We start from the raw sequence: 87,587 nt of genomic DNA, 5'->3' as shown, positions 1-87,587 counted from the left end.
GCTCGCAGGAACCCGGCACCTACTACCTGTACAGCAACTGGGACTTCAACGCGGCCGGGGCCGTCTTCGAGCAGCTCACCGGCCGCAACATCTACGACGCGCTGGAAACGGACCTCGCCCTGCCGCTCGGGTTTGAGGACTGGGACCGGTCGATCCACCGCAAGTCGGGGGACGCGGCGCGCTCCCGGAATCTCGCCTACCACATGGTCCTCTCCACGCGCGACATGGCTCGCATCGGCCACGTCATGCTTCTTGGCGGCGTGTGGGGGGAAGCGCGCGTGTTGCCGCAGGGGTGGGCCGAGCGCATCACGAGCGTGGTCACGCCCTCCGGGGAGATGAATCCGGAGGGCCTGCGCGGAGGCGAGTTCGGATACGGGTACATGTGGTGGGTGTGGGACGGCCCCGCGGTGCCGGAGGGATTCGAGGGGGCGTACAGCGGGCGTGGCGCCTACGGCCAGTTCATCACGGTCATCCCGTCGGTGGGCATGGTGGTCGCGCACAAGACGGTGCCCGACGCCCAGACGCCGTGGAGCGACTACATGGGCATCCTCACGCGCCTCGTCGCCGCACACTGCGGCGCGGACTGCTGACGGACGCGAGCACCGAAAAACGTTCCCGCGGAAACGTCGCGAGTTCGACCTAACCGGAACTCATTCCGGTCCATTCCACCCACACCGTCTCGGGCTTCCGGAATTCGTAGCCATGGGGGGCCGCGGTACGATCCGGGTCGAGGCGCAGTCCCGGGCAGTGGGCCCATAGCGTTTCGAGCACGACGCGGGTCTCGAGGCGGGCGAGCGGGGCGCCGAGGCAGAAGTGGCGGCCCACCGCGAACGACAGGTGGTCGCCGGCATTCCGGCGGGTCGCGTCGAAGCGGTCGGGGTGCTCGAAGTGCGCGGGATCCCGGTTCGCCGCGCCCAGCATGCAGTGGACCACCTCTCCCTCCGCGATGCGGACGCCGCGGATCTCGGTGTCGCGGGTCGCGTGGCGGGCGGCCGATTGTACCGCGGGTTCCCAGCGCAGGGTCTCCTCGATCGCCAGGTCCAGGGCGGCCTCGCTCGCTCGCGTCGCCGGGTGTTGTTCGGGATGCGAGAGCAGCGCCCACACCGCGTTGGCGATCATCGACTCGGTCGTCTCGATGCCGCCGAAGAGGATGATGAGCGCGTTGGAGCGGATCTCCTCCGCCGTGAGCGGGTCGACGTGGTCGCACGCGAGGTCGGAGAGGAGGCTGCCGTCCGGTTCCCGTTCGAGTTCCTCGAGGATCGGGGCGAGCGCCCGGCCGAACGCGTCCGCCGCCCCTTTGCCGGCGGCGCGCAGGTCCGGGTCGCCCGCGAAGTTCGCCAGCGCCCGGGCGAAGTGTTCGTACCACTCGTTCACGCGCTCTGTCTCGGTCAGCGGGATGCCGAGCACGGACAGCACCGAGTGGAGCGCGACCGGCCGCGCCACGCCTGTCCGCACCTCCCCGGCTTGCCACCGACCCTCCCGTCCGCTGTCAGCCGGCCTGGCCGCAGACCGCATCGTCTCCACCCTGCGCTCGACTTCCGCGACCAGGGGCGGCAGTGAAGTCGTCGTCAGGCGGGAGGCGTGAAACGGGGGCAGACACTTCCGCTTGTAGCGGATCTGCGTCGGACCTTCCGTCGTCATCATGTGGACGCCGAACATGTCGCGGATCGTGGAAGGCGCATCCGTCGTGAAGAGGTCGGGGTCCCGGAGCACGGCGAGGATGTCGTCACGCCGCGTGAGGAACCAGCGCTGGATCTCCGGCACCCAGGTGACGGGCTCGGCCTCTCGCAGTTCGGCGAAGATCGGGTAGGGGTCGACCGCCAGATCCGCGAGACGGACCCGTGCCCCGAGCGGGAACCGGTCGATGCGCGGCACGCCCACGGGCCGGCTCGGCCTGCTCACGGACGGGCTCGGCTCAAGACCGCCGCGACGACCATCACAAGCCGGACCACACCAGTACGGCGAAGCCGATGAAGAGCGCGTAGATGCCGGCCACGCCGGCGACAATCCAGCGGCCCCGGCCGCGGTAGGCTCGGAAGAGGAAGATGGAAACCGCCAGGACGAGGATGACTTCGCCGACGGCCGCGTACCCACCGTAGTGCTCGGGGTCCCAGTAGGACACGGGACTCGTGAACCGCCAGTCGCTGAAGGGGAAGAAGTGGCGGTGCGCGTCCTCCCGGTGCAGGGGGAGGTCGCCCAGAGCGTGGATGATCATGCTTGCGATGAACAGGGCCCATGCGGTGAGCCTCGCCGGCCGCGGCGCGGCGGCCACCCCCGCCGATGGGATGTGCCCGGCGGTCGAGCGTCGGCCGATGAGCGCCAGGAGGATGCAAATGGCGATCCCGAGGAGGGGAATCGAACTCGGGATATCGAACACGACCTGCCAGCCGGGATCGAAGTAGCGCTCCGACCAGATCCGGCCCTCCGATACGCCGCGCACGAGCCGCTCCCAGGCGTAGAAGACGAGCATCGGGACATCGGGGGCGACGGCCCCGAGCGCGACCGGCAGGGCGTTGCGCTCCGACCGGCCCAGGACGATCAGGCTGAGCGCCGCGTGGGCCGGCGTCGTCACCCGGCGACCCGCGGTGAAGGCCCGCGCCGCACAGACAGCGCGGCGGCCTCGGTCAGACGCCCGCTCCGCGCTTCAGGCGCTGGAGGTGCTGGCGGCGGAACTTCGCCACCTTCGGCGCGACGACCGCTTGGCAGTACGGCTGGGTCGGATTCCGATTCAGGTAATCGTCGTGGTACGCCTCGGCCGGGTAGAACGTCTCCAGCGGGGCCACCTCCGTCACGATCGGATCCGGCCAGAGGCCGGCCGCCGTGATCTCGGCCACCTTCCGCTCGGCCGCGTCCTTCTGCGCCTCGCTCTCGTGGAAGATCGCCGAACGATACTGCGTTCCCACATCCGCACCCTGCCGGTTCAGCGTCGTCGGATCGTGGATCGTGAAGAAGACATCCAGCAGATCGTCGAACGAGACCGTATCCGGATCGAAGGTGACGCGCACGACTTCCGCGTGCCCGGTCCGACCCGTGCATACCTGCTCGTAGGTGGGATTCTCGACATGCCCTCCGGCGTACCCGGACTTCACGCCGTGCACGCCTCCCAGAAGCTGATACACGGCCTCGAGGCACCAGAAGCACCCCCCGCCCAGCGTCGCCGTCTCCGTCCTCTCACTCATCTATTCGAATCTCCGTAGTCGGTCGTCGTAGTCACGACGCGCTTCTGTGCCTCGACCATTTCAGCCACGTCGGCGAGGAGTTGCTTCGCATCGTAGACGATGCCGTCCTTGATCGTGTACAGGATGCCGCCGACGGTGTCGACCTCACCCGTCTCGTCGTTCAGGCGCCGCGCCCCGGTGCCGTGGAGAACCTTGAGGTTCTGGATCGGGTTCTCTTCCACGATCACGAGGTCCGCCAACAGGCCGCGCCGCACGACGCCGAACTCGATGGGACGGCCCGTGGGCTTGAACAGCGTCTCGGCCGCGTGCATGGTCGCGGCGCGGATCACCTCCAGCGGATGGAACCCGGCGTGCTGCAGAAGTTCCATCTCCTGGATCGTGGAGAACCCCATGAGGTTGTAGATGTAGCCCGCGTCCGAACTCGCCGTGACGCGGCCGCCCATGTTCTTGTAGTCGTTGAGCAGGTCGTGCCACACCTCGAGAAAATCTCGCCACGCGACCTCCTCCCAGGTCGTCCAGTCGAAGTAGTACGAGCCGTGGTCCTCGCGGTTCGCCTCGTAGAACTCCCACAGCGTCGGCAGTGTGTAGGTCTCGTGCCAGGGCGCGTACATCTGGTCGTCGATATCCCAGCTCGCCTGGTAGGCGGTCATCGTGGGGTCGAGGGTGACGTCGAGCGCGAGCATCTCCTCGAGGAAGGTGTTCCACTCCGGGCTCCCGGGCTCGTGGATCAGGTTCCACTGCATGGGCACCTGCCCGAAGCGGTGCTGCTCGTCGTTGTAGTTCATCTCCGGGGGCCACGGCTGGACATCGTGGTCCCTGTACAGCGCCTCGAACAGCCCGTAGAAGTGCGTGACGGTGCCGAGACCGAGGCGCGCGGCGTCGAGCGCGTTCATCTGCGCGACGCCCATCTGGCCGAGGTGGGCCGTGCTCCCGAGGCCGAGTTGTGCCGCCTCGTCGAGCAGCGCCTCCATGATTTCCGGGCGGAACGAGTTGAGCTTGAGCCCGTCGCCGCCCGACTCCTTCACGTACCGGGCCCAGTCGCGCGCGTCCTCCGGGGTGTCGATCAGGCGGCCGCTCCATCCCTCCCCGCCCGCGCCCGTGAAGGGATAGACCCACATGCGTGGGGCCACGATCTCGTTCGCCGCGCTCCGGGCCTTCTCCCGCACGGACCAGTCGTGGGGGCCGAACGCGACGCCGCGCCCGGTCGTGATCCCGTGCGACATCCACAACTTGTACGTGTATTCGGCCTCGGGCGCCTTGGGGACGCCGCCCGTGTGGAGGTGGAGGTCCACGAAGCCCGGCAGGACGTACATGCCGGTCGCGTCGATTTCATGCACGACCGCGTCCGGGTTGCCCTCGACCGTAAGCCCGGGGCGGCGCGACTCGTCGATGGGGCGCTGCGGGACGCCAACGCCGACGACGTCGACGATCCGGTTCCCCTCGATGACGATGTCCATCGGCCCTATGGGGGGCGCGCCTGTGCCGTCGATCACGGTGGCGCCGCGGATGATGAGGCGGTCGTATGGTCCTTCGCCTTCATCCGGGCCCCGGTCCGGAGCCCCGATCATCTGCATCGGCTGCAGGGCTTCCGCGGCGGTGGCCAGAAGGATCAGCGCCGAGAGAGCGCTCAGGGCGCTTCGAATCGCGCGGCCGGTCGTCTTCATGGGTCCTCCGAGGTCAGTCATCGAGGTGGTAGAGGCGGCGGTTGTTTTCGTGCAGGATCATGCGCGCGGCCGCCACGGCCTCGTCGCGGGTCAGGATTCCGGCGTCCACGTAGATCCCGAGTGCCTGCGCGAGGAATCGTCGGCCCCACTTGGCCGCGAGCCAGTAGAACTCGGGCAGGTGATAGGCGTCGCTCCCGAACAGGATCTTCGACAGGGGGACGACCTCCATCACCTCCAGGAACATGCGCAGCATGCCGTGGTGGATGAGGGGCGCGGCGAGCGACAGTTCGAAGTGGCAGTTCGCGTACAGGTGCGTGAGCCATGCGGCCTGCCCGATCAGCGGGTAGCCCGCGTGGATGAGGATGACCTGCGGCATGCGCATCACGCCGCCGCGCTCGAAGCGGACCATCTCCTCCATGAGGAACGGATCCTGGTTCCGCATGATCCCGCGCGGTGCCTCCCCGTCACCGGCATGGAACTGCATCGGCATGTCGCGCTCCAGACACGCCTCGAGGGCAAGCGAGTGGAGGTAAATCAGCGCTTCGCCCTGCAACTGCCAATACTCGTCGCGATCCCGGGTGTCCGCCGCCGGGACCTCGCCGCGCGCGCGCCGCGCCCGGAACGCGTCCCATGAGCGGCGGGCCGCCTCTCGGTCAAAGTGCGGCTTGAGGAGGCCCAGGCGCGGGAGCAGGTACGACTTCATCCCGTACGAGGGGGCGCCGAGGTTGCCGTCGCCGTCGAGTCCCGCCTCGATCTCGGCCATCATCCCGGTCTCGATCTCGTCGATCCCGAGGTCGAGGTCGTCGCCCATGAGGCCGCGGAGGATCGTGTCCACGCGCAGGATGTGGCGGCCGCGCGACGGGGCGATCGCGTCCTTGAAGCGGTCGATGCCCGCCTGGTCCATTCCCTCCCGGTAGCCCATGTCGACCATCGCGTTCTCGATGTTCGCGTCGGCGAACAGGGCGCCGAGATAGCTCGCGTAGTCCCGGCCCCTCTCGTTCCGGGCTTCGATCACGGCCTCGAAGGTGGCCTCGCAGTCGAGGAAGGCGGCGAGTTCCTTGACGAGATAGCGGAGAAAGACGGTTTCGCCGGCCTGTTCGAGGACGCGGGCGCGCGTGGCGGCGACGTCGAATTCGGCGTCGAGCGTGGCGCGCTCCGAGGCATCGCCCGCCTGCCAGCGTCCGTAGACGCCGGCGGGGAAGTAGCGGTCCATCGGGAAGGCGGAGAGCGCGAGCCGCTCGACGAACTGGTCGGGATCCGTCTGCGTGTCGTTGAAGGTGATCGGGTGGCAGTGCGTGTCGTCGACGGGGATCTCGCGCAACTCGTCGAGGAGTGCGCGAGCGGTCGGGTCCAGCCCCTCGCTCCCCGCGCGGGCGGAAGCGAATCCCGCTTCGCCCCCCGCGCAGGCCCCAAGCAGCGCGCTGCCGCCGCCGATGCCGGCCAGGCTCAGAAACTCCCTGCGATCAGGCATTCGCCGAACCTCCTTGCATGCGGTCACGTTCGATCCCGGATCGGCCGCGCGCAAGCCGAATCGCGGTCCGTGGAGGCCATCGAACTGTCGCATAACGCGGCAACGGGGCGTTTAGCACACGGGATTACGGATGACGACGTACGCGAAGGGAGGGTTCGTGCGGTTCAGCCGGCCAGGCAGGTTCGGGTTCGCGAGTCCGGCGGCCACCGCCATGCTGCTGGCCTGCGTTCTGGCGAGCGTCGGGTGCGACCGCGCGGAGTCGCCATTCGCGCCGGATTTCGGGGTCGAAGAACCCTCCCGGCTCTCCGTCCCCGTCGAACGGACTCCCGTAGCACAGCCTCCGGCAGAACCGCCCGAGGCCGAACCGGCTCTCACCGAAGAGGTCCCCACACCGGCGACGGACACACCGCCCCTCGAGGACGGCAAGGAGTCGGCGGTCCGGTCGGCGCCGCCGGGGGATCCACCGGGAGAGGACGAGTCGATCGTGCTGCGCGGGCCTACCTCGATCAGTACGGAATGTCGCTCGGTCTCGCCGCTGATCATCATTGACGGGGTCAAGCAGCCGGATGACTTCAAACTATCGGATGGCGAGGCCCTGGACATCGATCACGTGGAGGTCGTGAAGGGGCGCGCCGCGATCCTGCTCTACGGGCCGCGCGCCCGTGGCGGCGCGATCGACATTCAGACGAAGCGCGGGGCGCAGGCCGCCATTCTGAACGGGCTGAAACCAAGGTGATCACGCGGGGGCCGGTGTTCTCGCGGCCCCCGCGTCAGGCCCGTCCCACCGTCAGTGGCGAACCTCGGTGTCTACCCCTTCCTCTCCCTCGGAGCGGGCGATGATCGCGGCGCCGCACGAGTCGCTGAACACGTTGACCGCGGTGCGGTACATATCGAGCGGTCGGTCGATGGCGAGCATCGCGCCCACGATCGTGATCGCCTCCGGGTTGTCACCGAGGCCGATCGCGTTGAGGACGATGAAGATCACGACCACGCCGGCCGAGGGCACCGCCGCCGCGCCGATCGAGGCGAGGAGCGCGGTCAGGACCACGATCGCCTGCTGCCCGATGGTAAGGTCGACCCCGAGCACCTGCGCGATGAAGAGGGCGCCGGCGCACTCGAAGATCGCCGTGCCGTCCATGTTCACCGTGGCGCCCATGGGGAGCACGAACGACGAGACCTTGTTCGAGACGCCCACCTTCTCCCGCAGCGTCTTGATCGTGACCGGGAGCGTCGCGCCCGACGAACTCGTCGAGAACGCGGTCAGGAGCGGCTCGCGCAGGTTCGCGAAGTGTACCAGCGGCTTGATGCGGCCCAGCACGATGAGCAGAAGCGGCATCGTGATGAAGAGGTGGATCGTGAGCCCCGACCCGATCGTGGCGAAGTACTTCGCGAGCGCGGCGAAGCGTTCGAAGCCGGTCTCCCCCACCATCTTCGTGATCAGCGCGAAGACGCCGATGGGGAGGAACTTTATGATCCCCGACGTGAGGGCCATCATCGCCTGGAAGAAGGCGTTGAAGATGTCGGTGACGACCACGCGGGGCTTCTCCGGCAGTCCCGTAATGGCTGCGCCGAAGACGATGCAGAAGAAGATGATCGCCAGCATGTCGCCGGCCGAAGCGGCGGCGAAGAAGTTGTTCGGGACGATGTCGAGGATGAGATCGACGGCAGAGTCCGGCGTGCTGAGTTCGGGTACGTCCTGTTGCGCCGCCGCACCCATGTCGGCGTTCACGCCCGGCCGGATGAGGTTCACCATCAGCAGGCCGGTCAGCGCCGCCAGCATGCTGGACAGCACGTAGTAGCCCATCGTCTTTCCGAACAGGCGGCCGATCGCCCTCCCCCCGCCCACGGAGGCGACCCCGGACACGATCGACGTGAGCACGAGCGGCACGATGATCATCCGGAGCAGCTTCATGAACAGCTCGCCGATCCAGCCGATCGCATTCGCCGCGGGCAGCCCGAAGGCCCAGCCTACGCCGAGACCGAGGATCATGGCCGACAGCACCTGCCAGTGGAGGCGTCGGTACCAGGGGAGGGTGGGATCGTATTCCATTGGCGTCTCCGGTGCGGCGCCGTGTCGAGGCGCGTATCCAACGTTGTCAGCGGCGCGGCCCGGAGGCAGTCAGGCCGCGATTCGAGCGAACGATCCAACGGGGGTTGATCGTGGTATCCAGACGGCGAGCCGGCAATGGGCGTCACTCCTCGCCGCGCTGAGCCGGCGCCCCGGGCACTCTCGGTGACTCGCAGGTTTCCGCCGCTCTACACTAGCTTCGGGAGTTCTGACCGTCGCCACGGCGCGTGGGCTTCATCGTCACGGGAGATGCGATGCCCAGGATCATCCATGCAGATAACCTGGACGCGCTCCGGGGCCTGCCGGATGGACACGCGGATCTCATCTACATCGACCCTCCCTTCAACACCGGCCGCACGCAGCGGCGCACCCGGATCCGAACCCGGCGCGCCTCCGGCGGAGATGTCGGCGACCGGACGGGCTTCCACGGCGAGCGCTACGAGACGACCGTCCTCGGCACCCGGCGTTTCGCGGATCGATTCGACGACTACCTCGCGTTCCTCGGCCCCCGGCTCGTCGATGCGTATCGCGTTCTCGCGCCGCACGGATCGTTCTATTTCCATGTCGACTACCGGGAGGTGCACCACTGCCGGCTGTTCCTCGACGACCTGTTCGGCCCGGAGAATCTCCTGAACGAGATCATCTGGGCCTACGACTACGGCGCGCGACCGAAGACGCGGTGGCCGGCGAAGCACGACAACATCCTGTTCTACGTGAAGGATCTGTCGAACTACGTCTTCAACGTGGACGAGATCGAGCGCATCCCATACATGGCTCCGGGGCTGGTGGGGCCCGAGAAGGCCGCGCGCGGCAAACTCCCCACGGACACCTGGTGGCACACGATCGTCCCCACGAGCGGCGCCGAGCGGACGGGATACCCGACCCAGAAGCCGCTCGGCATCCTCCGCCGCATCATCACAGCCTCCTCGAACCCCGGCGACCTCGTGCTCGATTTCTTCGCCGGAAGCGGCACGACCGGCATGGCCGCCCACGAACTGGGCCGGGACTTCATCCTCGTGGACAACAACCCGGAGGCGCTCGAAGTGATGGCGAAACGATTCGAGTGCGTCCCCGACGTCCGCTGGGAGGGGCTCCCGACCTAGGGGTCGCGGTGGACGGTGTCGGGGGAGAAGGCGGGGAGGCAGACGGCGACGTACTCGGCTCCCTCGGGGCCGGGCGCGCTGTAGCGGACCCATTCGCCCGGGTGGGTGACGATCGCCTGGCCCGCGTCCACGTCGATGACGCCGTCCTCGTGCTCCACGCGCAGTGATCCGCTCAGCACGACGGTGATCTCCTCGAACTCGGGACGTTGACCCGGTTCGACCCAGCCGGACGGCGCCACCATGCGCGCCACGCTGACGCCCTCGTGTCCCGTCCGGACGCGGCCCGCGTACTCCTCGATCCGCTTGGGCTGGTTCCCGGCCGCCTCGATGACGGCCGGGGCTTCGATCAAGGTGGGCATGTCCCGGACTGCGCCGGGCGTCCCGCCCCGCGTTCCCTACATCCCCGCTCCCGCGAGGGACCGGACGGCATCGGCCAGCATGCGGACCTTCCCGGCGTCTCCCGCCCCGGCGGCGCCACGGGATACGCCGTCGGCCAGCGACCGGAGCGCGTCGGCGCGCGCGGATCCGGTCATCCCCTCGGCCTCGGCCAGTCCGGCCCGGACACGGTCGATCCTCGCGGCGGCGAGACCCCCGTGCCGCTCCAACTGGTCCAGGTAGGCCCTCGCGAGCGCGAACGTCGCGGGCCACTCGAAGATCGGCTGACCCTGGGAGTTCAGGTGCGTCAACTGCACGGAGTTGGCGGCATCGATCTCGTTCTGCGTGAGCGCCTCGCTCGGCACCAGTTCGAGGATGTCGAGCCCGCGGGCGATCTCGGAGTTGACGATGAGGCCGTTGTACCAGTAGACGGACCAGCTGCCGCCCATCTGCATGCGGTCGGGGTTCACCGGGCCGCGGTCGAAGTAGGCGATCTCGACCGGGTTCGCGGTGTCGGTCCAGTCGAGAAGCGAGATTCCGCCCTGGTACCAGCCCTGGATCATGATGTCGCGACCGGGGATCGGGATCAGCGATCCGTTGTGGGCCACGCAGTTCTCCTCGGGCGTCTGCGGCGCGGAGAGCTTGAAATAACTCTGGAACACCATCTCCGAGCCTTCGATGGTGAAGATCGCGTTCGCGCCCCACTCCATCGGGTCGGAGGCCCGGCACTTCGGCGAGCCGCCGCCACCCCACTCGTCCGTGAACAGGATGGCGCTGCCGTCGTTGTTGAACGTGGCGGAGTGCCAGTAGGAGAAGTTGGAGTCGGACACGGCGGAGAGCCGCCGGGGGTTCTCCGGGTCGCTGATGTCGAGCAGCATGCCGTAGCCTTCGCATGCCCCGCCTGCGAGACCGATGGCCGGGTAGACGGTGATGTCGTGGCACTGCGTCGGGCCGGGCTCCGGACCGTCGCCCTCCCCGCCCTGCTGTCCCATCATCTGCGCGATGATCGTGGGTAGCGCTTCGCGCAGTGCCGCGCTGTCGGCTGCGGTGGGCGGACCCTCGCCTCCCCGCTGGGCCACCATCTGCCCGAGCATCCCCTGGGCGGCCGGTTCGGGCAACACCATCTCCTGCCCCTGCACCTCGATGATGAAGGCGCCGCGCGCCCGGGCCTCCTCGAGCGCCGCGAGGTCGTCGGGGGCCGGGCCGTGCGTCGGGGGCGCGACCAGGTCCTCGAAGATGCGCGGCGAACTCACGATCTCGGCGCTCGCCGGGTCGGCCAGCGGGACGCGGATTACCTCGATGCGGAAGAGGGCGGAGTTCGGATCCTCGGACGGCGGCGCGCCCGAGCAGCCGGCGAGTTCCTCCGCCGGACGCACCGGGGCGGAACCGGACACGTAGACGTAGACGTTCTCGTCGTCCCCGGGGTGTTCCAGCAGCGTGTGCGTGTGCGAGCCGCGGCACGTCTGGACGTTGGCCACGTATTCAGGCGCGGTGATGTCGGAGATGTCGAAGATGCGGATCCCGCGCAGCCGGTCGTGGCTCACGGCCTCTTCAACGCCCTGGTCACCGCAGTCCAGCCTTCCGCCGAACCCCTCGCCGGATACGAACAGGAGATTTTCGTACACGGAGACATCGCTCTGGGACGCGGGGCAGACGTAGGTCACGACGGTCTGTGGATTCGTTGGATCCGAGATGTCCCAGATCTGAATCCCGTCGTAGTTGCCCTGAATCGCGTACGGGCCGGAGAAGGCGAGGTCGGAGTTGGTCTGGCCCACGAACGGGTCCGGCGGGGGCGTGGTGGAGACGAGGTCGAGGTTCCAGATCGCCTCGCCCGCGTCGAACATGCCCGGCGCGAGCCCGACGCGCGGGTCCGGCGTGGGTGGATTGACCTGAAGGCCCATGGGCGCGGCGGCAGGGGCCACAGGAGCGGTGGCCATGCCGGTCTGCGCCGACTGGTACGCACAGCCGGCGAACCCTCCCACGGCGATCACGCCGGCGAGCAGCGCCGCGAGGCGAGCGGTGAATCGAGTGTCGTCGCGTTTCTTCGTCACAGCGAACATGTCGGATCCTTCGATTGGGTTGAACTGCACGAATCAGCCGCCCGGCTCCGGCGCGGCGAGCGCCTCGAGCATGATTTCCATGCGGGCGATTTCCGTGGCCTGATCGACGTGGATGTCGGAGGCCAGCTTGAATACGAAGTCGTCTTGCGCCGCACCATCGGTGGCGAACAACTCCCGAACCATCGTGACGGCGCCCTTGTGGTGCTGGATCATGTACCGGAGGAAGAGGCGGTCGAAGTCGGGGCCGCGCGCGGCTTCCAGTTCCGCGAGTTGTTCGCGGGTCAGCATCCCGGCCATGAGCATGGCCCCTTCCCCGTGCCCCCGCATGTCCCCGGTGTCGGGCACGGGGAGGCCGCGGTCGGAGAGCCAGCGGCTCATGATGGCGATCTCATCGGTCTGAGCGTTGATGATCCTCGCGCACAGCGTCCGGATCGAGGGACTCGCGCCCGCGGCCGGAGCGAAGCCCGCCATCACCAGCGCCTGCGCGTGGTGCGGGATCATGTGCGTCATGAAGCGGATGTCCGCCTCGTGCGCACCCTCTAGGGCGGCTTCCGCGCGTGCCCGGTAGATCGCCTCGAGTTCCGCCACCCGCGCCGCATCCGGACGAACCGCGTCCGGGCGAGTCGGCGTCTCGGATGGACGGCCGCCGGACGTCGCGCTCGCACACGCCTGCACGACCGCGAGCAGGCCGAAGAGTGCAACGCGCCTGGCGCGCGTGACGTGCGTTGTGTGGTGGGTCCTCATGCTTCGCCGTGTGGTGACGTCCGTTACCGGAGGGCTGTCCCGCATCAAATCTGCCGAACAGGCATACCGAATCAGGCGTACGAATACAATCCCGTACGGTTTCGCGTCACTGGATCGCGGTCGGCTCGCTCCCGTTGGGCGACGAACCGGTGAAAGCTGGCGGTCTCCGCGCCCGTCGCGGAGGCGTAGGGTGCGCTCGAGGCGTCATGTGCATCGCCTCGATGGGTGGCGGGACGCGAATTCAGCGCCGCCGTCGCGTCGCCACGATCCGGCGGGTCGCCAGGAAGCAGATGGCCGCCTTCACCACGGCGCCTGCCAGGAACGGCTGCACGCCGACAGCGAAGAGGGCGCCGGGGCCGAGATCGGTGACGACCGAGAGCCAGCCTGCACCCATGACGAAGATGATCGAGGAGCCGACGACCAGCGCAATCGCGGTGCGCAGGGCGCGTCCGTCGGAGCCCGAGATCCACCCCACCAGCGCCGCGGCGAGCGGGAAGGCCATCAGGTAGCCGCCGGTCGGACCGAAGATCCAGGGCAGGCCCGCGGCACCCATGGCGAAGACGGGAACGCCGGCGACGCCGAGACCGAGGTAGAGCAGCTGGGAACTTGCCCCGGCCACCGGGCCCAGCAGCGCCCCGGCGAGCAGTACGAACAGGGTCTGAAGCGTCATCGGCACCGGCGTGATTCCGAGCGGAACCGCCACATGGGCCCCGAGCGCGGTGAGCAGCGCGAACAGCGCCACGGCGAGCGGCATCGTCAAGAGCCGACCGGCGGTCGCCTCGGGTGCGAGAGGCCACGCTTTCGTATGCGAATCGATCACTCGTACTCCTCTTCAGTTCTTTCCACTTACGGCAAGAAGCGCAGATCGTAGAGCCTCACGTCCTCCTCGTCGAGCGCGTCGCGCTGGAGGAGGACGAAGCGGTCGGCATCGACGGCCAGCACGCTCGCTTCGGCGGGAAGATCCAGCCATCCCCGCGGCTGTCCGTCGGGGCCGAGGATGAGCCAGCGGCGGGTCTCCTCGCCGGGGCGGGTCACAAGTCCGATCCAGACCATCTCGTCGGGACCCAGCACGGCCGAGTGGAAGGCGGGGTGCGTCTCCCGGTAGGGTGCGTTCTCGACAAACTCCATGTACCAGTCTGGGGCGTCCGGACCCCTGCGTGCGACTCGCTCCGCTCTCCATGCCCCGATTTCTTCGGCCGTCACCGCCCACCCGCCAGCCGACGCGCGGATCCGGCGTGTCAGACTCCCGTCGGCCGCGTGGACGGAGAGGCTCAGCACGTCGGTGTCGCCGATAAGGGCCCGGTCCCTGAATCCGCGGGCGACGATGTCCCGCCCGAAGGCGGGTTCGGTGCGGGTGAGCCCGCCGCCGGGCATGCCGCCGTAGCTCCACTCCGTGGCGGGCAGCACGCCCAGCGTGTCCGGCTCGGCCTCAAGATCGGCGAACAGGAGCAGGGGGGTCGTGTCCCGCTTCGTCCCCTCCGGGAGGAAGTACCGCTGTTGTCCAAGAATCGCGAGCAGGTGCCCGGCGGTATCTCTCGCGAGCGGTTTCAGGCTCACGATGGCGCTCTGCGCGGAGAGAGGTGACTGCGTGAGAAATTCCCCGCTCTCCGAGAACTCGTTGAGGCGGGCCAGCCGCGCGTCGTAGGCCAGGAACCCCCCGTCCGTCCCGAGGAGCGTCGTGATCTCGCTGAACTCGCCCGGTCCCTCGCCCTGCCCGCCAACCCGGGCCGTGAGCGAACCGTCGGCGGAGAAGAGCAGCACCTCGCCCGAACCGGTGTTGGCGAGCGCGAGGTCGCCGTTCCCGAGGAGGAGGGCATCACCGACCCAGAACAACTCGACCCCGAGATCGCGGGTGGAGAAGACGATGTTCGCGTCCAGCAGGGGTACCGACAGCTCCTCCACCCGGCCCAGGGCGATGTTCGTGATGCCCGCGGAATCGGAGACCAGAACCGCGTTCGGGGGCTGATCTTCGGGTTCGGAGTGAGCGCCGCCGCAGGCGATGGCCGCGCAACTGAGGACTCCGACGGCGAGGAAGCTTCCGCAAGCGCGCATGGTTCCCGTCCCGGTTGAGACATCGGTGATGTTGACCGCTGTCCGCGGCATGGCGGCCTCATTCTTTAGAGGCGCCATGTCGATCGGGGGTTGTATCCGCTGGGCGCTATCCTCTGGGCGCTACTCGGAGGCGGGGACGCCCAGGGCGCGCCGTAGCGCCGCGGCGCCGCCCACGACGGGCAGCGCGATGCGGGTTTCGCCCAGGTCGACGGTGAGGGTCGTGCCGGGGTCGGGGTGCAGCGTGAAGAACTTGTCGCTGGAGAAGATCATCAATCCGATGCGGGCTCCGGCCGGGATGATCTGGTCGTCGGGCTGAAGCGCGAACTCCAGGTCGACGAACTCACCCGGCGCGAGCGATGCGCCGGCCCGGGGCGACGCGATGTCCTCGGCGCCCGCGTTGGCGGGGTCGGCCCAACCCTTCGTGATGATGTTGTCGTTGATTTCCCCGCTCTCGGTCCACGGCAGCGACACCAGCCACACGGACAGGTTGGCCGCGGGCGCATCGGCCGACATCCGCACGCGGACGGTCGCCACGCCCGACAGGTGGACGTCCTCGCGCAGTTCCGGCGTCGCGTACAGCAGGCGGTGATTCGACCACTCGCTCGCGGCAAGTTGGTCGCCGGTGAACGCGAAGTTGTCGACGATCGCGCCGGTCCCGGCGCCCGCATCGTCGAGGGAGAGCGTGCCGGTCCAGTGCCCGTCGCCGCCGGGGCGGAGCGTCACGGCGTCGGCCTCGGGGTGGGGATAGCTCGGATAGGGCGTGGGCTCCGCGCGGTCGTCTCCCTCCCGCACGATCCACGCCTCCGGGTCTTCCTCCACGCCGTTCTCGACGCCGACCACGTAGCGGGTGAACCACCGGTTCATGAGTTCGAGCGGGGGCGCCCCGCCGTGCCCGCCCTGGTGGTAGTAGATCTGCAGCGGCACGCCCCGCTCCCCGAGCGCCATCGCAATGCGGTGGCTGTGCTCGGGCATGACGTTCCAGTCGTTGAAGGCGTGACTCATGAGCGTGGCCGCCCGCACGCCGTCGACGTGGTTCAGGTAGTCGCGGCCCGCCCAGAAATCGTTGTAGTCGCCCGTGACGCGGTCCAGCCGCGCCGTCATCTCGTCGCGCACGTTCGCGAGGCAGTAGTCGCGGACCTCCGGGAAGCCGCTGAAGATGAAGTCGAACAGGACGTCGACATCCTCCCCGGGATAGCCGCCCGGCGACCGCACCAGGCCGTTGGAGCGGTAGTAGTGGTAGTAGGAGGTGTTCGGCGCGATGGGGATGATCGCCTCGAGCCCCTCCACGCCTGTCGTCGCCGCGGCCAGGGGGAGCGTGCCGTTGTAGGAGGTGCCCGTCATCCCGACCCTTCCGGTCGCCCAGTAGGCCTCGACCTCCTCGTCTCCGTCCACGCTCGTGAAGCCGCGCGTCCGGCCGTTGAGCCAGTCGATCACCGCCTTGGGCGCCAGCGACTCGTTCGCGCCGCCCACGGTCGGACACCCCTGCGACTGGCCGGTCCCGGGCGACTGCGAGTGGACGACCGCGAATCCCCGCGGCACCCACGTCGCCACATGCGAGTTCGAGATCCGCGGCTGGCTCGGAATGTGGCGGATCGTGGCCGGGAACGGGTCGCGCGGCGGAGCTTCGCCGCCCACCTCCTGGCGGAGGTCCCAGAAGTGCGCGAAGTCGATGCCGGCGACGCCCGAGTAGTAAGGGCTCGTTTCGTAGATGACCGGCACCCGGAGCCCCTCGCCGTCGGTCTGCGCCGGGCGCGTCACATCCAGGTGCACCCGGTCCGGCCGGCCGTCGCCGTCGGAGTCGAACCCGGTCTCGACCCACAGTTCATGGCGGATCCAGGCGGACGAATCCGCGAAGGCCGCGACGATCTGCGCCTGCCCGTCCTCGATCACGAGTCCGGCCTGCGCGGTGACCGCCGCCGGAAGCAGGACGAACGCGAGAAGGGCTGCGGCGGGCGTGGCGAAGCGCGCTGAGATCATGGGTTCGGTTCCGATCTGTCAGTGGGTAGCGGTGCGTGGCTCTCAGGGGCGCCGCAGGGGACGGCCGGCGAGTTCGCCGGTCACCTCGTCGTCGCGGATCGCGAAGCGGCCGTTCACGAGCACGTGCACGACGCCCTCGGACAACTGGTGCGGGTCGTCGTACGTCGCCCGATCCGTGAACCGGTCGAGGTCGATGACCGCGATGTCCGCGACCAGACCTTCGCGGATGTAGCCGCGATCGTCCAGCCGCAGGAAATCCGCGGCGAGGCCCGACATGCTCCGGATCGCGAACGGGAGTCCGATCGCACCGTCCCGGTCCACGAAGTCCTTGATCTTCTTCGGGAAACCCCCGTACACGCGAGGATGCACGATTTCGGCCCCCGGCGCGGGCGTCGCGCCGTCCGTGCACGTCATCATCCACGGCATCGTCGCGAGGTAGCGCGTGTTCTCGACGTCGTAGAGGTCGCGGTTCATCACCCACGGGTTCGACCCGGACATGATCTCGCGCACGGCCTCGGGGACGGGCAGCCCTCGCTCGGCCGCCACATCGGCCAGCGTCTTGCCGTTGAACTCGGGCCTCGCGTCGGCGAACACGATCTGCTCCGGACCGCCGCGGATCTCGAGCATCTCCATCGTCTGCACGTCGAGGACCCGTGCCGTGTCGGGATGCTGGAAGCGGCGCACCATCTGCTCCGGGCCGCCGGCCTGCGCCCAGCGCGGGATCGTGTAGGCTCGCAGGCTCGACATCGTGGACGTGTAGACGTGCTGCGCGCCCGCCACTTCGAGGCCTTCCGCGCGCGCCGAGTCGATGATCGCGGCGCCTTCCGAAGCCCGCCCATACAACGCCGCTCCCTGTGCGTTGAAGTGGCTGAAGATGGTGCGGAGGCCGGACTCCGCACCGATGTGGATCGCCTCGCGGATCGAATCGTGGTAGCCGATCCCCTGGTACGCCGCGCCGAGATCCCGGTCGTGCGTGTCGTAGATGGGGGCGTGCTCGCCGCCGATCGGGTACTCCGCCGCGACCCGGCCGAGTCCGATCACCTCGTCGGCCTCCGCGTAGTACCCGGGCGTGTAGAAGAGTCCGGAGGAGAGCCCGAAGGCGCCGTCCTCCATGCCCTGGCGGACGAGCGCCTTCATCTCGTCGAGTTCTCCCGCGGTGGGATCGCGGTCGTCCATGCCGATGACGGCCCCGCGGACGGAACCGTGTCCGATGTAGGAGATGATGTTCTTTCCGACGCCGGACGCTTCCAGGTCCGCGTAGAGCCCGGCGAGATCCGTGCTGCTCGAGCCGTCGACCCCGATGACGCCGGTCGTGATCCCCTGGGTGAGGAATTCGGCCGCCCCGAGCCCGTACGCCTCGCCAACGCTGATGACCGTGATATGGCTGTGCATGTCGATGAAGCCGGGCGTGAGCAGCAGGCCGTCGAGTGCCAGGGTGTCGCGCAGCACGAGGTCCGCCGCCGAGGCATCGCCGACGAAGGTGATCCGGTCGCCCTCCACCGCCACATCGGCCACGAAGGACGGGTCACCGGACCCGTCGAGTACGGTCGCGCCGGTGAACAGCACGCTCGTCGGCGGGATCTCGGCTTCCGCTTCCGGCACATCGTCAGCTGCACAGCCCAGAGTTGCTCCCGCCAGCGCGAGACACGCGATCACCGGACGGGCGGGCAGGTGGCGACGCGCCGCCGAGCGGAGCGCGGAGATCCGCCATCGCAGCGGGATCGCGACCGGCATACTCTCAACGCGTTCGCCGTTCATCGGTTCTCCCCTTTTCGACCCTTCGACCGAGGCTGCCCCATGCCGGCACGTCCACACGGGCGGGCGCTGGACGCCCTCCGACCCACGACCCTGGAGACGGGAACCGCCCCCTTCGCCGAGGGATCGTGCACCATCAGGATGGGGATGACGCGCGTGCTTTGCACGGCCTCCATCGACGAGAGCGTCCCACCGTGGCGCGAGGGCCGCGGCGGCTGGGTCACGGGGGAGTACGCCATGCTGCCCCGAGCCACGGCGGAGCGCACCCGGCGAGAGCGTCGCGGCGCGAGAGGTCGCACGCAGGAAATCCAGCGCCTCATCGGCCGCTCGCTGCGGGCCGCAGTCGACCTCCGCGCGCTGGGCGAGCGGACGGTGACGGTGGACTGCGACGTCCTCGTCGCCGACGGCGGCACCCGCACGGCCTCGATCACGGGCGCGTGCGTGGCCCTCGAGATGGCCTTCCAGCACCTTGTCGCCGAAGGCGCGATCGAAGCCAGCCCGCTCCGCCAGTGGGTCGCCGCGATCAGCGCCGGCATGGTGGACGGCGAGGCGAGGCTCGATCTGGAGTACGTGGAGGACGCCGCGGCCGACGTCGACTTCAACTTCGTCCATCTCGAGGACGGACGCCTGGTCGAGGTGCAGGGGACGGCCGAGGGCGCGCCGTTCACGCGCGAAGAACTCGACGAACTCCTCCGCCTGGGCGAGGCGGGCGCGGGCAAACTGTTCGAGCTACAGAAAGCAGCCCCTTAGCGCGTTCGGGTCGGCCCATACGCGCGACCGGCTCAGCGGCGGCTGGCTCGGATGAGGCGGTCGAGGAGGGGGTATTCGCGGTCGAGGTAGGTATTGCCCTGGGCGACGATCCGGGTCTGGTCGCCTCGTCGCAGGCCGCCGCCGGAGTCCTCTCCGTAGCCGGAGTAGAGTGCATCCACGACCTCCATCCCGCTCACGACCTCGCCGAAGGGGGCGAATCCGGTCGAGTCGAGGCGCACGTTGTCCACGACGCTGATATACACCTGGGTCGCGCGGGTCCCGGGGTCGGTGAAGGCGAAGGCGATGCGGCCGCGGGTGTTGGAGGCGAGGACGGGATCGTCCGGGATGTAGGCGTTCATCCACTCGGCGGTGAGGGCGGGGTCGCCGGCGAGTCCCCACTGGACGATGAAGTCCGGGACGACGCGGTGGAAGCGCGCGTCATCGTAGTAGCCGGATTCGACGAGGGTGAGGAACCGCTCGGCTCCCAGCGGCGCCCACTCGCGGTGCATGGCGATGACGAATTCGCCCTGGCTCGTCTCGACAACCACTTCGACCGGGCCGGCCTCGGTGGCGGCTCGGGCAGCGATGGCATCGGCCCCGACGTCGGTGGACGGGACGGGCTCGACGCGCTCGCAGCCCGCCAGGACGACAGTCGCCGCGACGAAACGCGCGGCGAGCAGGCCGATCTTCACTTCAGGAACTGCTCGAAGAAGTCGAGCATGTCGAGGAGCATCTGCCGGCGGTTCGCCTTCCCGTACACGTAGTAGTTCTCGTTCGGGTACGTCTTGTACTGGAAGGGCTTGTAGTAGTTCTCCAGCGCCCGCGCGAAGATCTCCGACTGGTCCGAGCCCGGATAGCGGCCCACGCCGTGCACGAGGAGGATCGGCGTCGAGACGTCGGCGACGTGCGAGATCGACGAACTGTGGCTCCACACGTCCTCGCTCGTCTCGAACGGGCCGAGTTCGTGGTCGAGCAGCTTGATGTGCCGGAGTTCGTTCTCGCCGTGTTGGAAGTGGACCCAATCCGTGTATCCGGAACCGGGGATCGCGGCGCGAAAGGCGTCCGGCGCGAAGGCGACCGCGTACATGCTCATCACGCCGCCGTAGCTCGTCCCCGTGATCCCGATCCGCTCCGGGTCGACCTCGGGGAGCGCCCGCAAGTAGTCCGCGCCCGCAACGACATCCTCCAGGTCGCAGTGCCCCCAGCAGCCGTTGTTCGCGTCGGCGAACGCCTTCCCGTAGCCCGAACTCCCGCGGATGTTGGGCAGGAGGACGACGTATCCCCGCTGGACGAAGAACTGCACGTGCTGCTGGAAGGTGTCGTGGAACTGCGACGTGGGACCCCCGTGGATCCACATCACGCCGGGGAGATCGTCTCCGGCCGCGGCCCCCGGCGGCCGATAGAGATAGGCCGGGATCGAATATCCGTCCGTGCTCTCGTAGCGGATCTTCTCCGGCGCGACGAGCCGCGCGCCGAAGTTGCCGGCGGGCATCGAGGAGGTGAGCCGCCGGCTGTTCCCGTCCTCCAGCGACACGACGTACAGGTCGCGCGGGCTCAGCAGATCCTCCTGCAGGTACGCGATCGCCGCGCCGTCCGGAGACCACGACGGGCTCGACGCGACGCCGGCCTTCGGTGACACGAGCACCCGCGGCTCGCCGCCGTCCGCCGAGACCACGCGCAGGTCGTGGTGCCCGTTGTGGTTCTCCGTGTAGGCGATCCAGTGCCCGTCGGGGGACCACACCGCGGCGCTCTGGTCGGCTTCGGCCGGGGCGATCGGGCGGGGGTCGCTTCCGTCGCGGGGGGCGAGCCAGTAGTTGATCCAGCCGTTCCGGTGCGAGCGGAAGAGGATCGACCCGCCGTCCGGGGACACGCTGGGGTAGCCGAAGGTCGCTCCGGCGCCGTAGTCGAAGAAGTCGCGGTCCTCGATCACCGTGCGCGGGCTGCCGCCGGCGGCGTCGACCTCGATCACGTCGTGGTCCTCCCACGTGTCGTCGAGACGGACGTAGAGGATGTGGCGGGAGTCGGGCGTCCAGGTGGGGAAGACCTCGTAGCGCTTGTCCTCTGTGAGGCGGTCCACGCGCCGCGTGGCGACGTCGACTTTCCAGATGTCGTAGTTCCCGTAGCGGTCCCCGGCGAAGACGATGGAGCGCTCGTCCGGGGACCAGCGCATGGAGTTTATGCGCGCGCCGAGATCGGTGAGCTGGACGTCGGCCCCGTCGCGCACCGACCAGAGCCAGATCTCGGGCGCGCCGCTCTTGTCCGACACGTAGGAAATCCACGTCCCGGACGGGGACCAGCCCGGCATCTGGGAGGTGAGGAAGTGGCCGGATCCGCCCATGTCCACCGGCACCCGCGTGGGGAAACCGCCCTCGGGGGGCAGTGTCATGAGCCCGCCGGTGAGCCCCGACTCGAACAGGATCGCCGAGCCGTCCGGCGACCAGGCGGGCGCGCCTCCGAGGACGGACTCGATGGAAAGGAGTTGGTCGACCGAGAGGGCGCCGCTGTCGCCGCCATCGCGACCGTCCTGCGCGTGAAGCTCGCTCCGTCCGCCGGCCACTGCGCCCAGAGCGAGGAGGATACCGGTGATCGCCGTCAACTGCGGATCGCGAGCCATGTGTCGTCCTTTCAACGCGTCAGTGTGCGGTCTCCCGCGAGGTCGGCCGTGCCGAGGTCGGCTCCCGCGAGGTCGGCTCGGGCGCGCTCGCCTCCTCGGATGTCGTGCGGCGCAGCGGGTCGCCCTGGAAGCGCCACGCCGATTCGAAGTCCTTCGCGGGCGCCTCGCCGAGCAGACGCGCGCGCACCATCTCGACCGGCATCCGGCCACCCTTGAGGATCGCGTCGTGAAAGGCGCGGTTCGTCATCTCCCCCGACTGCACGAGTTGTTCGTGCAGCGCCCGGAACTGGAGCCCGCCGATCATGTAGGCGACCTGGTAGAGTGGGGAATAGGAACCGTTGAAGCTCCGCCGCACCTCTGCCTCCGCGTTCGCCCGCTCGTGCCCGACCCGCTCGACGAGGAAGTCGATCGCCTCCTGCGGGGTCATGCGCTCGAGGTGGAAGGAGAGGGAGAAGATGATCCGGGCCGTGCGGTGCATGCGCCAGAAGAGCATGCCGATGCGGTCCTCGGGGGTCGACGGAAAGCCGAGGTCCCAGAGCAGCATCTCCCAGTAGAGCGCCCACCCCTCGCCCCAGAACGGGGTGGAGAAGGCGCGCCGGTGGGAGTTGAAGCGGCTCGTCATGAACCCCTGCAGGTGGTGCCCGGGAATGAGTTCGTGGTGAACGGTCGCGCGGGAGAAGTGCTCGTTGTTCCCCCGCATGCTCATCAGCTTGTACTCGTGCTCCATCCCGTCCGTGGGGAACGAGACCTGGATCACCTCTCCGCCGAGGAAGAAGGGCGACACCTTCTGCCGCTCGGGGGACATCATCTCGATGCGCCAGATCTCGTCGGCGAGCGGGGGGACGGTGACGAGGTCGCGCTTGGTGACGAAGGCGAGCGCTTCATCGGCGAGTTCGCGGATCATCTGCGGCTGGTCTCCGGGATCGCGGTGCAGCGTCTTCACGTACTCGAGGGCCGCCCGCCAGTCGTCGCCGTAGCCGAGTTCGCGCGAGGCCTCGATCATCCGCTCCTCGCACCAAGCGTACTCCCGCTCGGCGATCGCGATGAGTTCCGCAGGGCTGTAGGGGATCATCTCGCGACGCAGGTCCGCGGCGAGACCTTCCGCTCCGATCGGGTCGCCGACGATGGGTTCGTCTTCGCCTTCGCGGTAGCCGATGACCGACTCGCGCAGGAAGGTCGCGTAGCCGTCGAGCGCGGTCCTGGCGCGGGCGTACGGGTCCTCGTTCCACCAGGTGAAGACGGGGTCGTAGCCGGCGTAGTGCTCGTACCAGTTCTCGAGGAGCCGCGTGCGCTCGGCCAGCGCCGTGACCGCCCGGAGCGCGACGATCCGCGAGACACCTTCCCCGCCCTCGAGCCGGGCATCGACTTCGCCTCGGACGGCCTCGATCTCGGCCGGGAGCTCCGCGAGACGGGCCGCGGCCGCCTCCGACTCCACCGGCTCGCGCCGACGCCGACGCTCCTCCAGTTCCACAATGAGCGAGGTGAAGGAGATGAATCCGTCCATCTCGGCGGCGAGCCCCGCCTCGCGCGTCAGCAGATCCAGCTGGTAGCGCAGTTCGTTGAGGAGGAGGACGTAATCCACGCGTCCCTCGAGACTCAGCGCCTCAAAATCGAGCGCGTCGATCTCCTGTTGCCAGCCGGAGAAAAACTCGTGGAATCGGCGGGTGCGTTCGGGTGAGTATGAGACGGTCCACCGGCGGCCGAGGGCGACGCGGTCGGCGGAGTAGCGCTCCACGACCGGTGCGAGTTCGCTCGATTCGGCCCCGACGAGCCCCGCGACATCCTGGGCGGACGCGGGAGCCCTGCCGCCCAGCGCCAACACGGTCAAGACAAGCGCCAGCATGCGCGAACCCGCCTTCATGATCCGTCCGCTGACTTCTCGGGAAAGTGGATTCTCAAGTCCTCCCCGAAACGGAATCGCGTCAGACCGCACGCCTGCTCGACCCACACTCTCTTGCTCCTGTTGCTAACGTTGCTATCGACCCACCAGCCCCCGGGGAGCGACCTGCAGCGCTCCCGCAGGGCCGCATCGTTCGGGTGGATCTCGGAACGGGTACGGGCGACCCGCGGCCTCAGCTTCCGATCACGCGTCTTCCTCTGGTACCTATCGCTGTAGCGCCGGCAGAAAGTGGGGTCGTCCTGCGCCAATAGGGTGAAGGCTCTAACGAGAACCTCTATCCCGTTGCGGACGGCGTGCCGTTCTCCGCGGAATTCCACCCAGTGCTGGGAGTCCGCTTCCTGCGGTCTTGAGTGGTCCACTGGGAGTTCCGGCTTCGGCGGGACTGGCTGCTGGCCGGGAAACTGGATCTTCAGATCGCGTCCGAAACGCACTCCCGCTACTTGGCACGCCTGTTCGATCCGCTTCGACTTTTCATGGTGGATGATGTTGCTGTAGATCCACCATCCTCCCGGGAGCTGTCTGTAGTCACGGTGCAGGATCCTCATTGGCTTCAGCTTCACGTCACGCGTCAACCACCGATGCTTCTCACTGACACGCTGGCACAAGCTTGGGTCTTCTTCGGCAAGCAGCGTGAAGGCCCTGACGAGGATCTCTATGCCGTTCCGGACAGCATGCCGCTCTCCGCGGAACTCCACCCAACACCTAGAGTCCCGGGGCTTTGGCTTCGGGGGCGGGGGCTGGGGCGGCTTAACGAGTTTCGGAGGCGTGAGCCCCTGTGCGCTGCGCCTAGCCGATGCGCGACGCCGAAGCCATGTGGCGGCATCGTCCTCCGAGGGGTCCAGCGCCGCCACGTTCTTCACCTCGTGAATGAACAGCCTCAGGAATTTGTTTGCCGGTTCCTCGACGATGCGACGCCATGCCTGCCTGTACGCGCGATCGAGGCGCGCCCTCGTGAGATCCTGCTGCGCATTCTCCGGGCTGCGGCCATCCTTGACCTCCTCATACTGGAGATACCTCAGGAGTCGCTTTTCGGCCTTGCTGGAATCGTCCGACGTCAAGTCAACTCGGGCGAAACATCGCTCCTCGAAGGAACCCTGTCCCGCCGGGAGGAAGAAATGCCACGTCTGTCCGTCCGTAAGCACCGCGATTGGCACACCCACGCGCACGCAGTAGCCGAAGAGTTGCTCCTCGGCCCTCGGATTCACGGCTCCGGGCTTCTTCACCTCGACGAGGACTACGGCTTTTTTCTGGGGGTGACAGAGGGCGTAGTCGACCCTCCGCCCACCGCCGACTGCGAACTCGGGGATCACGATCTGTGTGTCGTACCGAGGCCAGCCGAGGCTCCCCAGGAGACGCTGCACCACACCGACACTGACCTGCGCTTCGCTCTCAAAGCGGCCCTCCTTGATCCGCTTGGCGATATCCTCGATGTCCTGTCGCAGTCGGGGAATCACGTTCGTTGCCTCGTTTCGCTGGAGTGGGTGGATCGCGATCGCCGCGTCGGCGTCACGGGTTGACCCTACGCAGGACGAAGTGTCCCGAAACCACGTCCATCCGAAGTTCATCGAAGGCGGCTCCGGTTCCGGCGGCTCCGGAATCTTCGTCCCGGACGAAACGATACAGGGTCCGTCCATCGGCGAACTCGTCGCCGCCCAGCCACGAGAGGGTGGCCGGTTCGCCGCCTCCCGTGTCGATCGTCAGTTGCCCGTCCTCGGCCGCCACCGTCGCGGTGATGCGCTGGCCGCGGGCCGGGCCTTCGTAGCGGCCTTCGTAGGGTGACGGATCGCCCTCGAAGGTCCCCGTGGCGGGCTCGTCCGGCGCGCCGAGCACCACATCTTCGATCTGTCCCGCGATCCCGCCGGAGGAGGCGCCTCCGGCCGTGTTGATGAGCACCGCGATGGATAGATCCTCGGACGGGACGTAGCGGAGGTCGGTGACGTAGCCGAAAATCCCGCCGCCGTGTCCGATCCGCGGGGCCCCGTCGCGATCCGTGATCGCGAGGCCTTTCGCGTAGCGCAGCTCCGTGCCGTCGAGCAGGGGCTCGGGCGTGATCATCAGTTCGTAGCTCTCGGGAGTCAGGATCTCGCCGCCCTCCCCGTCTCCGTGGAGGGCCTGGTTCCAGGCGACGAGGTCGCGCACCGTCGAACAGAGCGACCCCGCGGCGTAGGGCCACTGGTGGTCGAGGTAGGGCGCCGGGTGCAGCCCGTCGTCGCCCGGCTCGTACCCCTTCGCGCGGTTCGGGGTGAGTTCGTCCTTGTGGCAGTAGCGGGAGTTCTCCATCCCGGCCGCGCCGAAGAGGCGATCCTCGACGAAATCCTCATAGCTCATCCCGCTCGCCGCCTCGATGACGAGTCCGGCGAGGAAGTAGCCAGAGTTGTTGTAGGTCATCGCCGTGCCGGGTTCGAAATCGAACGGCTCGGCGGCGAAGAGCGTGACGAGCGTGTCCCGCGGGAGTTCGAGGGGAGCGAGTTCCGCCCAGAGATGCTCCATCTCGGTGTAGCCCTTGATGCCCGAGGTGTGGTCCAGGAGTTGTCGGACGGTGACGGTCCGATCCCCGACGGGGTAGTCGGGCAGCCACCTCGTGAGCGGGTCGTCGAGGGAGAGCTTCCCTTCCTCCTGCAGGAGGAGAACGGCGGCCGCGGTGAACTGCTTGGTCACGGATCCGACCTCGTAGACGGCGTCCGGAGGCGTGAGCACGCCGAGTTCGAGGTCGGCGTGACCGAACTCCTCGATCAGGAGCGTGTCCGTCCCGCGCACGACCGCGATCGACATGCCGGCGGCGCGACCCGCCTCGATCGGGGAAGCGGCGATGGCGTGAATCGCGTCGATCTGGTCCGCCGCAAGCGAGGCAGGGGACGAATCGGAGGCGGCGGGGTCCGATGACGTGTCGGGCCCGGCGCAGCCGCCGACGCCAAGGGCGAGGGCCGCCGCGGCGAGCGCGCTCCCGGGCCACCCCCGGCGCGCGTGCCGGAATCTCTCTGATCTCACGTCGAATCTCCTGCATCTCGGTTGAACCAGACCTATCTTCGGGCGCTGGATCGGATGTGTCGATAGCCCGCGGCCCATGGAGCGGCCGGCCGCGGGAGCAAGGAATTCGGGGGGAACGCGATGGAATCGACAGCAGCACCTGCCTCCGTCTTCGCGCGGCGCGAGGGCGCGGCGGAGTCGGCGGACAGCATCCCTTGGCCTCTGGCCGCGGTCCTGTTCGCCTCGGGGGCCGTGATCGTGGGCATCACGTGGGACATCTCGTGGCACCGGACGATCGGGCGGGACACCCTCTTCACGCCCGCGCACCTGCTCGTCTACGCGGGCGGGCTGGCGGCGGGGCTGTCGTGCGGGTGGCTCGCGCTGAAGACGACGTTCTCGGGGACGGATGCGGAGGTCGGACGCTCCGTCCGCATGTGGGGCTTCCGTGCGCCGCTCGGGGCCTGGGTGGCGATCTGGGGCGCGATCGCCATGCTCACGTCCGCGCCGCTCGACGACTGGTGGCACAACGCGTACGGGCTCGACGTCGAGATCCTGAGCCCGCCCCACGTGGTCCTCGCGCTTGGAATCTATGCGATCCAGGTCGGCGCTCTGCTGATGGCGCTGTCGTGGCACAACCGCGCCTCGGAGACGGGCCGGCGCAAGCTCGCGTGGGCCTACGTGTTCAGCGCCGCGATGCTGATCCTGTCGCTCTCGGTGCTGCTGCTGGAGTACACGTTCCCGAACCAGATGCACGGGGCGACGTTCCACCTCATCATGGCGGCGGTCTTTCCGGTCCTCTTCTTCGCCATCGGGAGGGCCGGGCAGATGCGCTGGCCGGCGACGTGCGCGGCGCTCGTCTATACTGGTGTCTCGCTGGCGATGATGTGGGTGCTGCCGCTCTTCCCGGCGGAGCCGATGCTCGCGCCGATCCTGCGTCCGGTCACCCACATGGTGGCGCCCGAGTTCCCGCTTCTCCTGTTCGCGCCCGCGATCGTTATCGACCTCCTGCTGCGGCGACATTCGGCGCCGGGCGAGGCGCCCGAGCGGGCCTCGACGGACTGGCGGATCGCGGCCGTGGGGGGCGTCGCCTTCGTGGGCATCTTCGGCGCGATCCAGTGGGTGTTCGCCGACTTCATGCTCTCCGAAGGGGCGCGGAACTACTTCTTCCAGGGCAGCACGTGGGGCTACACGACCGCGCCCGGCGACTGGGAGAACGTGTTCTGGCACGGCGGCCAGTTCCTCGCGGGCGAGTTCTCGGTATCGAGCTTCCTGTCCGCGGCGTGGTGGGCGCTGCCGATCGCGTTCGTCTCGGCCCGCTCAGGCCTGTGGCTTGGGAACTGGTGGCTGCGCGTCCGCCGGTGAGGCCCGACCGGGCCGCCCGCCTCGCGCGGACAGCGGCGTTCGTGGCCGGGCTGTACGTCGTGGCGACGGGGCACGTCGGGAGCAAGAACGTGTTCTTCTCCGGCGAGGCGGGGCCCTACCCCGTCTCCGTCGTCATCCGTCCGCCGGAGGTCATCCCGGGACTGGCGGAAGTCTCTGTCCGCGTGTCGGGCGGCGGCGCGGACCGCGTGACCGTGCGCCCCGTGCGCTGGGACGCGGCCCGGGAAGGCGGCGCGCCGCCCCCCGATGTCGCCGTTCCCGTGGCGGGCGATCCCGAACTGTACGCCGCGGAACTGTGGCTCATGACGGTCGGCGCGTACCGGGTCGAGGTCGCGGTGGAGGGGGCCCGGGGGAGCGGCGAGGTCTCGGTCCCCGTGACCTCGGTCATGCTAGGAGTGCGCGACCTGCCGCCGGGTCTCGGCTGGATCCTGGCCGCGCTCGCGCTGCTCCTCGTCGCCGGCGTGGTCTCGATCACGGGGGCCGCGGTGCGGGAGAGCCAGATTCCGGCGGGGGAGGCGGCGGGTCCGGCGGGCCGCCGCCGCGCCCGAATCGCCATGGCCCTCACCGCCGTGGGAGTCGCGGGCCTCCTCTACCTGGGGAACGCCTGGTGGGAGGCGGTCGACCGGGACGTCCGCAGCGGGATCTTCGAGCGCCTCACCGTGGAGGGCGCGATCGTACGCGACGGAGGGACGCCTGCTCTGGAAATCACGATCACCGATCCCGCCTGGCGGGGCCGCGACTGGAGCCCGCTGGTGCCGGACCACGGCAAGCTGATGCACATGTTCGTGGTCGGCGCGCCGGGCATGGACGCGTTCGCCCATGTGCACCCCGTTCCCGTGGACTCATCCACCTTTCGCGTCCCGTGGCCGGACCTTCCGCCGGGCGAGTACCGGATCTACGGCGACATCGTCCAGGAGTCCGGCTTCGCGCAGACGGTCGTCGACACGGTGACCGTCGACGCGGCGGCGCTCGTGGTTCCCGAGGAGGTCGGCGAGGGCGCGGACCTCTTGCCGGACCCGGACGACTCGGCGTGGACGGGCCGTCCGATGGCGCTCGCGGGGCCGCGCTCCGAGGCGCCGCTGGCCGACGGTTCGATCCTCGAATGGCAGGGCGACCGGGAGCTTCGGGTCGACGAGGAGACGGTGCTGTCGTTCAGGGTGTGGGATCCCGACGAGAAACCGGCCGAGCTGGAGCCCTACATGGGGATGCGCAGCCACGCCGCGCTCACCCGGGATGACGGGGCGGTGTTCGTGCACCTGCATCCCGCGGGCACGATTTCGATGGGCTCGCTCTCGGTGCTCGCGCCCGAAGGGTCGCCGATGGCCGGCGGCGGCACAGCAGCCCCTGCCGGCGTCGTCGAGTTCCCGTTCGCGTTCCCGCAGCCGGGCGAGTACACGATCTGGGTGCAGGTCAAGCGGGAGGGCCGCGTCCTCACGGGGGCGTTCCAAGCGACGGTCATGGAGTGAGCGAACGCATCGCGATGTGCTTCAGCGGCGGCAAGGACAGCGCCCTGGCCCTGCATGCGCTTCAGCAGTCCGGAGCCTGGCGGGTCGAGACCCTGATCACGACGGTGACCGACGCCTACGATCGGGTGAGCATGCACGGCGTGCGGCGCGCGCTCGTGCGCGACCAGGCTGAGGCTATCGGCATCCCGCTCGTCGAGGTCGTCGTCCCGCCGCAGTCCTCGAATAAAATCTATGAACGGGCGATGGGAGAGGCCTTCGACCGCCTCCACGAGGACGGGATCCGCCGCGTGGCCTTCGGAGACATCTTCCTGGAGGACCTCCGCGAGTACCGCGAACGGCAACTCGCCGCCTCGGGGCTGGAGTGTCTCTTTCCGATCTGGAAGCAACCGACGGCCGCGCTCGCGCGTTCCTTCATCCGGGACGGGTTCGAGGCCATCGCGGTGTGCATCGACCCGGCGGCGCTGGACGCCGCCTTCGCGGGCCGCGCCTTCGACGCGTCTTTCGTCGCCGATCTTCCGGAGGGCGTGGATCCGTGCGGGGAGAACGGAGAGTTCCATACGTTCGTGTGGGACGGGCCGATCCTGTCGCGGCCGATCCCGGTCGCGCGCGGCGAGGTGGTGGAACGCGATGGTTTCATCTTCTGCGATCTGCTCGCGGCGGCAGCGTGACGCACAGCGTGACCCACTTGCCGCCTGGGGTGTAGCAACACTGCGAGCGACGGACACGTCAGCTCGGAACGTGAGATAGAGAGGGTTCGCGGAATGTTCAGAGTATTCGGCCTCATGACGGGTCTGACGCTTCTCCTGGTGTTCGCCGGTCAGATGATGTTCGGGCAGCAGGGCGCGGTCCTGTTCCTGGTGCTGTCGGCGGCGATGAACTTCGGGATGTACTGGTTCAGCGACCGGGTGGTCCTTCGCATGTACCGGGCGAAGGTGGTGGACCGGTCGCAGGCGCCGGACCTCTACGACCGGGTCGAGCGGCTGCGGAAGCGGGCGGGGCTGCCGGCACCGGTCGTGGCGGTCTCGCCGCAGCCGCAGCCCAACGCCTTCGCGACGGGGCGGAACCCGGAGCACGCCGTGGTCTGTTTCACGGAGGGGATCCTGCGCGCGCTGCCTCCCCGCGAACTCGACGGCGTCATCGCGCACGAGCTGGCCCACATCAAGCACCGGCACATGCTCGTCGGCACCGTCGCGGCGACGATGGCGGGTGCCATCGCGATGATCGCCTCCATCGCCCGCTGGGGGTTCATCTTCGGCGGCGGACGCGACGACGGCGACAACCCGCTTGGCATGCTGGTCATGGCCATCGTCGCCCCGCTCGCCGCCATCATCATCCAGATGGCGATCAGCCGCCGCAACGAGTTTCAGGCCGACCGCACCGGGGGCGAGATCACGGGCGATCCCATGGGTCTGGCCGGCGCCCTGAAGCGCCTCGAATCCGGCGCGCGCCGCATCCCGATGGAGGTGAACCCGGCCGGCGCCTCGCTCGCGATCGTGAACCCCTTCGCGGGGCGACGTCGCGGTCTCACTTCCCTCTTCACGACGCACCCCCCCACCGACGAGCGGGTCGCCGCCCTCAGAGCCCAGGCCTCCGGGACCCGGTAGTCGCGGCGAAGCAGAAAGTGCAGCCCCTGCGTCCGTTGGAGTAGCCAGCCGGGATGTGGCCAGCCCGGAACGCAGGGGCCTCCGGTGAGCGCTAGCGGGTCCTTCTCTGCCAGCGACCTTCGTAGGCAGCGCAGATCCGCTGGATCATCGTGGCATAGTGCATGGGATCACCCGTCCGGGGCGCCGGAGTTCCCGTGACGAGCTTTGGGTCTTCCGGGCGCGGAGCGCCGTACGGTAAGGCCGGGTTCTTTTTCAGGTTGTCGAAGTCAACAACGACCAGGGACACGGCCTCAAAGCCGGGGCCTTCCGCCGGAGTGTGTCGTAGTGGAAGCCCTCGAAAGAGTTCAACGGTGCTCTTTCCGAGTTTCTCGATGTTGTCGTGTTCGGTGATGTCTTCCTTGGGTCTTGTCGGCGACCAGAACACACGCGCGACGTTCACGGCCACGGTTCCCACGGCGATCGTCTTCTCGTTGTAGCTGTGGGCGTAGCCGTGGAACGCCTGCAGGTCACGAAGCCGGTTCCGGCGTGCCTTACCGTGTTCCGTCATGATGGCCTTGGCTTCAAGAGCCAACTCGATGGTGGCCGGAGTCTCGAACGATATCGAACCGTTGCTGGGCTGGATGGGCGATCCCGGCGGCGGTCCCACCGCCAGGTCAATATTCCAGTCCATGTAGTTGACTTTGACCGTATGGTTCAGCTTGGCGACGATCTCGCCGGCCCGGGCTCGCTCGGCAAAGGCGGGACAATGCGCGAGCAGGTCATCGACGATCGCGAGGCAGATGGCGTTGCTGTGGGCGTCGGATCGTGGATGGTAGTTGTTCTCGGCCAGGTGGCGGACGAACGCTTCGGGTGCGTTCAAGGGAAGGTCACCTCCGCCGGCACTTGCAGGGCGTCAAGCTGTTCCAGTCGACTCCGTCCGATCTCGACATATCTCGGTTCGATCTCGTACCCGACGCTCGAACGGGCCGTGAGCATGGCGGCGGCTGTCGTCGTCCCCGTCCCCCAGAACGGATCGAGGACGGTGTCCCCCACGAAGCTGAACATCTGGACCAGACGGGAGGCCAGTTCCACCGGGAAAGGCGCCGGATGGCCTCGTTTGCGGGCTTCGCCGCGGATGTCGTCCCAGATCGATCGGAACCAGCGCTGGTGGTCGTCCGGTTCGATGAGGCTGAGCGCACGCTGTGCCGCCGTCGGCTTCCGGTAGCTCCCGGGCTTCCGCAGCATCAGGATGGTCTCGACGTCGTTCTTCACGATCGCGTTGGGTTCGTAAGGCTTCCCCAGGAACCCGACTCCGCTCGCCTCCGTCGCCATGTTGGCGATCTTGTACCAGCGGATCGGCGTGAGGTAGTCGAACCCGATCCGCCGCGCGCGGACCGAGATGTCGGCGGGGAGCGGCAGAACGTGATGACGGCCTCCGGCCCGGCGTGAAATGCAGACGCTCCCCACGACCACGCACAGCCGACCGCCCGGCGTGAGGAGGTCGTAGCACCGCCGCCACACATGGTCCAGCTCATCCAGGAAGGATTCGTAGTCATCGATGCCGCCGAGCTGGCCGTCGTCGGCGCGGCCACCGTCGTAATCGATGAGGTTGAAATACGGCGGTGACGTGACGACGAGATGGATCGGCTCGCCGATCTCGGGCATGTCGCGGGCGTCGCCAAGATACAGCTTGTGGTCCGTCCGCTCCGGAGCCGCTCCGTCCCGCCAAGCCTCGATCTTGGCCTGACGTTTCAAGCTGAGCGAGGACTCGGCTCCGGACATGATCTCGTTGACGCCTACCGTCATCCCGGCCCTTTCACCCTTCGTCGTGGTGCGTCTGCACGGTGGACCGTCTCAACGTAATGCTTCGTCCACCGCCGAGCAGCGCGGTCGCTGCGATGACAGCCCGGGCGCGGGCCGGTAGAGGTCGATCTGAGCGGCTCGGATCACCTCGCCACCCACTCTCCCATCGGCCCGCGATTGGGATCGGGGCGTTCGAAGTGAAGCACTCCCCCGAACCGGGACTCATCGACGGCAAGCCGGTAGAAGGATACGGCATCCGAAGCCCATCTCGGCACACGGGAACGCACGTCCTCCAGCAGCGCCGCCTCCAGATTCCGTCTCAGGAATAGCCGAAGGGACGTATAGTGGAACACGAGTTCTCGCGGCCTGAGACTGTCGGCGTCGACCCAAAGGACACCTCGAACATCGACGACGGTCCGATCCGGCTTCGGCTCAAAGGCCAGCCCCACCCTGGCCGGATCCTCCGTCTCGAGGATGTTCAGGCAGTGCGTCGCCAGAAACCCCAGCGACGCAAGCGCGTGCCCGTCCGGGGTGTAGAACGTGGTTTCCCCATCGGGATCCACCTCTGCGTACCCATACGCCTCGACGTGCGGCGGCGACGCGGTCTCCGCAGAAGTGGGAACGACGACCGTCATGGAATCCGCGCTGAACCTGCGTTCGCCGCGACTCAACGAGACACCCGGTCTCGTCATCCGGACCTGCAGGTTGCGAAGGTCCGCAGTGGACGATGCCGACGTCAGGGCCGGGAGAACCGCTTCGTAGAGGTCGAAGGCTCGTCGCAGTTCCTCCGCCGTTGTCGGGCAGATGCTCCGTCCCGTAACCAGCAGGTCCGGCAGCGGAATCGGCCGGACATCCTGGGCCGCGAGCGGAAGCGCAAGCGCCACGAGTCCAAAGACGGCGACGCGGGCTGTTCGAAAAAGGGGGCAACGGTTCGCCATCTTCATCTCCTCTCGTCGGAATCAGGCTCCGCGGGGCTTCAGCACGACTCCCAGCGGAAGCTCTCGGTGTCGGAGAGACAGGCCACCTCGCAGTGCACCATGTCGTCGCCCACGAAACGTGCGTACGCCTCGAACGGGCGGTCCTCGATGAGGTGCGGCAGCCAGTGGCGGTCGTCCTCCCACATCCGATCGTACGGGAGGTCGTCGAGGGGCGCCCAAACGGGGGTCGCTTCGCTCGTCTCGACCGGCTCTCCTTCCAGCACGTCCGACCGGAAGACGTGGATCAGGATGGACATGCCGCTCAGCACCTCGAATCCCACTTCGCCTACCTTCCGGGGCGCCACGGGCCGCGCCCGCAGTTCCTCCTGAAACTCCCGCATCGCGGCCTCGATCGTGCTCTCGCCGGGTTCGACCTTGCCCCCGGCTCCGTTCAGCTTGCCGGCGCCGAGTCCGCGCTTCTTGTGGATGAGGAGGATTTCCCCTCCCCGCACGATGTAGAGGAGGGTCGCATTGAGGTCCGGCTCCCAACTCTCCGGGATGGGACGTTCGGGCGCGAGGGGTCGAGGTGGCATTCGCTATCCTTTCCACGGCGGGAGCACGCCGCAGCGGCCGGGGCGCGTCATGGTGCGGGGACGCTCGCGCGGTCGAATACGACTTCGCCGTTGAAGACGGTCATCTCGCACGACATGTCCCGCAGTTCGATCGTCGGGACGGTGAGCGGGTTGCGGTCCCAGACCGCCAGATCCGCGTACTTGCCGGGTTCGATCGTTCCGACCTTCTCCTCGAGGAACATCTGGTGCGCGGCCCAGGTCGTGAACGAGCGCAGCGCCGTCTCGACATCGACGGACTCTGCGGTGCCGTACGGGTCGCTCCCGTAGACGCCGAGCAGCGGCTGGCGCGCGACGGAGGCCCAGACGCCGTAGCGCGCCGGGTAGGGCGTGACGAAGAAGTCGGAGCCGCTCGCCCAGATCATGCCCCGGTCCCGATAGGAGCGGAACGGATTCAGCCGCAGGGCTCGCTCGGGCCCGAAGTTCCCCGCGTAGGTGTCGCCGATCCACCACGTGAAGGTGGGGGACGGCTCCGGGTAGCCGGCCTGCCATTCCTGCTGGAGTTCGGCCATCGCGTCGAGCGCGCGGTCCGAGGGGATGTTCGCGTGGATGACCCCGTGCCGGAGCCCGCGGGTGGGGGTCGCCTCGAGCGCCTCGACGAAGCCGTCGACGGTCCAGTCGATCGCGCGGTCGCCAATGGAGTGGATCGAGACGTGGAGGCCGGCGTCGTGATACGCCCGGAAGCGTCGGCGCAGTTCGTCCGGGTCCATGGCCGGATACCCGCGGTTGCCGGTGTCGGTCCCGGTGCGCTCCCGGTTCCAGTCCTCGTACAGCCAGGCCGTGCGGGCGCCGCCGCTGCCGTCGCTGTACAACTTGACGCCGCCGGGGATGAGCCGGTCGTCCCCCGTCGACTCGTAGGGCCGCGTGAAGGTCGCGAGGCTGTCGGCGTAGGCGCGGACCTCCTCCAGCGTCCCGTCGCGGCCGTCCCACAGGACGAAGATCCGGACCGTGAGGTCGCCGTCGGCGAGGACATCGCGGTAGGCCTCCCAGCTTCGGCGGCCGATCCCGGGATCCTTGCCGCCCGTCATGCACTCGGCGTTGAAGGCGTCGGCGAGCGCGCGAATCCCCTCGCGCCGCTCGCCGGGTCCGAGCGACGGGATGAGGCGGGTCACGAGACCCATGGCGGACTCCTTGAGGACGCCGGTCGGCTGCCCGGCCGCGTCGCGATCGATGGTGCCGCCGGGCGGATCGGGCGTGTCCGCCGTGATGCCCGCCATGTCGAGGGCGAGCGAGTTGGCCACGCCGTAGTGGCCCATCGTGTGTGCCAGCCACACAGGCTGCCCCGCGGCGACGGCGTCCAGATCGGAGGCGTAAATGTAGCGCAACTCGTCGAGTTTCCCTTCGTCCCAGCCGCCGCCGCGCACCCATTCGCCCTCGGAAAGCCGCCCGGCTCGCTCCGCGACCATGCCCTGCACGTCCGCGATGTTCTCCACGTTCGGATAGCTCAGGTCGAGGCGGTACAGGCGGTTCGCGCCGCCATTCGCGAAGTGGACGTGCGCGTCCATGAGGCCGGGCGTCACCGCGCGTCCCGCGAGGTCGATCCGGCGGGTCTCCGGGCCCGCGAGCGTCTCGACGTCCGCCGTCGAACCGACCGCCACGACATGTTCGTCGCGCACCGCCACGGCTTCGGCGACGCGGCTCTCCGCGTCGAGCGTGATCACGCTTCCGTCCACGAGGATCAGGTCGGCCGGCTCGGCCGGTGGCCCCCCACAGGCGGCGAGGACGGCACCGGCCAACGTGACGACGGATGGGTTCGGTCGGTTCATCACCGGGCTCTGCGGTACGGGCGAAGCGAGGGCTGCATTGCGAAGAGCGCGCCGAGCAGCAGGAGCGGCATCGACCACGCGGTCGCGGCGACGGGCCCGAACGCGTCCGCGAACCCGCCCACGACGGGAATCGCCAGCGTCCCCACGGCCCACGCGAGCCCCATGACGATGCCCGAACTCACCGCCGTCCCCGAGGGGAGGATCTCCTGCGCAACCACGACGATTGGAGGCAGCAGCGCCATGTTCAGGAAGCCCGCACACACGGCCATCACGATCGCGGCGGGGCTGGCCGGCGCCAGCGTGAACGCAAGGATGTGCGTGGGCACGGCGAGCACGCTGATCACGGCCAGGAGGTGCTGCCGGTTGAGCCGGTCGGTGAGGTAGCCGGAGGCGAGCGTCCCCAGGCCCTGGGCGCCGAGATAGACGCTGAGCACGATGGCGCCCGCCGTCTCGCTCTGTCCCGCGCGGTGGGCGATGATCGGGATGAAGGTGAGGATCGCCTTCTGCGCGAAGGATCCGACGACCGAGATCCCGAACACGAGACCGAGCGGCCCCCTGAGTTTGCGGAGCACCTCCAGCGGGGGAGGCGGCGGGGTCCCCGGCCCTACCCGGGTCCGACCCTTCGCGACGAACCAGAGGGCGACCCCGAGCACGACCCCCGGGATCATCGCGATCCACAGACCGGAGAGGCCGAACAAGCCCACGATGGCGACCGCGCTGATCGGTCCCAGCGCGAAGCCCGCCGCCCCCCCGAAGGAGAAGATGGACATGCGCACGCCGCTTCCACGACCATCTCCGGCGCGCGCGACGAGCGAGGCCCCCGGCGGGTGAAAGGCGGCCGACCCCAGTCCTCCCACCGTCAGCAACAGGAGGAGGACGAAGTAGCTGGGCGCCATCCCCAGCAGCGAGATGAACACGCCCCCCACGATCGGCCCCGCGGCGAGGAAGGCGCGCCTCCCGAAGCGGTCCGCGAGGTAGCCGAAGGCCGGCTGCGGGAGCGCGGTCGAGATGGAGAGCACGGTCGACAGCGTCGCGGCCAGCGTGATCGAGAGGCCGAGGTTGTCCATGATCCGCGGCAGCAGCGGCGGCAGGAACGCGGTGTAAGCATCGATCGTCGTGTGCGAGACGACGATGAGCGCCACGACCGCCGCCGGGCGCATCGACGTGCGCCCCGGGAGGCCGGTGGGAGGATTGGCGAGCGCCGCGCTCGGTTCGTGCAGTGTGAACTCCGATTCCGTTCGGATGGCAGCCGCGTGCCGACGGCTCACAGTATACAGGATCGAGTCCGTCGTGGAGGAACGTGCGCGCATCTATGTTGAACCTCCCGGCCGTCCGTGTTTCGGGTGAACCGGAGGCCGACACGTGTGCCGCGCGAGGTGTAATCGAATGGTTCGGAGACAGCGGATGCAGCGGAAGCGGTCGTTCCTCGCCCTGGGACTCGGCGGCCTGTCCCTGACCCTTGCCGGATGCGAGGGGGTCGTGATGGACCTCGTCGATCTCGTGGACGAGAATGCGACCTACGTGGTCACGGGGGGACACTGGCTGGACGTGCACACCGGCACGCTGGTCGAGAACGAGGGCATCACGATTCGCGACGGGCGGATCGTCTCCATCGGCCCTCCGGCGGATAGAGCCGACGTCACAATTGCGATCGACCTGGACCGGGAAGCGACGGTCCTTCCAGGGTTCTTCGACCTGCACGCTCACTACGCGGTGGACCTGTTCGGCGATGGCCGCGTCGATGAGACGGCCGCCTATCCCGAACTCTTCCTCGCCAACGGCGTGACGACGACCTTCCCGGCCGGCGAGCTGGATCCGGTCCGCATGCGGGAACTGCGGCTCGCGATCGAGCGCGGCGAGCGCAGGGGTCCCCGGCTCCTGAACTCGGGCCCCTATTTCGGATCGTGGCGGCGGGGCTGGGACGACGACGCGATGACCGCCGATTCGATCCGCCGCGAGGTGGACTACTGGGCGGCGCAAGGCACGGCCGGCTTCAAGGCCAAGGGGGCCGGACCGGAGCAGCTCTCCGTGCTCATCGAACAGGCGCACGAGCACGGACTCACCGTCACCGCCCACCTCGACTCCGGGTTCGGGAACACGGTGAATCCCCGCGACGCGATCCTCATGGGCGTCGACCGCGTCGAGCACTTCCTCGGGGGCGACATGATGCCGGCCGACCGCACGGCCTACGCTTCGCTGCAGGAGTTCGACGACTTCGAGGGGGACGCGCTCCGCGACATCATCGACCTCTACGTGGACCGCGGCGTGTACTTCGACGCCACGCTCTCCATCTACGGGTACTGGGGTCCGCACGACCCGGAGATGACGGAGTACTGGACGGACGAACTCCGCTTCCTGACGCCGTACATGCGGGAGATCGTCGAGGCGCGGCCGCCCCGCCCCGTGAACGAGTCGTTCGCGAAGATGTCCCCGATCAAGCGCCGGACCTTGAAGGCGTTTTACGACGGCGGCGGACGCGACCTGATCACGCTCGGCACGGACCACCCGAGCTGGGGGCGGTACTGGTCGCCGTTTGCCGTACACCGCGAAATCCTCGCGTTCGCGCGCGCCGGCGTCCCGCCCGCGGACGTCTTCCGCATCGCGACCCTCAATTCGGCGCGCGCGATGGGCCTCGATGACGAACTCGGCAGCATCGAGGAAGGGAAGCTCGCGGACCTGGTGATTGTGCGGGGGAACCCGCTGGAGGATGTCCGGGCCGCCCGCGACGTCTGGTTCGTCTTCGCGCGGGGACGCCTTCATTCGCCGGATGAGCTGCTCGCGACGGCGGAGGGCAGGATCGGGCCCGCGGATGCCTCGGAGGAGTCCGCGTGGAGACCCGCTCGCTGAGAGGCGCGGTTGCGGCCGACGTCTTGCTCCGACGCGTGATTGGACCCGAGCTTGCAACATACCATCCCCGAAGGCGAGGTCTGACATGATGAGCCAGCGAAACCCGATTCCACGACGACAGGTGCTGATCCAGGGCGGCGCGGCAGCCGCCGGTCTCGCGGTCCTGCCGACGGACATCTTCCGCGGCTGGCTCGCCGGGTTCGATCAGGAGGCGGTGATCCCATGGGTTCAGCGGCCGCATCCCGGGTTGACGGAGCGGATGAACATCCTGAACTGGGAAGAGCTGGATTCCTGGATCACGCCGGTCAGTCAGATGTTCCGCGTGGGGCACTACGGGTTGCCGGTCATCGCGGAGGGCGACTGGAATCTCGAGATCGGCGGACTCGTCGACCGGCCGCGGACGCTCGATCTCGCCCAGATGAAGGCGCGGCCCCGCCAGGAGGTCGTGTTCACGCTGGAGTGCTCCGGGAACCGCGGCCGTCCCTCGTTCATCGGCGGCGTCCACAACGCGCGCTGGGCGGGGACCCGGCTCGCCGATGTCCTTACGGAGGCCGGCGTTCAGGAGGACGGAATCGAGGTCGTCTTCTTCGGGGCGGACGAAGGCGAGGAGGAGATCCGGGGCAACACGGTGACGCAGAACTTCGCACGCAGCCTTTCGCTCGAGGACGCGATGAATCCCGACATCATCCTCGCGTACGAGGTGAACGGCGAACCGCTGCCGACTGCGCACGGATTTCCGCTGCGGGTCATCGCCCCCGGCTGGTACGGCATCGCAAACGTGAAGTGGCTGACGCGGATCGAACTCCGCGACCGCCGCTTCATGGGCAAGTTCATGGCCCGCGACTACGTGACGCTGCGAGCGGAGGAGCGCGACGGCGAGACCGTGTGGACGGAGACCTCGGTGGGGCGCGTGAACATCAACTCCGTCCCCGCGAAGGTCACGCGGAACGGGGACGGATACGCGATCCACGGGGCGGCGTGGGGCGCGGACATCGCCTCGGTCGAGGTCCGCGTGGACGACGGGCCGTGGCAGGCGGCGACGCTGGGCGAAGGCCGGGGCGACCCGTACACGTGGACGTTCTGGCGCATGGACTGGGACGCCCCGCCGGGTCGGCACGCGATCGTCTCGAGGGCGGTCGACGCGGAAGGCAACATCCAGCCGGCGGCGGACGACCCGATGCTCGTGAACAAGAGGACCTACTGGGAGAGCAACGGACAGCTCACCCGGAACGTCGTCATCGACTGACCGTCCCCTCCCCCCGGCTCGCGAGCGGGGGCCGCGGCTCAGCGAACGCTTCGGGCGCGCCGGCGCAGTCGGCGCAGGAGCCAGGCGTACGCCACGGCGTTGAGCGCCAGTACGGACAGCCCGAGCCATATCTGGATCTCCCGGTTGAGTGCGCCGGGATAGATGATGGGCAGCAGGTAGCGCTCGATGAAGCCGCCGGAGTAACCGGCCTGGCCGCTCGCAATCCGGAGCCTGACCTCCAGCGGCGTGAGCGGGCAGATCCAGCCGGCGAACTCGATCAGGGCCCCCCACACGAAACAGGGCACGTGCGCCCACGCGAGCCTCGGCCAGCGGATCGCCGCGAACCCGCCGGCGACGACGAACGCGATGAAGAGCAGGTGGACGACGAGGACGAGGTCCGCGAGCAACCGGTACAGCACGGCGATTCGGGCTTCGTCAGCGCGTCCGGGGGCGCTTCACTCCACCTGCACGGGGTGCGGGAGCGGGACGTTCAGCAGGTAGCCCTTCTCGTTCATCAGAGGCTCGTCCGGCTGCGTGTTCCCCGCCGCATCCGTGGCGCGCGTGACCAGCGTGTGCGCCCCCGGGGTCGCGTCCCACTCGAACTCGAAGCGTTGCCAGGCCAAGGGCAAAACCGGATCCACGATCTCGGCTTCCAGCCACGTCGCTCCGCCGTCCGGACTCCATTCGACGGCGGACACCGGTCCCGCCGGTGCGTGCGCGAACCCGTGCAGGACGTGGGACCCCGGCGCCAGCTGCGCGGGTCTCGGTAGGGCCAGCGCGCTCTTCACGACGAGTTCCGTGATCACCGGGCCCTGGGCGGGCGCGTAGTCCGCTTCCGGCCACTGATCGCCGATGAGGACGTAGGACGACGTGTTGTTCCGGTTCCACACCCGCTCGGTGGAGACCTGAATGGACCCCAGCCATTTGATGCTGCTGGACCCCGACCAGCCCGGAACGACGGAGCGCGCCGGGAATCCGTGATCGGCGGGGAGGGGCTCGCCGTTCATGCGCAGGGCGATGATGGTGTCGGGATCCCGGGCCTTGGCGAGCGGCATGGCGCGCTCGAAGCCGTCGTCCAGCCCCACGAGGTTCACGTCGACCGTTTCCGACCGCACGCCAGCCAGGTCGAGCACCGTGCCGAGCGACGGACCCGACCACTCCGCGCACCCCACGGCTCCGGTCGTCCATTGGCCGCCGCTCGCGCGGGTGCCCGTGAGTTCCGGGTAAAGGCCGCGCCAGTTTCCGGCGCACTCAAGGTAGGCGGTGATCGTGTGCTGCGGCAGCGACTCGAGGGTGGAGAGGTCGAGCCGCAACTCGCTCTCGGCGCCGTCCCCCTCGACTCGGAGCGAGTAGCCCTCCGGATCGATCGCCGGCGTGGGCGAGTGGTTTCGGACGAAGAACAGCTCGTTCGGCGTGATGAATCCGTCGACGAGTTCGAGCCGCGTTTCCAGGTTCAAGGTGCGCTGGATGAAGGGCGATGGATCCTTCGCCCACCTCGGCGGCTGCTCCGCTTCCCGGCCGGTGGCCAGGGCTTCGTCCGCGGCGTCCGATGACCCGGCGTCTCCCGCACGGTCGCAGGCGGCGAGCCAGGCCGCGGCGGGTGCCACGCTGGCGGCACGCACGAAATCCCGCCGGGTGAGGCGATACATCTCGCTGGTCTGCTTCATCGACGGCACCTCCACTTGGCAGGCTGCGGGCCCGCCAGACGCTTGGCAGGGCCGCGCAATGAGGCATATTAGATGTATGCCACCGAGGAGAAACACGCGCACTCTCCCTGCGTTCCTGTGTGCTACGCTGGGGATGCAGTGGGCGGCATGCAATCCCGACGACGGCTCCGGCGCGGCGTTCGAGGTCGTGGAGGCGACGATCGGCGACGTGCAGGCGGCGATCCGCGATGGGACGACGACCTGCCGCGAGGTCGTGGAGCTGCATCTCGACCGGATCGCGGCCCATGAAGACGCGATCAACGCGATCACCGTGCTCAACCCCCGGGCTCTCGAACGGGCGGACCGGCTCGACGCGGCGCAGGCCGCCGGCGAGGCGATGGGACCGCTCTTCTGCGTCCCCATGCTCGTCAAGGACAACTTCGACACGCACGACATGGTCACGACCGGGGGGTCCATCGCGCTCGCGGACAACCTTCCGCCCGACGACGCCTTCATGGTGCGGAAGATCCGCGAGGCGGGCGCGATCGTGATCGCCAAGACGAACATGGCGGAATGGGCGTTCAGTCCGCGTCAGTCCGTCAGTTCCTCCTTCGATACGACACGCAACGCCTACGCCCTCGACCGCGTCCCCGCCGGATCCAGCGGCGGGACAGCCTCGGGGGTCGCCGCCTCGTTCGGCGTCATCGGGCTGGGCAGCGACACGGGCAACTCGATCCGCGGCCCCAGCTCCCACCTCGCCCTGGTCGGGATCCGTTCGACCATCGGCCTCACGAGCCGCGACGGAGTCATCCCCCTCTCCTTCGACCGCGATATCGCGGGTCCGATGGGCCGGACCGTGGAGGACGTCGCGCGCGTGTTCAATGTCGTGGCCGGTTACGATCCCGCGGATCCGTACACGGAAGCGGGACGCGGCCACGCGGAAGAGGACTACACGGCCTTCCTGGACGCCGACGGGGCGCGGGGCGCGAGAATCGGCGTCCTGCGCGCGCTGGCGGATCCGGAGGAGACCGATGGGGAGATTCTCGCGCTCTTCGGGGCGGCCATCGACGACCTGGCGGCGCTCGGAGCCGAGATCGTGGACCCCTTCGAGTTCGACGTCGCGGCGGAACTGGGGCGCGAGGGGATGTTCTGCCGCCGCTTTCGCTACGACATGTGGGTCTATCTGCGGTCGCTGGGCCCGGCAGCGCCGATGACCGACGTCCTGGAGGTGCTGGAGGACGGACGGTACTCCGACTACGCGCAGGCGTCGCTGCGGCGGAACGAGGGAGCCCCGCTCGACGTACATCCGTCCGAATGGGACGAGCCGTGCCCGGACTACCCGGAGAACGAGGGCCGTCAGGCCTATCTGGCGAACCTGGTGGAAGCGATGGATGACGAACGCGTGGACGCGATCCTCTACCCGTCGTGGCTCTGCGTGCCCGCCCCTATCGACAGGGGGGACGAGGAATACTGCGGTGACAACAGCCAGCGCGTGGCTCCCGCCACCGGGATGCCCGCGATCACGGTCCCGATGGGGTACACTTACGGCGAGCTTCCGGCGGGACTGCAGGTTCTTGCCCGGCCGTACGACGAAGGGCTTCTCTTCCGGATCGCTTACGGATACGAACAGGCAACACGACACCGCCGTCCTCCGGACGGGTTCCCGGAGGTACGATGACCATGAAGATCGAGAGAAGGAACATGCTCAGAGTCACCCTCGCTACCGCTCTTGCGCTTGTATTTCCGACGGCCGTCCTCGCGCAGGACGGAGCCATCACCGGAACCGTGATTAACGAGGAGGGCCTCGCGATGCCCACCGTGACGGTCACGGCGACGGGGGCGCCTCTCGGCGACGAGTCGCGCACCGCGATGACGTCCGCGCAGGGCGTGTACACGATCACCGGCCTCCCCGCGGGTACCTATTCGCTGCGCTTCACCCTTCCCGGCTTCGTCGAGGGAGTGAGTTCGGGCGTGGTCGTTCAGGCCGGGGAGCGCACGAACGTCGACATGCAGATGGCCTCCCAGCGAACCATCGCGTTGGAGGAGCTGACGGCCGTGGTGACCGGGTCGCACTTCTCGGCGCCGCCGGAGAATCTGCCGTACGCGGTCGACGTGACCGACCGAGAGTCGCTGCGCGAGAAGGGCGCGCCGCAAGCAGTGGACTTCTTCAAGAAACTGGGTGCCGCCCACGGCACGATCGGCGAGCGCAACGGCTGGTACAACCAGAGCGGGACGCTCGTTCCGGAGACCGCGACCAACGTCAATCTGCGAGGCCTGGGCGCCTCGCGAACGTTGACGCTGTTGAACGGTCGCCGCCAGGTGTACACCCCGGCCAGACTTCCCGGCGGCCGGTTCGTGGACATCAACGCCTTTCCCGCCATCGCGCTCGACCGTATCGAAGTCCTGAAGGAGGGCGCCTCGGCCATTTACGGCTCCGACGCCGTAGCCGGCGTGGCCAACTTTGTGACACGAAGAGACTTTCAGGGATTCGAGTTGTCCGCCTCGCATGACTACTTCAGCGGTGCCGGCGACACGAACATAGGCGCCATCTGGGGCACGAGTCTGGGCGACGGAACAACTGCCGTCCTTTCGGCCGATTGGGCCATGCGCCGGCAGCTGGAAGCCGAGGAGCGCGACTGGGTGCTGCGCCCGTATCCCGGGCCGGGCGGCGGCGGCTGGTCCTACTACGGGAACCCCGGGGCCTTTCTGCGGCCGACACTCACCGGGACCGAGACTCCCGGCGAATTCATCAGCGCGCTGATCCGCTCCCACTACGGGGACAGCCAGGGCGATGCGCGTCTGTTCGTGGACCCGGGCTGCGAGGGTCTGGGCGGAACGAATGCCGGCGTCACCTGCCGGTTCCGATACGGGCCGTGGGACAACCTGATCGAGAACCAGTGGCACGCCCGGGTGTTCGGCGAGTTGAACAGCGAGTTGGGCGAAAACACCATGGTGCACGTCGAGGGGCTGTGGTCGGAGGCCGCCATCCCTGACTGGTACACGACCCCCTCCTTCCCGCCGACGTCGCTATACGACGGGCTTCAGGTGGTCATGCCCGAGAATCCGGGCAGGCAGGCGTTCTGCAGCTCGAATGCGGCCGCGGCCGGTTTTGCCTCGCAGGCGGCGTGCCTCGAGGACGACTGGTTCTTCTTCGGACGCCTGGTGGGCAACAGCGGTCCCGGCCGAACGCTGAGGCGGGAGTCGCGTACGCAGAGGATCGCGGCTTCGCTGGATCACCACATTGGCGCGACGGGCGAGGTGGACGTGGCCATCGGCTACTCTCGGGCGGCGGGCAACGTGAACCAGCCTGCGGAGTACGCCTACCGCAAATATCTGGCTTTTCGCGGCTTCGGGGGACCGGACTGCGGAGTCGGCGTAGTCGTCGACCCCACGTCGGCAGCCGGGATGAGACTCGGAGACACCGGCGGCGCCGTGGCGGGCCAGGGCAACTGCATGTTCTACAATCCGTTCAGCAATGCGATCCTTCGCGCGCAGCAGCCGGGCACGACGTACACCAACGCGGACAATCCGGGTTACGACCCCTCGGTCGCGAACTCGCCCGCGATGATCGACTGGATCAACGAGGAGGTCGACCTCTTCAGTACCGCCGAGCTTCTCACGGCCGAGGCTACGTTCACCAACTCGCTGAACGACGCGATCGGCTACGCGGTCGGGTATCAGTTCCGCTGGTTCGATGTGTCGGGCCAACCCAACGACCCGGGGAACCAGCGTCTCACCCCCTGCCAGGTGCCGGGCGACCGGAGCTGCCTCGACCAGGCGGGGCCGTTTACGTTCACGACCGGGTACTTCCCGTACGCGAGTTCACAGACGGTCCATCGGTTCTACGGTGAGTTGCCGATAAACCTGGGCGACCGGGTGGATCTTCAGTTCGCCGCCAACTATGAGTTCCACGATGTTGCCAGCAGCTTCGACCCGAAGGCGGCCCTGGCCGTCCGGTTGGTGGACTCCGACGACTACCAGCTCTCGGCGCGGGCATCCCTGCAATCCACGTTCCGCGTCCCGTCCGTCGACGATGTCAACACGGACAAGATTACGGCCCTCGAGTATGTGTGGGAGACGGATGTCTACAAGGCGGTGGATACGTACGGGAGCGAGGATCTGGTGCCGGAACGGGCCACCACGGGCAACGTGGGCCTCGTCCTCTTCCATTTCCCGAGTCGTACGCAGGCGACGTTCGACTACTGGACGTACGACTTCAAGGACATCATCAACGTCGTTCCCTATACGGCCGTCACGAGGCTCTACGACGAAGGCGGCGCCAGCCGGGAGGCCGTGAAGGAGTTCATCAGGTGTCCGGACGGCTGGGGGACGGGAACGTGCGACGCGGCTTTCATCGAACGTATTCGGATCGACCTCGTGAACTGGCCGGGCATGAAGACCTCCGGCCTCGACTGGAGCGTGTCGACGCGCCAGCCGGTGGGGAGTGCCGAGATGTCATTCGGGATCGACGGCACCTACACCCACAAGTACGACATCCTGGCGCTCACGCGAGGAGGCGTGGAGCTGCAGGCCGCGACCAGCGGGGCCGGGCTTCTCAACCGGAACAACCCCATCGCGTGGCCTCTTCCGCAGTGGAAGTGGACAGCTTCCGTGGGGTTCCACACGGAGCGTCTCTCGGCGATCGGAGCCTATTACTACATCTCCTCCTACGACGATCCGGACTCCGCGGACGAGAACCATCGCGTGATCGATTCCTTCGGCACGCTGGACGCGACATTGATGTTGAAGGTCAACGACAGCATCGACGGGTTCGTTACGGGGTTCAACCTGCTGGGAACGCCTCCTCCCCTCGTCAACTGGGAGACCTCGTACGATGGCTTCACGCACGATCCCAAGGGACGGCGGATCAAGGTTGGCATGACCTACACGATCAACTAGCGAACGCCCGCGGGCCGGCTCCGACGTCGAGGCGGAGCCGGCCCTCAGGCTACGGGCGCGGCGGCTCGACGGGGCGCGCGACCATGATGCCGTCCTGCGAGTCGATGGAGAGGATCCGCTCCGGCAGCGGCCGCTCCGAAATCTCCACGGACCTGCCGACGAGGGGGGCGTGGAGGAGGTGAAGCGCCCCGTCGCGCCACACGGCGAATCCGGTGTGGGCGACGTCCAGCCCTTCGACGGTCGAAGTGGCCGCGATCACGTCGCCGTTGCGGATCCGGTCCGCCACCTGCGCGATCCTATCCTGCGGCACGTATTCCCGGCCGGGCCCCTCGTCGAGCCGCGCCTCGGTGGCCGCGATGGCCTGGAGCACGCCGGGCTCGGAGAGTTGCCGATACGCTTCGGGGTGCCGGGACATGAAGTTCACGGGCTCCGGATCGATGGCGGGATTCAGTTCACCGGTCGCGATGCGCACGGTCCCCCGGGCTTCGTTGTCCGCGAGCCATTCCGAGAAGTAGTGCAGGCGGCTCGGGTACCCGTCGAGCCGGCCCCCACGGTATCGGAGCGCCGTCAGGTGGGCCTCGTAGCGGGCCTGCGCGCCGGGGGGATCCGAAAGGCCCTCGACACCCTCCTCGCGAACGAACCGCGTCAGGGCGAGAACGGTCTCGACTAGCGTCACGCAATCGAGCTCGCGAAAGTTGATCACAAGTCGCTCGGGTCCGGGGACTTCGAGGGTGCCGGGTTCGTACGTCGTCCCGACGAAGGTCTCGGCGAGCTGCACGATGGACTCTCCCAGCTCCATCTCCGCGAGCCCGCCCTCCGCGGCAAACCGCACCTTCTCCTCGAAGACGGCCCAGTCCTCCGGGGCCCAGGCGGTTCCGCCCGAGGGCGCGGAAGATTCCGTACCGAAGCCACCCATCTCGTCAACCACGGTGGAGGTGGAGGGCTGCACCTGCGACCAGGCGAGCGCCGCAATGACGGCGACGGTGGCGAGGATACAGACGACGACTTTCGCCAGCGTGAAGACGCTGCGCCATCTCATGTCGAACCGAGGTTGAGCACGACTCGTTCCTCCCCTTCCCTGTTCCCGTTCTTTCGGACCAGATCACCCAGCGCCCACCAGTGTCGCATCCGGCGCTCGAATCCGGCCAGACCCGCACCCCCCCTCGCGCCGCGTAGCTCGCCGCTTTCCCGAAGGTCGGCTATCTTGCCGGGCTTCCACACCGAAGGCCACTCCCTCTGCCGAGAGTCATGGATGAAGACGTCCCGCTTGCCCGGCCTCGCTTTCGTTTCGATCGCCGTCATCCTCCTTTCCTCCCTCTCCGCTTCCGGAGCGGCGGCGCAGACCCCGGCTCCGACGGATCCGATTCCGCCGGATCCGGCCGTCATCACCGGGACGCTGGACAACGGTCTGCGCTACTTCGTGCATGAAAACGATCAGCCGGAGAACCGGGCGGAACTGCGCCTCGTCGTGAACGCGGGCTCCATCCTCGAGGACGAGGACCAGCTCGGGCTCGCACATTTCGTCGAGCACATGGCGTTCAACGGGACGGAGAACTTCGAGAAGCAGGCGCTCGTCGACTATCTCGAGTCGATCGGGATGCAGTTCGGCCCCGACATCAACGCCTACACGAGCTTCGACGAGACAGTCTACATGCTCCAGGTGCCGATGGACGACCCGGAGATGCTGGCCACCGCGTTCCGAATCCTCGGGGACTGGGCCCAGGGCGTGCGCTTCGACCCGGAGGAGGTCGACAAGGAGCGCGGCGTCGTGATCGAGGAATGGCGCGGACGGCGAGGCGCCCAGGCGCGGATGCAGGACCGGCAGTTCCCCGTCATGTTCGAGGGGTCGCTCTACGCTGAGCGTCTCCCGATCGGGAAGACGGAGATCCTCGAGACGGCCCCCGTCGAGCGGCTGCGCGACTTTTATGAGGACTGGTACCGGCCGGACCTGATGGCGATCATCGCCGTCGGTGATTTCGACGACCGCGAGATCGAGTCGACGATCCGCGAGCAGTTCGCCGGGCTGACCGGACCCGCGGAGCCCCGTCCGCGGGTGTTCGCCGACATCCCCGTGGACCACCCGCCGCGCGTCGCGATTGCGACGGACACCGAAGCCATGCAGAGCCAGGTCGGCGTGCTGTACAAGCAGCCGCCGGCCCCGCGAGGCACCGTCGCCGACTTTCGCCGCGGCCTCGTCGAAGGCCTCTACTCGGGCATGCTGAACGCCCGCCTCGATGAACTCCGGCTGCAGGCCGACGCGCCCTTCCTGGTGGGGTTCTCGGGCCAGGGCCAGTTCGCGCGGGGAGTGGACGCCTACCAGCTCGCGGCGGTGGTCGGGGATGGCGGGATTGAACGCGGGCTCGAGGCGCTGCTGATGGAGGCGGAGCGCGTCGTGCGGCACGGCTTCACCGGGACGGAGCTGGAGCGGCAGAAGACGGACGTGAGACGTGCCTACGAGCGGCGACTCGCGGAGCGAGAGAACCAGGAGTCGATCGTGCTCGCGAACCGCTACCTGCAGGCGTTTCTTCAGGATAGTCCGTACCCGTCCATCGAGACGCAGACGGCGCTCGTGGACGCCCTGCTGCCCGGGATCACGCTCGCCGAGACCAACGCCGTCGCCCAGGCGTGGCTGGCGGAGGAAGGGCGCATCATCCTGGTCAACGCGCCCGAGAAGGACGGTCTCGAGACCCCTGCGGAGGCGGACCTGGTCGGCGTCTTCGCGTCGGTTTCGGGCGCGGAGATCGAAGCGTACGTGGACGTGGCGGCCGATGCTCCCCTCCTCCCCGTCGTCCCCGAGGGCGCGCCGGTCGTTTCGGAGGAGACGCTCGAGGATGTGGGCGTCTCCATCTGGACTCTGGAGAACGGCGTGCGCGTCGTCCTCAAGCCCACCGACTTCAAGGACGACGAGATTCTCTTCTCCGCGACGAGCCCCGGCGGCACGTCGCTGCTTCCCGACGATCTGATGCGGAAGACGTCGTTCGCCCTCAACGTCATCGCCCAGTCGGGAGTCGGGGAGTTCGATCAGACCGAGCTTGGGAAGAAGCTCACCGGCAAGGCCGTTCGTGTCTCGCCGTTGCTGGGGTCGCTTTCGGAAGGGATCGGAGGGTCGTCGTCCCCGCAGGATGTCGAGACGGCGTTTCAGCTCATCTACCTGTACTTCTCGGCGCCCCGCAGGGATGAGACGATGTTCGAGGCGCTCAAGGCACAGCAGACGGCAGTGCTCGCGAACGTCGGGGCCAATCCCAACGTCGTGTTTTCCGACACCGTTTCGGCCATCATGTCCCAGGGACATCCGCGGGTCCAGCGGGTGAGCCAGCTCATGGATGACCTCCTGCAGGCCGACCTCGACGCGGGCTACGAGATCTTCCGGGAGCGCTTCGCGGACGCCAGCGACTTCACCTTCTACTTCACGGGCGCCTTCGATCTCGCGATGATGCGTCCCCTCGTAGAGCGGTATCTCGGTGCGCTCCCCAATCTGGGGCGGGTGGAGAACTGGGTGGATCACGACATCGACCCTCCCGCGGGCGTGATCGAGACTGTTGTGTACAAGGGGCTGGAGCCGCAGAGCCGCACGCAGATCATCTTCGCCGGAGACGCCGAGTACTCGCGCGAAGAGGCGGGTGCCATCTACGCCATGGCGGAGGTTCTGCAGATCCGGCTGCGTGAGTTGCTGCGCGAAGACCTGGGCGGAACGTACAGCGTGGGCGTGAACGGACGGCTTACGTACCGGCCCGACGAGGAATACAGCGTGACCATCGGGTTCGGGTCCGCGCCCGAGCGCGCCGAGGAACTCTCCTCCGTGGTCTTCGAGGAGATCGAGCGGCTCAGGACCGAGGGGCCGGACGCGGAGACCGTGGGCAAGGTCCGCGAGACACAGCGGCGGGGGCTGGAGACGAGCCTGCGCGAGAACCGGTACTGGCTGAACCAGTTGGCGAGTTTCGAGCGCGGAGGCTGGGATCTGAACGAGATCCCGAGCTTCGAGGGGATCGAAAGCTGGACCGCGGAGCAGGTGCGGGAGGCCGCCGTCCGTTACCTCCGCACCGACCAGTACGCCCGGTTCGTGCTGCTCCCGGAGCAGAAGGTCCCCTAGTGCCGTGTCCCGCGACGGGCGGATGACCGGATGAGCGCTGCGGGGCACGCGCGGAGGGAACGTGTGCCCGTCCGGATCATGCCGGACCACGACAGCATCGCCGCCGAAGTCGCGGGCCGGATCGCGACGCTCCTGCGAGAGAGGGCGGAGAACGGGCGCTCCGCCGTCCTCGGCCTCGCAACCGGCGCCACGCCCGTCGGCGTCTATCGGGAACTCATCCGCCTGCACCGGGACGAAGGACTCGACTTCTCCAACGCGGTCGCCTTCAACCTCGATGAGTACTTCCCGATGCGGCCCGGCAGCCTGCACAGCTATCACCGCTACATGCGGGAGCACCTGTTCGACCATGTGAACATCCCGGCGGAACACCGCCACATCCCTCGAGGTGATGTGCGGGAAGCGGACGTCGAGGCACACTGCGTCGAGTTCGAGCGCCGCATCCGGCAGGCGGGCGGGATCGACTTCCAGATTCTCGGGATCGGGCGCAGCGGTCACATCGGTTTCAACGAGCCGGGGTCCGAGCGCGACTCGCGCACCCGGCGGCTCTATCTGGACACCGTCACCCGGAGCGATGCCGCGTCCGATTTCTTCGGCGAGGAGAACGTGCCGCCGCAGGCGATCACCATGGGCGTGGCCACGATTCTCGAAGCGCGGGAAGTCGTGCTGCTCGCGACGGGCGAACACAAGGCCGGGATCGTGCGTCGAGCCGTCGAAGGTGAGGTCCACGCGGATGTCGCCGCGACCTTTCTGCAGCAACACGCCGCCGCGACGGTCTATCTCGATCCGGCCGCCGCGTCCGATCTCACCCGCGTCCGCACGCCGTGGCTCGTGGGCGATGTGGAGTGGACGGCCGAGCGCGAGACCGCGGCTGTCATCTGGCTGAGCGAACGCATCGACAAGTCGATCCTGCACCTCGCGACCGACGATTATCGCGCGAATCACCTCGCTCCGCTCACGTCCCGGCACGGTTCGGCCGGGCCGATCAACGGACAGGTCTTCAACGCGCTCATCTCCAAGATCCGGGGGAAGAGCAGGCTGCCGCGCGACCAGGACATCGTCGTCTTCTCGCCTCACCCGGACGATGATGTGATTTCGATGGGCGGACTGCTGCGCAAGCTGGTCGAGAACGGCAACCGCGTCACGGTGGCGTATCAGACTTCCGGGAACATCGCCGTCTTCGACCACGAGGTGCGCCGCTACCTGGACTTCCTGCGGCGCGCGGCCGGCATCATCGAGCTCGGCGACGCCGCGAACCTCAAGGGGGTGCTGCGGTCTCTCGAGCATCGGCTCGCCCGCAAGGAGCCGGGGGACGTCGATCCCGGCGTGGTTCAACAACTCAAGCGGATCATCCGCGAGACGGAGGCCACGGCCGCGATCGAATCGCTGGGGCTCTCCGCCGACCGCGCCCGCTTTCTGAACCAGCCGTTCTATCAGACGGGAGCGGTGAAGAAGAACCCGATCACGTCGGAGGACGTGGAGATCGTCGCGCGGGTGCTGGAGGAAGTGCGGCCGACGATCGTGTTCGCCGCCGGGGACCTGTCCGATCCGCACGGCACGCACCGCATGTGCCTCGAGACGGTGGATGCGGCGCTCGCCGGCTACCGCGGCGACCCGCCGTGGCTCTGGCTCTACCGCGGCGCGTGGCAGGAGTGGGATCTGGACGAAGCGACGGTCCTCGTACCGCTCTCCGAACGCGAACTGCACGGCAAGGTCCAGGCGATCTTCCGGCACGAGTCGCAGAAGGACTCGGCCCCCTTCCCCGGACCGGACCCGCGCGAATTCTGGCAGCGCGTCGTCGAGCGAAACCGGGATACCGCCGACCGGCTGGCCGCCCTGGGACTTCCGGCCTACTACGCCATGGAGGCGTACGTGACGCTGCGGGATGGACGGCGGGTGGAGGGGCCCGAGATCCCCACCTCCTCGCTCGCGGACGCGGATGCGTGAACCCGTGGCGCGTCCGGTCGGCCCACGCGGCGTGACAGCCTGACATGAGCGGGTTCTTCGGGACGGAGTCGGTACCGCTGGATCTCTTCGGCCCGGTCCATCTCGTGACGATGGGCGTGTTGGTCGCGATCGGAGTCTGTCTGATCCGGGCAGGCATGGCTGGCGACGAGGATCGGCGCCGCCGCCTCCGCTTCGCCATGGGCGCCGCGATCCTCCTTCTCCTCGGCCTCAGGCACATGTGGAAAGCTTCGGTCGGGATATGGACCCTGCAGAACGACCTCCCGCTGCACCTGTGCGCGGCGATGGCCTGGATGACGGTGTACGGGCTGTGGACGCGGCACCTCTGGACCCTTCGGCTCATGTACTTCTTCGGCGTCGCGGGGGCCGTTCAGGCCGTGCTGACGCCCGATGCGTCCCACGGCGTTCTCCATTTCGCCTTCTACGAGACGATGGCGTCGCACGGAATCGCCGTCATCGCGGGCGTGTGGGCGGTGACGGTGGAGGACTACCGGCCGAAGGCGCGGGATCCCTGGCTGGCGTTCGGCCTGCTGAACGTGTACGCCATCGCGGTGTATCCCATCAACCGCGTACTCGGGTCCAACTACCTGTATCTTATCGACAAGCCGCCGACGGCATCGATACTGGACGTTTTCCCGAACTGGCCGTGGTACATTCCGCTCCTCGAACCGGTGGCCATCGGGCTCTTCCTGGCGCTGCGGCTTCCTTTCCGGAACCCGGCGGCAGACTGACGGTACCAAGTCTCTTTCTGCTCGAATAACCTGTGTATGGAACTCTTGCAAAGAACCCAAATGGAGGATGAACGGCATGCCGGAATGTCCTGTATGCGGCGCGGAACCGACGATTTCCGACGACCCCGTCGAAGGTGAGTTGCTCGAATGTGAGGAGTGCGGCGTCGAGCTCGAGATCCTCGCGCTCGACCCCATCACCCTTGGAGAGGCGCCGGACGCGGAGGAGGACTGGGGCGAATGAGAGTCGGCTTTCTTCATTCCCTCATCCGCAAGGACGAGAAGCTGCTGATCGCGGAGTTGCGCGGGCGCGGCGACGTCGAACTGGTGTTTCTGGACGACCGCAAGCTCACGTTCGATTTCCGGAACGTCCCGGACGTCGATGTCGTTCTGGAGCGCTGCATCAACCACTCGCGGGCCATGCACGCGTTGCGGCTCTTCGAGGGGGCCGGTCTCGATTGCGTGAACCGCTACGAGGTGTCGCGCCGCTGCGGGGACAAGATCCTCACCGCGGCGTCGCTCCAGGAATGCGGTGTGCCGCAGCCCGAAGCCAGGGTCGCGTTCACCGAGGAATCCGCGCTCGAGGCCATCGAGGAACTCGGCTATCCCGTGGTCCTCAAGCCCGCAGTCGGCTCCTGGGGCCGCCTGCTGTCGAGGATCAACGACCGGCACGCGGCGGAGACGGTCCTCGAACACAAGGCGATCCTGGGCAGCTATCATCACTCGATCTTCTTCGTACAGAAGTATGTCGAGAAGGGCGGCCGCGACATCCGCGCGTTCGTCGTGGGCGACGACTGCGTGGCGGCCATCTACCGGTCATCCGAGCACTGGATCACGAATACGGCCCGCGGCGGAACGGCCTCGAACTGTCCGGTGACGAGCGAGATCGCGGAGCTGTCCCTGCGGGCGGCGGCCGCCATGGGCGGGGGCGTGGTCGCGGTGGATCTGCTCGAGAGCGGCGGCGAACTGCTGGTCAACGAGGTGAACTACACGATGGAGTTCCGGAACAGCATCGAGGCGACGGGCGTGAACATTCCGGAGAGGATCGTGTCCTACGTCGCCTCGCCGGACCGGGCGGCGGACCGATGATCCGCGCGTCGATCGCGGGCGGATCCGGCTACGCCGGCGGGGAACTGTTGAGGCTGCTGCTCGGCCATCCGGACGTCGATGTGCGGCAGATCACATCGGAGCGCTTCGCGGGGCGGTTCGCGCCCCGGGTCCATCCCAACCTGCGGGGCGTCACGCGACTGCGCTTCAGCACGCTCGAAGAGCTGTCGGAGTGCGACGTGCTCTTCCTCTGTCTCCCGCACGGGGAGTCGTCCCGCCGTATCGACGAGTTCCGGTCTCTGGCGGGGCGGATCGTCGACCTGGGCGCGGACTTCCGGCTCGACGACGGGGCCGACTATGAGCGCTTCTACGGCCGGCCGCACCCTCGGCCGGAACTCCTGGGATCGTTCGTGTACGGGATCGCGGAGGTGAACCGCGAGGCGCTGGCGGTCGCGGATCTCGTCGCGTGCGCGGGCTGTAACGCGACGGCTTCCATCCTCGGGCTTCTGCCGCTGTACCGGGAGGGGGTCGCGGACTCGGTCGTGATCGAGGTGAAGGTGGGATCGAGCGAGGCCGGGAACCGCGCCAGCGAGGGCAGCCACCACCCGGAGCGCAGCGGCGCCATGCGGTCGTATCGGCCGACGGGCCACCGCCACGCGGCCGAGATCGCCGCGGTGCTCGGCGGCGAGGTGCATTTCTCCGCGACGGCGGTCGAAATGGTGCGCGGCGTCCTCGCCACCTGTCACGTATTCCTGAACCGGGATCTCGATGAGAAGGCGCTGTGGAAGATCTATCGGAGCGCATACGCCGACGAACCGTTCGTGCGCATCGTCAAGGAGCGAAGCGGCATCCACCGTTATCCCGACCCCAACCTCCTGGCGGGCGCGAACTACTGTGACGTGGGGTTCGAGCGCGATCCGCTCTCGAGCCGGGTCGTGGTCCTGAGCGCGATCGACAATCTCATGAAGGGAGCGGCGGGACAGGCGGTGCAGGCGTTCAACGTGATGCACGGGTTGCCGGAGGCGCGGGGGCTCGAGTTCCCCGGGCTGCATCCGGCCTGACCGCGACACGCGGAGCTGAATCCTCGTGTGCCGCATCCTCTGCGTCCGCAGCGACGAGCCCTTCGACATGGAGCCGCACCTCGCCGCCTTCGCGCAGCTCGCCCGAGAGAGTCCCGAGTATCAGGGTGACGGGTGGGGGTGTGCCTGGATCGATGCCGACGGGTCCGACGGGTGGCGCGTCTACCGCAACGTCTCGCCGGTGTGGGAGGACGCCGCGGCGCCGCCCGGACGCACGACGCTTCTGCTCGCGCACGCGAGGAGCGCGTATCGCGGGGAAGGGATACGGGTCGAGAACAACATGCCGTTCTTCGACGGGGAACGCGCATTCATCTTCAACGGGGAGCTGCACGGAGTGCGGATAAAGGAACGGGGGCGGATCGGCGCGGAGAAGGTGTTCAACTTCGTCAAGCGCTTCGCCGGCGGGGACGGCAACGTAGACATGGGTCTCGCGCTGGAGCGGGGACTCGACGCGATCGAGAAGCGCACGCGTTACGTGCGGGCAATGAATCTGATCATCGCCGACGCGTCGCGCCGGGTCCACTTCGCGACCCGGTTCAACGAGGACCCGGCCTACTTCCGGATGCATGCCGCCCGGCGGAACGGCGTGCGGATCCTGTGCTCGGCGCCCTATCCGGCTTCCTGTCCGCCGTCGGACGGGCGGTGGGCGTGGACGCCGGTCGCGAACGGCGCCATCGGGACGTTCTGACCGATGCCGGGACCGACACCCGAACCGAGGCCGGGCGAGTCCGGCGGGCTGCTCATCGTCAAGATCGGCGGCGGCGAATCGATCAACCTGGACGGGATTGCCCGCGACCTGGCGGGCCTGTCCGGTCCGTTCGTCATCGTGCACGGCGCGAACGCGCTGCGCGATTCGCTGGCCCGGCGGCTCGGGGTCGGAAAACGCGTCCTCACATCGGTGTCCGGGCACGAGAGCGTGCAGTCCGACCACGACCTGATCGACGTGATGCTCATGGCCTACGCCGGCGTGCGGAACAAGCGCATCGTGGAACTGCTGCAGGGCCACGGCGTAAACGCGGTCGGGCTCACGGGGCTCGACGGCGCGCTCGTGCGCGGCCGCCGCAACAGGGGTATCCGGGTGAGAGAGGGCGGCAAGACGCTGATCAGGCGGGACCTGTCCGGGAAGCCGGCGGAGGTGAACCGCAAGCTGATGGGGTTGCTCCTCGACGGCGGCTTCACTCCGGTCGTGACCGTGCCCCTCATCGACGAACACAACGTGGCGATCAACTCGGAGAACGATGACGTCGTGACCCTGCTCAGCGCCGAACTGGGCGCGGATTGCGTGATCCAGTTGATCGAGGCGCCCGGTTTCCTCGAAGATCCGGACGATCCGGCGTCCGTCGTCGCACGGCTCTCGCGTGGGGAGCTTGCACGTCGGGAGGACGATGTTTCCGGGCGCATGAAGCGGAAGCTGCTCGCCCTGCGGCGACTCGTGGAATCCGGCACGACGCGCGTCGTGATCGCGGATGGGCGCATTGAACGGCCGGTCGGGGAGGCGCTGGCGGGGCGGGGCACGGTGATCGGATGATTGGATGAACGCGCGCGAACTGGAACGGGCGTACGCCCTCGAGGTCTTCCCCAAGCGGGACCTCACCATCGTGCGGGGCGAGGGCGCGTGCGTGTGGGACGACGAGGGTCGCCGCTACATCGATTGCGTGGGCGGCATCGGCGTGGCGAGCATCGGCCACGCCAACCCGGCCGTCGCCGAAGCGTTGGCGGAGCAGGCTCGGGTGCTCGTGTCCTGTCCCGGGATCTTCTACAACGATGTCCGGGCGCGGTTGCTGGCCGAACTCGTGTCGATCGCGCCGGCGGGGCTCACGCGCGCCTTCCTCTGCAATTCCGGGGCGGAGGCGGTGGAGGCGGCGATCAAGTTCGCGCGCCTCGCGACGGGACGGGCGGGGGTCGTGTCCGCAATGCGCGGCTTCCATGGGCGCACGCTGGGAGCGCTGAGCGCAACGCACAAGAAGGAGTACCGGGAGCCGTTCGAGCCGCTCGTGCCGGGGTTCTCGTTCGTGCCGTTCAACCACGTGGAGAAGCTGCGCGCGGCCGTGGGCGCGGACACGGCGGCGGTGATCATCGAACCGGTACAGGGAGAAGGCGGGGTGCGGCCGGCCAGCCGGGACTATCTGTCGGCGGCGCGCCGCATCTGCGACGAGGCCGGTGCGGTCCTCGTGTTCGACGAGATCCAGACGGGCTTCTGCCGCACCGGCCGCATGTTCGCCTGCGACCGCTACGGCGTCGCGCCGGACGTGCTCTGCCTCGCGAAGGCGATCGCGGGCGGCGTGCCGCTGGGAGCGGTCCTGGCGCATGAACGGCTGCAGCCGCCGCCCGGGCGGCACGGCACGACCTTCGGCGGCAACCCGCTCGCCAGCGCCGCCGCCCTGGCCGCGATCCGCTTCATGCGGGATGAGCGGCTCGACGATCGGGCGGAGGCGCTTGGCGCCCGCTTCAGCGAGCGTTTCGCCCGACGCCAGTCGGCTCGCGTCCGCGCCGTGCGGCAGGTCGGCCTCATGATCGGCGTCGAACTCCGCGAGCGCTGCCGACCCTACCTGGGAGCTCTCGCGGAGCGGGGCGTCCTCGCCCTCCCGGCCGGCACCACGGTCATCCGGCTGCTGCCGCCGCTCGTGATCACCGAAGCGCAGATCGACGAGGTGGCGGATACGCTGACGGAAGTACTGGCCGACTGACGCCGACCGGGAGCCGCCGGACCGTCGATTCCCGGACGCCCGAATCGACTGGAGTCCGGAATGCGGTCGCGGAGGGGGACTGGACGGCGCTATGCCGAGCCGAGGAGGTCGCCACGAGCCTTGCGATCACGTGGACACCGCCCAATCCCCACTCACACTCATACGATAGCTGATGGTATGCGACTTTAGGGCGACAGGCAACCGTAAATCAACGATAATCTGACGATATTCAAGGGTTGCGGAGCGGCAGGCAGCAGACTCTCGCCTACGGGGTCGTGAAACGAACCACAGCTGTCGTGCGTTCCGCAGTGTCCGGAGGAAACGCAATACGTACGGTCGCGGGGTTGGCCAGAGCGGTCGTTGCGGCCCCTTGCACGACGTCAGCTTCGACCGTGGCGCCGAAGAGTCCGAGGTCGTAGCTCCGACCCGCCAGTCCCTCCACTTCGAGAAGCCAGCCATCCGGATCTGCGTTGAAGTCGAGGATGCGCAGGCCGCTGCTCACTTGACCGGGCTCCAAGTCGATCCGGGGCGGCGCGATCGCGAGCCCGCCGCCCCACGTCACGACGATTTCCGCGCGGTCGCCGGCGGCGACGGTCTCGCCCAGCGTCACCTCCACCGTTCCATCCTCGGTGAGTTCGGTGACTGCCCCGTTCACGCCGATGGACACGTCCCGCGCGCCCGCCGGCACGTCGGGTACGAAGGCGAATGTCAGCGCAGGCCCCGTGGTCGTGAGCGTCGTCCGTCGCTCCCCGCCTTCGGCCGTCCACCGTTGTCGGATCTCCACGTCCGTCGCCGTTTCCCCGGCTCGGAGCCGTCTCACCGTCACGGCCGGCCAATCCGGCGGGAGTTGCGGGGCGAGGCGCACGCGGTCCAGCGGCGCATCGGGCTCCCAGCCGATGACGCCGCGCAGTAACGGTGTCACCAGGGCCGAAGTCGCGAAGAACTGGTGCGGGACGGTCTGGTCGAGGGGCTGGTAGAACGTTCCGGACAGCAACTCCGGATGGCGTCCTAGGCTCCAGTCGAAGGTCATCTGCTTCACCGCGTCCACGAGGTGGAAGCCCGCCCATGGACGCCGGTACCGGTACTGGGCCCACGACACGTACGCCGTCACGAAGGGCCACACCGAACCCATGTTGTACTGGAGCGGGTGATACAGTTCGCTCTCCGTCGAGAGCATGTGGGCGCCCCAGTCCGACGAGATCCGGTCGCTCGCGAGCCGGGCGAGGGTCGATCGCCCGCGCGCCTCGTCGAACAGGCCGAACGCGGCCGCCGTCGCGGGCCACACGGTCAGATTGTCGTTGGTGCCGCCATCGGCGAGGATCCCGAAGGCATGGTGCCCCGCCTCCTCGAGCCAGTACGCGTCGTTCAGCGTCTTCCGCGCGCGGGGAGCCATCTCCCGAGCCCGATTCGCCATCCCGGGTTCGCCCATGCGCTCCGCCAGCGCCGCGGTCCCCTCGAGGGCCGCGGTCCAAACCCCTGCCAGGTAGACGTCCTGGTGGAGCGCCGCCCCGAGGCCCCCGACCTCGACCGCTGCGAGCCCGCCCACCGTGTTTTCGATGATTCCGTCGCCGTCGGTCTCGGCGCCGAGGCACCATTCCCACGCGCGCCGGTAGGCCGGCCACAGCTCCCGCAGCAGTTCGTCGTCCCCGCTCGCCCGCCAGTATTCGTACAGCGCGACCATCCAGTAGGGCGTGGTGTCCGCGTGGTAGTAGGCGTACGGATACACCTCGAACCACGGGATGCGCGCGGCCGCCTGAGAGATTTCGTGCGTGATCTTCCCGTCTTCACGCTGGTATCTCGCGAGAAAGGCGAGTTCCTCCGCCACCACCCCCCACTGCCCGAGCACATCCATGGCGAAGGTCGTCTGCGCCGCGTCGCCGCCGAAGAACCATCCGAATCCGGGACGGGTTCCGTTGCGCGACAGGCCCCAGCCCGCGACGAACCCGCAGCCGAGGTCGGGATTGCAGACGCGCTGCTCCTCCAGGTTGATCTTCGCCCACTCGAGGGCGAGGTCGAGCTGTGGATCCGGCGACTCGATGGAGACGGTGGAGGCGAGCACCGAGTCGGCCCATGCCCGTTTCGCGCCGTACAGCGAGTGGGCCTCGGCGATCAGCCGATCGTAGCTGGCGAAGACCTCCTCGCGGGGCATGGTGCCGCCCGCTACGGCGATGGGGATGAACTCCCGTCGGGCGCGTTCCGGCTCGACCGGGATCACCATGGTGCGCGGCGCTTCGCCCAGTTGATGCGCCGGGTGTTCGACCGAGTTGACGGCCCACGGCGACCCGACGACGGCGTTCGTCTCCTGCAGGCTCTCGGACAGCACGAAGGCGCGCCGGCCGCCGTCCCAGTAGGCGTACTGCCCCCCCAGCGAACCCGGCCACATGTAGTTCAGCACCGGCTCGAACTCGGCGATGATCTCGAGTGGTTCGGGGCTGTCCACCTCGAGCAGAACCAGGAGGCCGGGGAGTTCGGCGGGCGCAAGGATGTGCTGGCGCACCTGAAAGGCCGCGTGGCTGTAGGCGATCGTCGTCAGTTCGGGCCGGACATGCACCGTGCGCGCGACGGCGCTACCGGGAATCGGCGCGCCGTAGGCCGGGGTCGAGAAGCCGAGCCGAAACCGGTTTCCGACCTTGAGGGGGTGGACCCACAGCTCCGCCTCCCCGGTCTCGAGGCCGAGCCACGCGGACCGGGGTCCGGTCACGCCCAGGTACTCGCCGGGACGGACGGGTCCCGTGAGTTCGATCGGCGACGACGCGATCTCGAAGCGCGGAACCTCGGCGGCGGTCTGGCCGGAGCCGTTCGCCGGCAGGCCGGCGGCCATCGCGGCGAAGAGCATGAGAACCGAGACGCGCGGCGCAGAGTCCAGAGTCATCACCGTAGTCCTCGCTTTCTCAAGATCCGTTTCCGGCCGGCCGCCACCGCACGAGTGTACACTAGTTGACGCGCCAGCGGGACCGAAACCAAGTTCGCCCGCATGGCTACGTACAGCGATGCGCTGCCGCCGTTTCCCGAAGGCTGGTATTTCATCGGACGCCGCACGTCCATCGAGCGCGCGAAGCTCATCGAGAAGACGTGGATGGGCGAGGAGATCGTCGCCTGGGCCGACGACGAGGGCCGCATCTGCGTGGCGGACGCCTTCTGTCCGCACCTGGGCTCGCATATGGGACCGACCACGGGCGGTCTGGTGCGCGACGGCTGCCTCGTCTGTCCGTTTCACGGGTTCGAGTTCGACACGACCGGCCAGTGCGTGGCCACGCCCAATGCTCCGCCTCCGAAGGCCGCGAAGCTGAAGCTCTACGAGACCCGGGAGATCCTCGGCATGATCTTCGCCTGGTGGGGGAGCGGTGGCCGAGGCCCTCAATGGCACCTGCCGGATGAGCCACCCGCCGGCGCGGAGTGGACCGGTTTGCGCTCCACGATCCTGCGGTTCCGAGGGCATCCCCAGGAGACGACGGAGAACTCGGTCGACGTGGAACACCTGGAGTACACGCATGGCTACCACGATGTGGAGCCGACCGACTTTTCGACCGACGGCGCCTACCTGAGGAGCTGTTTCGACTTCAAGGCGGTTCGCCGGATCCTTGGTCTGGTGGACATTCATTCCGAAGTCTCGGTCGTCACGCACGTCCACGGACTCGGCTACTCCTTCGTCGAGATTCACGAGAAGTCGGTCGGCGTGAGGTCGCGCATGTGGGTGCTCACAACGCCCGTCGACGGCGAATTCGTGGAGTTGACGATGGTCAACCAGGTGCGGGAGATCCGGAAACCGGGGCGGTTCATATCGGGTCTGGGCTTTCTACCCGTGCCGCTGCGCCACCGGCTGCTGAATTTCTTCATCCTCCGCGAGGAGAGGCGGTTCGTACTGCAGGACATCGTGATATGGGACAGGAAGCGCTACCGGTCTCCCCCCCGGCTTTGCCGGACGGACGGCCCCATCGGGAAGTACCGCCGACACTGCCGACAGTTCTATCCGGACCCGGCGCCGGCGCCGCGAAGCCCGGACCGCAACGCCGACTAGCAGCCCCTGGCTGCTAGAGCTTGCGGGCCAGGAAACAGTACAGGGGCGTGAAGATGCCCGTCCTGCCGCCCTCGACGTAAGCCTCCGCGGTTCGATCAAGGAGCCGAACCACCTCCGCCGAGCCCCTCGGAAAGAACCGCAGTACCTCGGCCAACTTCGACCCCGCGATGAACGCCTTGCGGCCCCGGGGAAGCCTGCGCACCGCAGTCCCCAACGTCCCGTGCCGACTCTCCATGGGTTGATACCACGGGGTGGCGGGTCCTTCCCGGACCTCCCAATCACTCCCCTCGATGACCTGGAATCCCGCCCCTTCGAGAGCGCGGTTCACTTCCCCGAACGTGGCGATGTCGTGCAGCGCAATACCGCGCATGAGCTCCCGCTTGATGGTCCGGTGCCGGGCATTCCCGGGATCGAACCGGTCCGTCAGGCACATTTCCTGACCCCAGAACAGGGCGCCCGGCTTCAGTATGCGGAATATCTCCGCGAACGCGCGTCGCTTGTCCTGCGCATGGCACGTCGACTCTATCGCGTAACCCCCATCGAAGGTGTCGGCCTCGATGGCGCTCATATCCTCGAAGCTGCACTTCCTGAAATCGGTCATGTGCTCCAGCCCCGCCTCGGCGTTCAACTTCTTCGCCTCCGCGAGCTGGATGTCATTGATGTTGATTCCCACGACCCTGACGCCCGCCTCACGGGCGACTCGGCGCATGGGGCCGCCGATTCCACAACCGACGTCGACCACCTTCATGCCCTGTTCCAGCTTCAACCTGGAGATCATCGCCCGCTGGTGCCGGACCTTGGACTCCTCCAGGCTTTCGTCGGGCGTGAGGGGCGCAAAATGCAGGGATTCGCCCCAGCCGTACACCATGAAACCGTTGCACAGCTCGTAGTAGTCCCTGACCGTTTCCGCGTGGTCGTAGGTGCCGGCGCCGGCAGCCTCCGATGCCGCCCGCTCAAGCCAGCCGTCAAAGTGCCGGACTCGACGCGCGACGCCCGATCCCGGGTGCGCATCCCGCAGCGCTTTCGACAGTTTGCCCAGTCGCAAATCGGGGGGGCTCAGGCGGGCAGCTCCCGCCTCTGCTCGGTAATGCGGAACCTGACCTTCTTGCTCGGCTTCAGCGACGGAACCGGATTGAAGCGGAGCTTCCGGGCGTATTTCGCCGGCGACACCTCGATCGTGAAGTAGTGCGCCAGCATCAACAGGTTGGCCGCCAGGTGCATCTCCATCCAGCGGGTGCCGAGACACTTGTGCGTACCCAGCCCGTACGGGGCGAACCCGAGGCTATGATGCTCACGGCGCGACGGCAGGAAGCGGTCGATGTCAAACTTGTGGGGTTCGGGAAAGACGTCGCTCATGTAGTGCGTGGCGGTCATGGCGATGTGGATCCGTTCCCCCAGGGGTAACTCGTAGTTCTCGACCGTGCAGGTATTCATCACGTTCCGAACAGACATGGGCACGATCGGGTACATGCGCATGCACTCCATGAGGAAGCGATGCGTCACGTCGATGTTGGCCGGGGTGAAGTCCTCTTTTTCGGGGTCACCGCTGGCAAACAGCGCGTCCGCTTCGGCGCGGATCCTCTCGTAGAGCGCGGGCTGCGACGCCATGGCGTAGACGACGAGGCTGAACGTGTCACCGAGGTACACGCTGGCAATCAGGGCCGCGGAAAAAGCGAAGAGCAGGTTGGACTCCGGGAGAAACTGCGGGTCGCTGGCATGCAGGCTGAGGTAGTCGTCCACCAGGTTCCGTTGGCTGTCCACGCGTTGGGCCGGAGTATGGACGCTCAAGATCCGCTTCATCAGCGTCTCCAGGACGGCCGCCCGACGTCTCATACCCGGGGTATGCAGCGTGAACTCGGGCAGGACCCTGGCAATATGCACGCTGAGGGCCCGCTCCTTATAGACCATCAGGTCGCCCATGAGATCCTGCGTGTCGACGCCGATGAACAGCGGCGATAGCTGGGCGTTCACCATTGCCCGGCTCATGGACGTGGCGCGGTACGAATCCCCGACCGCCAGCGTCGACATGTACGCTCGCCCCCTGCTGTAGAGCTCGTCCAGCTGCCCCGCCAGCCTCGTGCGGGAATAGGCCGGCGACAGGAACTTGCGAAGCCGGAAGTGGTCGGTCCCGTCAAGGGCGGGCAGAACGCCGGCCGCGCCGTAGACCTTCTCGAAGTCGGCGAAGTAGTCCCTGGTTCTCAGGTACATGCGCCCGCGCTTCTGCATCCATTCATTCGTCTCGAGTCCGGCCAGGAAGATCATGCGCTCCGAGAAGGGAGGCCGGATCTGGAACACCGGACCGTACTCCTCCGCGAGGCTTCCGAAGAGCGCGTTCAGGTTGCCGTCTCGGACATGCGGGTTGCGCAGCAGCCTAGTCAGCGAAACCGTCGGAATCTTCTTGGCGAGAGGAGCATGTCTGCGAATCGGGCCGACGAGGTTCTCGGAGACCGCAGCGGCGATGGACCGGCCGATCAGGTCCAGCTGGCATATCCACTTGATGCGCTCTTCCGCCGCTTCATCGAGTTCGAAGATCAGGCGAAAGACGTCGCAGGTGTTGACGAGGCAGACGATGACGACGTCTCTCGGTTCGGGAACCTCGTCGGCGAAGATGACGTTGCCGATGCGCGCCTTGATGAACTGGTCGGTCGCGTCTTCCTCGAACATCCCGTACTGCTGCCGATGCATGACGGGGGGAGCCAGCGTCCAGAATTCCCCGTCGTGGTGTTGGAGGATCCCCCGTTGAACCAGGCGATCCAAGGTCAGGTCGACGACCGACTCCGCGCGGGGGGCGAGCCGTTCGACCCAGTACCGGGCCGTGCGTTGGACCGGTTCGTCCGCGATCTCCTTCAGAATGGGATCCAGGACGGGATCGCCCGTTTCGTCCCGGTCCACCACGTACAGGGATGTCAGGTCCGAGTCGAGCCGCGACCGGAAGGAGAGTTCCGCCAGCACCCCGCCGACCACGGCGCAGTTCAGTTGCCAGCCGGGGACCTGATGGAAGTAGCCTCCCTTCTCGTCGAGAAGCATCAGGATGAGTTCGTCGACGAGGCTCAGGGATTCGACCTTCAGACTCTCCACCGTCATTCGTCGGTTCTCGCCTTGCCGCGGTCGACGTGCACTACGCGGCGTTCGGAATCGAAGGACGCCGCGACGGCATCAAGCGCAGATGCAACGTGCATAGCGCCGGAACTACCATCATGAGTATGGCCGTGATGAAGAGAATGCCGCAACCGAGTGACGCGGCAAACGGAATCAGGAATTGGGCCTGGATGGCGCGCTCCAGGATCAGGGGGGTGAAGCCGAGGAACGTGGTCAGGGAAGTGAGCATGATCGGACGAAAACGCCCTTTTGCCCCCTCCATGATCGCGGTTCGCGGCGGGACGCCCTCCCGGAGTTTCTGATCGATGAAGTCGATCATGACCAGGGAATCGTTCACCACCACGCCGCTCAGACCGAAGATCCCCATGAAGGAGACGGCGCTCAGAGCTACTCCCAGGATCCAGTGGCCCAGGATCACGCCGATGAACCCGAAGGGGATGACGGCCATGATGATGAACGGCTTGGTATATGAACGGAGGGGGATGGCGAGGAGCGCGAAAATCAGGATCAGAGCGACCGCGAAGCCGCGGTACAGCGCGTCGATCGACTCCAGCTGCTGCTGCTGCTCGCCCCCGAACGTGTATGTGAGGCCCGGGTACGCCGCGGCCAGGTCCGCGAGGATCGAACCGGCCAGGATCTCGTTGGCTTCGTCGCCTGAGATCACCGAGGCGTCCACATCGGCGGTGACGGTGACGACGCGCTGGCCGTCCCTGCGCCGGAGGGCCGATGGCGAAACGCCCGGGACCAGCGACGCCACACTGACCATCGGCACCTCGTCCCCGCCCGGCGTACGGAGCAGGTAGCCTTCGATATCGGTAATCGAGTTTCGTTCTTCCGCGGGCAGCCGAACATAGACTCGTACCTCTTCCCGGCCGCGCTGCACCCGGACGGCTTCCGCGCCGAAGAACGCGGCCCTCGCCTGTCCCGCCAACTCCTGCACGGTGAGACCGAGGGTCCGCGCCTCGGGCCGCAACTCCAGCTGAACTTCCGGGATCCCCGGGGCGTGATCCGACCGTATGTCGTAGACGCCTCTCACGCTGCGGAGTCCGTCGACCACCGAGCCGGCGATCCCGGCGAGCCGCTCCGGGTCCGGGTGCGACAGTACGACCTCGACCGGGTTCCCCAGGGTGAAGATCTCGCCGCTGAAGGTGATGCCGCGGACGTAGGGCAGCACACCCACCTCCTCGCGCCACGCCTGCACGACTTCTCCGGTGGAGATCCGTCTCTGCTGCGCACCGAGGAGCTTGAACTCGATGGTGGCGATATTGGCCTGCGGATTGAGGGTGGGCTGCGGGTTGAGTCCGCCCTCGATTCTCGATCCCAGTCCGACGGTCACGGTGACGCCGGTTAGCAGCGGCGGCGCGTCCGCGGGCCGGCTTCGAGAGAGTTGTTCGATGACCCGGTGGCCCGCGGCCTCCAGCTCCCGGGCGACCTCGTACGTTCTCGGAGCGGTGGCCCCATCGGGCATCTCCAACACGACCGTCACGATATCGCCCTCCACGTCGTCGGCCAGCGTGGTGGGGACGATTCCCGCGGGCAACAGGGAAATGCTCAGCACGAGCATTGCAACGGCCCCCGTCATCGTCACCCCGGGCCGGGCCGTGGCAAACCGCAGTGCCCGGTCCAAGGGCCCCTGGATGAACCGCTGCAATTGGGCGTCGACACGACTCTGGAGTCGCGAGAAGAATCGGTCGAAGGCATTGCCCGGCACCCATTCCGGACCGGGCAGGTGGGACAGGTGGTTCGGCAGGACGAACAGCGATTCCACCAGCGAAAACAGCAGCATGGCGATCATGATGATCGGCAGGGCCCGCCACACGTCACCGACACCGCCCGGGATGAACAACAACGGGACGAAAGCCACCACCGAGGTGAGGACGGCGAACGTCAACGGCACCTTGATCCGCCGGACGCCGCGGATCGCGGCCGCGACCCCGGGGGTTCCCTGATTGCGTTCGTGTTGAATGTGCTCGGCCACAACGATGGCGTCGTCAACGACGATCCCAATGGCGAGGACAAAGGAGAAGAGGCTGATGGTGTTGATCGCCACGTCGAACGCCATCATGGCGGCGAGGGCGCCTACACCCGAAACGGCGAGGCCCACGGCGACCCACAGGGCAAGCCGAACCTGTAGAAACAGGCTCAGTGCGACCAACACCAGCAACAAACCCAGAAATCCGTTCTTCAGAAGAAGATCGGCGCGCTCCTCGTAGGCCTGGGACTCGTCGTTCCACAGGGTGATGCCCACGCTGTCCGGCAAGGCCGGGATCACCTCGTTCGCCAGGTGCCGACGGACGGTCGTGGCCACATCCATCACCTGCTCGCCACCGGCCCGGTAAACCTCGACGAATACGGCGGGCTGGTCCTGATGGCGGACGATCAGGTCTGCCTCCTGGAACCCGTCGCGGACCTCGGCAATGTCGCCGAGGCGCACGACCGTGCCGTCGCGGCCGCTGAGAAGGACGATTTCCTCGAAGTCCTGCTGGTCGTAGTTCTGCCCGAGGGTCCGCACTCGAACCTGGGATTCCCGCGTGTCGATGCTTCCGGCCGACAGGTCGAGCGAACTGCGGCGGATCGCCCCGGCAACGTCGGTGAGAGAGAGTCCCAGGGCTCTGAGCCGGTGAAGCGATACCTCGATGGAGATCTCGTAGTTCCGGACCCCGCTGACCTCGACCTGGGAGACGGAGGGTAGCGCGGCAAGGTCGTCCTCGATCCGATGCGCCAGTTCCTTCAGCGAGCGCTCGGAGACGTCGCCGTGGACGATGAGCCGCATCATGCTGAAGCGGTTGTCCATCTCCTGGAAACGCGGACGTTCGGCTCCGGCCGGGAAGGACTGGACACGATTGACGGCGGATTCGATGTCGTCCAGGGCCCGAGCCATGTCCGTGCGGGAATCCATCTGGATCCGCACGGAGGCAATGCCCGGAGCCGCCAGGGACTTGACAGCCCTCACGTCATCGAGCCCGCTGACCTGGTCCTCGATCTTGACGATGATCGACTCCTCGATCTCCTCCGGCGTGGCGCCGGGATAGGCCATCGAGACTTCGATGTGGTAGAAGGGGGTGATGGGCCAGGCTTCTCGCTCGAGGCCGGTCAGGGCCACGAGTCCGGCCGCAACGATGCCCATCATCAGGAGATTGGCCGCGATGCCGTTGCTGGCCATGTAGGCGAGCGGGCCGGACCGCTCGCGGCGGTCGTCCGGTTCGGGACCCGCGTCGGGATTCATCGCGCCGGGTCGGTCTGGACGCGCATCCCTTCGGTGGCGAACTGAAGTCCACCGGTGACTACCGACTGGCCGCCTCGCAGGGCACCGGTGACGAACACTGCATCGTTGGCGCGTTGCAGCACCTGAACCGGAACGATGTTCACGACGCCGTCGCGGTCAACCGTCCAGATTTCGTTGCCAGGTTGCAGCGCCGCTCGCGGGATCCGGAAGTAGTCCTCCGGTGAGAGTCCCTCGATCTCCACCTCCACGAACTTGCCGACCAGCAACGGAGGATCGCTCCCGACCGCGGCGGACGGGCCCGCCCGCGCGCTTGGGTCGAACGGGTCCGGCACGCGCACGATCACGTCGATGGTGCGTGTCTGCGCGTCAACGGAACTCTCACCCCGATCCACGTAACCCTCCCAGGCGTACATCACCTCCCCGTAGTGGGCGATCACACGGGCCGCTACGTCCCGTGCTCCGTCGCCTGCCTCGAGCCCCCACAATCCGGGGACCAGGGCGGCGTCGGCGTCGGAGAGGGGAACGACGACCTCCACCGCCTCCGAAGCGAAGAGGCGTCCGACGGGCTGCCCGGGGTTCACGACCTGCCCCGCATCGACGGACTCCTCGCGCACGAAGCCATCGAACGGCGCGGTGACCTGGGTCCTGGAGAGCGCAAGCCTCGCCTCCTCAAGCCGGGCTTCGTCCCGGCTCAGCGCGGCGCTGGCCGCTTCCAGCTGAGGCTCCCTCAATGTGAGCGGACTCGCCTCCGACGGCGGGGGGCCCGTCTCGCGCCGCTCCGAGTACAGTTCATACTGGGCGCTGGCGATCTTCGCCCGTTCCTGTTCCTCGAGGAAGGCGACGCGGCTTGCCGCGACGTTCGCTTCCGCTACCTGTACGCGGTACGCGTAGTCGGCTTCTTCGATGCGGAAGAGCGTCTGGCCCGCCTCGACGCGCCCTCCGCTCTGGAACCGCGGATTGACCCAGACGACCTTGCCGCCCACCTGGGGTGCGACATCGATCTCCTCGCTTGGCCGCACGGTGCCGGATCCGAACACGGGTATCGCGCCCGATCCGGCCACAACGCCGGCCGTTTGCGCAAACGGGATCTGGGGGGGCGGCTCCTGGCTCTCCGGTTCGGGGGCGAGCGAGAGCATTAGTGCCGCGACCGCAATCGTACCGACGATGATCACGGCGATGATCCTGAGACTGGATCCGAACAGCAATCTGCGCAGCATTGTGCCTTATCCCATGGAGTCGAGGAGCGCCAGCTTGAGCATAGGAATCCGCGGTTTGTTCGGTCAACGGGACGGAACCTACTCCGGCGAACGGTCGCGGAGCACGCGCACGACGCGGCCGGCCGAATCGACGACCTGCACCGGCCCCCTGAGGACATCGTCGCCCAGGTCGACCACGCGGCCGGGTTTCTCGTCCGCGGCGCCAACGCCGGGGAGCGTGTACGGCTCCGCCTGGCTCGCGTCGACTGCGTAACCCAGGTCGGCCAGCGACCGGATCGTGACCGCGCTGAGGGCCTCCCGGACTCCGATCCTGTTGAGCGGCCTCATGAGTTCCCCCCGGAGGACGGAGCCCCGCCAATGGAGGTTCGCGCTCCCGGCTCCGCCGCGGTTCTCGACGGGGACCTTCGCCCCGCCCGTGTAGTCCGTGCCGCCCGCCGCGTCGAAGGCGGCGATGGCCCCGGGACCCACGAAATGCGCGTCGATCGCTCCCACGCCCAGGGAGGGATCCCGGAGGAGACCGAGAGGGCGCCACAGCAGGCCGAATCCGAGCGCGTGCGCGATCTCGTGAACCGCGAGTTCCACCGCGTCGCCGGAGTCGATGAGCCGGTCGATGTCCGCCACATCGAAGAACGCCACGCTCGCGACCGGCAGCATTGACCCTTCGCGCAGGCGGCACACGCCGGCCTGGGCGAGCGTGCGGCCCGGACCGTCGATCTCCCGGAACTCGACGAGAACCATCAGGTCATCGATGGTGCCGACCGGCTCCGCCGTGCTCGCGCCGTAACATTCAATGCGGTCGTCGACCGCAACCTCGAGCAGTTCCGTATCGGCCAGCACCGACATCCACAGTTCCGCCGCCGCGAGGACCGGGGCCCGCCACGGCTCGGCAGCCGTGGTGTCGAAGCGGACCTCGATGTCGAACCTGCGGCCCGGTCGGACCTCCACGGCGAACGACAGTTCGGCGCCCAGCCCGCCAGGGTCGCGCGCCGCGACGGTCACCGTCGACGTTCCCGCCGCGAGGGCGGTTACCGTGACGGTGTCCGCCGAGACGTCGATCCCGGCCACGTCCGGCTGCGACGACGTGGCTTCGTAGCGTAGCGCGTCGCCGTCCGGATCGGAGAAGAAGCCCGATACGGCGAGCAGCTCCGCACTTCCGACCCGAAGTTCGACATCGGGGATCGCGCCAATCGTTACCGGCGCCACGTTCGGTACGGTGACCTCGAACCGGAGGGCGACGGCCCGGCCTTGGGGATCGCGCGCCGTGACGGTCACCGTAGCCATCCCGCGCGCCAGGGCGACCAGCCGCACGGTGCCGCCCGACACCTCCGCCGCGACCACGTCGGGGGCCGAAGACCGAACCTCATAGGAAAGCACATCCCCGTCCGCATCGCTGAAGAGGCCCGTCACCTCCACCAGCGCCGTCTCACCCACGGGAAGTTCGAGGTCGGGAAGCGCGCCGACGGCCCTCGGAGCGTGCGTCAGAGGAAGGTCCGTGCTCCCGTCCCCGCACGCCGCGATCCCCACGGCGAGCAGAACCGCGCATATCCCGAATACAACCTTTCGGGCGTGCGCCGATTCGGTCGTGAACACCGTCGTACAAGCTGTCACGTAAGGAATGCTATCCATTGATCTGAAGGTCGGATATGCCTATCATCATTAGAGTTTATGGATGTTACATACCTGTCAAACAAGGTGTCACACAAGGTGTCATAAAAGGTGTCGTAAGATATGGATTGGCAGACGTTCAGCTTCGAATACCGCCTCGACGGCCCCGGCCTGACTAGCCTTCTCATCGAAATCGAGGCGAGTCGGAAGGCCGTCGAGAAACTTCTGCTGCCCCCGGATTGGAGGGACCAGCTCGACCGATTGAATCGCATCAGGACGATCCGTGGCACGACCGCCCTCGAGGGCAACCCGCTGTCGGAAGCGCAGGTGCGCGAACTGCTGGATCGTGAAACCGAAGCCAGCGCCACAACTAGGGAATCTCGACAGATCGAGAATGCCGATGCCGCCCAGAACTGGGTTCGCGAACGGTTCGGACCCGGCGAGGCACCGCTGGCGGTGGCGGACATCCTCCGAATGCATGAATTGCTCACCAGGGGCTCCGATGAAGGAAACAACGTACCCGGCCGGCTGCGAGCATACGGCGTGCAGGTGGGTACGCCGGATTTGGGAGGAGTCCACCTGGGAGCACCTCACGAGGAGCTCCCGCAGTTGCTGGACGACTTCGTCGTCTTCGTCAACTCTCGGCGCGTACGGAACGAGCATCCGGTGGTCCGAGCGCTGCTCGCCCACTTCTTCCTGGTGACCATCCATCCGTTCGGAGACGGAAACGGCCGCGTGTCGAGGCTGGTCGAGGCAGCCATCCTCTTTGAAGGGGGATACAACGTCCACGGTTTCTACGGGCTCTCGAACTATTTCTACCGCAACGGAGACCTCTACAAAAGGCGCCAGCAGGAATGCCGCAGGGTGCAACCGGTCGACGTCACGCGCTTCGTGGAGTTCGGGTTGCGTGGCTTCGACGCCGAGCTGCGCGGAATCAACTCCTTCATCAACTCGAAGCTGAACCGCCTGGTCTACCGGCAAACGTTGACTTGGGCGCGCGACAAGCGAGTGAGCAAGCGTCGCCGTCTCATCAACGAGCGGGAGCATGGCCTCCTGGGTTTCCTCCTTGAGGAAACGGAGCCGGCCGATCCCTTTTCGGAGAGCCCCTCTCGGCGACTCTCGCTCGACGCGCTGATCGATTCACCCTTCGTCGACACCGTTTATCGCGCCGTAACTTCACGAACGTTCTTCCGGGAACTCACGAGGCTTGCCGAACTCGGTTTCATCATCTTCGAGCGCGACGCGGATTCGGGCGAATTCGTGGTGGACCTCGACTTCGAGGCCATCGGAAAATACGGCTCCAAGTAGACCGCTATGCGCCGGTGACGTGGAGGACCGCCGTACGGCGGTGCGGACGGCTGCGGTGCTCGAAGAGGAAGATCCCCTGCCAGGTTCCCAGGGCCGGCGCCCCGTCGAGCACCGGGATGGCCAGGTGCGTCTGGGTCAGGGCCGACCGGATGTGCGCCGGCATGTCATCGGGCCCTTCCATCGTGTGCCGGTAGCGGCGGTCACCTTCCGGAACGAGCCGGGCGAAGAAGTTCGAGAGGTCGTGGAGGACGTCCGGGTCCGCGTTCTCCTGGATCGTCAGCGACGCCGACGTGTGGCGGATGTAGACGGTGAGCATCCCCGTCTCGATCTCGAGCCCGGCCGTCCACTCGAGGACGGGGCGGGTGATCTCATACAGGCCCTTCCCTCGCGTCTCGACGCCGAGTTGTCGGACGAACTGCTTCATTCCGGCGGGACGCAGGAGGAGTTCAGGCCACGTCCTCGCGGCTCGCGGCGGCGGCGTGCGCGCGCAAGGCCCTCCATACGCGCTGCGGCGTGAAGGGAAGTTCGTCGATCCTCACTCCCACCGCGTCGTATATCGCGTTCGCGATCGCGGGGAGCGACGGGTGCAGCGGCCCTTCCCCCGCCTCCTTCGCCCCGTAGGGGCCTTCCGGATCCACCGACTCGACGATGAGGGCCTCGAACTCCGGGCAGTCCATCGAGGTGGGGATCCGGTAGTCGAGGAGCGATGGCGACGTGTGCAGGCCGCCCTCCACCTCCCCCTCGCGGAAGAGCTGTTCCTCGAAGATCGCCTCCGCGAATCCCATGTAGGCGGAGCCCTCGATCTGGCCTTCGACAAGCACCGGGTTGAGCGCGCGGCCGCAGTCGTGCGCCACCCAGATGTTCTTCACGTCGACGACCCCCGTGTCCTCGTCGACCTCGACTTCGGCCACGTGCGCGGTGAAGGAATAGGCCGGCGACGATCCGATCGTGCCGCCCCGGTAGTCGCCGTGGACATCCTTCGGCGTGTCGTAGGAACCCACGGCGCCCAACAGGCCGAACTTCGCTTCGGCGATGTTGAACGCCTCCGAGATGGGGAGGCGGCGGTCGGCGTCCTCGGGGGTGTCGCTGTCGAAGGCCCAGCCGCGCGCCAGACGCACCCGGCCGGCCGCAACGCCCCAGACCTCCCCGACCGCCTCCGTCACCTGCCCTCGCAGCGCGCGGCAGGCCTCGAGGCAGGCGTTTCCCACCATCACGGTCTCGCGCGAGGAGTAGGCCCCCAAGTCCACCGGCGTGAGGTCCGTGTCGGCGGAGAAGACGCGCACGTACTCGAGCGGGACGCCGAGTTCCTCACAGGCGATGTAGGCCATGGTGGAGTCGGAACCCTGCCCGATCTCCGACGCGCCGTGCAGGATCGCCACCCGGCCGGAGCGCTCGATCTGCACCTGCACCGCAGCCTGGGGCATCTCGTTCGGATAGATGGGGTAGTTCGTGCCGGAGATGTAGGAGGAGGCGGCCATCCCGAGGCCGCGACCTGTCGGCAGCCGCCGGTACCGCGTCTTCCAGTCGCTGGCACGCTCGACCGCCTCCAGGCACTCCAGGAAACCGTTCGACCGGACCTTGAACTCGTTCACCGTCCGACCCGTGCCCATGAAGTTGCGGCGGCGGAGTTCGAACGGGTCGAGGCCGAGCCTCCCGGCCAGCTTGTCGAGCGAGATCTCGTACGCGAAGCGCGGCTGTACGGAGCCGTGGCCGCGCTTGGGGCCGCACGGGGCGACGTTCGTGTACACGCGCGTCGAGTCGAAACGGTAGGACTCGATATGGCAAGGCGCGGTGAGGAGCTGCCCCGAGTAGTACGTGGTTACGAGGCCGAACGAGGCGTAGGCGCCGCCGTCCAGGATCGTGCGCGCGTCGAGCGCCCTGAGCTTCCCGCCGCGCGAGGCGCCGAGCCGGTACTTCATGCGCATGGGGTGACGGCCGCGGTGCGAGTAGAAGAGTTCTTCACGCGTGTAGAGGATCTTCACCGGACGGCCGGTCCGCATCGCGAGGAGCGCCACGCAGAACTCGAGATCGAACGGCTCGGACTTGCCGCCGAAGGCCCCGCCCACGGCCGGCTGCGCGACCCGCACCTTCGCCACGTCGTGGTCGAGCACCCGCGCGAGCTCCCGCTGCAGATAGTGCGGGACCTGCGTGGAGGACCACACCTCGAGCACGCCATCCGGGTTGAGTCGGGAGATCGCGCAGTGGGGTTCGATCGGCGTGTGCGTCGTCCCGTGGAAGAAGTACTCCCCCTCGATGGCGACATCCGACTCCGCCATCTGCGCGTCCACGTCCCCGAACTCGAGGTGGACGTGCTTGAGGACGTTGCCGTTCGCCCCCGGCTTGCGCGGCGCGTGGATGGGCTCCGCGGCGGCTTCGGACGCCAGCGACTCCTCGGGCGAAAGATAGACGGGAAGCGGCGCGTACTCGACGTGAATCCGCTCGAGCGCCGCGTTCGCCGTGTCCTCGTCGACCGCGGCCACCGCCGCGACCGCGTCGCCGATGAAGCGCACCTTGTCGACGCAGAGCGCGTGCTCGTCGCGGGTCCACGGGATGATCCCGTACGGCGTCGGCAGGTCCTGCCCGGTGATGACTCCGTACACACCCTCGAGGGCCTCGGCTTCGGCCGTGTCGATGGACACGATCCGGGCGTGGGCCTCCGTGGAGCGGAGGATCTTCCCGTGCAGCATCCCCGGCAGGACGATGTCGTCCGTGTAGATCTCGCGGCCGGTCGACTTGCGGAGCCCTTCGACGCGGCGCGCGCGGCGGCCGAGCGCCGTGAACTCGGCGTCGGCGAGCCCCGGGAGCCCGTCCGGGGCTTCGGCGGCCGCGCGCTGTGCGGGCGTCAGTTCGTGCGGGTGCATGCGTTCAATCTACGTCCGGCCGGCGAACCGGGCATCGGCTGCGGACGAACGCCGACGTGCTCGACAGGTGCGCGGGCGCCTTCACCGGGGCGTGACCTCTCTCCGAACTGCGGGAGGCCACGGGCTGCTGACGCCGCCCGCAGGCCTATTTCGTCCAGATCGCGACTACGCCGCACCGTGAATTGGGTCCACTGAACTCGGCCGGCAGCGATGCCGGACCCTTGTACACCTCGACGCCTGCGATTTCGACGGGTGACACCCACGTGTCGGCCGCGCCTTCCTCGCTGATGAGAATGCCATCGAGGTAGATCTGCATGAGGCAACGCGAGCCGAAACCGGTGGTCAGCCGCGTCGTGTATAGCCTGCAGGTGCGCGAACCCATACCGCAGACGCGTCGGATCGACGCTTCCTCCATGATCATGTCGGATATGATCCGGGGGTTGCGACGCTCGATGTCGGCCACGGTGAAAAAGGCGCCGAGTCCGAGAAGTTCGCCCCAGCGTTTCCGCTCGTAGAAGCCCTTGATCTCCAGTCGGCGCAGGCGCACGGCCGTTGCCACGAGCGGTTCCATCTCGAGCGGAGCCGGGACGAGGCCGATCTGGACTTCCGTGGTGGCGCCGCGGGCCACATTGACCATGTGGCGCAACGGGGCGTACCCGAGGTGCCGCACGGACAGCTCGTACACGCCTACCGGCACGTCGCTGAGGATGAATCCGCCCTGCCGGTTCGTCTGAACTTCCTGCGAACGGCCCCGGAGGGACACCGCGGCCGCGGCCACCCGGGCGTTGCTGAGCGCGTCCGTCACAGTGCCCAGCAGACGCCCGTTCTCGACCGAAGCGACGCGGAGTCTGAGGACCACATCCTGCGTTGCCGCGAGCCCGATATTGATTTCGGTTTCGTCGCTGGAGGCATCCCCGAACTCCGCCCGCAGCGTCGCGTGACGGACGCCCGCGGGGACGCAGAACACGAGTCGCCCGTCGGATCCGGCCTGACCTCGCAACGGCCCGTCCAGCGCACCCTCGTCTTCCGACGTCAGGCGCACCGTTGCGAACGGGATCGGGATCGAGCCGGACTCGTCCACGACGGCGACCCCGAGGGAAAGATGGGCACCGCAGTCTCCCGCCTCCTGTCCCGCCAGCCCGCCGGCACCCACCGTGAACTGGAGCGCGCCGAGCAGGACACCGATCCGTAGCGTCCCGGCGCGCATCGGCGCCGTGACGAGGCAGCGGGAGCGTTCCCTCCGTTGATTCATGGCGACCTCCGAAAAGCGACCGTGAACGAGTTTCCCCACGGAAGACCGCGTGCCGCTGACCGGCTTCTGATGCGGCTGCATGATAGACTGACGGCGGACCGACGGGCGGGGTCACTCGTCACGTCGGGGGCACTTGCTGTGCGGCGCGGCGATTGGTGAGGTTGGACCGGATCCGGGCTATCGCAACGAGGAACTGAATATCCGCTACATCACGCTTCTGGGGCTTGGCGCCCTTCTCCTTCTGCCGGGCCCGACGCTCGGTCAGGAAGCCGTACACCGAGTCTCGCTCGCGGCAGCCCTCGAGGCGTTCGCCGCGAACAGCCTCGCTCTGAGGATCTCACGCTCCGAGGCCGCCGAGATCGCGGGAGCCGCGCGCCAGTCCCGCGCCTGGTTCAACCCGTCGCTCTCGGCCAGGCGCGACGACCTCGACCGGAATGGCGACGAGTACTGGGAGGAGAATCTGCTCCTCTCTCAGCCCCTCGAATGGCCCGGCCGCACCGCCGCCCGCTACCGGGCCGCCGCCCGCACGATCGAAGCGAGCACCGCCCGTTTCCGCAGCGACTCGACCCGGCTCGCCTTCGAGGTTCGCGAAGCCTGGGCGCTCGCGTGGTTTGCGGAAGCGGCGGAACTCACGGCGCGGCAGACCGTGGCGGTGATCCAGGAGGTCGCCGAGGATGCGGAGATCCGCCTGGAGGAGGGAGACATCTCCGCCTACGAAACGCGGCGGCTGCGACTGGAACGGGTGCAGGCGGAGCAGGGTGTGGCGGAGGCCGAACTCCGGTCTCGCGACGCCCGCAGGCGCCTCGCCGCGCTGACCTTTCCCGGGACGGGAATCGAGGAGGTCGGACCGTCCGCGGGGCTGGAAGGGCTGCCGCCCGCGGTGACTCGGGAAGCCGCGCTCGGCGCGCTGCTCGAGCGGCCGGACCTCGAGGCCGCGGCCCGGGATCTGGACGCCGCGCAGGCCGAACTCGCCGTTGCGAAGTCCGGCTGGATGCCCGATCCGACCGTCAGTATGGGATATCGACGGCAGGAGGGCGGATTCCAGGGCCTCAGCCTGGGTCTCGATCTCCCGCTGCCGCTGTTCGATCGCGGAGGGGGGGACCGGCAGGCAGCCGACGCCCGGAGCGCCGCGGCCGCCCATCGCCTCGACCTCCGGAGACGGCTGGCCGAGAACGATCTCCTGATGACCGCGGACCGGTACGCCTCCAGTCGAGGCCGTCTCGAAACGGCGGCCGATGGCCTGCTGGCGGATGCCGAGGCGCTGCTCGCCTCGGCGACGGCGGCGTACGGAGAGAACGAGATGTCGCTCCTGGAGTTGCTCGACGCGGCGAACGCCTTCCGGAGCGCGCGGCTCAGCGCCCTCTCCATGCGATCCGCGGCGTGGGTCGACTACTGGGACCTCCTGCGTGCCATGGGACGGGCTCCGGAGGACGAACGTTGAACCGGGCTCCGTCGCCCGCAGGGACTCACGACCCCGCGAAGACGCCGAGCACGTCGGTGAGGAGCCACCAGGCACCGACGGCGAGGATCGCGGCGGGGATCACGAAGCGGAGCCAGTAGTAGAGCCAGATCGCCGGCACGCCCCGCTTCGCGCGCCGATCCTCGCCCGCCGCCAGTTGCCGCAGTACTTCAGAGCGGTCCAGAGCCCATCCCACGGCGACGACCGAGAGCAGCGCGCCGAGCGTCTGGAAGCCCGATCCGAAGGTCAGATCCCACGGCGTGAACACGTTCATGTTGATCATCGGCGGTAGCGCGAACGCGAACACGACCACGGTCGTCAGGGTGACGGCGCGCGAGCGGCCGATTCCGGTGTTGTCGGTGACCCCGGCCACCAGCACCTCCAGCGCCGCCACATCCGACAGGTAAGCGCCGCCGAACAGGGCCAGGAAGAAGAGCGTCCCGAACACGGCCCCGGCAGGGATCCGTCCGAACACCTCGGGCAGCGTGACGAAGAGGAGGCCGGGGCCGCTCGCCGGTTCAAGTCCGAACGCGAACACGGCGGGGAAGATGGCGAGCCCCGCCATGAGTCCGGCGCAAAGGTCGCCGCCCGCGGTGAAGACGGCGTTGCCGCGCAGGGGGTCGTCGCGGTTCAGGTAGGAGCCGTACACGACCATGAAGGTGCCGCCCAGCGAGAGGCTGAAGATCGCCTGACCCAAGGCGCCCAGCATGACCGGCGGCGTGAGCGCGCCGGGATCGAAGGCGCCGAGGTACCAGCGGAGACCCTCGCCGGCCCCCGGCAGCGTCAGAGAGCGGGCGATGAGGATCACGAGCCCCGCAAGGAGCGCCGGAACGATGAAGCGGCTCGCTTTCTCGATCCCGCGCCGCAGCCCGCGGCGCAGCACCGCGGCGCAGGTGAGGAGGACGGCCCCGGTGCAGGCGCACTGCAGCAGGAAGGAGCGAAGGGAGAACCCCTCGTCCGGGGGCAGGATCGCGGCGGCGTCGATCTCGACCCCGACGCCGGAGAGCAGCCCGGCCAAGGCGTGGTACAGCACCCAGCCGAGCGCGTTCGAGTAGTAGCCGGTGGCGGCGGTGACGCCGACGAAGAAGATCCAGCCGAGGGCGCGGCCGAAGGGGAGACCTCCCGACTCGAACGCGCCGACCGGGCCGCGGCGGGTATGCCGGCCCAGCGTCCACTCCGCCATGAGCGCGGGAACTCCGATCAGCACCACGGCCAGAACGTAGAAGGCCACGAAGGGAGCCCCGCCGAACTCGCCGACCATGTACGGGAAGCGCCAGACGTTCCCCAGCCCGACGGCGACGCCGATCATCGTGGCCACGAGCCCGAAGCGGGAGCCGAACGTCTCGCGTCTGTCTCGTTCCATCGCTGTTCTCTAGCTTGGCGGGTCGCAAGTGGCCGCCGGCACCCGGCGCCCGGGTCCACTCGCCCCTCGCTGACGGGCGAAACCTTGGGGCAGGGACCGGCCGAGAGAAAGGGACGCCAGCGTGAAAGCTCCCTGGTTCCGCCGCTATCTGCTGCCGGGGCTCGTCTTCCAATCGGCCGTGATCGCCGGCGGATACGGCACGGGGCGGGAGAACGTCGAGTTCTTCCTCTCCATCGGCCCCACGCCGGGCCTCTGGGCCATGGCCCTCTCGACCGCGATCTGGAGCGCGGTGTGCGCCGTCACGTTCGAACTCGCGCGGCAGTTCCGCAGCTACGAATACCGCAACTTTTTCAAGCGTCTGCTCGGGCCGTCCTGGGTCCTGTTCGAGGTCACGTACGTACTGCTCACGCTCCTCGTGCTCGCCGTCATCGGGGCGGCGGCGGGCTCGATCGTGGACGAGACCTTCGGCCTTCCGTATGCGCTGGGCGTGATCGTGGCGCTGGGGGCGGTCGCGCTGCTTCTCTTCTACGGGAGCGTCGCGATCGAGCGCTTCTTCGCCGGCTGGTCGTTCGCGCTCTACGCCGTGTTCGTGGCGCTCGTCGTGTGGTCGCTGGTGCGCTTCGGGTCCACGCTGGGCCCGAGCTTCACCGCCAGCGGTCCCAACGGCGACTGGCTCGTGAAGGGGGTCCAGTACGGAGGCTACAACCTCTCCGCGGCCGCCGTCGCGCTCTTCACCGTGCGCCACATCCAGACCCGGATCCAGGCCGTGTGGGCCGGCCTGCTGGCCGGCGTCATCGGGATGCTGCCGGCGTTCTTCTTCTACCTCGCGATGGTGCCGCACTACCCCGCGATCATCGACGCGACCGTCCCCTCGAACTTCATCCTCGAGGCGCTCGGGTCGAGGACGTTCCAGATCGCCTACCAGGTCATCCTCTTCGGCACCCTGATCGAGACCGGCACCGGGATGATCCACGCGGTGAACGAGCGGCTCGCCGTCACGCGGGGTGAGCGGGGCGCCGGGATGCCGAGCTGGGCGAGGCCGGTGGTCGCGGCGGTCTTCCTCGGGATCGCGCTGTCCCTCACCCCTCTCGGCCTCATCGACCTCATCCGTCAGGGCTACGGGACGATCACCTGGGGCTTCATCGTCTACTACGTCCTGCCCGTGCTCACGGTCGGCGCGTGGCTCGCGTTCCGGAAGCGGCGAGGAACTGGGAACGCCGGGACATCCGGAGGGGGTGAAGGGACGTGAACACTCGCGCCATTCTCATCGGTCTCGCACTTGGACTGGGGCTCGGGGTCGCCGCCTCCGTCACCGGATCTCCGGCGCTCCTGCGCGCGGCAGAGGCCGTGGCGCCGCTCGGACAGGTCTTCCTGCGCGCGATTCAGATGGTCGTGATTCCGCTCGTCGCCGCGGTCGTGTTCGTCGGCGTGGGGCGGATCGGGAGCCTCCGCAAGCTGGGGCGCATCGGCGGCCTCTCCGTCGGCTTTTTCTGGATCACGACGCTGCCGGCGATCCTCATCGGAATGGGCGTGATGGGGTTCGCGCTCAGCTTCACGGCGCCGGTGCCGCCCCCGACCCCGACGACGGAGCTGAACACAGCGAACCCGGGCGTGATCGACTTCCTCGTGAACCTCGTGCCGAGGAACCCGGTGCAGGCGGCGGCGGACGGATCGCTGCTCTCGATCCTCATCTTCATCGTCCTTCTCGCGGCGGCCACGACGACACTGCCGCGTGAGAAGCGGGAGTTGCTCACCGGATTCGCGGAGTCGGCGGGCGACGCCCTCATCAAGCTCATGAACTGGGTTCTGTGGACGGCCCCGGTGGGCGTGTTCGGCCTCGCCGCGCCGGTGGTCGCGCGCACGGGGCTCGCGCTGCTCCAGAACCTCGCCGTCTTCATCCTCGCGGTCGTCGTCGGTCTCTTCATCCTCAAGGGTCTCGTCCTGCTGCCCATGGTCCGCTTCGTCGGCGGCATGCGGGCGGGGCGATTCATCCGCGGCACGGTGGGTACGTACACCGTCGGCTTCACCACGACGACGTCGGTGGGTACGCTGCCCATGATGCTGCAGGAGGCGGAGAAGCTGGGGCTCCGGCGAGACCGCTACACCCTGATCCTCCCGCTCGGGGCCTCGATCAACCGGCCGGGGAGCGCCCTCTTCCAGAGCGCTTCGCTGGTCTTCCTCGCCGCCATGTACGGGGTCCCGCTCGATGCGGGGCTCATCGCCGCGGCGGTCCTCGCGATCTTCCTCGCAGCGATGACGGTGGCGCCGGTGCCGAGCGCGAGCATCGTGTCGATGGTGCCGGCGCTCGATGTGGTGGGCGTCCCCCTGGCCGGACTCGGGATCCTGCTCGGGATCGACCGCGTGCCCGACGTCTTCCGCTCGGCGACGAACGTCATCGGCCACATGGCCGCCGCCACGACCGTCGATGCGATGACGCGCAACGATGAAGAGGCGGATGAAGAGATGACCGGAGGGACGGAGGACGGATGACGAGGCTCCCCGCGTCCGGTCCCCTGCCGCGGCCCCGGGACCCGGAGGAGGGACGCGAGACGCTGCGCGCGGAGGCGATCCCGGCGGCCGACGTCCAGCGCGTCCGACTGCGGGCGCTGGAGTTCACATCGCTGTGCCCGAAGACGGGACAGCCGGACTTCGGGCGGGTGACGATCGACTACGAGCCGCGCGACCGCTGCCTGGAGTCGAAGGCGCTCAAGTTCTACCTGTGGTCCTTCCGCGACGAGGGGGAGTTTTGCGAGACGCTCGCGGCCCGGATCGCCGACGACGTGGTCTACGCCGTGGCGCCGCGCCGGGTGCGCGTCGAGGTTGAGCAGAACGTCCGTGGCGGCATCGAGATCGTCGCGACCGCCGAGCGCGGGGAGGCGGCCGCCGACTGAGGCTCCCACCCCGCCCCACAGGCGACGCGCGCGTCCGAATGCCCGGTCAGGGCGCGCGGCGGATGGCGCGGCCGGGGCGGGCGCCGGTCGGCTCCCCGGCGGACCAGGTCTCCACGCCGCCGAGCCACACGCTCTCGACGCCCTCCGCCTGCCGGGTCCCGTTGTCGAAGGTCGACCGGTCCACCACGCGCACGGGGTCGAAGATCACGAGGTCCGCCCGGGCCCCGGCGCGCAGCACTCCGCGGTCGTTCAGCTTCAGCCGCCGCGCCGGCATCGAGGTGCCGCGCTGCACCGCCCGCTCCAGCGTCAGGATGCCGCGTTCCCGCACGTAGTGGCCCAGCACGCGCGGGAAAGTCCCGGCGCCGCGCGGGTGCGCGCTCCGCACCCCGCCGTCGCTCGACGTCATCACCCACGGCGAGGCCATGAACGTATCGACGTCGTCCTCGTTCATCGTGTGGCCGATGAGCCCGGAGCCCCCGTTCTCCATGATCCATATGTACGCCTCGACGTCCGTCATCCCCCGGCGCCGGGCGATCTCGTCGAGCCGCAGCCCGTTCAGTTCGGGTTCGTCCCAGAAGGCGACGATCTGCAGCCGGTTCGCGCCGCCGGCCGCCGCGATCCCCTTCGCCACGGAGTCGGGGTTCGAGAACATCCTCGAACGCACCACGATCGCGAGTCCGGACTGCCACGCCGCGTACGGGTACTGGTCCGCCGTCACGTCCAGCCCCTCGTCGTTCGCCCGCCGGATCCGCTCAAGCACGTCCGGAGCGCGTCCCCAGACCGAGGCGTTCCCCGCCTTGATGTGCGAGATCTGCACCGGAAGCCCCGCCTCGCGCCCGATGCGGATCGCCTCGTCCACGGCCTCCATCAGCCCTTCTTCCTCGTCGCGCATGTGGGTCATGTAGAAGCCGCCGTGGCCCGCCGCCGCCCGCGCCACCGCGATCAGCTCGCCCGTCGTGGAGTAGAAGCCGGGGTCGTATTCGAGTCCGCTCGAAAGGCCGAACGCGCCGTCGGTCATCCCGCGCTCGACGCGCACCGTCATGTCCGCGATCTCGGCGTCCGTCGCGCTGCGCCGGTAGTTCTCCCCCAGCGCGAGTCTGCGCACGGTCCCGTGTCCGACGAGCGTCGCGACGTCCACCGTGGGACGGAGTTCGTCGATGCGCGCCAGGTAGTCCGAGATCGGCCACGGAGAGGAGCCGTCGGCCCCGACGACGATCGTCGTGATGCCCTGCGCGAGTTGGGTCGTGGCCAGCGGGAAGTTGAACAGGCGGTCCGTGGAGTGGTTGTGGATGTCGATGAAGCCCGGAGCGAGGACGAGGCCCGTGAGGTCGCGCCGTTCCGCATCGGGCGGGGCCTCGACGGAGCCCGGGGCGCCGAGTGCCGCAATGCGTCCCCCGTCGATGAGCAGGTCGCCGACATAGCCGGGTGCGCCCATCCCGTCGACGAGCGTCGCGTTCGTGAAGAGGACTGTGGCCGGTTCTTCCGTCACACCCGTGGCCGCCTGCGCGGCGGCCCGTTCCGGAGCGCCGGCGCCTCCGGCGACTCCAAGGATCAGCGCCGAAAGGAGGTGGAGGCTGCGCCCGCCGCCGCGGGGGCGTTTCGTTCCTTCAGACATATCGCGTTACTTTCATGTTTCCGTGACGATGAAGCCGGTGCGGCCCCTCAAGGGTAGGCCCGTTCCGGCAGGTTCCAATAGAGGGAGAACGATGGAAAGGTACGCACGTCTCGTGCTTTCGTTCGCCGCGCTGCTCCTGGCGCTGGCGCCCACGGCGCTGGCGGGTCAGGCGGACGAGGCACCGCTCAGGATCGGCGTCATCGACCTGGACGCCGCCGCGTTCGGGTCGCCGGCGGGACAGGAACTCGCGCAGCAACTGACGGACTTCCAGCAGGAACTCGCCGCCGAACTGCAGTCGCGCCAGGAAGCGGTGCGCGCGGTCGAGCTACGGGTCGCCGAAGCGGACAGCCTGACCGTCGACGAGCAACGCGTGCTCGAACGCGAGTATCAGGATGCCCTCACGGCTTTCCAGCGCTACCAGCAGGACAAGCAGGAGGAAGCGACCGCGCTGCAGAACGACGGACGCGAGCGGATCCGCGCGGAACTCGCGCCGGTGATCGAAGCGATTCAGGCGGAACTGGATTACGACCTGATCCTGAACGCGACGAGCCCCATCATCATCCTGTTCAGCGAACGCGTCGACATCACGCAACTCGTCATCGACCGCCTCGCCTCGGAGAGCCCCGGCGGTTCGTAGGCCTCCTCGAAGGCTAGACGGCCCGTTCGAGGGAGGCGGGCCGAGTTCGTCTCGGGTCAGCGGTCCGGGCGCAGCAGGTCCATCGTGTCGGCCAGCGCGGGCATCGTTTCGCCGCTCTCCAGAAAGGGGCGGACATCGGCCTCGACCGTCGCCCACTCCTCGCCCGCGACCCTCGCCGCACCGTTTCCCGCCACGTGTCCTCTGTGAGCGCCGCCGCGGTCGGCTCCGTTTGGCGGCGCGCGGCGTTCAGCAGATCGAGGTTCGGTTCCGGCCACGCAGGATCGCTCAGGTACCAGACGAGATCGTAGATGTCCCTGCCCTTCAGCCAGGGCCGGTGGAGCGTCGCGTGCAGTTTGCCGGCCAGCAGCGACGCCCGGTCGTGGTGATGGATCCGGAGGCTTGCCGGCAAGCTGTATGGGCGTGCGAGGACGCTGAGTCCCTAACGGGGCAGCGGACGGATCAGCTTGACGAAGAGCAGGTTCCGGACCCTGCCGCCGCCGACCCGCATTTCCGTGACGGCGCCGTCCGGCGCGCGCTCGAAGCGGATCTCGCGCATGAACCAGCGATCCGTGGCGAACTCGTCGGCGGCCCGCGGTTCGAGGGCGATCTCGCCGTGGCGTACGTGGCGCGCGACGAGCCCGTCGTCCGTGACGTCGAGGTGATACAGCGCATCGACTTCCGGGCTGTAGTAGCTGCCGGCGTATCCCGCCAGCGTCCCCGCGTCGGGCTTCGGAGGCGCCTCTGAAGCGGCGGCCGCGGACGGGTCCTCCTCTTCCTCCTCCGGCGCGCCCTCGGGGAAGACTCCGGCGAGGACGAGTTCCGCCACCTGTCGGGCGCGACCGCCCGGATTGCCGTTCGCCACATTGGTGAGGACGACGACCCCGGCATTCGCCTCGGGATACCAGATCGCCTGCGTCCGGAACCCTGCGTCGGCGCCTCCGTGCCCCACCGTGCGCAGCCCCCGGTGGTCGCCGATGCTCAGGCCGTGCGCGTAGGGAATCGTATCTCCGCCGTTCAGGACCCCGCGCGTCGTCATCATCTCCATCACCTCGGGGCCGCCGACCGTCTCGTGCCGGAAGTTGTCGAGCCAGCGGGCGAGGTCGTCCGCCGTCGTGAACAGGCTCGTCGCCCCCGCGTTCGCGTAGCTGAGAACGGCCTTGGTGTACTCCGGCTGCGGCCCCGCCCCGCTTCCCTCAACACTCCCATCGTCTCCCGTCGGGACCGGCCGGTAGGAATAGGCGCGGTCGGGGACGATGTGTTCGTGGTCGTCGTGGAAGTGCGTTCGGTCCATTTCGAGCGGCTGGAAGATCCTTGCGGCCGTGAACTCCGGGAATGGCAGGCCGCCGACCGCCACCGCCGTCTCCGCGAGGAGCGTGTAGCCCATGTTGGAGTAGAGGTACTCCGAGCCGGGCACGAAGTTGAGTTCCCGCTGGCGCGACATGAGTCGGAGGATCTGTTCCGTCGTGATCACGTCGTCGAGGCGCCAGCCGGAGATCCCGAGGAGCTGCCACTGGTCCCGGATGCCGCTCGTGTGGTGGATCATCTGGCGGACGGTGACCGGATGTTCGAACTCGGGGACGAACTCGAGGTGCGCCTGCACGGGGTCGTCCAGCGAAAGCGCCCCCTCGGCCGCGAGCATGGTGACGGCCATGGCCGTGAACTGCTTCGACACGGAGGCGACGTGGAAGACCGTCCGCGGGGTCACGGGGATGCCGTGCTCGATCTGGGCGTAGCCGTAGCCGCGGGAGTGAATGATCTCGCCGTCGCGGATGACCGATACGGCGGCGCCCGGCGAGCCCGGGCGGTCCAGGTCGGCGAACACGGCGTCGATCCCGCGCGCGAGGTCGGAAGACGAGCCCGTATCTCCGGCGCTGCCGCACCCGGCGAGCAGGGCTACGGCGAGGAGCGCGAGGAAGGCGGCGGGGGCGGGGGCTACGGGACGCATGCGGGCGGTCGTGCGATCAGGGGTCGTGGAGTTCGACCAGCATCTCGATCTCGACCGACTGGTCGCGCGGGAGCGACGCCATGCCCACGGCCGCGCGGGCGTGCTTCGAGATCGCGGGGCCGAACACCTGTTCCATGAGGTCTGAGCAGCCGTTGATGACCTGCGAGTGCTGCGTGAAGTCCGGAGGCGTGTTCACCATCCCGAACACCCGCACGATCCGCCTCACCCGGGAGAGGTCGCCGATCTCTCGGGCGAGCGAGGCGAGGAGGCAGACGCCGACCCAGCGGGCGATCTCGTAGCCCTCCTCGACGGTGTGGTCGAGGCCGACCTTCCCGGTGTTGCTCTCGTCGAGGCCGCCGCACGGGCCGTGCCCGGCGAGGAAGACGAGATTTCCGGTCGTCACCGCCTTCACGAAGTTGGCGGTCGGCGCATCCGGAGTCGGGAGTTCGATTCCGAGTTCGGCGAGACGCTCTTCCGGCGTCTGGGCGGCGGCTCCGGCCGCCAGGGTCAGGAGGACGAAGAGCCCCACGAACGCGCCGGCGAGGGTGCGAGGCGCGCGCGCGGATCGCGGGGAGGGCGGAATCATGCCGTCCCACCCGGATCGCGGCGGCGGGAGACGATCTCCTCGGGGGTCTCG

The 87,587-nt window shown here is 68.1% G+C and carries 70 protein-coding genes and 1 pseudogene (1 of these 71 running past the window's edge); 28 read left to right on the top strand and 43 right to left on the bottom strand.

Annotated features, from left to right (window positions below; translation table 11 throughout):
- The coding region (locus tag RN729_RS01355; protein WP_310781828.1) for a serine hydrolase at nucleotides 1-590 on the top strand (590 nt) is incomplete at its 5' end.
- 49 nt (nucleotides 591-639) lie between these two features.
- Here the strand turns inward: RN729_RS01355 and RN729_RS01350 are convergent.
- The 5 genes from RN729_RS01350 to RN729_RS01330 are packed head-to-tail and all read right to left on the bottom strand — an operon-like array spanning nucleotide 640 to nucleotide 6,314.
- Nucleotides 640-1,902, bottom strand: a complete 1,263-nt coding sequence (locus RN729_RS01350; RefSeq protein WP_310781826.1) for a cytochrome P450 — start codon at nucleotides 1,900-1,902, stop codon at nucleotides 640-642.
- 34 nt (nucleotides 1,903-1,936) lie between these two features.
- Nucleotides 1,937-2,572: a hypothetical protein gene (locus RN729_RS01345; RefSeq protein ID WP_310781825.1), complete on the bottom strand. Its 636-nt coding sequence runs from the start codon at nucleotides 2,570-2,572 to the stop codon at nucleotides 1,937-1,939.
- 52 nt (nucleotides 2,573-2,624) lie between these two features.
- Complete coding sequence (msrA, locus tag RN729_RS01340) at nucleotides 2,625-3,179, bottom strand: peptide-methionine (S)-S-oxide reductase MsrA (protein ID WP_310781823.1); 555 nt, start codon at nucleotides 3,177-3,179, stop codon at nucleotides 2,625-2,627.
- Complete coding sequence (locus tag RN729_RS01335; protein WP_310781821.1) at nucleotides 3,176-4,843, bottom strand: hypothetical protein; 1,668 nt, start codon at nucleotides 4,841-4,843, stop codon at nucleotides 3,176-3,178. The genes msrA and RN729_RS01335 overlap by 4 nt, the downstream gene beginning before the upstream one ends.
- Nucleotides 4,844-4,856: 13 nt before the next feature.
- Complete coding sequence (locus RN729_RS01330; protein WP_310781819.1) at nucleotides 4,857-6,314, bottom strand: amidohydrolase family protein; 1,458 nt, start codon at nucleotides 6,312-6,314, stop codon at nucleotides 4,857-4,859.
- A 130-nt stretch (nucleotides 6,315-6,444) separates the two neighbouring features.
- On the opposite strand from RN729_RS01330, the gene RN729_RS01325 reads away from it, so the two are divergent.
- A complete protein-coding gene (locus RN729_RS01325; protein ID WP_310781817.1) occupies nucleotides 6,445-7,050 on the top strand; it encodes a TonB-dependent receptor plug domain-containing protein in 606 nt (201 codons plus the stop codon).
- A 51-nt stretch (nucleotides 7,051-7,101) separates the two neighbouring features.
- Here the strand turns inward: RN729_RS01325 and RN729_RS01320 are convergent, their stop codons facing one another.
- A complete protein-coding gene (locus tag RN729_RS01320) occupies nucleotides 7,102-8,364 on the bottom strand; it encodes a dicarboxylate/amino acid:cation symporter (protein WP_310781814.1) in 1,263 nt (420 codons plus the stop codon).
- A 272-nt stretch (nucleotides 8,365-8,636) separates the two neighbouring features.
- Between RN729_RS01320 and RN729_RS01315 the strand changes: the two genes are divergently transcribed.
- Nucleotides 8,637-9,485 (top strand): DNA methyltransferase, encoded by an 849-nt coding sequence (locus RN729_RS01315; protein WP_310781812.1) that lies wholly within the window; start codon nucleotides 8,637-8,639, stop codon nucleotides 9,483-9,485.
- Here RN729_RS01315 and RN729_RS01310 read toward each other — a convergent pair.
- From RN729_RS01310 to RN729_RS01280, 7 genes are all read right to left on the bottom strand, one after another.
- Nucleotides 9,482-9,844, bottom strand: a complete 363-nt coding sequence (locus RN729_RS01310) for a cupin domain-containing protein (RefSeq protein WP_343218883.1) — start codon at nucleotides 9,842-9,844, stop codon at nucleotides 9,482-9,484. The genes RN729_RS01315 and RN729_RS01310 overlap by 4 nt on opposite strands.
- Nucleotides 9,845-9,880: 36 nt before the next feature.
- Nucleotides 9,881-11,920, bottom strand: a complete 2,040-nt coding sequence (locus RN729_RS01305; RefSeq protein WP_310781809.1) for a hypothetical protein — start codon at nucleotides 11,918-11,920, stop codon at nucleotides 9,881-9,883.
- 33 nt (nucleotides 11,921-11,953) lie between these two features.
- Entirely contained in the window at nucleotides 11,954-12,664 is a 711-nt protein-coding gene (locus RN729_RS01300; protein ID WP_310781808.1) for a DUF305 domain-containing protein, read from the bottom strand.
- Between the two features lie 241 nt (nucleotides 12,665-12,905).
- Nucleotides 12,906-13,484, bottom strand: coding sequence for a biotin transporter BioY (locus RN729_RS01295; RefSeq protein WP_310781805.1), 579 nt, complete (start codon nucleotides 13,482-13,484; stop codon nucleotides 12,906-12,908).
- A gap of 26 nt (nucleotides 13,485-13,510) precedes the next feature.
- Complete coding sequence (locus tag RN729_RS01290) at nucleotides 13,511-14,716, bottom strand: hypothetical protein (RefSeq protein WP_310781803.1); 1,206 nt, start codon at nucleotides 14,714-14,716, stop codon at nucleotides 13,511-13,513.
- A gap of 120 nt (nucleotides 14,717-14,836) precedes the next feature.
- Nucleotides 14,837-16,693 carry a Xaa-Pro dipeptidyl-peptidase gene (locus RN729_RS01285; protein ID WP_310781801.1) on the bottom strand — a complete coding sequence of 619 codons (1,857 nt, stop codon included), beginning with the start codon at nucleotides 16,691-16,693 and terminating at the stop codon, nucleotides 14,837-14,839.
- A gap of 42 nt (nucleotides 16,694-16,735) precedes the next feature.
- Nucleotides 16,736-18,451, bottom strand: a complete 1,716-nt coding sequence (locus RN729_RS01280) for an amidohydrolase family protein (RefSeq protein WP_310781799.1) — start codon at nucleotides 18,449-18,451, stop codon at nucleotides 16,736-16,738.
- Nucleotides 18,452-18,490: 39 nt separating this feature from the next.
- Here RN729_RS01280 and rph point away from each other — a divergent pair, with 39 nt between their 5' ends.
- Nucleotides 18,491-19,198 (top strand): ribonuclease PH, encoded by a 708-nt coding sequence (rph, locus tag RN729_RS01275; RefSeq protein ID WP_310781797.1) that lies wholly within the window; start codon nucleotides 18,491-18,493, stop codon nucleotides 19,196-19,198.
- Between the two features lie 32 nt (nucleotides 19,199-19,230).
- Here the strand turns inward: rph and RN729_RS01270 are convergent, their stop codons facing one another.
- From RN729_RS01270 to RN729_RS01250, 5 genes are read right to left on the bottom strand one after another with little or no spacing between them, the layout of a single operon-like run.
- Nucleotides 19,231-19,890 carry a peptidylprolyl isomerase gene (locus RN729_RS01270; protein ID WP_310781795.1) on the bottom strand — a complete coding sequence of 220 codons (660 nt, stop codon included), beginning with the start codon at nucleotides 19,888-19,890 and terminating at the stop codon, nucleotides 19,231-19,233.
- Nucleotides 19,887-21,812, bottom strand: a complete 1,926-nt coding sequence (locus tag RN729_RS01265; protein ID WP_310781793.1) for a S9 family peptidase — start codon at nucleotides 21,810-21,812, stop codon at nucleotides 19,887-19,889. Before RN729_RS01265 ends, RN729_RS01270 begins: the two co-directional genes overlap by 4 nt.
- Nucleotides 21,813-21,831: 19 nt before the next feature.
- Complete coding sequence (locus tag RN729_RS01260) at nucleotides 21,832-23,673, bottom strand: DUF885 family protein (RefSeq protein ID WP_310781791.1); 1,842 nt, start codon at nucleotides 23,671-23,673, stop codon at nucleotides 21,832-21,834.
- A complete protein-coding gene (locus tag RN729_RS01255) occupies nucleotides 23,670-25,277 on the bottom strand; it encodes a hypothetical protein (protein ID WP_310781789.1) in 1,608 nt (535 codons plus the stop codon). The genes RN729_RS01260 and RN729_RS01255 overlap by 4 nt, the downstream gene beginning before the upstream one ends.
- Complete coding sequence (locus tag RN729_RS01250; protein ID WP_310781787.1) at nucleotides 25,219-26,700, bottom strand: serine hydrolase domain-containing protein; 1,482 nt, start codon at nucleotides 26,698-26,700, stop codon at nucleotides 25,219-25,221. The genes RN729_RS01255 and RN729_RS01250 overlap by 59 nt, the downstream gene beginning before the upstream one ends.
- A gap of 120 nt (nucleotides 26,701-26,820) precedes the next feature.
- Between RN729_RS01250 and RN729_RS01245 the strand changes: the two genes are divergently transcribed.
- The 4 genes from RN729_RS01245 to RN729_RS01230 all read left to right on the top strand — a co-directional run bounded on the left by RN729_RS01245 (nucleotide 26,821) and on the right by RN729_RS01230 (nucleotide 31,129).
- Nucleotides 26,821-28,041: a hypothetical protein gene (locus RN729_RS01245; protein WP_310781786.1), complete on the top strand. Its 1,221-nt coding sequence runs from the start codon at nucleotides 26,821-26,823 to the stop codon at nucleotides 28,039-28,041.
- Complete coding sequence (locus RN729_RS01240) at nucleotides 28,020-29,525, top strand: hypothetical protein (RefSeq protein ID WP_310781784.1); 1,506 nt, start codon at nucleotides 28,020-28,022, stop codon at nucleotides 29,523-29,525. The genes RN729_RS01245 and RN729_RS01240 overlap by 22 nt, the downstream gene beginning before the upstream one ends.
- Nucleotides 29,522-30,193, top strand: a complete 672-nt coding sequence (locus RN729_RS01235; RefSeq protein ID WP_310781782.1) for a hypothetical protein — start codon at nucleotides 29,522-29,524, stop codon at nucleotides 30,191-30,193. The genes RN729_RS01240 and RN729_RS01235 overlap by 4 nt, the downstream gene beginning before the upstream one ends.
- A gap of 93 nt (nucleotides 30,194-30,286) precedes the next feature.
- A complete protein-coding gene (locus RN729_RS01230) occupies nucleotides 30,287-31,129 on the top strand; it encodes a zinc metalloprotease HtpX (RefSeq protein ID WP_310781780.1) in 843 nt (280 codons plus the stop codon).
- A gap of 91 nt (nucleotides 31,130-31,220) precedes the next feature.
- Here the strand turns inward: RN729_RS01230 and RN729_RS01225 are convergent, their stop codons facing one another.
- The 6 genes from RN729_RS01225 to RN729_RS01200 form a co-directional block, all read right to left on the bottom strand.
- Nucleotides 31,221-31,988 carry a hypothetical protein gene (locus tag RN729_RS01225; protein ID WP_310781778.1) on the bottom strand — a complete coding sequence of 256 codons (768 nt, stop codon included), beginning with the start codon at nucleotides 31,986-31,988 and terminating at the stop codon, nucleotides 31,221-31,223.
- The gene (locus RN729_RS01220) at nucleotides 31,985-32,914 is read right to left on the bottom strand and encodes a site-specific DNA-methyltransferase (protein ID WP_310781776.1); all 930 of its coding nucleotides are present in this window, start codon (nucleotides 32,912-32,914) and stop codon (nucleotides 31,985-31,987) included. The genes RN729_RS01225 and RN729_RS01220 overlap by 4 nt, the downstream gene beginning before the upstream one ends.
- A gap of 140 nt (nucleotides 32,915-33,054) precedes the next feature.
- The gene (locus tag RN729_RS01215) at nucleotides 33,055-33,849 is read right to left on the bottom strand and encodes a hypothetical protein (protein WP_310781774.1); all 795 of its coding nucleotides are present in this window, start codon (nucleotides 33,847-33,849) and stop codon (nucleotides 33,055-33,057) included.
- Between the two features lie 38 nt (nucleotides 33,850-33,887).
- Nucleotides 33,888-34,421 (bottom strand): 8-oxo-dGTP diphosphatase, encoded by a 534-nt coding sequence (locus RN729_RS01210; RefSeq protein ID WP_310781772.1) that lies wholly within the window; start codon nucleotides 34,419-34,421, stop codon nucleotides 33,888-33,890.
- A 47-nt stretch (nucleotides 34,422-34,468) separates the two neighbouring features.
- Complete coding sequence (locus RN729_RS01205) at nucleotides 34,469-36,223, bottom strand: amidohydrolase (protein WP_310781770.1); 1,755 nt, start codon at nucleotides 36,221-36,223, stop codon at nucleotides 34,469-34,471.
- Nucleotides 36,223-37,533, bottom strand: a complete 1,311-nt coding sequence (locus RN729_RS01200) for an MFS transporter (RefSeq protein WP_310781769.1) — start codon at nucleotides 37,531-37,533, stop codon at nucleotides 36,223-36,225. The genes RN729_RS01205 and RN729_RS01200 overlap by 1 nt, the downstream gene beginning before the upstream one ends.
- Nucleotides 37,534-37,627: 94 nt before the next feature.
- Here RN729_RS01200 and RN729_RS01195 point away from each other — a divergent pair, with 94 nt between their 5' ends.
- On the top strand, nucleotides 37,628-39,070 hold the full coding sequence (locus RN729_RS01195) for an amidohydrolase family protein (RefSeq protein ID WP_310781767.1): 1,443 nt from the start codon (nucleotides 37,628-37,630) through the stop codon (nucleotides 39,068-39,070).
- An 85-nt stretch (nucleotides 39,071-39,155) separates the two neighbouring features.
- Nucleotides 39,156-40,316: a sulfite oxidase gene (locus RN729_RS01190; RefSeq protein ID WP_310781765.1), complete on the top strand. Its 1,161-nt coding sequence runs from the start codon at nucleotides 39,156-39,158 to the stop codon at nucleotides 40,314-40,316.
- 38 nt (nucleotides 40,317-40,354) lie between these two features.
- Here RN729_RS01190 and RN729_RS01185 read toward each other — a convergent pair whose 3' ends face one another.
- Nucleotides 40,355-40,735 carry a DUF2784 domain-containing protein gene (locus RN729_RS01185; RefSeq protein ID WP_310781763.1) on the bottom strand — a complete coding sequence of 127 codons (381 nt, stop codon included), beginning with the start codon at nucleotides 40,733-40,735 and terminating at the stop codon, nucleotides 40,355-40,357.
- 36 nt (nucleotides 40,736-40,771) lie between these two features.
- Complete coding sequence (locus RN729_RS01180; protein WP_310781761.1) at nucleotides 40,772-41,983, bottom strand: sulfite oxidase; 1,212 nt, start codon at nucleotides 41,981-41,983, stop codon at nucleotides 40,772-40,774.
- A 76-nt stretch (nucleotides 41,984-42,059) separates the two neighbouring features.
- Between RN729_RS01180 and RN729_RS01175 the strand changes: the two genes are divergently transcribed.
- Nucleotides 42,060-43,640 carry an amidase family protein gene (locus RN729_RS01175; RefSeq protein WP_310781760.1) on the top strand — a complete coding sequence of 527 codons (1,581 nt, stop codon included), beginning with the start codon at nucleotides 42,060-42,062 and terminating at the stop codon, nucleotides 43,638-43,640.
- Nucleotides 43,641-43,642: 2 nt separating this feature from the next.
- Nucleotides 43,643-46,861 (top strand): carboxypeptidase regulatory-like domain-containing protein, encoded by a 3,219-nt coding sequence (locus tag RN729_RS01170; RefSeq protein WP_310781759.1) that lies wholly within the window; start codon nucleotides 43,643-43,645, stop codon nucleotides 46,859-46,861.
- A gap of 49 nt (nucleotides 46,862-46,910) precedes the next feature.
- Here the strand turns inward: RN729_RS01170 and RN729_RS01165 are convergent, their stop codons facing one another.
- Nucleotides 46,911-47,900 (bottom strand): N-acetylmuramoyl-L-alanine amidase-like domain-containing protein, encoded by a 990-nt coding sequence (locus RN729_RS01165; protein ID WP_310781758.1) that lies wholly within the window; start codon nucleotides 47,898-47,900, stop codon nucleotides 46,911-46,913.
- A 213-nt stretch (nucleotides 47,901-48,113) separates the two neighbouring features.
- Between RN729_RS01165 and RN729_RS01160 the strand changes: the two genes are divergently transcribed.
- The 9 genes from RN729_RS01160 (at nucleotide 48,114) to RN729_RS01120 (ending at nucleotide 58,454) form a co-directional block, all read left to right on the top strand.
- Entirely contained in the window at nucleotides 48,114-50,951 is a 2,838-nt protein-coding gene (locus RN729_RS01160) for an insulinase family protein (RefSeq protein WP_310781757.1), read from the top strand.
- 30 nt (nucleotides 50,952-50,981) lie between these two features.
- Nucleotides 50,982-52,895, top strand: a complete 1,914-nt coding sequence (gene nagB, locus RN729_RS01155; RefSeq protein WP_310781756.1) for a glucosamine-6-phosphate deaminase — start codon at nucleotides 50,982-50,984, stop codon at nucleotides 52,893-52,895.
- 44 nt (nucleotides 52,896-52,939) lie between these two features.
- Nucleotides 52,940-53,644, top strand: coding sequence for a TIGR02206 family membrane protein (locus RN729_RS01150; RefSeq protein ID WP_310781755.1), 705 nt, complete (start codon nucleotides 52,940-52,942; stop codon nucleotides 53,642-53,644).
- Between the two features lie 76 nt (nucleotides 53,645-53,720).
- Entirely contained in the window at nucleotides 53,721-53,885 is a 165-nt protein-coding gene (gene lysW, locus RN729_RS01145; RefSeq protein ID WP_310781753.1) for a lysine biosynthesis protein LysW, read from the top strand.
- Nucleotides 53,882-54,730, top strand: coding sequence for a lysine biosynthesis protein LysX (lysX, locus tag RN729_RS01140; RefSeq protein ID WP_310781752.1), 849 nt, complete (start codon nucleotides 53,882-53,884; stop codon nucleotides 54,728-54,730). The genes lysW and lysX overlap by 4 nt, the downstream gene beginning before the upstream one ends.
- The gene (gene argC, locus RN729_RS01135; protein WP_310781749.1) at nucleotides 54,727-55,749 is read left to right on the top strand and encodes an N-acetyl-gamma-glutamyl-phosphate reductase; all 1,023 of its coding nucleotides are present in this window, start codon (nucleotides 54,727-54,729) and stop codon (nucleotides 55,747-55,749) included. Before lysX ends, argC begins: the two co-directional genes overlap by 4 nt.
- A 25-nt stretch (nucleotides 55,750-55,774) precedes the next feature.
- On the top strand, nucleotides 55,775-56,455 hold the full coding sequence (locus RN729_RS01130; protein ID WP_310781747.1) for a class II glutamine amidotransferase: 681 nt from the start codon (nucleotides 55,775-55,777) through the stop codon (nucleotides 56,453-56,455).
- Between the two features lie 3 nt (nucleotides 56,456-56,458).
- Nucleotides 56,459-57,295 (top strand): [LysW]-aminoadipate kinase, encoded by an 837-nt coding sequence (locus RN729_RS01125; RefSeq protein WP_310781745.1) that lies wholly within the window; start codon nucleotides 56,459-56,461, stop codon nucleotides 57,293-57,295.
- 4 nt (nucleotides 57,296-57,299) lie between these two features.
- On the top strand, nucleotides 57,300-58,454 hold the full coding sequence (locus RN729_RS01120) for an acetylornithine/succinylornithine family transaminase (RefSeq protein WP_310781742.1): 1,155 nt from the start codon (nucleotides 57,300-57,302) through the stop codon (nucleotides 58,452-58,454).
- Between the two features lie 265 nt (nucleotides 58,455-58,719).
- Here the strand turns inward: RN729_RS01120 and RN729_RS01115 are convergent, their stop codons facing one another.
- Complete coding sequence (locus tag RN729_RS01115; RefSeq protein ID WP_310781741.1) at nucleotides 58,720-61,326, bottom strand: GH116 family glycosyl hydrolase; 2,607 nt, start codon at nucleotides 61,324-61,326, stop codon at nucleotides 58,720-58,722.
- A 102-nt stretch (nucleotides 61,327-61,428) separates the two neighbouring features.
- Here RN729_RS01115 and RN729_RS01110 point away from each other — a divergent pair, with 102 nt between their 5' ends.
- Nucleotides 61,429-62,472 (top strand): Rieske 2Fe-2S domain-containing protein, encoded by a 1,044-nt coding sequence (locus RN729_RS01110; protein WP_310781739.1) that lies wholly within the window; start codon nucleotides 61,429-61,431, stop codon nucleotides 62,470-62,472.
- 13 nt (nucleotides 62,473-62,485) lie between these two features.
- Here RN729_RS01110 and RN729_RS01105 read toward each other — a convergent pair whose 3' ends face one another.
- From RN729_RS01105 to RN729_RS01085, 5 genes are all read right to left on the bottom strand, one after another.
- A complete protein-coding gene (locus RN729_RS01105; protein WP_310781737.1) occupies nucleotides 62,486-63,517 on the bottom strand; it encodes a class I SAM-dependent methyltransferase in 1,032 nt (343 codons plus the stop codon).
- 11 nt (nucleotides 63,518-63,528) lie between these two features.
- Nucleotides 63,529-65,556 (bottom strand): cytochrome P450, encoded by a 2,028-nt coding sequence (locus RN729_RS01100; protein ID WP_310781735.1) that lies wholly within the window; start codon nucleotides 65,554-65,556, stop codon nucleotides 63,529-63,531.
- 34 nt (nucleotides 65,557-65,590) lie between these two features.
- A complete protein-coding gene (locus RN729_RS01095; RefSeq protein WP_310781733.1) occupies nucleotides 65,591-68,797 on the bottom strand; it encodes an efflux RND transporter permease subunit in 3,207 nt (1,068 codons plus the stop codon).
- Nucleotides 68,794-70,014, bottom strand: a complete 1,221-nt coding sequence (locus RN729_RS01090; RefSeq protein WP_310781732.1) for an efflux RND transporter periplasmic adaptor subunit — start codon at nucleotides 70,012-70,014, stop codon at nucleotides 68,794-68,796. The genes RN729_RS01095 and RN729_RS01090 overlap by 4 nt, the downstream gene beginning before the upstream one ends.
- Before the next feature lie 78 nt (nucleotides 70,015-70,092).
- Nucleotides 70,093-71,622: a leishmanolysin-related zinc metalloendopeptidase gene (locus tag RN729_RS01085; protein WP_310781730.1), complete on the bottom strand. Its 1,530-nt coding sequence runs from the start codon at nucleotides 71,620-71,622 to the stop codon at nucleotides 70,093-70,095.
- Nucleotides 71,623-71,742: 120 nt separating this feature from the next.
- Between RN729_RS01085 and RN729_RS01080 the strand changes: the two genes are divergently transcribed.
- Nucleotides 71,743-72,927 carry a Fic family protein gene (locus tag RN729_RS01080; protein ID WP_310781728.1) on the top strand — a complete coding sequence of 395 codons (1,185 nt, stop codon included), beginning with the start codon at nucleotides 71,743-71,745 and terminating at the stop codon, nucleotides 72,925-72,927.
- A gap of 4 nt (nucleotides 72,928-72,931) precedes the next feature.
- Here the strand turns inward: RN729_RS01080 and RN729_RS01075 are convergent, their stop codons facing one another.
- The 3 genes from RN729_RS01075 to RN729_RS01065 form a co-directional block, all read right to left on the bottom strand.
- Nucleotides 72,932-73,351 (bottom strand): secondary thiamine-phosphate synthase enzyme YjbQ, encoded by a 420-nt coding sequence (locus RN729_RS01075; RefSeq protein ID WP_310781726.1) that lies wholly within the window; start codon nucleotides 73,349-73,351, stop codon nucleotides 72,932-72,934.
- Between the two features lie 22 nt (nucleotides 73,352-73,373).
- Nucleotides 73,374-75,788, bottom strand: coding sequence for a molybdopterin cofactor-binding domain-containing protein (locus RN729_RS01070; RefSeq protein ID WP_310781724.1), 2,415 nt, complete (start codon nucleotides 75,786-75,788; stop codon nucleotides 73,374-73,376).
- Between the two features lie 145 nt (nucleotides 75,789-75,933).
- Complete coding sequence (locus RN729_RS01065) at nucleotides 75,934-77,040, bottom strand: carboxypeptidase regulatory-like domain-containing protein (protein ID WP_310781722.1); 1,107 nt, start codon at nucleotides 77,038-77,040, stop codon at nucleotides 75,934-75,936.
- Nucleotides 77,041-77,173: 133 nt separating this feature from the next.
- Here RN729_RS01065 and RN729_RS01060 point away from each other — a divergent pair, with 133 nt between their 5' ends.
- Complete coding sequence (locus RN729_RS01060) at nucleotides 77,174-78,481, top strand: TolC family protein (protein ID WP_310781721.1); 1,308 nt, start codon at nucleotides 77,174-77,176, stop codon at nucleotides 78,479-78,481.
- Between the two features lie 25 nt (nucleotides 78,482-78,506).
- Here the strand turns inward: RN729_RS01060 and RN729_RS01055 are convergent, their stop codons facing one another.
- Nucleotides 78,507-79,862 (bottom strand): sodium-dependent transporter, encoded by a 1,356-nt coding sequence (locus RN729_RS01055; RefSeq protein WP_310781719.1) that lies wholly within the window; start codon nucleotides 79,860-79,862, stop codon nucleotides 78,507-78,509.
- Nucleotides 79,863-79,983: 121 nt separating this feature from the next.
- On the opposite strand from RN729_RS01055, the gene RN729_RS01050 reads away from it, so the two are divergent.
- The 3 genes from RN729_RS01050 to queF are packed head-to-tail and all read left to right on the top strand — an operon-like array spanning nucleotide 79,984 to nucleotide 82,753.
- Complete coding sequence (locus tag RN729_RS01050; RefSeq protein WP_310781717.1) at nucleotides 79,984-81,111, top strand: hypothetical protein; 1,128 nt, start codon at nucleotides 79,984-79,986, stop codon at nucleotides 81,109-81,111.
- Nucleotides 81,108-82,352, top strand: a complete 1,245-nt coding sequence (locus RN729_RS01045) for a dicarboxylate/amino acid:cation symporter (RefSeq protein ID WP_310781715.1) — start codon at nucleotides 81,108-81,110, stop codon at nucleotides 82,350-82,352. The genes RN729_RS01050 and RN729_RS01045 overlap by 4 nt, the downstream gene beginning before the upstream one ends.
- Nucleotides 82,349-82,753: a preQ(1) synthase gene (gene queF, locus RN729_RS01040; RefSeq protein ID WP_310781713.1), complete on the top strand. Its 405-nt coding sequence runs from the start codon at nucleotides 82,349-82,351 to the stop codon at nucleotides 82,751-82,753. The genes RN729_RS01045 and queF overlap by 4 nt, the downstream gene beginning before the upstream one ends.
- Before the next feature lie 46 nt (nucleotides 82,754-82,799).
- On the opposite strand, the gene RN729_RS01035 is transcribed toward queF, so the two are convergent.
- On the bottom strand, nucleotides 82,800-84,368 hold the full coding sequence (locus tag RN729_RS01035) for a D-aminoacylase (RefSeq protein WP_310781711.1): 1,569 nt from the start codon (nucleotides 84,366-84,368) through the stop codon (nucleotides 82,800-82,802).
- Between the two features lie 91 nt (nucleotides 84,369-84,459).
- Between RN729_RS01035 and RN729_RS01030 the strand changes: the two genes are divergently transcribed.
- Complete coding sequence (locus RN729_RS01030; RefSeq protein WP_310781709.1) at nucleotides 84,460-85,005, top strand: OmpH family outer membrane protein; 546 nt, start codon at nucleotides 84,460-84,462, stop codon at nucleotides 85,003-85,005.
- A gap of 56 nt (nucleotides 85,006-85,061) precedes the next feature.
- Here the strand turns inward: RN729_RS01030 and RN729_RS01025 are convergent, their stop codons facing one another.
- The 5 genes and pseudogenes from RN729_RS01025 to RN729_RS01010 all read right to left on the bottom strand — a co-directional run.
- Nucleotides 85,062-85,199 (bottom strand): hypothetical protein, encoded by a 138-nt coding sequence (locus RN729_RS01025; RefSeq protein WP_310781707.1) that lies wholly within the window; start codon nucleotides 85,197-85,199, stop codon nucleotides 85,062-85,064.
- Between the two features lie 38 nt (nucleotides 85,200-85,237).
- Nucleotides 85,238-85,414 (bottom strand): annotated as a pseudogene (locus RN729_RS13980) (nucleotidyl transferase AbiEii/AbiGii toxin family protein); the annotation flags it as partial.
- A gap of 30 nt (nucleotides 85,415-85,444) precedes the next feature.
- Nucleotides 85,445-86,950 (bottom strand): serine hydrolase domain-containing protein, encoded by a 1,506-nt coding sequence (locus RN729_RS01020; RefSeq protein ID WP_310781705.1) that lies wholly within the window; start codon nucleotides 86,948-86,950, stop codon nucleotides 85,445-85,447.
- A 16-nt stretch (nucleotides 86,951-86,966) separates the two neighbouring features.
- Complete coding sequence (locus tag RN729_RS01015) at nucleotides 86,967-87,536, bottom strand: RidA family protein (RefSeq protein ID WP_310781703.1); 570 nt, start codon at nucleotides 87,534-87,536, stop codon at nucleotides 86,967-86,969.
- Nucleotides 87,533-87,587 carry the 3' end of a 2Fe-2S iron-sulfur cluster-binding protein gene (locus tag RN729_RS01010; RefSeq protein WP_310781834.1) on the bottom strand. Its footprint extends 470 nt past the window's final position, so only the last 55 of its 525 coding nucleotides appear in the window; its start codon lies off the right edge, out of view; it ends in the stop codon at nucleotides 87,533-87,535. The genes RN729_RS01015 and RN729_RS01010 overlap by 4 nt, the downstream gene beginning before the upstream one ends.

The sequence above is a fragment of the Candidatus Palauibacter polyketidifaciens genome (assembly GCF_947581785.1).
GTDB classification, from domain to species: Bacteria; Gemmatimonadota; Gemmatimonadetes; order Palauibacterales; family Palauibacteraceae; genus Palauibacter; species Palauibacter polyketidifaciens.
Note: the sequence above shows the minus strand (reverse complement) of the source record. Positions and strands in the feature narration are given on the sequence as shown.

What these genes read in the sequence shown, in the direction of transcription:
- RN729_RS01180 (WP_310781761.1), bottom strand. Translation starts at nt 41,983, where the DNA reads ATGAAGCAGACCAGCGAGATGTATCGCCTCACCCGGCGGGATTTCGTG.
- lysX (WP_310781752.1), top strand. Translation starts at nt 53,882, where the DNA reads ATGAGAGTCGGCTTTCTTCATTCCCTCATCCGCAAGGACGAGAAGCTG.
- RN729_RS01310 (WP_343218883.1), bottom strand. Translation starts at nt 9,844, where the DNA reads ATGCCCACCTTGATCGAAGCCCCGGCCGTCATCGAGGCGGCCGGGAAC.
- RN729_RS01090 (WP_310781732.1), bottom strand. Translation starts at nt 70,014, where the DNA reads ATGCTGCGCAGATTGCTGTTCGGATCCAGTCTCAGGATCATCGCCGTG.
- RN729_RS01195 (WP_310781767.1), top strand. Translation starts at nt 37,628, where the DNA reads ATGCAGCGGAAGCGGTCGTTCCTCGCCCTGGGACTCGGCGGCCTGTCC.
- lysW (WP_310781753.1), top strand. Translation starts at nt 53,721, where the DNA reads ATGCCGGAATGTCCTGTATGCGGCGCGGAACCGACGATTTCCGACGAC.
- RN729_RS01170 (WP_310781759.1), top strand. Translation starts at nt 43,643, where the DNA reads ATGAAGATCGAGAGAAGGAACATGCTCAGAGTCACCCTCGCTACCGCT.
- nagB (WP_310781756.1), top strand. Translation starts at nt 50,982, where the DNA reads ATGAGCGCTGCGGGGCACGCGCGGAGGGAACGTGTGCCCGTCCGGATC.
- msrA (WP_310781823.1), bottom strand. Translation starts at nt 3,179, where the DNA reads ATGAGTGAGAGGACGGAGACGGCGACGCTGGGCGGGGGGTGCTTCTGG.
- RN729_RS01075 (WP_310781726.1), bottom strand. Translation starts at nt 73,351, where the DNA reads ATGAAGCAGTTCGTCCGACAACTCGGCGTCGAGACGCGAGGGAAGGGC.
- RN729_RS01315 (WP_310781812.1), top strand. Translation starts at nt 8,637, where the DNA reads ATGCCCAGGATCATCCATGCAGATAACCTGGACGCGCTCCGGGGCCTG.
- RN729_RS01175 (WP_310781760.1), top strand. Translation starts at nt 42,060, where the DNA reads ATGCCACCGAGGAGAAACACGCGCACTCTCCCTGCGTTCCTGTGTGCT.
- RN729_RS01325 (WP_310781817.1), top strand. Translation starts at nt 6,445, where the DNA reads ATGACGACGTACGCGAAGGGAGGGTTCGTGCGGTTCAGCCGGCCAGGC.
- RN729_RS01120 (WP_310781742.1), top strand. Translation starts at nt 57,300, where the DNA reads ATGAACGCGCGCGAACTGGAACGGGCGTACGCCCTCGAGGTCTTCCCC.
- RN729_RS01200 (WP_310781769.1), bottom strand. Translation starts at nt 37,533, where the DNA reads ATGCGCGCACGTTCCTCCACGACGGACTCGATCCTGTATACTGTGAGC.
- RN729_RS01125 (WP_310781745.1), top strand. Translation starts at nt 56,459, where the DNA reads ATGCCGGGACCGACACCCGAACCGAGGCCGGGCGAGTCCGGCGGGCTG.
- RN729_RS01305 (WP_310781809.1), bottom strand. Translation starts at nt 11,920, where the DNA reads ATGTTCGCTGTGACGAAGAAACGCGACGACACTCGATTCACCGCTCGC.
- RN729_RS01095 (WP_310781733.1), bottom strand. Translation starts at nt 68,797, where the DNA reads ATGAATCCCGACGCGGGTCCCGAACCGGACGACCGCCGCGAGCGGTCC.
- RN729_RS01030 (WP_310781709.1), top strand. Translation starts at nt 84,460, where the DNA reads ATGGAAAGGTACGCACGTCTCGTGCTTTCGTTCGCCGCGCTGCTCCTG.
- RN729_RS01190 (WP_310781765.1), top strand. Translation starts at nt 39,156, where the DNA reads ATGATGAGCCAGCGAAACCCGATTCCACGACGACAGGTGCTGATCCAG.
- RN729_RS01265 (WP_310781793.1), bottom strand. Translation starts at nt 21,812, where the DNA reads ATGGCTCGCGATCCGCAGTTGACGGCGATCACCGGTATCCTCCTCGCT.
- RN729_RS01215 (WP_310781774.1), bottom strand. Translation starts at nt 33,849, where the DNA reads ATGGCGAACCGTTGCCCCCTTTTTCGAACAGCCCGCGTCGCCGTCTTT.
- RN729_RS01020 (WP_310781705.1), bottom strand. Translation starts at nt 86,950, where the DNA reads ATGCGTCCCGTAGCCCCCGCCCCCGCCGCCTTCCTCGCGCTCCTCGCC.
- RN729_RS01070 (WP_310781724.1), bottom strand. Translation starts at nt 75,788, where the DNA reads ATGCACCCGCACGAACTGACGCCCGCACAGCGCGCGGCCGCCGAAGCC.
- RN729_RS01260 (WP_310781791.1), bottom strand. Translation starts at nt 23,673, where the DNA reads ATGAAGGCGGGTTCGCGCATGCTGGCGCTTGTCTTGACCGTGTTGGCG.
- rph (WP_310781797.1), top strand. Translation starts at nt 18,491, where the DNA reads ATGCCGGCACGTCCACACGGGCGGGCGCTGGACGCCCTCCGACCCACG.
- RN729_RS01285 (WP_310781801.1), bottom strand. Translation starts at nt 16,693, where the DNA reads ATGATCTCAGCGCGCTTCGCCACGCCCGCCGCAGCCCTTCTCGCGTTC.
- RN729_RS01150 (WP_310781755.1), top strand. Translation starts at nt 52,940, where the DNA reads ATGAGCGGGTTCTTCGGGACGGAGTCGGTACCGCTGGATCTCTTCGGC.
- RN729_RS01065 (WP_310781722.1), bottom strand. Translation starts at nt 77,040, where the DNA reads ATGAATCAACGGAGGGAACGCTCCCGCTGCCTCGTCACGGCGCCGATG.
- RN729_RS01245 (WP_310781786.1), top strand. Translation starts at nt 26,821, where the DNA reads ATGGAATCGACAGCAGCACCTGCCTCCGTCTTCGCGCGGCGCGAGGGC.
- RN729_RS01055 (WP_310781719.1), bottom strand. Translation starts at nt 79,862, where the DNA reads ATGGAACGAGACAGACGCGAGACGTTCGGCTCCCGCTTCGGGCTCGTG.
- RN729_RS01230 (WP_310781780.1), top strand. Translation starts at nt 30,287, where the DNA reads ATGTTCAGAGTATTCGGCCTCATGACGGGTCTGACGCTTCTCCTGGTG.
- RN729_RS01205 (WP_310781770.1), bottom strand. Translation starts at nt 36,223, where the DNA reads ATGAACCGACCGAACCCATCCGTCGTCACGTTGGCCGGTGCCGTCCTC.
- RN729_RS01255 (WP_310781789.1), bottom strand. Translation starts at nt 25,277, where the DNA reads ATGAACTTCGGATGGACGTGGTTTCGGGACACTTCGTCCTGCGTAGGG.
- RN729_RS01335 (WP_310781821.1), bottom strand. Translation starts at nt 4,843, where the DNA reads ATGAAGACGACCGGCCGCGCGATTCGAAGCGCCCTGAGCGCTCTCTCG.
- queF (WP_310781713.1), top strand. Translation starts at nt 82,349, where the DNA reads ATGACGAGGCTCCCCGCGTCCGGTCCCCTGCCGCGGCCCCGGGACCCG.
- RN729_RS01035 (WP_310781711.1), bottom strand. Translation starts at nt 84,368, where the DNA reads ATGTCTGAAGGAACGAAACGCCCCCGCGGCGGCGGGCGCAGCCTCCAC.
- RN729_RS01160 (WP_310781757.1), top strand. Translation starts at nt 48,114, where the DNA reads ATGAAGACGTCCCGCTTGCCCGGCCTCGCTTTCGTTTCGATCGCCGTC.
- RN729_RS01015 (WP_310781703.1), bottom strand. Translation starts at nt 87,536, where the DNA reads ATGATTCCGCCCTCCCCGCGATCCGCGCGCGCGCCTCGCACCCTCGCC.
- RN729_RS01300 (WP_310781808.1), bottom strand. Translation starts at nt 12,664, where the DNA reads ATGAGGACCCACCACACAACGCACGTCACGCGCGCCAGGCGCGTTGCA.
- RN729_RS01320 (WP_310781814.1), bottom strand. Translation starts at nt 8,364, where the DNA reads ATGGAATACGATCCCACCCTCCCCTGGTACCGACGCCTCCACTGGCAG.
- RN729_RS01080 (WP_310781728.1), top strand. Translation starts at nt 71,743, where the DNA reads ATGGATTGGCAGACGTTCAGCTTCGAATACCGCCTCGACGGCCCCGGC.
- argC (WP_310781749.1), top strand. Translation starts at nt 54,727, where the DNA reads ATGATCCGCGCGTCGATCGCGGGCGGATCCGGCTACGCCGGCGGGGAA.
- RN729_RS01280 (WP_310781799.1), bottom strand. Translation starts at nt 18,451, where the DNA reads ATGAACGGCGAACGCGTTGAGAGTATGCCGGTCGCGATCCCGCTGCGA.
- RN729_RS01220 (WP_310781776.1), bottom strand. Translation starts at nt 32,914, where the DNA reads ATGACGGTAGGCGTCAACGAGATCATGTCCGGAGCCGAGTCCTCGCTC.
- RN729_RS01100 (WP_310781735.1), bottom strand. Translation starts at nt 65,556, where the DNA reads ATGACGGTGGAGAGTCTGAAGGTCGAATCCCTGAGCCTCGTCGACGAA.
- RN729_RS01115 (WP_310781741.1), bottom strand. Translation starts at nt 61,326, where the DNA reads ATGACTCTGGACTCTGCGCCGCGCGTCTCGGTTCTCATGCTCTTCGCC.
- RN729_RS01330 (WP_310781819.1), bottom strand. Translation starts at nt 6,314, where the DNA reads ATGCCTGATCGCAGGGAGTTTCTGAGCCTGGCCGGCATCGGCGGCGGC.
- RN729_RS01110 (WP_310781739.1), top strand. Translation starts at nt 61,429, where the DNA reads ATGGCTACGTACAGCGATGCGCTGCCGCCGTTTCCCGAAGGCTGGTAT.
- RN729_RS01165 (WP_310781758.1), bottom strand. Translation starts at nt 47,900, where the DNA reads ATGAGATGGCGCAGCGTCTTCACGCTGGCGAAAGTCGTCGTCTGTATC.
- RN729_RS01210 (WP_310781772.1), bottom strand. Translation starts at nt 34,421, where the DNA reads ATGCCACCTCGACCCCTCGCGCCCGAACGTCCCATCCCGGAGAGTTGG.
- RN729_RS01290 (WP_310781803.1), bottom strand. Translation starts at nt 14,716, where the DNA reads ATGCGCGCTTGCGGAAGCTTCCTCGCCGTCGGAGTCCTCAGTTGCGCG.